108 protein-coding genes and 4 tRNA genes (2 of these 112 only partly in view) are annotated in these 114,175 nt (G+C 50.5%); 80 read left to right on the plus strand and 32 right to left on the minus strand.

Features of this window, described 5'->3' with window-relative positions; translation table 11 throughout:
* The 3 genes from ACTZWV_RS14670 to ACTZWV_RS14680 form a co-directional block, all read left to right on the plus strand.
* Positions 1–1,581 carry the 3' portion of an amidohydrolase family protein gene (locus ACTZWV_RS14670; protein WP_444787268.1) on the plus strand. 1,548 nt of this gene lie to the left of the window's left edge, so the window shows 1,581 of its 3,129 coding nt (coding positions 1,549–3,129); the start codon falls outside the window, past its left edge; the stop codon is at positions 1,579–1,581.
* A gap of 11 nt (positions 1,582–1,592) precedes the next feature.
* Positions 1,593–2,897 (plus strand): amidohydrolase family protein, encoded by a 1,305-nt coding sequence (locus ACTZWV_RS14675; RefSeq protein ID WP_444787269.1) that lies wholly within the window; start codon positions 1,593–1,595, stop codon positions 2,895–2,897.
* Positions 2,898–2,963: 66 nt separating this feature from the next.
* Complete coding sequence (locus ACTZWV_RS14680; protein WP_444787270.1) at positions 2,964–4,646, plus strand: M28 family metallopeptidase; 1,683 nt, start codon at positions 2,964–2,966, stop codon at positions 4,644–4,646.
* Positions 4,647–4,816: 170 nt separating this feature from the next.
* On the opposite strand, the gene ACTZWV_RS14685 is transcribed toward ACTZWV_RS14680, so the two are convergent.
* The gene (locus ACTZWV_RS14685) at positions 4,817–5,227 is read right to left on the minus strand and encodes a translation initiation factor (RefSeq protein WP_444787271.1); all 411 of its coding nucleotides are present in this window, start codon (positions 5,225–5,227) and stop codon (positions 4,817–4,819) included.
* A gap of 148 nt (positions 5,228–5,375) precedes the next feature.
* Here ACTZWV_RS14685 and ACTZWV_RS14690 point away from each other — a divergent pair, with 148 nt between their 5' ends.
* Both ACTZWV_RS14690 and ACTZWV_RS14695 read left to right on the plus strand, forming a co-directional pair.
* Positions 5,376–6,086 carry a GAF domain-containing protein gene (locus ACTZWV_RS14690; protein WP_444787272.1) on the plus strand — a complete coding sequence of 237 codons (711 nt, stop codon included), beginning with the start codon at positions 5,376–5,378 and terminating at the stop codon, positions 6,084–6,086.
* Positions 6,087–6,127: 41 nt separating this feature from the next.
* The gene (locus ACTZWV_RS14695) at positions 6,128–7,324 is read left to right on the plus strand and encodes an amino acid aminotransferase (RefSeq protein WP_444787273.1); all 1,197 of its coding nucleotides are present in this window, start codon (positions 6,128–6,130) and stop codon (positions 7,322–7,324) included.
* Between the two features lie 45 nt (positions 7,325–7,369).
* Here ACTZWV_RS14695 and ACTZWV_RS14700 read toward each other — a convergent pair whose 3' ends face one another.
* Together ACTZWV_RS14700 and ACTZWV_RS14705 are read right to left on the minus strand one after the other, a co-directional pair.
* The gene (locus ACTZWV_RS14700) at positions 7,370–8,239 is read right to left on the minus strand and encodes an alpha/beta fold hydrolase (RefSeq protein ID WP_444787451.1); all 870 of its coding nucleotides are present in this window, start codon (positions 8,237–8,239) and stop codon (positions 7,370–7,372) included.
* A gap of 13 nt (positions 8,240–8,252) precedes the next feature.
* Positions 8,253–8,624 (minus strand): DUF6746 family protein, encoded by a 372-nt coding sequence (locus tag ACTZWV_RS14705; protein ID WP_444787274.1) that lies wholly within the window; start codon positions 8,622–8,624, stop codon positions 8,253–8,255.
* 428 nt (positions 8,625–9,052) lie between these two features.
* Between ACTZWV_RS14705 and ACTZWV_RS14710 the strand changes: the two genes are divergently transcribed.
* Both ACTZWV_RS14710 and ACTZWV_RS14715 read left to right on the plus strand, forming a co-directional pair.
* Positions 9,053–9,205, plus strand: a complete 153-nt coding sequence (locus ACTZWV_RS14710; protein ID WP_305551634.1) for a hypothetical protein — start codon at positions 9,053–9,055, stop codon at positions 9,203–9,205.
* 151 nt (positions 9,206–9,356) lie between these two features.
* Complete coding sequence (locus ACTZWV_RS14715) at positions 9,357–9,710, plus strand: VOC family protein (RefSeq protein ID WP_444787275.1); 354 nt, start codon at positions 9,357–9,359, stop codon at positions 9,708–9,710.
* A 66-nt stretch (positions 9,711–9,776) separates the two neighbouring features.
* Here ACTZWV_RS14715 and ACTZWV_RS14720 read toward each other — a convergent pair whose 3' ends face one another.
* On the minus strand, positions 9,777–10,034 hold the full coding sequence (locus tag ACTZWV_RS14720; protein ID WP_444787276.1) for a hypothetical protein: 258 nt from the start codon (positions 10,032–10,034) through the stop codon (positions 9,777–9,779).
* Between the two features lie 267 nt (positions 10,035–10,301).
* On the opposite strand from ACTZWV_RS14720, the gene ACTZWV_RS14725 reads away from it, so the two are divergent.
* On the plus strand, positions 10,302–11,042 hold the full coding sequence (locus ACTZWV_RS14725) for a substrate-binding periplasmic protein (protein WP_444787277.1): 741 nt from the start codon (positions 10,302–10,304) through the stop codon (positions 11,040–11,042).
* A gap of 58 nt (positions 11,043–11,100) precedes the next feature.
* Here ACTZWV_RS14725 and ettA read toward each other — a convergent pair whose 3' ends face one another.
* Positions 11,101–12,762 (minus strand): energy-dependent translational throttle protein EttA, encoded by a 1,662-nt coding sequence (gene ettA, locus ACTZWV_RS14730; RefSeq protein ID WP_444787278.1) that lies wholly within the window; start codon positions 12,760–12,762, stop codon positions 11,101–11,103.
* A gap of 161 nt (positions 12,763–12,923) precedes the next feature.
* Here ettA and ACTZWV_RS14735 point away from each other — a divergent pair, with 161 nt between their 5' ends.
* From ACTZWV_RS14735 to purF, 14 genes are all read left to right on the plus strand, one after another.
* Positions 12,924–13,277 carry a DUF2750 domain-containing protein gene (locus ACTZWV_RS14735; protein ID WP_305551629.1) on the plus strand — a complete coding sequence of 118 codons (354 nt, stop codon included), beginning with the start codon at positions 12,924–12,926 and terminating at the stop codon, positions 13,275–13,277.
* Positions 13,278–13,420: 143 nt separating this feature from the next.
* Positions 13,421–14,065 (plus strand): GTP cyclohydrolase I FolE, encoded by a 645-nt coding sequence (folE, locus tag ACTZWV_RS14740; protein WP_444787279.1) that lies wholly within the window; start codon positions 13,421–13,423, stop codon positions 14,063–14,065.
* A gap of 127 nt (positions 14,066–14,192) precedes the next feature.
* A complete protein-coding gene (locus ACTZWV_RS14745; protein WP_444787280.1) occupies positions 14,193–14,822 on the plus strand; it encodes a PepSY-associated TM helix domain-containing protein in 630 nt (209 codons plus the stop codon).
* 33 nt (positions 14,823–14,855) lie between these two features.
* Positions 14,856–15,353: a DUF2271 domain-containing protein gene (locus tag ACTZWV_RS14750; protein WP_444787281.1), complete on the plus strand. Its 498-nt coding sequence runs from the start codon at positions 14,856–14,858 to the stop codon at positions 15,351–15,353.
* 43 nt (positions 15,354–15,396) lie between these two features.
* The gene (locus tag ACTZWV_RS14755; protein WP_444787282.1) at positions 15,397–16,197 is read left to right on the plus strand and encodes a DUF4198 domain-containing protein; all 801 of its coding nucleotides are present in this window, start codon (positions 15,397–15,399) and stop codon (positions 16,195–16,197) included.
* A gap of 105 nt (positions 16,198–16,302) precedes the next feature.
* Positions 16,303–17,424, plus strand: coding sequence for a 4-phosphoerythronate dehydrogenase (locus ACTZWV_RS14760; protein WP_444787283.1), 1,122 nt, complete (start codon positions 16,303–16,305; stop codon positions 17,422–17,424).
* 14 nt (positions 17,425–17,438) lie between these two features.
* A complete protein-coding gene (locus tag ACTZWV_RS14765; protein ID WP_444787284.1) occupies positions 17,439–18,458 on the plus strand; it encodes an aspartate-semialdehyde dehydrogenase in 1,020 nt (339 codons plus the stop codon).
* Positions 18,459–18,694: 236 nt separating this feature from the next.
* Complete coding sequence (locus ACTZWV_RS14770; protein ID WP_444787285.1) at positions 18,695–21,274, plus strand: FimV/HubP family polar landmark protein; 2,580 nt, start codon at positions 18,695–18,697, stop codon at positions 21,272–21,274.
* Between the two features lie 65 nt (positions 21,275–21,339).
* Positions 21,340–22,125, plus strand: coding sequence for a tRNA pseudouridine(38-40) synthase TruA (truA, locus tag ACTZWV_RS14775; protein WP_444787286.1), 786 nt, complete (start codon positions 21,340–21,342; stop codon positions 22,123–22,125).
* Positions 22,126–22,278: 153 nt separating this feature from the next.
* A complete protein-coding gene (gene accD, locus ACTZWV_RS14780; protein ID WP_305551620.1) occupies positions 22,279–23,154 on the plus strand; it encodes an acetyl-CoA carboxylase, carboxyltransferase subunit beta in 876 nt (291 codons plus the stop codon).
* Between the two features lie 6 nt (positions 23,155–23,160).
* Positions 23,161–24,438: a bifunctional tetrahydrofolate synthase/dihydrofolate synthase gene (gene folC, locus ACTZWV_RS14785; RefSeq protein ID WP_444787287.1), complete on the plus strand. Its 1,278-nt coding sequence runs from the start codon at positions 23,161–23,163 to the stop codon at positions 24,436–24,438.
* On the plus strand, positions 24,435–25,043 hold the full coding sequence (locus ACTZWV_RS14790) for an SPOR domain-containing protein (RefSeq protein ID WP_444787288.1): 609 nt from the start codon (positions 24,435–24,437) through the stop codon (positions 25,041–25,043). The genes folC and ACTZWV_RS14790 overlap by 4 nt, the downstream gene beginning before the upstream one ends.
* Positions 25,044–25,102: 59 nt before the next feature.
* The gene (locus ACTZWV_RS14795) at positions 25,103–25,591 is read left to right on the plus strand and encodes a CvpA family protein (RefSeq protein WP_444787289.1); all 489 of its coding nucleotides are present in this window, start codon (positions 25,103–25,105) and stop codon (positions 25,589–25,591) included.
* Positions 25,592–25,612: 21 nt separating this feature from the next.
* A complete protein-coding gene (purF, locus tag ACTZWV_RS14800) occupies positions 25,613–27,124 on the plus strand; it encodes an amidophosphoribosyltransferase (RefSeq protein WP_444787290.1) in 1,512 nt (503 codons plus the stop codon).
* Positions 27,125–27,191: 67 nt separating this feature from the next.
* Here purF and ACTZWV_RS14805 read toward each other — a convergent pair whose 3' ends face one another.
* Positions 27,192–27,791 (minus strand): Yip1 family protein, encoded by a 600-nt coding sequence (locus ACTZWV_RS14805; RefSeq protein ID WP_444787291.1) that lies wholly within the window; start codon positions 27,789–27,791, stop codon positions 27,192–27,194.
* A 151-nt stretch (positions 27,792–27,942) separates the two neighbouring features.
* Between ACTZWV_RS14805 and miaE the strand changes: the two genes are divergently transcribed.
* On the plus strand, positions 27,943–28,761 hold the full coding sequence (miaE, locus tag ACTZWV_RS14810) for a tRNA isopentenyl-2-thiomethyl-A-37 hydroxylase MiaE (RefSeq protein WP_444787292.1): 819 nt from the start codon (positions 27,943–27,945) through the stop codon (positions 28,759–28,761).
* Between the two features lie 44 nt (positions 28,762–28,805).
* Here miaE and ACTZWV_RS14815 read toward each other — a convergent pair whose 3' ends face one another.
* The 5 genes from ACTZWV_RS14815 to ACTZWV_RS14835 form a co-directional block, all read right to left on the minus strand.
* Positions 28,806–31,955 carry an efflux RND transporter permease subunit gene (locus ACTZWV_RS14815; protein ID WP_444787293.1) on the minus strand — a complete coding sequence of 1,050 codons (3,150 nt, stop codon included), beginning with the start codon at positions 31,953–31,955 and terminating at the stop codon, positions 28,806–28,808.
* A 9-nt stretch (positions 31,956–31,964) separates the two neighbouring features.
* The gene (locus tag ACTZWV_RS14820; protein ID WP_444787294.1) at positions 31,965–32,990 is read right to left on the minus strand and encodes an efflux RND transporter periplasmic adaptor subunit; all 1,026 of its coding nucleotides are present in this window, start codon (positions 32,988–32,990) and stop codon (positions 31,965–31,967) included.
* Positions 32,983–34,275, minus strand: a complete 1,293-nt coding sequence (locus ACTZWV_RS14825; protein WP_444787295.1) for a TolC family protein — start codon at positions 34,273–34,275, stop codon at positions 32,983–32,985. The genes ACTZWV_RS14820 and ACTZWV_RS14825 overlap by 8 nt, the downstream gene beginning before the upstream one ends.
* A gap of 52 nt (positions 34,276–34,327) precedes the next feature.
* Positions 34,328–34,666 (minus strand): cobalt transporter, encoded by a 339-nt coding sequence (locus tag ACTZWV_RS14830; protein ID WP_444787296.1) that lies wholly within the window; start codon positions 34,664–34,666, stop codon positions 34,328–34,330.
* Positions 34,667–34,747: 81 nt separating this feature from the next.
* The gene (locus ACTZWV_RS14835) at positions 34,748–34,888 is read right to left on the minus strand and encodes a hypothetical protein (RefSeq protein WP_444787297.1); all 141 of its coding nucleotides are present in this window, start codon (positions 34,886–34,888) and stop codon (positions 34,748–34,750) included.
* An 86-nt stretch (positions 34,889–34,974) separates the two neighbouring features.
* On the opposite strand from ACTZWV_RS14835, the gene ACTZWV_RS14840 reads away from it, so the two are divergent.
* On the plus strand, positions 34,975–36,687 hold the full coding sequence (locus tag ACTZWV_RS14840; protein ID WP_444787298.1) for an esterase/lipase family protein: 1,713 nt from the start codon (positions 34,975–34,977) through the stop codon (positions 36,685–36,687).
* Between the two features lie 318 nt (positions 36,688–37,005).
* Positions 37,006–39,480 (plus strand): TonB-dependent receptor, encoded by a 2,475-nt coding sequence (locus tag ACTZWV_RS14845; RefSeq protein ID WP_444787299.1) that lies wholly within the window; start codon positions 37,006–37,008, stop codon positions 39,478–39,480.
* A gap of 91 nt (positions 39,481–39,571) precedes the next feature.
* Here the strand turns inward: ACTZWV_RS14845 and ACTZWV_RS14850 are convergent, their stop codons facing one another.
* Positions 39,572–40,573 carry a LacI family DNA-binding transcriptional regulator gene (locus ACTZWV_RS14850; protein ID WP_444787300.1) on the minus strand — a complete coding sequence of 334 codons (1,002 nt, stop codon included), beginning with the start codon at positions 40,571–40,573 and terminating at the stop codon, positions 39,572–39,574.
* A gap of 131 nt (positions 40,574–40,704) precedes the next feature.
* Here ACTZWV_RS14850 and ACTZWV_RS14855 point away from each other — a divergent pair, with 131 nt between their 5' ends.
* The 6 genes from ACTZWV_RS14855 (at position 40,705) to ACTZWV_RS14880 (ending at position 47,829) form a co-directional block, all read left to right on the plus strand.
* Positions 40,705–41,217, plus strand: a complete 513-nt coding sequence (locus ACTZWV_RS14855) for a gluconokinase (protein WP_444787301.1) — start codon at positions 40,705–40,707, stop codon at positions 41,215–41,217.
* A gap of 67 nt (positions 41,218–41,284) precedes the next feature.
* Positions 41,285–42,676, plus strand: a complete 1,392-nt coding sequence (locus ACTZWV_RS14860) for an MFS transporter (protein WP_444787302.1) — start codon at positions 41,285–41,287, stop codon at positions 42,674–42,676.
* Between the two features lie 27 nt (positions 42,677–42,703).
* On the plus strand, positions 42,704–45,091 hold the full coding sequence (locus ACTZWV_RS14865) for a GH36-type glycosyl hydrolase domain-containing protein (protein WP_444787452.1): 2,388 nt from the start codon (positions 42,704–42,706) through the stop codon (positions 45,089–45,091).
* A 21-nt stretch (positions 45,092–45,112) separates the two neighbouring features.
* Positions 45,113–46,135, plus strand: coding sequence for a Gfo/Idh/MocA family protein (locus ACTZWV_RS14870; RefSeq protein WP_444787303.1), 1,023 nt, complete (start codon positions 45,113–45,115; stop codon positions 46,133–46,135).
* 77 nt (positions 46,136–46,212) lie between these two features.
* A complete protein-coding gene (locus ACTZWV_RS14875; protein WP_444787304.1) occupies positions 46,213–47,121 on the plus strand; it encodes a LysR family transcriptional regulator in 909 nt (302 codons plus the stop codon).
* Between the two features lie 159 nt (positions 47,122–47,280).
* Positions 47,281–47,829, plus strand: a complete 549-nt coding sequence (locus tag ACTZWV_RS14880; RefSeq protein WP_444787305.1) for an acyloxyacyl hydrolase — start codon at positions 47,281–47,283, stop codon at positions 47,827–47,829.
* On the opposite strand, the gene ACTZWV_RS14885 is transcribed toward ACTZWV_RS14880, so the two are convergent.
* Both ACTZWV_RS14885 and ACTZWV_RS14890 read right to left on the minus strand, forming a co-directional pair.
* Entirely contained in the window at positions 47,826–48,602 is a 777-nt protein-coding gene (locus tag ACTZWV_RS14885; RefSeq protein ID WP_444787306.1) for a UDP-2,3-diacylglucosamine diphosphatase, read from the minus strand. The two genes, ACTZWV_RS14880 and ACTZWV_RS14885, sit on opposite strands and share 4 nt — an antisense overlap.
* A gap of 9 nt (positions 48,603–48,611) precedes the next feature.
* On the minus strand, positions 48,612–49,106 hold the full coding sequence (locus ACTZWV_RS14890) for a peptidylprolyl isomerase (RefSeq protein WP_444787307.1): 495 nt from the start codon (positions 49,104–49,106) through the stop codon (positions 48,612–48,614).
* A gap of 156 nt (positions 49,107–49,262) precedes the next feature.
* Here ACTZWV_RS14890 and cysS point away from each other — a divergent pair, with 156 nt between their 5' ends.
* From cysS to ACTZWV_RS14910, 4 genes are all read left to right on the plus strand, one after another.
* Positions 49,263–50,642, plus strand: coding sequence for a cysteine--tRNA ligase (cysS, locus tag ACTZWV_RS14895; protein ID WP_444787308.1), 1,380 nt, complete (start codon positions 49,263–49,265; stop codon positions 50,640–50,642).
* A 241-nt stretch (positions 50,643–50,883) separates the two neighbouring features.
* Positions 50,884–51,750: a hypothetical protein gene (locus ACTZWV_RS14900; RefSeq protein ID WP_444787309.1), complete on the plus strand. Its 867-nt coding sequence runs from the start codon at positions 50,884–50,886 to the stop codon at positions 51,748–51,750.
* A 36-nt stretch (positions 51,751–51,786) separates the two neighbouring features.
* On the plus strand, positions 51,787–52,119 hold the full coding sequence (locus ACTZWV_RS14905; RefSeq protein ID WP_444787310.1) for a hypothetical protein: 333 nt from the start codon (positions 51,787–51,789) through the stop codon (positions 52,117–52,119).
* A 118-nt stretch (positions 52,120–52,237) separates the two neighbouring features.
* A complete protein-coding gene (locus ACTZWV_RS14910) occupies positions 52,238–52,792 on the plus strand; it encodes a hypothetical protein (RefSeq protein ID WP_444787311.1) in 555 nt (184 codons plus the stop codon).
* Positions 52,793–53,017: 225 nt separating this feature from the next.
* Here the strand turns inward: ACTZWV_RS14910 and ACTZWV_RS14915 are convergent, their stop codons facing one another.
* Positions 53,018–53,416: a hypothetical protein gene (locus tag ACTZWV_RS14915; RefSeq protein WP_444787312.1), complete on the minus strand. Its 399-nt coding sequence runs from the start codon at positions 53,414–53,416 to the stop codon at positions 53,018–53,020.
* Between the two features lie 363 nt (positions 53,417–53,779).
* Between ACTZWV_RS14915 and ACTZWV_RS14920 the strand changes: the two genes are divergently transcribed.
* Positions 53,780–54,658 carry a hypothetical protein gene (locus ACTZWV_RS14920; RefSeq protein WP_444787313.1) on the plus strand — a complete coding sequence of 293 codons (879 nt, stop codon included), beginning with the start codon at positions 53,780–53,782 and terminating at the stop codon, positions 54,656–54,658.
* 183 nt (positions 54,659–54,841) lie between these two features.
* Here ACTZWV_RS14920 and folD read toward each other — a convergent pair whose 3' ends face one another.
* Complete coding sequence (gene folD, locus ACTZWV_RS14925; protein ID WP_444787314.1) at positions 54,842–55,702, minus strand: bifunctional methylenetetrahydrofolate dehydrogenase/methenyltetrahydrofolate cyclohydrolase FolD; 861 nt, start codon at positions 55,700–55,702, stop codon at positions 54,842–54,844.
* A gap of 189 nt (positions 55,703–55,891) precedes the next feature.
* Between folD and ACTZWV_RS14930 the strand changes: the two genes are divergently transcribed.
* The 13 genes from ACTZWV_RS14930 to ACTZWV_RS14990 all read left to right on the plus strand — a co-directional run bounded on the left by ACTZWV_RS14930 (position 55,892) and on the right by ACTZWV_RS14990 (position 68,465).
* Positions 55,892–55,968 (plus strand) — tRNA-Pro (locus ACTZWV_RS14930).
* Positions 55,969–56,082: 114 nt separating this feature from the next.
* Positions 56,083–56,159: transfer RNA gene (locus ACTZWV_RS14935), tRNA-Arg, on the plus strand.
* 25 nt (positions 56,160–56,184) lie between these two features.
* Positions 56,185–56,260, plus strand: a tRNA-His gene (locus ACTZWV_RS14940).
* 22 nt (positions 56,261–56,282) lie between these two features.
* Positions 56,283–56,359: transfer RNA gene (locus ACTZWV_RS14945), tRNA-Pro, on the plus strand.
* A gap of 258 nt (positions 56,360–56,617) precedes the next feature.
* Positions 56,618–57,118 carry a GNAT family N-acetyltransferase gene (locus tag ACTZWV_RS14950; protein ID WP_444787315.1) on the plus strand — a complete coding sequence of 167 codons (501 nt, stop codon included), beginning with the start codon at positions 56,618–56,620 and terminating at the stop codon, positions 57,116–57,118.
* A 213-nt stretch (positions 57,119–57,331) separates the two neighbouring features.
* The gene (gene proB / locus ACTZWV_RS14955) at positions 57,332–58,453 is read left to right on the plus strand and encodes a glutamate 5-kinase (RefSeq protein WP_444787316.1); all 1,122 of its coding nucleotides are present in this window, start codon (positions 57,332–57,334) and stop codon (positions 58,451–58,453) included.
* Positions 58,450–59,703 (plus strand): glutamate-5-semialdehyde dehydrogenase, encoded by a 1,254-nt coding sequence (locus ACTZWV_RS14960; protein WP_444787317.1) that lies wholly within the window; start codon positions 58,450–58,452, stop codon positions 59,701–59,703. The genes proB and ACTZWV_RS14960 overlap by 4 nt, the downstream gene beginning before the upstream one ends.
* A gap of 241 nt (positions 59,704–59,944) precedes the next feature.
* Positions 59,945–61,255, plus strand: a complete 1,311-nt coding sequence (gene tig, locus ACTZWV_RS14965; protein ID WP_444787318.1) for a trigger factor — start codon at positions 59,945–59,947, stop codon at positions 61,253–61,255.
* A gap of 123 nt (positions 61,256–61,378) precedes the next feature.
* Positions 61,379–61,984, plus strand: a complete 606-nt coding sequence (gene clpP / locus ACTZWV_RS14970) for an ATP-dependent Clp endopeptidase proteolytic subunit ClpP (protein WP_444787453.1) — start codon at positions 61,379–61,381, stop codon at positions 61,982–61,984.
* A 55-nt stretch (positions 61,985–62,039) separates the two neighbouring features.
* Positions 62,040–63,320 (plus strand): ATP-dependent protease ATP-binding subunit ClpX, encoded by a 1,281-nt coding sequence (clpX, locus tag ACTZWV_RS14975; RefSeq protein WP_305551589.1) that lies wholly within the window; start codon positions 62,040–62,042, stop codon positions 63,318–63,320.
* A gap of 128 nt (positions 63,321–63,448) precedes the next feature.
* Positions 63,449–65,845 (plus strand): endopeptidase La, encoded by a 2,397-nt coding sequence (gene lon / locus ACTZWV_RS14980; protein WP_444787319.1) that lies wholly within the window; start codon positions 63,449–63,451, stop codon positions 65,843–65,845.
* A gap of 210 nt (positions 65,846–66,055) precedes the next feature.
* Positions 66,056–66,328 (plus strand): nucleoid-associated protein HU-beta, encoded by a 273-nt coding sequence (gene hupB, locus ACTZWV_RS14985; RefSeq protein ID WP_008220336.1) that lies wholly within the window; start codon positions 66,056–66,058, stop codon positions 66,326–66,328.
* Positions 66,329–66,554: 226 nt separating this feature from the next.
* Positions 66,555–68,465 carry a SurA N-terminal domain-containing protein gene (locus ACTZWV_RS14990; RefSeq protein ID WP_444787320.1) on the plus strand — a complete coding sequence of 637 codons (1,911 nt, stop codon included), beginning with the start codon at positions 66,555–66,557 and terminating at the stop codon, positions 68,463–68,465.
* Positions 68,466–68,514: 49 nt separating this feature from the next.
* Here the strand turns inward: ACTZWV_RS14990 and ACTZWV_RS14995 are convergent, their stop codons facing one another.
* Genes ACTZWV_RS14995 through pspF form a run of 6 tightly spaced genes read right to left on the minus strand, consistent with a single transcriptional unit; the run spans position 68,515 to position 74,919 of the window.
* Positions 68,515–69,282, minus strand: a complete 768-nt coding sequence (locus tag ACTZWV_RS14995; protein WP_444787321.1) for an ATP-binding cassette domain-containing protein — start codon at positions 69,280–69,282, stop codon at positions 68,515–68,517.
* Positions 69,279–70,274 carry a peptide ABC transporter ATP-binding protein gene (locus ACTZWV_RS15000; RefSeq protein ID WP_444787322.1) on the minus strand — a complete coding sequence of 332 codons (996 nt, stop codon included), beginning with the start codon at positions 70,272–70,274 and terminating at the stop codon, positions 69,279–69,281. The genes ACTZWV_RS14995 and ACTZWV_RS15000 overlap by 4 nt, the downstream gene beginning before the upstream one ends.
* Positions 70,274–71,170 carry an ABC transporter permease subunit gene (locus tag ACTZWV_RS15005; RefSeq protein ID WP_444787323.1) on the minus strand — a complete coding sequence of 299 codons (897 nt, stop codon included), beginning with the start codon at positions 71,168–71,170 and terminating at the stop codon, positions 70,274–70,276. The genes ACTZWV_RS15000 and ACTZWV_RS15005 overlap by 1 nt, the downstream gene beginning before the upstream one ends.
* A 1-nt stretch (position 71,171) precedes the next feature.
* Positions 71,172–72,188, minus strand: coding sequence for an ABC transporter permease (locus ACTZWV_RS15010; RefSeq protein ID WP_444787324.1), 1,017 nt, complete (start codon positions 72,186–72,188; stop codon positions 71,172–71,174).
* A complete protein-coding gene (locus tag ACTZWV_RS15015; RefSeq protein ID WP_444787325.1) occupies positions 72,185–73,834 on the minus strand; it encodes an ABC transporter substrate-binding protein in 1,650 nt (549 codons plus the stop codon). Before ACTZWV_RS15015 ends, ACTZWV_RS15010 begins: the two co-directional genes overlap by 4 nt.
* Positions 73,831–74,919: a phage shock protein operon transcriptional activator gene (pspF, locus tag ACTZWV_RS15020; protein ID WP_444787326.1), complete on the minus strand. Its 1,089-nt coding sequence runs from the start codon at positions 74,917–74,919 to the stop codon at positions 73,831–73,833. Before pspF ends, ACTZWV_RS15015 begins: the two co-directional genes overlap by 4 nt.
* Positions 74,920–75,101: 182 nt before the next feature.
* Here pspF and pspA point away from each other — a divergent pair, with 182 nt between their 5' ends.
* From pspA to ACTZWV_RS15095, 15 genes are all read left to right on the plus strand, one after another.
* Complete coding sequence (gene pspA / locus ACTZWV_RS15025) at positions 75,102–75,773, plus strand: phage shock protein PspA (RefSeq protein ID WP_305551580.1); 672 nt, start codon at positions 75,102–75,104, stop codon at positions 75,771–75,773.
* Positions 75,774–75,796: 23 nt separating this feature from the next.
* Positions 75,797–76,033: an envelope stress response membrane protein PspB gene (pspB, locus tag ACTZWV_RS15030; RefSeq protein WP_305551579.1), complete on the plus strand. Its 237-nt coding sequence runs from the start codon at positions 75,797–75,799 to the stop codon at positions 76,031–76,033.
* A complete protein-coding gene (gene pspC, locus ACTZWV_RS15035) occupies positions 76,026–76,442 on the plus strand; it encodes an envelope stress response membrane protein PspC (RefSeq protein ID WP_444787327.1) in 417 nt (138 codons plus the stop codon). Before pspB ends, pspC begins: the two co-directional genes overlap by 8 nt.
* Before the next feature lie 16 nt (positions 76,443–76,458).
* On the plus strand, positions 76,459–77,838 hold the full coding sequence (locus tag ACTZWV_RS15040) for a YcjX family protein (RefSeq protein ID WP_444787328.1): 1,380 nt from the start codon (positions 76,459–76,461) through the stop codon (positions 77,836–77,838).
* Positions 77,835–78,842, plus strand: a complete 1,008-nt coding sequence (locus ACTZWV_RS15045; protein ID WP_444787329.1) for a TIGR01620 family protein — start codon at positions 77,835–77,837, stop codon at positions 78,840–78,842. The genes ACTZWV_RS15040 and ACTZWV_RS15045 overlap by 4 nt, the downstream gene beginning before the upstream one ends.
* A 109-nt stretch (positions 78,843–78,951) precedes the next feature.
* Positions 78,952–80,148 (plus strand): trans-sulfuration enzyme family protein, encoded by a 1,197-nt coding sequence (locus tag ACTZWV_RS15050; protein WP_444787330.1) that lies wholly within the window; start codon positions 78,952–78,954, stop codon positions 80,146–80,148.
* A gap of 185 nt (positions 80,149–80,333) precedes the next feature.
* The gene (phhA, locus tag ACTZWV_RS15055; protein WP_305551574.1) at positions 80,334–81,134 is read left to right on the plus strand and encodes a phenylalanine 4-monooxygenase; all 801 of its coding nucleotides are present in this window, start codon (positions 80,334–80,336) and stop codon (positions 81,132–81,134) included.
* Positions 81,135–81,143: 9 nt separating this feature from the next.
* Entirely contained in the window at positions 81,144–81,485 is a 342-nt protein-coding gene (locus tag ACTZWV_RS15060; protein ID WP_444787331.1) for a 4a-hydroxytetrahydrobiopterin dehydratase, read from the plus strand.
* Between the two features lie 200 nt (positions 81,486–81,685).
* Positions 81,686–83,248: a transcriptional regulator TyrR gene (gene tyrR / locus ACTZWV_RS15065; RefSeq protein WP_444787332.1), complete on the plus strand. Its 1,563-nt coding sequence runs from the start codon at positions 81,686–81,688 to the stop codon at positions 83,246–83,248.
* Positions 83,249–83,460: 212 nt separating this feature from the next.
* Positions 83,461–84,534 (plus strand): 4-hydroxyphenylpyruvate dioxygenase, encoded by a 1,074-nt coding sequence (gene hppD / locus ACTZWV_RS15070; protein WP_444787333.1) that lies wholly within the window; start codon positions 83,461–83,463, stop codon positions 84,532–84,534.
* Entirely contained in the window at positions 84,527–85,675 is a 1,149-nt protein-coding gene (locus ACTZWV_RS15075; protein WP_444787334.1) for a homogentisate 1,2-dioxygenase, read from the plus strand. The genes hppD and ACTZWV_RS15075 overlap by 8 nt, the downstream gene beginning before the upstream one ends.
* Positions 85,676–85,677: 2 nt before the next feature.
* Positions 85,678–86,694 (plus strand): fumarylacetoacetate hydrolase family protein, encoded by a 1,017-nt coding sequence (locus tag ACTZWV_RS15080; RefSeq protein WP_444787335.1) that lies wholly within the window; start codon positions 85,678–85,680, stop codon positions 86,692–86,694.
* A 156-nt stretch (positions 86,695–86,850) separates the two neighbouring features.
* Complete coding sequence (gene maiA / locus ACTZWV_RS15085; protein WP_444787336.1) at positions 86,851–87,489, plus strand: maleylacetoacetate isomerase; 639 nt, start codon at positions 86,851–86,853, stop codon at positions 87,487–87,489.
* Positions 87,490–87,695: 206 nt separating this feature from the next.
* Positions 87,696–88,622, plus strand: a complete 927-nt coding sequence (locus tag ACTZWV_RS15090) for a chemotaxis protein (RefSeq protein WP_444787337.1) — start codon at positions 87,696–87,698, stop codon at positions 88,620–88,622.
* 57 nt (positions 88,623–88,679) lie between these two features.
* On the plus strand, positions 88,680–88,895 hold the full coding sequence (locus ACTZWV_RS15095) for a hypothetical protein (protein WP_444787338.1): 216 nt from the start codon (positions 88,680–88,682) through the stop codon (positions 88,893–88,895).
* A 4-nt stretch (positions 88,896–88,899) separates the two neighbouring features.
* Here the strand turns inward: ACTZWV_RS15095 and ACTZWV_RS15100 are convergent, their stop codons facing one another.
* The 3 genes from ACTZWV_RS15100 to gloB are packed head-to-tail and all read right to left on the minus strand — an operon-like array spanning position 88,900 to position 91,848.
* Positions 88,900–89,391: a hypothetical protein gene (locus tag ACTZWV_RS15100; protein ID WP_444787339.1), complete on the minus strand. Its 492-nt coding sequence runs from the start codon at positions 89,389–89,391 to the stop codon at positions 88,900–88,902.
* 28 nt (positions 89,392–89,419) lie between these two features.
* On the minus strand, positions 89,420–91,024 hold the full coding sequence (locus tag ACTZWV_RS15105; RefSeq protein WP_444787340.1) for a LysM peptidoglycan-binding domain-containing protein: 1,605 nt from the start codon (positions 91,022–91,024) through the stop codon (positions 89,420–89,422).
* A 56-nt stretch (positions 91,025–91,080) separates the two neighbouring features.
* Positions 91,081–91,848, minus strand: coding sequence for a hydroxyacylglutathione hydrolase (gloB, locus tag ACTZWV_RS15110; RefSeq protein WP_444787341.1), 768 nt, complete (start codon positions 91,846–91,848; stop codon positions 91,081–91,083).
* Between the two features lie 39 nt (positions 91,849–91,887).
* Between gloB and ACTZWV_RS15115 the strand changes: the two genes are divergently transcribed.
* On the plus strand, positions 91,888–92,622 hold the full coding sequence (locus tag ACTZWV_RS15115; RefSeq protein ID WP_444787342.1) for a class I SAM-dependent methyltransferase: 735 nt from the start codon (positions 91,888–91,890) through the stop codon (positions 92,620–92,622).
* On the opposite strand, the gene ACTZWV_RS15120 is transcribed toward ACTZWV_RS15115, so the two are convergent.
* Together ACTZWV_RS15120 and ACTZWV_RS15125 are read right to left on the minus strand one after the other, a co-directional pair.
* Positions 92,619–93,125 (minus strand): GNAT family N-acetyltransferase, encoded by a 507-nt coding sequence (locus tag ACTZWV_RS15120; RefSeq protein WP_444787343.1) that lies wholly within the window; start codon positions 93,123–93,125, stop codon positions 92,619–92,621. The genes ACTZWV_RS15115 and ACTZWV_RS15120 overlap by 4 nt on opposite strands.
* 39 nt (positions 93,126–93,164) lie before the next feature.
* Positions 93,165–93,698 carry a DUF2058 domain-containing protein gene (locus ACTZWV_RS15125; protein WP_444787344.1) on the minus strand — a complete coding sequence of 178 codons (534 nt, stop codon included), beginning with the start codon at positions 93,696–93,698 and terminating at the stop codon, positions 93,165–93,167.
* A 146-nt stretch (positions 93,699–93,844) separates the two neighbouring features.
* Between ACTZWV_RS15125 and ACTZWV_RS15130 the strand changes: the two genes are divergently transcribed.
* Together ACTZWV_RS15130 and ACTZWV_RS15135 are read left to right on the plus strand one after the other, a co-directional pair.
* Positions 93,845–95,155: a DEAD/DEAH box helicase gene (locus ACTZWV_RS15130; RefSeq protein WP_444787345.1), complete on the plus strand. Its 1,311-nt coding sequence runs from the start codon at positions 93,845–93,847 to the stop codon at positions 95,153–95,155.
* A 271-nt stretch (positions 95,156–95,426) separates the two neighbouring features.
* A complete protein-coding gene (locus ACTZWV_RS15135; RefSeq protein WP_068230058.1) occupies positions 95,427–95,639 on the plus strand; it encodes a cold-shock protein in 213 nt (70 codons plus the stop codon).
* A 67-nt stretch (positions 95,640–95,706) separates the two neighbouring features.
* Here ACTZWV_RS15135 and dinB read toward each other — a convergent pair whose 3' ends face one another.
* Entirely contained in the window at positions 95,707–96,771 is a 1,065-nt protein-coding gene (gene dinB, locus ACTZWV_RS15140; protein ID WP_444787346.1) for a DNA polymerase IV, read from the minus strand.
* A 256-nt stretch (positions 96,772–97,027) separates the two neighbouring features.
* Between dinB and glyA the strand changes: the two genes are divergently transcribed.
* The 10 genes from glyA (at position 97,028) to ACTZWV_RS15190 (ending at position 107,268) form a co-directional block, all read left to right on the plus strand.
* Positions 97,028–98,281, plus strand: a complete 1,254-nt coding sequence (glyA, locus tag ACTZWV_RS15145; protein WP_444787347.1) for a serine hydroxymethyltransferase — start codon at positions 97,028–97,030, stop codon at positions 98,279–98,281.
* Positions 98,282–98,361: 80 nt separating this feature from the next.
* Entirely contained in the window at positions 98,362–98,817 is a 456-nt protein-coding gene (nrdR, locus tag ACTZWV_RS15150; protein ID WP_444787348.1) for a transcriptional regulator NrdR, read from the plus strand.
* Positions 98,817–99,935: a bifunctional diaminohydroxyphosphoribosylaminopyrimidine deaminase/5-amino-6-(5-phosphoribosylamino)uracil reductase RibD gene (gene ribD / locus ACTZWV_RS15155; protein ID WP_444787349.1), complete on the plus strand. Its 1,119-nt coding sequence runs from the start codon at positions 98,817–98,819 to the stop codon at positions 99,933–99,935. Before nrdR ends, ribD begins: the two co-directional genes overlap by 1 nt.
* A 24-nt stretch (positions 99,936–99,959) precedes the next feature.
* On the plus strand, positions 99,960–100,610 hold the full coding sequence (locus tag ACTZWV_RS15160; RefSeq protein ID WP_444787350.1) for a riboflavin synthase: 651 nt from the start codon (positions 99,960–99,962) through the stop codon (positions 100,608–100,610).
* Positions 100,611–100,622: 12 nt separating this feature from the next.
* Positions 100,623–101,732 carry a bifunctional 3,4-dihydroxy-2-butanone-4-phosphate synthase/GTP cyclohydrolase II gene (gene ribBA, locus ACTZWV_RS15165; RefSeq protein WP_444787351.1) on the plus strand — a complete coding sequence of 370 codons (1,110 nt, stop codon included), beginning with the start codon at positions 100,623–100,625 and terminating at the stop codon, positions 101,730–101,732.
* Positions 101,733–101,841: 109 nt separating this feature from the next.
* On the plus strand, positions 101,842–102,306 hold the full coding sequence (ribH, locus tag ACTZWV_RS15170) for a 6,7-dimethyl-8-ribityllumazine synthase (RefSeq protein WP_305551553.1): 465 nt from the start codon (positions 101,842–101,844) through the stop codon (positions 102,304–102,306).
* Positions 102,307–102,323: 17 nt separating this feature from the next.
* Complete coding sequence (gene nusB / locus ACTZWV_RS15175) at positions 102,324–102,737, plus strand: transcription antitermination factor NusB (RefSeq protein ID WP_305551552.1); 414 nt, start codon at positions 102,324–102,326, stop codon at positions 102,735–102,737.
* Positions 102,738–102,770: 33 nt separating this feature from the next.
* Positions 102,771–103,733 (plus strand): thiamine-phosphate kinase, encoded by a 963-nt coding sequence (gene thiL / locus ACTZWV_RS15180; RefSeq protein ID WP_444787352.1) that lies wholly within the window; start codon positions 102,771–102,773, stop codon positions 103,731–103,733.
* A complete protein-coding gene (locus tag ACTZWV_RS15185; RefSeq protein ID WP_444787353.1) occupies positions 103,730–104,209 on the plus strand; it encodes a phosphatidylglycerophosphatase A family protein in 480 nt (159 codons plus the stop codon). Before thiL ends, ACTZWV_RS15185 begins: the two co-directional genes overlap by 4 nt.
* 26 nt (positions 104,210–104,235) lie before the next feature.
* A complete protein-coding gene (locus ACTZWV_RS15190) occupies positions 104,236–107,268 on the plus strand; it encodes a ligand-binding sensor domain-containing protein (RefSeq protein ID WP_444787354.1) in 3,033 nt (1,010 codons plus the stop codon).
* 42 nt (positions 107,269–107,310) lie between these two features.
* Here the strand turns inward: ACTZWV_RS15190 and dxs are convergent, their stop codons facing one another.
* The 3 genes from dxs to xseB are packed head-to-tail and all read right to left on the minus strand — an operon-like array spanning position 107,311 to position 110,319.
* On the minus strand, positions 107,311–109,170 hold the full coding sequence (gene dxs / locus ACTZWV_RS15195) for a 1-deoxy-D-xylulose-5-phosphate synthase (protein ID WP_444787355.1): 1,860 nt from the start codon (positions 109,168–109,170) through the stop codon (positions 107,311–107,313).
* Positions 109,171–109,184: 14 nt separating this feature from the next.
* On the minus strand, positions 109,185–110,072 hold the full coding sequence (ispA, locus tag ACTZWV_RS15200) for a (2E,6E)-farnesyl diphosphate synthase (RefSeq protein ID WP_444787356.1): 888 nt from the start codon (positions 110,070–110,072) through the stop codon (positions 109,185–109,187).
* Position 110,073: 1 nt separating this feature from the next.
* On the minus strand, positions 110,074–110,319 hold the full coding sequence (xseB, locus tag ACTZWV_RS15205) for an exodeoxyribonuclease VII small subunit (RefSeq protein ID WP_444787357.1): 246 nt from the start codon (positions 110,317–110,319) through the stop codon (positions 110,074–110,076).
* A 199-nt stretch (positions 110,320–110,518) separates the two neighbouring features.
* Between xseB and pomA the strand changes: the two genes are divergently transcribed.
* From pomA to thiI, 3 genes are all read left to right on the plus strand, one after another.
* Complete coding sequence (pomA, locus tag ACTZWV_RS15210; RefSeq protein WP_444787358.1) at positions 110,519–111,286, plus strand: flagellar motor protein PomA; 768 nt, start codon at positions 110,519–110,521, stop codon at positions 111,284–111,286.
* 3 nt (positions 111,287–111,289) lie between these two features.
* Positions 111,290–112,258, plus strand: a complete 969-nt coding sequence (locus ACTZWV_RS15215; RefSeq protein WP_444787359.1) for a flagellar motor protein MotB — start codon at positions 111,290–111,292, stop codon at positions 112,256–112,258.
* Positions 112,259–112,378: 120 nt separating this feature from the next.
* Entirely contained in the window at positions 112,379–113,836 is a 1,458-nt protein-coding gene (gene thiI, locus ACTZWV_RS15220; protein ID WP_444787360.1) for a tRNA uracil 4-sulfurtransferase ThiI, read from the plus strand.
* Here thiI and ACTZWV_RS15225 read toward each other — a convergent pair.
* Positions 113,824–114,175 carry the 3' portion of a ketopantoate reductase family protein gene (locus ACTZWV_RS15225; protein ID WP_444787361.1) on the minus strand. 551 nt of this gene lie beyond the right edge of the window, so only the last 352 of its 903 coding nucleotides appear in the window; its start codon lies beyond the right edge, outside the window; the stop codon is at positions 113,824–113,826. The two genes, thiI and ACTZWV_RS15225, sit on opposite strands and share 13 nt — an antisense overlap.

Raw genomic sequence — 114,175 nt, forward strand, 5'->3', positions numbered from 1 at the left:
CAGTTTAGTGGCCAACTGCTGGATAATCAGTTAAGCGGTAAATGGCAGTTAAGCGGCCGCACTGAAGCGGTAAGCGCACAGCGCCAGGCGCTGGCTGCGGATAGTAAAAATGAGGCGACAGAGGCGAAGGCCGATATCAGCTTTATATCGCAGTTAACCTTCCCCAACCGTGCCTACGGCTTCCCGGCTTTGGCCAAACAGCAAAATGTGCATATTAAAAATGCTACGGTGTGGACGGCAGAAAAAGACGGCGTACTGCAAAATACCGATGTGATTGTGCGCAACGGCAAGTTCGACAAAATTGGTAAAAACCTGAGCACGCCACGCGGTTTTGATGTGATTGACGCCACAGGTATGCACCTGACGCCGGGCATTATTGACGAACACTCGCATGTGGCAATTGAAGCCGGCGTTAACGAAGGTACCGATGCGGTAACCTCTGAAGTGCGCATTGGTGATGTGTTAAACCCGGAAGATATTAACTTGTACCGTGGTTTAGCCGGTGGTACTACTACCGCGCAACTGCTGCACGGCAGCGCTAACCCGATTGGCGGTCAGGCGCAGGTTATTCAGTTCCGTTGGGGCGAAAATGCCCAAGGCCTGAAAATGCAGGCGGCGCCACCGAGCATTAAATTTGCGCTGGGTGAAAACGTTAAGCAGTCAAACTGGGGTGATGCCTTTACCGAGCGTTATCCGCAAACCCGTATCGGCGTTGAAACCACTATCCGTGATGCCTTTGTCGCCGCAAAAGAGTACAAAGCCAAACTGGCGGCGTACAACAAGCTGTCGAAGCGCCAGCGTGAACAGGTAGCGGCACCGCGCATTGACTATCGTTTAGAGGCCCTGGTAGAGATTCTGGATAAACAGCGCTTTATTCATACTCACTCTTATGTGGCGTCAGAAATTCTGATGCTGATAGAGCTGGCCGATGAGATGGGCTTTAACATCACCACCTTTACCCACATTCTGGAAGGTTATAAAACAGCAAAAGAGATGCAGGCCCATGGCGCCAGTGCCTCTACCTTTGCTGATTGGTGGGCCTATAAGATGGAAGTGCAGGACGCTATCCCGACCAATGCCTGTTTAATGGCAGAGCAGGGTATGAACGTCAGTATTAACTCGGATGATGCCGGCTTACAGCGCCGCCTGAATCAGGAAGCGGCCAAATCGGTCATGTACTGTGGTATGGATGAGCACGACGCGCTGAAAATGGTGACCATTAACCCGGCAATGCAGCTGAAAATAGACAGCGTAACCGGTTCAATCAAAGCCGGTAAACAAGCGGACTTTGTGTTGTGGAATACTCACCCGTTATCGGTATACAGCCAGGCACAACAAACCTGGATAGACGGTACCAAATACTTTGATATCAATACTGATAAGCAGCTGCAGCAGCAACTGGAAAGCGAGAAAGCTGCCTTGGTGCAAAAAGTGCTGAGCGCCGGTGATAAAGCCAAAGCCGGTGATAAAGACGCTTACAAACAAGATGAACCCGAGTGGCACTGTGAAGATCAGGGCGACTGGTGGAATATCGGCAGCCATATCCATGGCCGCGCCCATAACCACAACCATAGCCACTAAGGAGCTGCAGCATGAAATTTAGCAAAACCTGTTTAAGCCTGTTGGCTGCCTTAGCCGCCAACCTGAGCGCCACCACCGCCATGGCACACGATATGGTGCCGGGCAAAGCCCAAACTACGCCGCTGTTATTAACCGGCCTGACGGTACACACCGTAACCGACGGTGTTAAAGCCGACAGCGATGTATTAATCGTGGATGGTAAAATTGCTGCCGTAGGTAAGGATTTAACCGCGCCACAGGGCGCTACCGTGTTGGCGCTGGACGGCAAGCATCTATATCCCGGCCTGATCGCCCTGGCGAATCAGCTGGGCTTAATTGAAATTGAAGCGGTGCGCTCCACTGACGACTCCACAGAAGTTACCCAGACTAACCCGGATATTAAAGCCAAGGTAGCGTACAACGCTGATTCTGAGGTGATCCCGACCATTCGCAGCAACGGCTTTGCCTACAGCATGGTGTACCCGGCAGGCAGCATGCTGATGGGGCAATCAAGCTTAATGCAATTAGATGCGTGGAATTATCAGGATGCAGTAGTTGCAGATGGCACCGGCTTGCATGTACGTTGGCCCAACGCCGGTACGCTGGGCTCGCGCTGGAACCCGAAACCGGCAGATGAGGTGCGCAAAGCCAACGCTGAGCAACTGGAAAAACTGCAGCAGTACTTTAAAGACGCCAAAGCCTATTATGACGCTGAACAAGCGGGGTTAAACAAAGGCCTGGACTCACGCTGGCATGAAATGCTGACCGTGTTTAGTGGCAAGCGGCCGCTGTTTGTCCACGCCGATGATGAGCGGCAAATGCGTCAGGCGATGTTACTGGCCAAAGAATACGGCCTGCAACTGACCCTTGTTGGTGGTCGCGACAGCTGGCGTATCGCCGATGAACTGGCGGCCGCTAAGGTTGCGGTAATTTACACCGCACCTTATGGCTTACCAAGCCGCACTGACGAAAACTACAGCCAGGCCTTTACAGTGCCGAAAACTCTGCAGGATGCCGGCGTGCAGTATGCACTGTCGCTGGATGGTTACTGGGATACGCGCAACCTGGTGTTTGCTGCCGGGCAGGCTATCAGTTATGGCTTAACCCCGGAGCAGGCGTTACGTTCTGTTACCATTAATGCCGCGCAAATTGCCGGTGTTGCCGATAAAATTGGCAGCATAGAGGTGGGCAAAGCGGCCAGCCTGGTGGTGTCTGAAGGCGATATCTTCGACTATCTGAGCCATAAGGTAACCCATCTGTGGATTGACGGCCGCGCGGTAGATTTAAACAACCGCCACAAGCAACTGCACGATAAATATCAGCAGCGGATAAACTAAGCTTAATCTGTTGCCGTAATGTCAGTGCCAGCTTAGTGCTGGCACTGCTGTTTCTAAGGAAAACCAATGAAGAAAAACTTAATCGCGGGCGCTCTGGCCTTTACTGTTATCGTTGGCTGCGCCGGCACCACGGCATCCAAACCAGGCACTACTGTTTCTGCCGCCAATGCACAGGCAATAGAAGCACATATGCAGTTTCTGGCCGCTGATGCGCTGGCGGGGCGGGAAACCGGCAGCAACGAGCACGAAATTGCCTCCTTATATATTGCGACGCAACTGCAGGCTTTAGGCCTGAAACCGGCCGGCGATAACGGCGGCTATTTGCAACGCGTACCACTGCGTAAAGCGCGCCTGGCGCAGGACAGCGCTAAGTTTACCTTGCATGCTGCTGGCAAAAACACTGAGCTGAGCTATCCGAAAGCCTTTTTTACCGGGCCGAGCATGCAATTTGCCGAAACTAAAGTTACCGCGCCGCTGGTGTTTGCCGGCTATGGCCTGGTGTCAAAAGAGTTCGGTCTGGATGATTATGCCGGGCTTGATGTGTCGGGCAAAATTGTGGTGCTGTTAACCGGCCGGCCGGACAGCCTGCCAAGTGAAGAGGCGGCGCATTTAAGCAGCCTGAAAACCAGGTTAGCAGCAGAGCGCGGTGCGGTGGGCATTATTACCGTACATACCCCAAAGCAGGAAAAAGTGCGGCCCTATGCCAGCAGCCTGCTGTATTTAAATGCGCCGTCGATGGAATGGCTAGATGCTAGCGGCACACCGGCCGACAGCTATCCGAATTTAAAGGGCGGCGCCTATGTACACTATGACGCGGCCGCCGCCTTATTTGCTGCTGCCCCGATGTCACTGGCAGATATTTTTACCCGGGTGGACAACCAGCAAAACCCGGCAGGGTTTGAGCTTGGTGTATCGGCTACCTTAAGCCGTAACAGCAGCCATGAAGATATCTCCAGCCCGAATGTGATCGCAGTGCTGGAAGGCTCTGACCCGGAGTTAAAAGATGAGTATGTGGTGGTTACCGCGCACTCAGATCATATCGGCTACAGCAACGACTTACGTAACGACGATAAAATAAACAACGGCGCTATGGATAACGCCGCCGGTGTTGCCATACTGCTGGAAACTGCGCGTTTGTTCGCTCAGTTGCCGGAGAAACCCAAACGTTCTATCTTGTTTGTGGTGGTAACCGGTGAAGAAAAAGGCCTGCTCGGTGCCGATTACTTTGCCAATAACCCGACGCGGCCGATTGATAAGCTGGTGGCCAACGTTAACCTGGATATGCCGGTATTGCTGTATCCGTTTGCCGATATGATTGCTTTTGGTGCTAACCATTCGTCGCTTGGTAAGGTGGTTGAACAAGCCGCCGCCAAAGAAGGCATCGCCCTGAGTGCCGATCCTATGCCGGAGCAGGCGATTTTTACCCGCTCAGATCACTATACACTGGTGAAAAAGGGCGTACCGGCGGTGTTTTTAATGACCGGTTTTAAATCGAAAGATCCCAACCAGGACGGCGGTAAAATCTGGGGCAGTTTTTTTGCCAAGCATTACCATAAGCCGTCGGATGACATTCCAAGTCTAATCAAAGACTATGGCGCTATCCGTTATGATGCCGGTGTGGTATTTGCCGATATTAACTTTAATATTGCGCTGGATGTGGCCAATACAGAGCAGCGGCCATACTGGTTAAAAGACAGCTTTTTTAACGGCGTTTTTGGCCAGCCGTATAATCGTGAAGCGGTGAAGTAGGACAGCACAAAGCTTTGTGCTTCGGACTCGAACCGGTTTGCTCACGCTAACACGCCGTAAACCCATCCCTGGGGGCTCGTCTCAGCCCGTCCGGGGCTTCAACGGTTAGCTTAGAGCAATCCGGTTCTCTTCTTTCTGAACGTTAGAGAACCTGTGCTCTTTTCCGGGAATTAACCACCGGCCCATTTGGTTCTAAAACCCTCAGCTTGCAATAACTGCTCTACCAGCTCGCGTTTATCACCCTGAATTTCAATCACGCCGTCTTTTACCGCGCCACCACAGGCACATTTCTTTTTCAGTTTTGCTGCCAGCAGCACCAGCTCATCATGCGGTTTAGCAATGCCGCTGATAGTCAGCACTGCCTTACCACCGCGGCCTTTGGTTTCGCGCCTTATCCGCACAGCACCATCGGCAAACGCCTCTGCCACCGCTTTAGTTGGTGGCTTAGCGCTGATCTTTCCGCTGTCGGTGCTGTACACCAAATTGGCATCGTTTTTTACTGCCATTTTTACATCGCCGCTACTGCCTTGCGGCTTAAGTTGGGCCTGCCAGTCGGCCAATGAAATTTTATTGCCTGCCATAAATTGGGTCAGTTGCTTTACAATAGCGTCAGCTTAAACATCCGCAGCTGCGGCAGCAACAATTTCCTTAACTTGTACTGTGTTGGCTTGGCTTTTTAGCCGCTTCTGGTAAAATGCCTGTCAAATTTTAGAAATCTGGATGGCTATAATGTCGCAAGCTGATATTTCTGTGTCTGAGTATCTTAACCGTGCCGGGTTAGCTCAACACTTGGGCGCCGTTACTGTGACTGCCTTTGTCGAAACAGTGCAGCAGTGGCAACTCAAGCTGCAGCACTTTTTACAGCAGGCCGGCGCAGCACAAGTACAGTGGCAGTATAAAGTGCCGGAGCTGGGTGAGGGCGGTGCCTGTTCACTGTTTGGTCAGCTGGCCGAAGAGCCCTATGATTTAACGGCAATTCTGGGGGGCCAGAGCGAGCATAATCAGCTGGCGCTGCAAGCACTTGGCAATATAGCGGCATTTTACCGCGAACATTCCGGCCTGGACTGGTTTGGTATTTATCAGGCGCGGGCCAATATTAACGCTGAGCCGGTGCTGGTAAAGCTGGCCTATTACGGCGCAGCGTCACGGGCAGAGTTTCCGCTTAACACTGAATTTGCCAAAATCAGCAATAACAGCACTGTTGGTTTAAGCGGTAAAGCCAAAGTAATTAACGACGTAACAGCCTATTTGGGGGGCGGTGGTGAATATTACACCTGTGACCCTAAAGTGCAGGCCGAAGCCTGTTTGCCTCTGTTTGACCAATCAGGCAAAATAGCCGGCATTGTCGATGCTGAAGATTTTAATAAAAACGTATTTACTGCGGATGCCATGGCATTGTTGGTGGCGGTGTGTTTAACCGTACCGGCATACTTGCCTTAAGCGCAGTCTTTTTCATGCAACTTTAACTCAGGTAGAACATTATGTTTGCTCAGTTACAACCGGTGGCCACTGATCCGATTTTAGGTTTGATGGCAGCGTATAAAGAAGACCCGAACCCGAATAAAGTCGACCTTGGTGTAGGTGTATATAAAGACGAGCAAGGCCACACGGCGGTACTGAAATGCGTAAAAGAAGCCGAAGCGCTGCGCCTGAAACAGGAAGACAGCAAAACCTATATCGGTATGGCCGGTGATTTAGGCTTCAATGGCCATATTGAAAAGCTGGCATTTGGCCTTGGCCATAAAGTATTGCTGGCCAATCGTGTTACCACAGCGCATACGCCAGGCGGCACCGGCGCCCTGCGGGTAGCGGCAGAATTTATTAAAAAAGCCAACCCGAATGCGACTATCTGGGTAACCAGCCCTACCTGGGCGAACCATATTTCACTGTTTAAGGCTGCCGGCCTGAATGTAAAAGAATATACCTACTACGATTACGACACTAAAGGCCTGAATGAAGAGGCGATGTTTGCCGATCTGGCCACAGTGCCGGCCGGTGATGTGGTACTGGTGCATGCCTGCTGCCATAACCCAAGCGGTATGGATTTAACCTTCGCCCAGTGGCAGCGTTTTACTGCGTTGGCCAAAGAGCGTGGCTTTACGCCGTTAGTGGATATGGCGTATCAGGGCTTTGGCAGCGGGCTGGATGACGATGCCAAAGGCTTACGCCACCTGGCAGATAACGTTGACGAGATGCTCCTGTGCAGCTCGTGCTCGAAAAACTTTGGCTTGTACCGTGAGCGTATCGGTGCGGTATCTATAGTAGCCGCTGACAGTAAAGTGGCCGATGTTGCCAGGGTAAATCTGCTAAGCGTAGTGCGCAGCATTTATTCAATGCCACCGGCGCATGGCGCCATTATTGTGGCAAATATTCTTGATAGCAACGAGCTTACTGCACTTTGGCACGAAGAGCTGGCCGAAATGCGTAACCGTATTAACAGCTATCGCCAGCTGATCATCGATAAACTGGCCGGTGAAGGTGTTACTCAGGACTTCAGCTTTATTACCCGTCAGCACGGTATGTTCAGCTTTTTGGGCATCAATAAAGAGCAAATTGGCCGTTTACGCAACGAGTTCAGTATCTATATGGTGGATTCCAGCCGGGTGAGCATTGCCGGGTTAAACCACAGCAATATTGATTACTTTGCTAAATCGGTTGCCACAGTGTTGAAAGGCTAAACACCTAAGCTTAAAAAGAAAAAACCGCAGTTCGCTGCGGTTTTTTTATGTCGTTAAGAAGCGCTGAATATGCTGCGCTACCACAGCAGCTTGTGTCATATGGCAATGGTGACCACCTGTTACGGCTATCTGCTGTAACTGTTTATAGCAGGGTGCAAACTGCGTGGTTTTAGCGGCAAAGGCGCTGTCTGTCGCTACTATGCCAAGCACTGGGCAGTCTACCGCCGTGAGCAGGGCTTTTGCCTGCTCTGCGCTGAAGCGATACACTGAGCTGTGGCGCAGGCGCATATCTGCACGCCAGCTCACGCCTTGCTCTGTGGTACTCATGCCTGGCGCTGCGGTAATAGTACCGCGCTCAGCTAATAGCATAGCTTCGGTTAAGCTGAAGTCGCTTTGCTTTTGTCTGGCGGCCGCGGCATCTGCCACGCTGGCATAATAAGGTGTGCGTGACGGCGCTTTTAAGCGTGAATTAATACCGTCGCGCAGCTGCTTTGCTGCGTTGCCGGCATCATCAGTAACAAAGCCTAAGCTGTCTATCAGCACCAGCCGGCCAACCAGCTCAGGAAAAGCCGCGGCCAGAGCTGTTGCCACCATAGCGCCCATAGAATGGCCGATAATCGTTAGCTGTTGCCATTGCTGTTGGCGGCACAAGGCAACTAAGTCCTGCAGCCAATCGAAAAAATAGTAATGGGCATCACTGCTGCGATGGCCGGAGTGGCCGTGGCCCGGGAATTCCAGTGCCAGCAGCGGTATATCAGGTAGTTGCTGCGCCAGCGGTTCAAAGCTGGCGGCATTATCCAGCCAGCCATGCAGGCACAATACCGGAGCGACATGGCTATTGGCAGCGTTGTTACCCAGCGCGGCCAAACTAACACTGCCTGCGTTAAAACGATGTGGATATTGCAGGGCTATCATGGCTGGCAAAGTGCTACTTCACCAGCGTCTGTGCGGCTTTAATATAGGCATCACCACGTGCTTTTGCTGTGGCAGTATCCATATGCTCAGACGCGACATGCACTTCTTCCAGTACATCTTTTAGTTTACCCGTTTCGGTATGAATTTTTTCCAATGCCACTTCGATGGTGTAGGTTAATTCATGAATTTCTACCATTGCCAGTGGTGTCAGCTCACCGGCTAATACGGTTTTTAATTTCTGATTATATTCACTGAAATTGGCAACGGCCTGCTGCAAAGTATCTGATGGCTTGCCCTTATAATGGTCCGGCCGCTCGTCAGCCTGCACTACAGCAGACACTAACAGGGCACTACCTAACATCACAGCAGATAACAGAGATTTCATACTAAACTCCAAAAAATGTAAATGAGAACGCTTCGCAATTAATTTAGCATATAAGCCTGCCGCAGCATACTGCTAAAGGTAAAAAGCGGTACTTTTTGCTGTGTCGGCTTTTAATGCTGGATTTTTGATTAGAATAACTAACCGGAATATCTGCTTTATAATTCAGTTTTTACAGCATGAGCTGTGTGTTGCATATGCCTGCATGTCATTTTTATTGCATAAATAGCTATTTTAGAAGCGATAAAAGGTGTTTTGTTGTAAGGCGACGGAAAGGTAACACTCTGTTTAGTTGAATGCAAAATGAAGGTCAGACAATTTATTGATTAGTTTTACTTATGCTTTGGCGGTAATTTATCTCGTTCGTGCGCTGTGCAAAAAGTCGGCATAATGTGCAACATATAAGCAGCGTTTAAATACAGAGGTGAAGCATGACGACGTTAAATACCACAGCAGCGAAACATAATGTTACCGTTAACAACAGTAACGCCGTTGGTCGTGCTTTGCTGGTCCGCAAATTAAACCGCTTGCTGGCGCAGATGGGCCGGGCATTGAATACCGCCAGTCTGGTTCGCAGCAAATAAGCTCAGCGATGTTGTAAGCAACCAAGCTGTTGCTACCAGCAAAAGCCACGCCGTGCAGAAGCAGCGTGGCTTTTCTGTTTTAGTCGCTTGTTAGAGTTTCGCGCTTGCATTAGAGTAATATCCGGATATAACAGAAGCGGGAGCCCGGGATATGAGCGGACATGAAAAAATTAACTATGTAGAGCTTCCGGCCGCGGATCTGGCGGCGGTGAAAAAGTTTTATGCGCAGGTATTTGGTTGGGTATTTGCCGACTATGGTCCGGACTATATTGCTTTTGCTAACTCTGGCCTGGATGGCGGCTTTTATCGCTCAACAAAGCAGTCGTCAACTACGCAGGGTGCAGCTTTGGTGGTGTTGTACAGCAAAGATTTAGCAGAGACAGAGCGTAAAATTGTTGCTGCAGGTGGCAACGTCGTCAAGCCGGTTTTTTCATTCCCAGGTGGGCGTCGCTTTCACTTCAATGATCCGCATGGTAACGAACTGGCAGTTTGGTCAGAGCAATAGCAGGATGTCGCTTACGCCATAGTGCCGGCGTAAGCGAGCGCGGAATAAACTGCATAGTAGCGGCCTTTATTGCTGCTGTGTAGTTGCAGCAGCAGTGTTTTGTGCGACATTATGCTCCGCCTGCTGGCTGCCTTGAGTAAAAAACAGCTCGGCAATAGTTTGTTCCAGTGCAGTTTTCGCTTGTTGTTTAATATTACTGCTTAGTTCTGTCAGCTGGTTGCTGACAGTTTCAGTTAACGTGTCGGTAATAGTGTTGGCTTGAGCCGGTGCAGCAAAGCCGACAGTGATAACAGCAACCAGAGTGAAAGCAGATAAAGTTTTCATTTTTAGTCCTTGAGTTTCAGGTTAGGGTTAACAACACTCTGACTATTACAAGCAACGTGCCACTTTTTTATTTTTAAATAATGCATTGAATTAAAACGATTTTGTTTTTTACATGTTACGCTTTAATGTTTGCTGAACGTCAGCTGAAAATCGACTTTAGTGAAATTGACTAACAATTAGCTAATTTTGTTATTAATGCTGTAGCTGGCAGCAAAACCGAACTAAGCTATGCTATCAGGAAGAAGTATCAGTGGGGCCAACAGCCTTATGTTGAAGTTGTTTTTGTTAGTGGTCAGTTGTTTGAGTTGTAGCGTGGCGGCGAATGCATCATTACGCGTGGTCACTGAGTTGTCGCCGCCGCACCAAACCCTGGTAGCGGGGGAGGTTGCCGGGTTAAGTACCGAGCTGGTACGGGCGACGTTAGCCAAAGCCGGTGTAACGGCACAAATAGAGTTGTACCCTTGGGCGCGCTCTTTTCGCATTGCCCAAAGCCAACCTGATGTATTGATATACAATATGGCACGCACCGCTGAGCGTGAGCAGCAGTTTCACTGGATAGGTACCGTTGCGGCCTATCAGCTGGGGTTTGTTGCGCTTAGTCATCGCAGTGACATCCGCATCAGCTCGTTAAACGATGCCGCCGGCTATACCATAGCTGTGCAGCGGGATGATTTAGCGGCCAACTTTTTGATGCAGAATGGTTTTAACACCGGACAGCAACTGGTGCTGGCGGCCGATATTACCGAATCCTGGCAACTGCTGTTGAATGGTAAAGTAGACTTGGTGATTGATGATGCCGTAGCCTTAACTGCAATGGCTGAGACCTTGGGGGTGCCGCGCAAGTACCTGCGTTTTGTTTACGCTATACCGGAACTGGCACAGCGCACCTGGCTGGCGGCCAGCCGGGATACTTCGCCGGAGCTGGTCAAGCGCTTGCAACAAGCCCATAGTGAGGTGGCAACCACGGAGTATTATCAACAAATAATGTCGTCCGGCTATCTGCGCTAAAATATACTTTCTGCTGAAAAAAACGCCCGTAATAACGGGCGTTTGGCAGTACTTCACATCAGATTTTTTTGTATTTGATCCGGTGCGGCTCTAAAGCCTCAGCCCCATAGGTAGCTTTTAACCAGGCTTCATAATCTGAGTAGTTACCCTCAAAGAAATTTACCTTACCCTCGTCACGGTAATCCAGAATGTGGGTGGCGATACGGTCAAGGAACCAGCGGTCATGCGAGATCACCATGGCACAGCCCGGAAAATCAAGCAGGGCATTTTCCAGTGCCCGCAGCGTTTCTACGTCCAGATCATTGGTGGGCTCATCCAGCAGTAACATATTGCCGCCGGCTTTGAGTAGGGCGGCTAAATGTACGCGGTTACGTTCACCACCGGATAACTCGCCGATAAACTTTTGCTGATCATTGCCTTTAAAGTTAAAGCGGCCAACATAAGCGCGGCTTGGGATCTGGAAGTTACCGATTTGCAGCATATCCTGACCGTTGGAGATTTCCTGCCAAACCGTGTTTTTCGGGTTCATGCTGTCGCGGAACTGATCCACACTGGCCAACTGTACGGTGTCACCAACGCTGATATCACCCGAGTCAGCTTGCTCTGCGCCACTGATCATTTTAAACAGCGTGGATTTACCGGCGCCGTTCGGGCCGATAATACCGACGATGGCACCTTTGGGAATGCTGAAGCTTAGATCATCAATCAGCAAGCGGTCGCCAAAGGACTTACGCAGGTGATTAACCTCCAGCACTTTGTCACCCAGGCGTGGTCCTGGCGGAATAAACAGCTCGTTGGTTTCGTTACGCTTTTGAAATTCCTGACTTTGCAGCTCTTCAAACCGCGCCATCCGCGCTTTGCTCTTGGCATGACGGCCTTTGGGGTTAGTGCGCACCCACTCCAATTCTTGTTTAATAGAGCGTTGACGCGCGTTCTCGGCTTTTTCTTCCTGTTGCAGACGGGCATCTTTTTGCTCCAGCCAGGAAGAGTAATTGCCTTCCCACGGAATACCGTAACCACGGTCCAGCTCTAAAATCCAGCCGGCAACGTTATCAAGGAAATAACGGTCGTGGGTAATGGCGACCACGGTACCAGGGTAATCGTGCAGGAAGCGCTCTAACCAGGCGACAGATTCGGCGTCCAGGTGGTTGGTTGGTTCGTCCAGTAACAGCATGTCCGGCCGTTCCAGCAATAAGCGGCAAATGGCGACACGGCGGCGCTCACCACCGGAGAGGTGTTCAATTTTGGCATCCCATGGCGGCAGGCGCAGTGCATCGGCAGCACGCTCCAGGGTGTTATCCAGGTTATGGCCTTCTTTGGCTTGAATTAACGCTTCCAGTTCGCCTTGTTCACGAGCTAAGGCATCAAAGTCGGCGTTTTCGTCGGCATAGGCAGCGTACACCTCATCTAAGCGCGTCAGGGCGTTTTTTACATCGCTGAGCGCTTCTTCGACAATTTCCCGTACCGTTTTAGCCGGGTCTAATTGCGGCTCTTGCGGCAAATAACCAATTTTGGTGCCGGCCAAGGGTTTGGCTTCGCCTTCAAACTCGGTATCGACACCGGCCATAATACGCAGCAGGGTAGATTTACCTGAACCGTTTAAACCCAACACGCCGATTTTAGCGCCCGGGAAAAAGGATAACGAAATGTCTTTTAAAATAGTGCGCTTAGGCGGAACCACCTTAGAGACGCGAAGCATAGAATAGATATATTGAGCCATAATCGGGAGCTTATCCTTAAGTGAAACAATGCCGCAGATTGTACGTTATTTTTCGCTGCCAGGGAAAGCAAGGCACCCGGTAAACAAGATAAAACTCGCTTTTACGCCGTGCTTTCTGGTCTAATAGCAACCAATTCCTTTACCTGTGGTGGAAAGTAAATATGAGTCAATTTGCCCAAGATCCGAATTTTCAACGTTTCGTTGAAGAAGCCAAAACCAATGGCGTAGTTTATGTATTAGCCGAAGGCGAAGACTTACTGGTAGTAGAGTCGGTCGAGTTTGAAGAAACTGACGTTATGCCGTTCTGGTCTGACGAAGCTGCGGCCAAGGCGCATTGTTCAGAAGAGTGGGCGGTATATAAGCCGGAAGCCATTGCTCTGGACGTATTTTGCGACGGTTGGTTAAAAGAGATGTATGACGACGGTGTGTTAATTGGCCTGAACTGGGACGAAAGTTTGAATGGTCCGGAAGTGGAACCACGCGAATTGTTAGAAGCCCTGTCTTTAGTGCAGTAAGCCTTGTTGGCCGGGCGTAGCATGCTGCAAAGGTATATAGTGCAGCAGCAACGTCATAAAAATGGCAAAAAACTGACTTTATCCGTAAACTAGCGGCTAAGGCGGCACGTACTAGGGTTATCACAGCCGGTTTGGAATTAGTTATGTTATCAGAAGAAGCAATATTGGTACGCAGTGCGTTGGAAGCGCGTGGGCTGGAAACGCCGATGCTGGACAACGGTTTGTCGCGCGACCAGAAGTACAACAAGATAAGCAGCCTGATGAGCGAAGTGGTCAGCACTTTGGGGCTGGACTTGAGCGATGACAGTTTAAGTGAAACGCCGCACCGCATTGCAAAAATGTATGTCGACGAAATTTTTGGCGGCCTGAACTACACCAATTTCCCCAAAATTGCACTGATTGACAATAAAATGCAGGTGCAGGAAATGGTAAAAGTAAAAGACATCAGCTTTACCAGCACCTGCGAGCACCATTTTGTCACTATTGACGGTTACGCCACTGTGGCTTATATCCCGGAAAAACGCATTATAGGTTTATCTAAAATTAACCGCATAGTGCGCTTTTTTGCTCAGCGGCCGCAGGTACAGGAACGGTTAACACAACAGGTTTTGGTTGCCATGCAAACCTTGTTGCAAACCGACAATGTTGCGGTGACGATGGAAGCGGTGCATTACTGCGTAAAATCGCGCGGTGTAATGGACGTAAACTCCAAAACCCAAACCACGGCTTTGGGTGGCATATTTAAAGACGACGGCCGTACCCGCGCCGAGTTTCTTGCCCGTTATTAATGCTTTAACTGTAAGTTGAATAAGGCGCCTGATGGCGCCTTTTTTTATAGTTGAATGGCAGGTTTAGTTGCAAATGCGAATTGTTATCAGTATTATGCCGATCAGGTTTTTTCTGGGTTGAGCGGTAATGACTGAGTTCCGGCGCGGGCCTGCGCTAAATAAACTAATGCGTGTGATCCACAGTTACAGCTCGATGCTGGTGCTGGTATTGCTGCTGTTTTTTGCCATTACCGGTATTACGCTGAACCATCCGGATTGGCTCTACAGCAAAGCCGGACAGCTTAGCTTACAGCAGGTGCTGAGCTTACCTGAACCACTGCGCTACAGCAGCTTGCCCGAATCTGAGCCACAGCAGGCACAAATTGCTGCACAGTTCCGTGACTGGCTAAGCACTGAGCATCAGGTTAAGGCGTCAGTGTTCAGCTATATGTTTGAACCGGATGAGATGGTGCTGGAGCTGGATTTTAAGCGCCCGGCCGGTTATGCCACCGCCATTGTCGATTTTTCCGCTAACACCGCAGAGCTTGAGTTGGAGTTTAACGGTTACCTGGCGCTGCTGAATGATTTACATAAAGGCCGTAACGCCGGCACCAGCTGGATAGTGCTGATTGATGTAACGGCGGTGGCCTGCATTATTTTTGCGCTAACCGGGTTTTGGTTGATTTTAAAGCAGCCATCAAGGCGCAGCATGGGCAACAGTCTGGCCATGCTGGGTATTTTTATCAGCTTGTTTGCTTATATCTTGTCGTTGCATTAGCGCCGGTGAAGGCGCGTTAACAGAGGAACCACTATGAAGTTAACCGGGGCGTTGTTAGTTGTTTGTGCCACTGCACTGTGCTGGCACAGTAAGGCAACCGCAGCACAAAGTGACATTAAACTGGAATTGCCGGCCATAGAAACCAGCCAGTATCACCGGCCTTATGTGGCGGTATGGGTGGAAAATGCACAACAACAACCGGTAAAGCTGATTGCGCTGTGGGTAGAAAAGCCGGACTGGTTAAAAGATCTACGCCGCTTTTGGCGCAAAATCGGCCGCAGTAATACCGCCCTGGTTGATGCCGTCAGCGGTGCCACGCAAAAACCCGGCAGCTATACGCTGCATTGGGACGCTAAGGATGACAGCGGTGCAGCGCTAAGTGCAGGCAGCTACACACTTTTTGTTGAGGCTGCACGTGAACAAGGCGGGCGCAGTCTGGTTAAGCATGAATTTAACCTGCCAGCACAAGGCGCCGTTATTGAAATAGCGGCAGAGGGTGAATTAGGCGCTGTTAAAGCCACTATTCGTTAAGCGCGGTTACGCCGCATTCAAAGTTTAAAAAGGACGCTTCACTATGATAAAAACAGCCGCAGTTATACTAACTGGTTTATTGATCAGCAGCAGTATCAGTGCCCACACCTTATGGCTGGTGCCAAGCCATTACGTATTGTCGAAGCAGGACAGTTGGGTTAGCGTTGATGCCTCTGCCGCCAATATGACCTTTGTCCCGGATAAAGGCATTGGTTTAACCAGCCTGAAACTGTATTTGCCGGATGGCAAAGTACAAGATGTGACCTCGGTGCATCAGGGCAAGCGTAAATCGATGGCAGATGTACAACTGGCCGGAGATGGTACTTATAAGTTGGAAATGGCTAATCCGCTGCGCTTTTTTACCAGTTATGAGCTAAACGGTGAGCGCAAACGGCTGATGGCCAATAAGCAGGAGCGCACGGCGCAACTGCCTGCAGGCGCCACCAAGGTAGAAACCACACAGATGCGCAGCCGCAATTTTGCTTATATTACGGTAAACAGCCCAACCGATAGCGTAGTAAAACTGCAGGGTGCCGGGCTTGAGATCAGCAGTAATGTGCATCCGGCCGATGTGGTCGCCGAAGAACGCCTGGAGTTAGTGTTTAACCTGGATGGTAAACCGCAGGCCGGCGTAAAAGGCGTGTTGTCGTATGAAGGCGAGCTGTACCGCAACGATGCCGGCCGGGTTGAGTTTGAAACCGGTGCCGATGGCCGTTTTAATTTTACGCCACAAACCGCCGGGCGCTATTTAGTGGAAGCATCCTACGCTGCAGAGACTGCATCAAAGCTGGCAGACAAGGTGCGCGAGTCCGTCACTTATACCTTTGAAGTGGCGCTACCTTAACGCAATATGGTGTCAAACTAACAAAGCCAGCCAAATTCAATAGGCTGGCTTTGTGCTATTTGTTACACTGCCGACTATCTTTTCAGGCGTTAGCAGGACCGGGTAATGCGCATTTTTGCCGATGAAAACATGCCGTTGGTGCAACAATTCTTTAGTCAATTTGGTGAAGTTAACTTGTTTGATGGCCGCAATGTCAGTGCGGCGCAACTGCAGGATGCCGACATCTTATTAGTGCGCTCGGTCAGCAATGTTAATGCGCAATTGTTGCAGCACAACACTAAGCTGCGTTTTGTCGGTACTGCCACTATCGGCATGGACCATATTGACCAAACTTATCTGGCAACGCGTAATATAGCCTTTTCCAGTGCACCCGGCTGCAATGCGCAGTCGGTGGTGGAGTATGTGCTAAGCAGTTTGTGGTGCTTAGCGAATAAATATCAGTGGCAGTTAGCGGATAAAACCGTGGGTATAGTCGGCGTGGGTAATATCGGCAGCCGGCTGGCCAGGGCGTTGCAGGCGCTGAATATCCGTGTGTTACTGTGTGACCCGGTGCGTGCACGCAACGAAGCCGACTTTAACCACACCGATTTTACCGCGCTTTGCCAACAAGCCGATATTATCAGCTTTCATACCCCGCTGATTAGTAGTGGCAGCGACGCCAGCAAACACTTACTGAACGCGCAAAGCTTAGCGCTGTTAAAGCCGGATTGCGCACTGATTAATGCCTCCCGTGGTGCGGTGATAGATAACCGGGCTTTGCTGCAGGATCTGACCGGCGCGGCTAAGCGCCGTGCCGTGGTGTTAGATGTATGGGAAAATGAGCCCGACATTCTTACTGCACTACTGCCTTACGTGGATATTGCCACCGCCCACATTGCCGGCCACAGTATTGAGGGCAAAGCCCGTGGTACTGAAATGCTGTATCAGCGTTGCGCCGCCTTGCTGCAACAGCCACTGCAACAACAGCTACAGCAGTTATTACCGGTACCAGCGATGGAAAAACTGCAAATTAGTGCAAATTTTGGGCTTCCGGATGTCCAAAACTTAGCAAGACTGTTATATGATGTGCGGCGTGACGATGCCATACTGCGGCATTATTTGCACAGTAAGGGCTTTGACTGGCTTCGCAAGTCATACCCGCCGCGGCGCGAATTCAGCTCGTTACAACTGTGTGGCAAGGTCATACCGGACTTTTTGCCGCAATTAGGTTTTAGCCTCGCACAATAACAAGAGGAACTGTCATGGCTTCGCAATACAATGTTGCCGTTTTGGGTGCAACAGGTTTGGTAGGACAACATTTAATTGAAATTCTGGAACAGCGTGATTTCCCGGTCGCTCAGCTGTTTCCTCTGGCCAGCAGCCGTTCTGCCGGCGGTACCGTGACATTTAAAGGTAAGAAAATTAAGGTTATTGATGCAGAAACCTTTGATTGGTCACAAGCGCAAATTGGCCTGTTCTCTGCCGGTGGCAGTGTATCGGCTATTTATGCGCCTAAAGCCGCTGATGCCGGCTGTGTGGTGATCGACAATACCTCCCATTACCGCTACGAGCCGGATATTCCGCTGGTGGTGCCGGAAGTGAATGCTCATGCTATTGCTGATTATCGCAACCGCAATATTATTGCTAACCCGAACTGCTCCACTATTCAGATGTTGGTGGCGTTAAAGCCGATTCACGATGCGGTGGGGATCAGCCGGATTAATGTGGCGACCTATCAATCGGTCAGCGGTGCCGGTCAGGATGCAGTAGAAGCCTTAGCCCATGAAGCTGCACAGCTGATGAACGGCCGGCCGATAGAAAAAGAAGGCCAGTTTGCCCGCCAGATTGCGTTTAATGTTATTCCGCAAATTGATGTGTTTATGGACAACGGCTACACCAAAGAAGAAATGAAGATGCATTGGGAGACGCAGAAAATTTTCGGCGACGACAGCATTTCTGTTAACGCTACTGCAGTGCGGGTGCCGGTGTTTTTCGGCCACGCCGAAGCGGTACATATTGAAACACGGATGCCAATCAGTGTAGAGCAGGTAAAAGCCTTGCTGGCTGACGCGCCGGGTGTAGTATTGCTGGAAAACAATGCCGATTTCCCCACTCAGGTGTGCAGTGCCGCCGGTAAAGATGAGGTGTTTGTTGGCCGGATCCGCCAGGACTTATCGCATGAGAACGGTATTAACCTGTGGGTAGTGGCAGATAATATCCGCAAAGGCGCGGCTACCAACAGTATTCAAATTGCTGAGCACCTGATCCGCGACTACCTGTAATTGGTCCGTTTATAATATCGCAGGGCTTCACTACGAAGCCCTTGCTTCCTCTGCAATGAACTTCTGCTATATCAACAGCTTTTTTAAGTGCTGGTCAGAACTGCGTCTGTGCTTTATATTTTCACTAACGGTTTGCCTGTCATAGTTGGAACGTTGTTTGCAATACAACTAAAGCTTTTAGCAGAAGCTGCCGATTTCTTTATCTAAATACGCCGGACTTGGGGTAGGGACCATTAATGCCTTTGTTATTTGTTTTCATCGTTGCAGCGCTTGTCAATTTTTCGTCACCGGTACTGGCGCAGGAAAGCACTACCCAAATTCGTGGCCCGCGCGGCAGTGATGCGCCGCCACCGGCTGTTACTATAGGGCCGCTAAGCCCGTCTGATACGCTGTGGCGGGTAGCGGAGCGCATCAAGCCGGAGGGTAATATCAGCCTGTATCAGGTGATGTATGCCATCTATCTGAAAAACCCCGACGCCTTTATTGATGGGAACCTGAACCGCTTACGGCCTGGTTCAACACTTACGCTGCCCACCGAAGCGGAAATACAGCAAGTTGATCTGGCCATCGCCAGGCGAAAATCGGAGCAGGATGATGTTATTTGGGCTGAGCGGCAAAAAGCTGCCGCCGCGCGCCGGGAAACTACCGCAGTGGCTACGCCAAAGCCAAAGCCGGACCCGCAGTGGCAGGCAGAGCTTGAGCGTATTGGCCGGCAGCAACGGGATGACTTAGACGGTTTGCGCAGTCAGTTTGCCGATTCTATGCAGCTGATTGAAAGCATCGCCGATGAGAATTTACAGTTAAAAACCAGCCTGAGCCGCGTGCAGCAGGAGTTGGAACTGATTAAAGCGCAACTGGGTGAAGACAGTGAGCTGCAACAACAAATTGAGTTGCTGTTAAAGCAGCAGGCAGAGCTGCTGCAAGCCCGCGCAGAGGAAGAAGCGCTGAAGCTGCAGCAGCAACAAGGCAGTAACTGGCAGCAATGGTTTAAAAATCCGCTGGCGTGGGTATTGGCAGCTTGCATACCGGCATTGTTGATTTTATTCAGTATTTTGCTGTGGGTGAAGAAGCGCGGCCGTCATACCGAAGACGTTATTCAGGCCGCCACTACCGAAAAGGCGGTTGATCCCGGCTATCATTCGCCGTTGCCACCGTTGGATGAAAGCAATGATCTGGATGAGAGCCTGTTTGAAATAGATGACGCACTGCTCGAAGATGCCTTTAGCGATGGCAGTGAATTTAACGACAGTGCAGCCGCTGACGACGATATGTTGCAGTTTGACGATGGCTTGTCGTTTGAAGATGACAGCTTACTGCCGGCGGTGGATGACACTTTGGCTGACGACATTCTGTCAGAGCCGGATCTGGCCGATGCTGCAGCCGCACCAGACGACTTTGATGCGGATAATATTTTATCCGACACCGATTTGTCTGCGTTACTGGCTGCAGAGGATGACGATGACGGCGTAGTTGAGCTGGCGGATGATACCCCGGACGGGGATTTAAGCGATGAGACGGGCAACGAGCTAAGCGAAGAACAGCCAACTGCAGAACAGCCAACTGCAGAACAGCCAACTGCAGAACAGCCAACTGCAGCAGACAGCATTGCTGACGAGGATATGTCTGCTTTTGATGAAGTAGATATCGACGAGCTGATTGAAGAAATTGATTTTGACGCAGAGGATGTACTGCCGGACGAGGACGCGCAAGTTGCTACCAAGGCGGAGCAAGCGAGCGCAACGGTTTCAACCCAACAAGAACAGCAATTGGCTGAGTCTATGGCGGCGGTGGAAGAAGACACTCCGGCACAAGCTTACAGCTTTGACAGCTCTGAGCTGGATGAATTTGCCGAAAGTCTGGTAAATGACGGCGCCGGTAATGCAGAGCAAACGGACGTTGATAATGATGACGCTGCGCTGTTAAGTGCTGAACTGACAGAATTATTAGAGCAGGTGGAAGACAGCCGCCCGGTAGTGGAGCCGGCTGAGCTGACGCAGGAGGCAGAGGCAGAGCAACAAGAAGCTGAGCTGCAGGAAGATGCTCCGCAACAGGACGAATTGCTGGCTCAGGACATGTTATTGCAGGATGATGAGGCAAACGTCGACACGGATATTGAAGACAGCACTCTGGCGGCGCTGGATTTAACCGCGACAGAGGATGATTCTGTCGTCAGGCCGGGCGAGGCGGCGCTATCGGTGGAGAACCCCAGCAAAATTTTGCCGGAGTATCCGCAACTGGAACTGACAGACGATGACTTGCTAAGCGATCTTGAGCTGTTGCCGGCAGACGACGCTGCTACTGATACAGCAACGGCGGCACAGGATGAGGTGCCGGAGATAGAGCTGGACCCGTTGCCGGATGCCCGGTTTGATTCTTTAATGTCTGAGCTCGAAGCAATGGCGGATGTTATAGAATCGGATGATGCCGGGGCAGAGCAGGATGATGCTGCGCTGCTGGTGGACGATTTGACCGCAGCGCAACAAGACTCCGGCAGCGATTTTAATTTCGCTGAAGATGATTTTGTTGAAATAGATAAGCTGCTGGCCGATGCCGGACAGCAGGAGCAGGACACCCAGCGTTTTGACAAGCTGAATGTCGATGTGGGCCTGGATGATTATGCCGCTATTATCGGTGAACATGAGCAACGTGATGTGGACACTGAAGATAACGGTTATGCCGCCAAGCTGGATTTGGTCCGCGCTTATATTGAGATTGATGACCGCGAAAGTGCGGATTTGCTGCTGGACGAGATACTGGCATCAGACGTGCCGGCCAACATTAAAGCCGAAGCGCAGAAACTGAAACAGGAAGATTAACGCCGGGCACTGCATAAACACAGTGCTTGCGGTATAATCGCCGCCGTTTATTAACTGGGGGTGGCATGCGCATAGCACTGGGTATTGAATACGACGGTTCGGAGTTTTACGGTTGGCAACGTCAGCGCGAAGTAAACAGCGTGCAGCAGGAGCTGGAGATTGCGTTGTCTTCGGTGGCAAATCAGCCGATAGAGCTCAGTTGTGCCGGCCGCACTGACGCCGGCGTGCATGCGACCGGCCAGGTGGTGCATTTTGATACCAGTGCCATGCGGGACAGCAAAGCCTGGGTCATGGGCACTAACAGTCGCTTACCCGATACGGTTGCTGTACGCTGGGCGCAACCGGTTGCAGATGATTTCCATGCCCGCTTCAGCGCTACCGCCAGGCGCTATCGTTACATTATCTATAACCATAAATACCGCCCCGCTATTTTACGTGCCGGCCTGAGCCATTATCACCAGGCATTGGATATTGAACTGATGCAGCAGGCCGCACCATACCTGCTGGGCGAGCAGGATTTCAGCTCATTTCGGGCCATGCAGTGCCAGTCACATACGCCGTTTCGTAATGTGCACCACCTGAACATTGAACGCCGTGGCGACTTTATTGTGCTGGATATTAAAGCCAATGCGTTTTTGCATCATATGGTGCGTAATATTACCGGCAGTCTGTTGGAAGTGGGCATGAAGAACCGCCCGCCACAATGGATTGCTGAATTGCTGACAGCAAAAGATCGCAATCTGGCTGCGGCTACCGCTAAACCCGGTGGCTTATATCTGGTCGATGTCGACTATCCGGCGCATTTCGGTATCCCCAAAGTTGCGCCCGGGCCATTGTTTCTGCCAGGCTAAGCATGGCAGCAGGCGGCACTACTAAGACCAGTTTTCTGTATTCGGCGCTGTAGGTTTTGTGCTTTAATAGCGCCGGTTTACTGAATTTCGGCGTTTTTTAACGTTTTTACGGCCTGGCCATAGTCGCAGAGTCGTTAGCTATAGGACAAATTTATGAGTTGGTTAGAAAAGATCCTGCCCAGAACATCCTCTTCTTCCGCGCGTCGAAATATCCCGGAAGGTGTCTGGACCAAATGCACGTCATGCGATGCCGTGTTATATAAAGCTGATTTAGATCGTAATTTAGGTGTATGCCCCAAGTGTGATCATCATATGCGGGTGTCGGCGCGTGCCAGGTTAACCGGCTTCCTTGATACCGGTAATACTAAAGAATTGGCAGCTGAGCTGGAGCCGCAAGATTTACTGAAATTTAAAGACAGCAAGCGCTACAAAGACCGCATTGTGGCGGCGCAAAAAGCCACCAATGAAAAAGATGCCATGGTCGTTATGCACGGTACGTTAAAAGGTATGCCGATAGTGGCGGCGTCGTTTGAATTCGAGTTTATGGGCGGCTCTATGGCCTCTGTAGTGGGGGCCAAGTTTGTTGCCGGCGTTGAACACGCGTTAAAGCACAAAGTGCCTTTTGTGTGTTTTTCTGCCAGCGGCGGTGCCCGGATGCAGGAAGCGCTGTTTTCTCTGATGCAAATGGCCAAAACCAGCGCTGCTCTGGCAAAAATGAGCGAAGCCGGTTTGCCTTATATTTCGGTACTGACCGACCCGACCATGGGCGGCGTATCAGCCAGTTTGGCCATGTTAGGTGATGTGAATATCGGTGAGCCTAAAGCCTTAATCGGGTTTGCCGGCCCACGGGTTATTGAACAAACCGTGCGGGAGAAGTTACCTGAAGGTTTCCAGCGCAGCGAATTCTTACTGGAACACGGTGCCATTGATATGATTGTTGACCGGCGCAAAATGCGCGATACAATTGCGCGATTAGTCGCTAAGTTTATGCAGCTGCCTGCTCCGGTGTCGGAGCACGACGCCGCTTAAGGTTTTATGTCAACTGCAATACTGAACAGCCAATCGTGCCATAGCCTGGCCGATTGGCTTTGTTATATCGAACAAAGCCATCCTATCCATCAGATTGAGCTTGGTCTGGAGCGCGTGCTGAGAGTGGCGCAGCAGGCTGATTTACAGCAACTGCCGGGTAAAACCATTCTGATTGGCGGCACCAACGGCAAAGGCACTACAGCCCGCTGCCTCGAACAACTACTGCTGGCGCAGGGCTTCAGTGTTGGTGTTTACAGCTCACCGCATTTACTGCACTTTAATGAGCGTTTACGGCTTAACGGCAGCGATGTGGCTGACGCAGACTGGGTCAGCGCTTTTGCTTTTATTGAACAGCTGCGCGGCGATATTGCGCTGACGTACTTTGAATTCACTACCCTGGTGGCCTTTCGCTTGTTGCAGCAGCACCAGGTGGATTTTTGCCTGATAGAGGTTGGCCTGGGCGGGCGGCTGGATGCAACCAATATTGTTACGCCTGCCGTCAGTGTCATTACCACCGTCGATTTGGATCATCAGGATTGGCTGGGTAACGACAGAGAAACGATTGGCCGGGAAAAAGCCGGCATCTTCCGCCCCGGCGGCACTGCAGTAATAGGTGAGTTAGACCCGCCGCAGTCCGTGCTGCAGCACAGTGCCGCCTTAAAGTGCCGCAGCGTGGTAGTGCAGAGGGATTATCATTACAGCGAGCAGGCCGACAGCTGGCAATGGCATAGTGCCGGTGCAACCTATACGGCATTGCCGTTACCGGCGATGCCGGTGCAAAATGCGGCCTGCGCGCTGGCCGTATTGCAGCAACTGGCATTGTTGCCAACGCCGGAGCAATTAGCCGCGGTATTAACCGGGCTGACACTACCCGGGCGCATGCAATGGCTGCAACAGCAGCCGGCGATTATTGTTGATGTGGCACATAATCCGCAATCCGCGCGCTACCTGGCACAGCAACTTCGCCGGTTAAAACCGCGCTTTGGTCGTGTACTGGCGCTAAGCGGCATGTTAAAAGATAAGGATATTCAACAAACTCTGTTACCCTTGACGACATTGTTTGATCAATGGCATCTTGTAAGCCTTGGTGGCGCCCGTGGTGCCGGAGCCCGGCAGTTGGCAGAACAGCTGCCGCAAGGTACAGCCAATGTGGTATTGCATGAGGACGTGCTAAGCGCTTATCAGGCGGTTAGCGCAAGGTTACAGCCAGATGAGTTATTGGTCGTGTTTGGTTCGTTTTTCACTGTGTCTGCTGTGTTGGCAGGCCATCAGGAGGCAAAGTGACACCCGCATTTAAACATCGTTTACTGGGTACAGTGATACTGGTGCTGGCCGGTATTATCTTCCTGCCGGACTTGCTGGATGGTGAAAAGCAGGTGGTAAAAGATGATTTTAAGGTGATCCCGGCCCGCCCTGAGTTTAAAGGTGTGCAGCAGCAACAAGTGACAAACAGCGATGCTGTTGAGCAGGTTCGTGCTGAAGTGACGCCCGCAGTTGTCGACGAACAACCGGTTGATGTTGCCACGACAGACAAACCCTTACCGTCGCAGCAGTACACTCAAGTCACAGCACCGGCAAACACGTCGGCAAAAACGCCGGCGGCAACTAAACCGGCCAATGTGGCGCTTGACCAGGCGGCTTGGGTGGTGCGGGTTGGTAGTTTTAGTAAAGCTGAAAATGCCAATGCCTTAGTGGCTAAATTGCGCAAGGCCGGTTTTACCACCTTTACCCGGAATATTACCAACTCGCAGGGTGTGAGGCTTACCAGCGTGCTGGTAGGGCCCGAGCTTCGAAAAGAGCGGCTGGAGCAGCAGTTACCCAAATTGCAACAGTTGACCGGTATAGAGCGTCTGAATGTGATGAGTTATCAGCCGACCGAAAATAATTAGCCAAGCAGTCACTCAGTTTGGTAGAATGCGCGCCGTCATCAAACAACCTTTGGTAGCAAATGGTCTGGGTTGATTTTGCCATTATGGCAATCATAGCGTTATCGGCTGTTATCAGCCTGGTCAGAGGCTTTGTTAAAGAAGCGATTTCACTGGCCGTTTGGATCCTGGCCTTCTTTATCGCCAGCCAATATTATCCGCATTTAGCAGGTTTATTTACCTCCATGCAGGACGAAACCCTGCGTAATGCTTCTGCCATCGCCATTTTATTTATCAGCAGCCTGGCCCTTGGCGCTTTAGTGAATTTTCTTATCGGTAAACTGGTGCAATCAACCGGTTTATCCGGCACCGATCGCGTGTTGGGGCTGGTGTTTGGAGCCTTACGCGGCGTGTTGGTGGTGAGTGCCGTGCTGTTTTTCACTGATGCCTTTACCCCGGTTGCAAGTACCGGCTGGTGGCAAAACTCAGTATTAATCCCCGAATTTGGTTTTATCATTGAATGGTTCTTCGAGTATTTGCAGCACCATTCCGGTTTTATGCAAAAGCCCTAGCGTTGGCGAGGAAAAAAATCCATGTGTGGTATTGTTGGTATTGTTGGAAAATATCCGGTTAATCAGGCACTGTACGATGGTTTAACAGTGTTGCAGCATCGCGGCCAGGATGCGGCGGGTATTGTTACCGTGGACAACAACACGCTGCGTTTGCGTAAGGCTAACGGCCTGGTAAAAGACGTATTTGAAGCCCGGCATATGGAACGTTTGGCCGGTACTATGGGTATCGGCCATGTACGTTATCCTACGGCGGGTTCATCCAGTACCGCTGAAGCACAGCCGTTCTATGTCAACAGTCCGTTTGGTATTGCCCTGGCGCACAACGGTAACCTGACCAATTCACACATTTTAAAAGAAGAAATATTCCGCGTCGCACGCCGTCACGTTAATACGACTTCTGATTCAGAAGTATTGCTTAACGTATTGGCGCATGAGCTGCACAACAGCGGTGTGATGGAGCTGCAGGCCGAGCATATTTTCCGCGCCGTGGCCAATGTGCATCGTAAAGTAAAAGGCGGTTATGCCGTAGTCGCCTTAATTATCGGCCATGGTTTACTGGCATTTCGCGACCCTAACGGTATTCGTCCGTTGGTCATGGGAAAACGCGAGACTAAGCTGGGTACCGAGTATATGGTGGCGTCCGAGAGCGTAGCCCTTGATGCCGACGGCTTTACTGTACTGCGCGATGTATCACCCGGTGAAGCGGTGTATATTACCGCCCAGGGCGAGCTGCATAGCTTCCAGTGTGCCGAAAACCCCAGCTACACGCCGTGTATTTTTGAGTATGTTTACTTTGCCCGGCCGGACTCTACTATCGACAATATCTCGGTGTACGCTTCACGCGTGGCCATGGGTACTATGCTGGGACAAAAAATTAAGCGCGAATGGGCCAACCTGGATATTGATGTGGTTATTCCGATCCCGGAAACCAGCAACGACGCTGCCTTGCAAATCGCCACTGTATTGGGTTTACCCTACCGCCAGGGTTATGTGAAAAACCGCTATATCGGCCGTACCTTTATTATGCCTGGCCAGGAAGCGCGGAAAAAATCGGTTAAGCGTAAGCTCAACGCCATTAAGCAGGAATTTAAAGATAAAAACGTGCTGTTGGTGGATGACTCTATAGTACGCGGCACCACATCACAGCAAATTATTGATATGGCGCGTGAAGCCGGTGCGAAGAAAGTGTACTTCGCTTCAGCGGCACCGGAGATTCGCTTCCCCAACGTGTACGGTATTGATATGCCATCAGCCAATGAGCTGATCGCGCATGGCCATGATGTTGACAGCATTTGTGACATTATCGGCGCCGATGGCCTGATTTTCCAATCGTTACCGGATTTAATCGAAGCGGTGCGGCTGGAAAACCCGGAAATTAAACGCTTTGAAACCTCAGTGTTCGATGGCAACTACGTGACTAACGATATTGACCAAGACTACCTGAACCGGCTGGATCAAATGCGTAGCGACGGTGCTAAAGCAAAGTCCGGCGCGGCTATGGCAACTAACCTGGAAACCTATAACGAAGGTTAAACTGCCGCAACAGCTACAAAACCAAAAGGGAGCCTCAGGCTCCCTTTTTTGCACTTGTTATAACCGGTTAATGGGTAAAGGTAGGGCCGAAACCGGAGCTCCACAAAATAGCGGTGGCGGTCATAATACATACCAGTAAAACCAAGCCACAGGTTACTACGGAGCTGGCATAAATAAAGCCGCGTTCTTCCGGAATATGCATTAATATTGGCACGCCAACATATAACAGGTATACCGAATACGCCAGGCCGACTAAGCCGACAGTCATCACCACCCACAACTCCGGATATAAGCCGGCAAAACCAACCATAAATAATGGCGTAGAGGTATAAGCTGCCAATTCTAAGGTTTGCGTATAGCTGGGTTCAGCACCAAAGGTATGCGCCATCCAATGTGCCAACAAGGCCAGCGCGAACACGCCGCCGATTAAGGCAATATACATGGCTATAGATAACATCAGCGCGCTGTCGTGGGTGAGCATAATGCGGTCACCCACACCTATGCTCCAGCCCAAATGCACGGCGGAATAGTAGGCGCATACTGACGGGATCAATGCCACCAGCAAAATGTGGATCAGGCTGTAACGAAAACTTTCATGTCTTGCATCTATCGTATGCCACTCTTCTTTCGGGTGCGCATACAGTCCCCATAAGTGATTCAATATCATAATTATTATCCTTGTCACTACGTCTGCACAACTTTAGCTATCTTTGATAGCCGTTGTATCAGTTATGGCCAATATAATGCACTTCGTCAAGCATATTGTTTGAAATTTGACCGGCGCTTTATTGTGCTTACTCAGCCGCTTGGTGTCGGCAATGCTATTGGCTATAATGCGCACCGGTTTTAATAACAGAAGTACAGCCATGCTAAGCGCTGAGATCAGCCAATTACTGGGCCCGGTACAACAGTTTTTACAGTGCGATACCCCTGCTGAATGGTTGCATATGGCAGCAAAGCCGGAACATTTAGCCATGTTGCTGCAGGACCATATGATTTGCGAGTTAAAAGCTGCACAATCGGCAATGTACCTGATCCGCCGTTATGCTGCCGACGAACAAAGCGGTGAGGCCCTGTTGCAATGGCTGAAACCCTATGAAGACTTTACCTACCGCCAGCAGGGCGATTGGCAAGCACTGGCCGGGCTGAGCCTGAAAAAATCCATGTTGGCTAAAGGTAGCAGCCCGCACGCCCAAGAGCTGATCGATAAAATGGTATTGCTGATTAAAGAAGAGCTGCATCATTTTTATCAGGTACTGGAAGTGATGGCAAAGCACGGCATTAAATACGAGAAAATCAGCTCCAGCCGCTATGCCAAAGGCTTGCTGCGCCATGTGCGTACTTATGAGCCGGCAGCCATGGTGGACAAACTGATTTGCGGTGCTTATATTGAAGCCCGCTCCTGTGAGCGCTTTGCTAAATTAGCGCCGTCTTTACCGGGCGATATTGCTGAGTTTTATATCTCGTTGCTACGCTCTGAAGCACGGCATTACCAGGATTATCTGACGCTGGCGACAGAGATAGCGGCTGAGGATATCAGTGCGCGTATCGCATTTTTTGGCCAGATTGAAGCAGAGTTAATTTTATCGCCGGACAACGATTTTAAGTTTCACAGCGGCGTACCGGTTGCTGCATAAAAAACACCACCCAAAGCGGGTGGTGTTTTTGCTTTTCTGTTGGTTTATAACGCTGATTTTTGCGGCCGTTGATGCACCAAACGGTACAGGGCCGGCAGCAATAACAGTGTTAGCAGGGTAGCGGAAATAATACCGCCAATCACCACTGTGGCCAGCGGCCGCTGTACTTCAGCGCCGGTACCGCTGTTAAACGCCATCGGTAAAAAGCCCAAACTGGCCACCAGTGCGGTCATTAACACCGGGCGTAAACGCTGAACTGCACCTTGCTGTATGGCTTCTGGCAGCGCAACGCCTTGTTCGCGTAATTGCTTTATCATCGCCAGCATTACCACACCGTTAAGTACGGCGATACCGGATAAGGCAATAAAGCCAACTGCTGCTGAGATCGACAGCGGCATATCGCGCAGCAGCAGCGCCGTAACGCCACCGGTGAGCGCCAGCGGTACACCACTGAATACCACTAAGGCATCTTTGGCAGAATTAAGTGCACTGAACAGCAGGCCGAAAATCAGCAACAAGGTTAGCGGTACTACCCACATTAAGCGGTTAGTCGCCGATTGCAGCTGCTCAAAAGTGCCGCCATAGCCCAGCCAGTAACCGGCCGGCAGTGCCAGATTATCTGCCATTAATTGTTTGCTTTCACTGATAAAGCTGCCAAGGTCACGGCCGGATACATTGGCCGTGACCACCACATTGCGCTTGGCGTTTTGCCGGTTTATCTGATTAGGGGCGTCAATCTCATTAAAATGCGCGACTTCACCAAGCGGCACGTAAGTCAGCTCGGTATTAGTGCTGTCGGCATAAGGTGCATCAGTTAACGCCAGAGGCAGACGTTTTAATTGCTGCGGATTGCTGCGTAGCGCTTCATCGGCTCTGATCACCAGCGCAAAGGCTTTGTCGGCCTCATAAATAAGCCCGACCTGCTGCCCGCCAACCATGGTTTGAATATAGTGTTGCACGCTGGCGACATCGATACCCAACAGCGCCAGGTGTTCGCGGTCAGGTTCAATCGACAGCATCGGTAAGCCCGTAGCCTGCTCCATCCGCACATCAACAGCGCCCGGCACTGTTGCCAGTAAGCTGGTTGCAGCCTGTGCCAGCCGGGTCAGTTCGGTTAAATCATCGCCGTAAATCCGCAGTGCCACATCACTACGCACCCCGGCAATCAGCTCGTTAAAGCGCATTTCTATCGGCTGGGTAAACTCGTAGTTATTGCCGGGCAGTGCCTCTACGGTGTGGCGCAGCAACGCCAACAATTCAGCCTTGCTCGTTTCCGGGTTAGGCCATTGGCTTTGCGGCTTTAGCATCACAAAGGTATCAGCCACATTGGGTGGCATAGGATCAGTGGCTATTTCTGCCGTACCCAGCTTGCTAAATACCGCTGACACCTGCGGCAGAGCGGCAATTTCGCGCTCCAGCAGCAATTGCATTTGCAGCGACTGGCTTAAACTGGTGCCCGGAATTCGCAGCGCATGCAGTGCAATATCGCCCTCATCCAGTTGCGGCATAAATTCGCTGCCAAGCTTACTGCCTTGCCAGAAAACCGCGGCCATCATCAACACGGCAGCACTGATAAACAGTGCTGAGTAACGTAAGCTCAGGCGCAGCAACACGGCATAGCCCTGTTTCAAAGCGCGCAGCAGGGCAGAGTCGTGTTCGTTAACCTTACCGCGGACAAAAATGGCAATAGCTGCCGGTACAAAGGTAATGGCCAGCAGCACCGCTCCGGCCAGGGCGGCAATAACAGTAAAGGCCATCGGATGAAACATTTTGCCCTCGACGCCACCCAGGGCAAAAATGGGCAAAAACACCAACATGATGATCAGTACGCCAAATACTGCTGGGGTAAAGACTTCACGGGTGGCCTGATACACTTCGCTTAAGCGCTCTTCCAGTGTCAGCAGGCGGCCCTGTTGCTGTTGTGCCAGACCCAAGCGTCGCAGGCTGTTCTCCACCACGATAACGGCACCATCGACCAGTAAGCCAAAGTCAATCGCGCCTAAGCTCATCAGGTTACCGCTGACTTTATTCATCGCCATGCCGGTTATGGCAAACAACATACTTAGCGGTATTACCAGGGCGGTGATCAGCGCGGCGCGGATATTACCGAGAAAAATAAACAGCACCACTATAACCAGCACGGCGCCTTCAAACAGGTTTTTTTGTACCGTCGCTATGGTTTTATCCACCAGGCTGGTGCGGTTGTATACCGCTTTGGCGCTAACCCCTGGCGGCAGTGAACGGTTTACCTCGTGCAGTTTTTCTGCCACGGCTTTGGACACGGTACGGCTGTTTTCACCCAGCAGCATAAATACAGTACCCAGCACCGTTTCTTCGCCGTTAAGGCTGGCAGCACCGCTGCGCAGCTCTTTACCAAAATAAACATCTGCTACATCGCGTAGCCGCACCGGCGCATCGTCACGTTTGGCAATTACCAGCGCGCTGATGTCCTCCAGGTTACGCAGCTGGCCCGGCGAGCGCACCAGCCATTGCTCCCCGCGTTGTTCAATATAACCGGCGCCGGCATTGCTGTTATTGCGTGACAGGGCGCTGGTTATATCAGCCAGCGTAAGGTTAAAAGCCAGCAGTTTTGCCGGGTCCGGCGCGACCTGATACTGGCGCTGATAGCCGCCAATGCTATTCACCTCAGTGACACCCGGCACAGTAACCAGCTGTGGTTTAATCAGCCAGTCTTGCAAGGTGCGCAAGTCCTCGGCGGTATATGCCGTGCCATCGGCTTTTACTGCACCAGGTTCAGCACTGACGCTGTACATAAAGATTTCACCCAAGCCGGTGGCAACAGGACCAAGGGTGGGGGTGGTGTCTGCCGGTAAATCAGCTCTTACTGCCTGTAAACGCTCAGATACCTGCTGGCGCGCCCAATAAATATCGGTGCTGTCATTAAAGACTAAGGTTACCTGTGACATACCATAGCGCGATAACGAGCGGCTGTACTGCAGTTGCGGCAAGCCGGCCATCGCATTCTCAATAATCAGCGTCAGCCGCTGCTCGGTTTCCAGTGGTGAGTAACCAGGCGCTGCGGTATTAATTTGCACCTGCACATTAGTAATATCCGGCACCGCGTCCATCGGCAGTTGCCTGGCGTGATACACACCAACCACGACAAGCAGCAGCGTTAGCCCCAGTACCAGATAGCGGCGTTTAAGCGCAAAATTCAACAATACATCAATCATGGCGCCCTCCTAGTGAGCATGGCTGGCGCCGGATTTAAGTGCGTCGGCTTTAAGGACAAAGCTGTTGTCGCTGGCATATTCGCTACCCGGCGGTAAACCAGACACAACCTCAATGTACTCGTCATCTTCGCGGCCAAATTCCGGCATCGTGGCGGTAAAGACGTTGCCGTCACGGACAAATATCACTTGTTTGCCATCCAAGCGTTGCACCGCCTGCTTTTTCACTGCCAGAGCTACCGGTATTTCAGCGCTTTGCACCAGGGCTTTAATATGCATCCCCGGCCGCCAGTAGCCGCTTTGGTTATCCAGCACGGCCCGGGCGCGGGCAATATGGCCTTCGGTCATTTGCGGCGCAATATAACTGATGTTGCTGTTGGCGCTTTGGCCATGATGCAGGCTGAGCACTGTTAGCGGCATACCAGGTTGTAACCGGTTAATATCGTTTGGAAAGGCCGACAGCTCGACATACACCTTGCTGTAATCCACGATGCTAAGCAGTATTTCATCGCGAATAAGCTCATGGTTATTGAAATAGCGCTCAGCGACGACACCGTCCGCCGGGGCGTGAATAGCATAGGGTTTTAACGTAGCGGCATTGCTGAGCCGGGCCAGCAGTTGGCCTTTGCTGACGCTGTCGCCCTGCTGCACCAGTATCTGCTGTAGCGTACCGGCATAGGGCGCTCTGATCTGATACTGTGCTGTGGGTATGGCTCTTATTACACCAAACAGCGCGGTGTTTTGCACTAAAGTGCGCGCGCCGGCGATCTCCGTAGTAATGTTATTCAGCTGCTGCATTCTGCTACTTAGCTCAATATGGATCTCATTATGTTGATCAGAGTGTTCATCAGAATGTTCATCTGAGTGTTGATCTGCCTGTTCAGCTGCATGCTGATGGCCCGGCTTATCGTGGTTGTCGCTGTGATCGTGTTTGCCGCTGTGCTTGTGCTGAGGGCTGTCGCCGGCAGTTGCAGTGCCACTCAGCGCTAAGGCTGCCAGGCTCAACAAGATGGCGGCCAGGGTGATGGATTTAGTCATTATTTTTCTCCGCAGTAATAACCGGCTCAGAGCTGTTCAGTGTGATGGGCTGGCCGGTCAGACGCTCCAACTGCAACAGGTTCAGGTGATAGTTGCTTTGGCTTTCAATCAGATCGCGCCCGGCTTGTGCCAGTTCTTCTTCAGCGGATAACACACTGAGTAAGTCAATCTGGCCTTGCTGATAGCCGCTCAGGCTAAGCTGGCGTAGCTGTATGGCTTCGGGCAGTAACAAGGTGTCGATAGCCTGCACAGTGCCGCGCAGTTGCTCCAGCGCCAGCCACTGTTGCTGCAGTAACAACGATAATTGCGTTGCGCTCAGTTGTTGCTGCATGGCCATAAGTTGCTGCTCAGCCAGCTGCGCCCGGCGTTGGCCTTTGTTCGGATCGGTCAGGTTCAGCGGCAGGCTAAAACCAAGCAGCAGCGAGGTGTCGTTAGTGGCTTCGTTACGTTTCAGCCCGGCAGACCAACGGATATCCGCTTTACTGTTGGCCGCGGTTAAACGCAGCTGGCTTTGGGCGATGCGCTGCAGCGTGACATAACGCTGCAGTGTGGTGCTGTGTTGCAGTTGGCTTTGCAGTATGGAGAGCGGCGGCAGTTGCGGCAGGGCGGCAAGATCACCACTAACCCGGGCAAAATCCGGTGCGGCATTCCAGCCGGCCGCCAGCCGGTAACGCCGGCTTTCTATGGCCTGGTTAATATCGGCCAGAGTTATTCTACTGCGTACCAGGCGCAGTTTAATCCGGCTGATATCGGCATCCAGCAGGGTGCCGGCGTTACTGCGCAGCTGCGCGGTGTTTAACAGCGCTTGCTCGCGGCTGATATTCGCCGCGGCCCATTGCTGTAACTGTTGCAGCCGCAGCAGTTGCAGGTAATGCTCTGTAGTGTTGGCCAGGGCTTCGAGCCGCGCCAGTTCATAGTTATCGCGCTGCAGCTGGCTTTGGCCTTGCGCCAGTTCCAGCCGGCGTTCGCGCTTTTGGCCTAATTCTATCTGTTGGCTCAGGCTAAGACTCAACTCAGCGCCGCTTAGGCCCCTGCTATCGCCGCTGCCGCCCACATTCTCCAGCGCTACCGCCAGTTCCGGGTTTGGCCTGACAGCGGCCTGCAATTGTGCTGCCTCTGCCATACGCAGCTGGTACGGAAAGGCCTGCAGCGTAGCGTCATGTTGCAAGGTACGCTGTAACGCCTGCGTCAGCGTTAGGGTTTGCGGCTCTGCAGCTAATGCAAAAGGTGCAGCCGAATAGCCGGCAGCCGCCAGTAATGCCGGCAGCATAAATGTCATACGCATGGGTATGCTCCTGTTAGTTAATCAGTAAAATAAAAATGATAAACGGGCAGGATCAGACGTTGGGGGGCGGTACCGGTGGCGAGTAACTTACAGGCAACAGCGATGGTTGCGGCGCAAGGCTGCGCACCGCGCCAACAGCAGTCAGGTTAACGCTGTGGATATAAGAGATGGCGCAGGTAACATGCGCATGGGCAGAATGGTGTTCATCAGCGCTGCTGCCGGCATCTGCCGCGCTTTGCTGTGCGGTGGTTGTCGCATGGGCGTCGTAGATATAGGAGGTATAGGTATGCTCGTGTTCAGGTAAATGCACAACCAAGGCATCACATGCCATTACAGCATGGTTCAGCATTACGGTTAGCAAAATAAATAACCTGAAGCTTTTAAGCAGCATAGTGTCCTCTTAAGTCGGCAGCTATGCTACAGCGTCATTGCCCGGGCAACAAGTGAAAATACGCCGTAGCAGTTGCGGGTGTTACAGAATAACGCAGTACTCTGCCACTATCACTTTATTGCGTCCGCTGTGTTTGACCTGATACAAGGCGGCATAGCCATCGCGGCTGGTGTCAGCAAACTCGGCCAGTTTAGCGGCAAATTGTTGGAATGAGTTTTTCATGCAACACAACCCGTTACAGAACAGTGCTATAGTGCTAAGCATAGCGGAGATTGGCTGATGTTATTCAGATAATTGCAGGAGCCTTAATGCTGCAACAAAACTACCTAACCAAGCGCTGGCTGCTATTTATTCTGCTGTTTGCCCTCCAGGGATGTAGCCAGGGCAAGTATATTTACTGGAAAGAGCCTGCACAGCTGCCGGAAGAAGCTGTAACAGGCTTTCTGGCCTATCAGTATATTGGCTTAAATCAGGTTGCTGATGAAGCTGTGGCCGATTACTGTCTGCAGCTTACTGCACAGCGCTCACCCGGTTATCAGCTGTTTTTGTTGCAACTAAGCTGTGCACAGCGCTGGCTGGCCCAGCCATTGAATGATCAGCAGCGCCAGCAGGCTGTGGGCTACTATAACCGGGCTTTAATGCCGCTGGTCAGGGCTGCGTTGTCGCGGCAGGATACCAGGCCGTTAAATTTACAGCTTAAGCTACAGGTAGACAGCGATGAAAGTGGCCTGGCGTTTGAGCAGTTTTTTCTGGCTGCCGATCTGCAAGCCTATGACCCTTTTATGTTGCGCCAACAGGATAATGGCTTAGGCATTACGGTGGTAGGGCAGCGTGAGAACACTGGCTCTGAACTGGATCGCTATTTTCCACCTGAGGGTATTTTCCGGCCGCTTACTGTGATGCCGGTTAAGCTGGATTTCAGCAACCCGGTGTTGCCGGTGCTGACATTGCGCGGTATTTATATGCAACAGCAGCAACAGTGGCCGTTAGCACAGCAGCAGTATGCGCTGAACTACGATCCGGCGTCGGCCTACTTGTGTTTGGTTGAGGCGGCGGTGGCCGATCAGCTGGAAAAAACCGGCCTGTTTAATGCTGACAAAGTAGAAGACAAGCTCGGTATCTATGCCATAGAGCCGCTAAGCGAAGATAAAATTCCGCTGCTGATGATCCACGGTTTAAATTCCAGCCCGTTAATATGGCGCCGTTTAAGCTGGGCGATATTTTCCAACCCGCAACTGGCGGCCAGGTATCAGGTGTGGCATGCATTTTACCCCTCCGGCCCGCCACCGTTTTTTAATGCCATGCGTTTAAGAAAACTGACCGATGAACTGTTGCAGCATATCTCGCCGGACTTACAGGCCGTTGCTGCTAACAATATGTTGCTGGTGGGGCACAGCATGGGCGGTGTGATCAGTAAAACCTTTGTGCAAAACAGCGGCACAGCCTTGTGGGATGCGACTTTTTACCGGCCGGCGGCTGAGCTGGCAGTGGATGACGATACCCGCCGCACCCTGGAAGATATTTTTATCTTTACTGCCAAGCCCTATGTAAAAGGCGTAGTGTTTATTGATACGCCGCATCGCGGTGCAGCTACTGCCGACGGCTGGATTGGCCGGCTGGCATCAATGATGATTACGTTACCAAAAGCGATGAAAAGCGTGTTTAACCAGATGTGGCTGGCATTAACCAAAGATGATATTAAGCCGGCGATGCGCGGTTATATGAGCGGCTTTGGCCCGAACAGTGTTGATGTGTTATCGCCGCGCCACCCGCTGGTGCAGCAATTAACGCGGTTGCCGTTGCAGGTGCCGGTGTACTCGGTTATCGGCAACGATGATCCGGCGCGCTGCAGCGATGTCGTCTCATGCCCCGGGTTAAACGACAGTGTGGTGCCCTACAATAGTGCACATTTAGACGCTGCGCTGGCTGAAATCGTTGTACCGTCAGAGCATAATTCTTACCAGTCTTTGCAAGCTATTGAATTTATTTCAAATATCCTTACCTCAGCGGCTGTGCAATAACAACAGCCGCCAATCTCGTTAGCACCGCAATATGACAACAGTTGGTGCAAGCGCGGTTTTTTCCTTGACAAGGTGGCTGCTTTAGCACTAATTTAGGCCGCATTATCAATTAATGGTTGCGCAATCATTTTGCTTTTACCGCTGATGGAAGTCTGAGTTTGCAGTTTACCGGCTGTATTTCAATGACTTTAATCAGCTGCTTAAGTATTGATTTAATTGCTTATGGTAGCGCAAACAAGTTTGTTGATAACAATAACCGTGCCTGGTGTTATGCACCTGAGCAGCGGAGATAATCAGATAACAGGGGAGCAAAACACTATGTTGGTTCAGCCGGGTAGCAAATTAAAACAGAGTTATATTCTTATTTCAGCAGCCATACTGTGTGGTGCCAGTATCAGTGTGTCAGCGCAAAGCACTAATGAACAAAGTACTGCTGAGCAAAGCAGCGAAGCGCGGGCAATAGAAGTTATCCAGGTAACGGCCACCAAGCGGGTAACCACCATTCGCGAAACGCCGCTGGCGGTAACCGCTTTTGATCAAAATGCGCTGGACGATAACCACGTTATGCAGTTAGACGATTTACAGGGCGCGGTGCCGAGTTTGCATATTGCGCAAAACGGCACGCAAAATACGCCTATGGTGTATTTGCGCGGTATCGGCTCGTCGGATCAAACCGAAAGCGGTGACCCGGCAGTAGCCTTTCACGTAGACGGCGTTTATTCGGCCCGCTCGCAGGGCGCATCAGCACTGATGTTTGATTTGGAAGGCGCTGAAATTCTGCGCGGGCCTCAGGGCACCTTGTTTGGCCGCAATGCCACCGGCGGCGTGGTTAACCTGCACACGGCCAAGCCTAAGCTGGATTACTTTGAAGCCAATGCTGAATTTACCCTGGGTAACTTTGACCGCCGCGCCACCCGCGCTATGGTTAACTTACCGCTGACAGATACCCTGGCTGTTCGCGTGGCCGCAGCGGTGGATAAGTCGGAAGGTGTGGTGGATATGGCACCGGGCTCTGCGATGGGCAGAAAATACGGCTCTACCGATTTAGCCGCCGCGCGTTTTAGTGCCTTGTGGCAGCCAAATGACAATTTTGACTGGTTCCTGTCATATGAGAATTTCACTGATCAGGGTACAGGCCATATTCCTACTGTAAGTGGTGGCTCAGATCGCTCGGCTTATATTCAGGAGCCGGGCTTCAATGATTTTGTTATCGACAGCCTGCGCACCCGGTTAAATTACAATTTCGACAATGGCCTTACGCTGTCGTATATCGGCGGTTATACCGATTCTTCCCGCGAGTCGGTGTGGGATCGCAGCTGGAGCCCGGACAAATATGAATGGGGCGGCTGCGTGGAATGTACCCATGAAGCTACCCAGCACGAGTTACAGCTGAAAAATGAAGACAGCGCGCGTTTGCAGTGGATGGTGGGCTATTTCTACTTTAAAGAAAATAACGCCACCATTTTTGACATTGTGCACCCGGATGTGGACTACGAAGGTGGCAGCACGCCAAATCCGAATTTATGGTCTACCTATCGCCAGCCGGATCGCGGTTTAAAATCAAACAGTATTTATGCACAAAGCACCTATAAAGTTACCGATGCGTTTCGTGTCAGCCTGGGCTTGCGTTACACCGAAGATGAGCGTTGGGATGTTGGCGGGCGCAATATTATGTGCCCGGATGTGAAGCGCACGGAAAACCTGCCGCTAAACAGCGATTATGTTGGGCTGCTGGACCCGGATAATCTGCTAAATGGGCTGGCACCAAACAAATTTCTGGTGCAGCCCGGGCAGTGCTGGGTAGATACCTATAACGATACCAGCCCGAGCTGGGATAAAACCACCGGCATGGCGCGGTTAGAGTGGGATTTCTCGCCCACAGTAATGCTGTACAGCTCTTATGCCACCGGCTTTAAATCCGGCACTATTCAGGATGGCGGCCGTTATACCGGCACCGGCCCGTTTACACAGGCCGATTTAGACGCCATTATCGCCGGTAATAACAATGAAGCGGCCGGCACCCATGCTTATGTGGCGCCGGAAGAAAATACCAGCATTGAACTGGGGTTAAAAGGCGCCTTCCTTGATAACACGCTGCAGTTGTTTGCCGCGCTATTTACTACCGAATATACCGACTTGCAGGTAACCAGTAACGTGACAACCGAAACCGGTGCCGACTTGCTGCGTAAAACCAACGCCGGTAAAGCTACTATTAACGGTTTGGAAGTTGAAGCCAAGTGGCTGGTGGGCAGTAATGGTGAGCTAAACGGCACTATGGCGTATCTGGATGCGAAGTATGATGAGTTCCTGACGACCGATTCCAGCTACGGTGCAGATGGCATAGCCTTTAACCCGTCGGCCGGTAACCCGAACCTGCCAAACTTGCTGGACTTCAGCGGTAACCACCTGGTGCAGGCGCCGGAGTTCAGTATGTCGCTAAGCTACGAGCATTTCTTTGAGCTAAGCAATGGCGCTACTGTGCGGCCGCGTTTACGTGGTAGCTATTCGTCAGAGATCTGGTTTGACCCGGCTAACCGTGGCGACAGGCCGGAAGGTTTCCGTAACCTGCCTTATGCTGCGGATATCGATCGCCAGGATGCGTATACCAAGCTTGATGCCAGCCTGGTTTATCAGCCATCTGCCGGCAACTGGAGCCTGGAAGCTTTTGTGAATAACCTGACAGATAAAGCGATAAAAAGTGATCAGGGCCGCTGGAACAGCAACCCGGTACCTAATTATATGTGGCAATCGCCGCGTACCTTTGGTGTGCGGGTAAAAGTAAGCTTCGACTAACTAAGCCGGAATAGCCAAACCGGAATAGCTAAGTAAAATTAGCTATAAAAAAAGCCGCTGACTCCAGCGGCTTTGTTATTTATGCTGCAGCTCAGGTTGAGCTGCGCACCCTGATGCTGTAACCCACATCAACCGGTGCCAGCGCATGGCGGCCCTTACCGGCAGCACTAAACAACATTTCAACTGCCTGGCGGCCCATCTCCACGCGCGGTGACGCTACTGAAGTAATGGCCGGCTCTACTAAAGCCGAGGCTTCCAAATCATTAAAGCCACAAATGGCGATATCTTTGGGTACGTTTAAATTCATCCGTTTGCTTTCAAACAAGGCACCCAGTGCCAGATCATCATTACAGCAAAATACCGCATCGCACTGGTTATCGGATTCGGCAATCACGGCCTGTAATAACTGGCCGCCAAGTTTAATTGAGGACGGCTGCACTGTGGTTTGAATAAAACTACGACACGGCTGTGGCCAGTCAGCTATAGCTTGTTTAAAGCCCGCCAGCCGCTGCTGGGTGCGCGGGTCCATGCGGGCGCCGACAAAGGCCGGTGCGCGATAGCCTTGTTGCAGCAAATGTTTCGTCATATCGTAACTGGCCTGATAATGCGAAAAGCCAATGTTCATATCTATTGGCTGGTTGGTCAGCTCCATTATCTGCACCACCGGAATATCGGCCTGCAACAACAATTTGCGCGCGTAATCGGTTTGTGCGGTACCGGTAACAATAAAGCCTTCCGGCGCCTGGCTGAGCAGGGTAGCAATCAGCTGCTCTTCTATCAGTGGCGAGTAATGGCAGTCGCCCAGCAGTACCTGCAGGTTTTTTGCTTTAACGGCCTGATAAATACCCTGCAGTACATCGTTAAATACAATATTGGATAATGATGGAATAATCACCGCCAGCACACCGGACTTTTTTGATGCCAGCGCACTGGCTGCATGGTTGCGAATATAGCCGATATCATGAATGGCTTTTTCCACTTTATTGCGTAATTTATCCGACACCTTGGTTGGATCTGTCAATACCCGCGATACCGTGATGGCGCTTACACCGGCTACCTTGGCAACGTCTTTTAAATTTGGCTTCCTGCTCATAAGCTTAGCTCTGCAATCTTTTACATGACAATACTGTATTGCGGGTTGTTAGTCAAAATGGTTGCGCAATCATTGATGCTGGTTTAAGCTCTGAGTCAACAAGCAACACTAACAGGAAACAGCAGCTTATTATGCGCGCTACAGTAAGCAGAACTATTGTCATTATGGGCGTAGCCGGCAGCGGCAAGTCGACCGTTGGCCAATTACTGGCACAGCAGTTGGGCTGGCGCTTTATTGAAGGCGACGATTTTCACAGCCCCGGGGCCAAGCAAATGATGGCAAGTGGCATACCGTTGGCTGAGCATTTGCGCGAAAGCTGGGTACAGGCACTGTGCAGTGAGCTTAGCGCCTGTAAAGCGGCAAAGCAGCCTTGTGTGTTAAGTTACTCCGGCTTAATTGCCCAACATCGCCAGCAAATTCGCAGCAGCGCCGATAACGCCCATTTCTTTTATTTGCAGGGTGATGCCGCTTTGCTGGCACAGCGGCTGGCGCAGCGGCAAAACCATTTTATGCCGCCGGCGATGCTGCAAAGCCAGTTGCTGACGATGCAAAGTTGCGACAACGAAAATGATATAACCATACTGGATATCACGCTGCCGGCAGCAAAGCTGGTACAACAGATAACACAGTTTTTAGCAGCGTAAAGCGACACCTGATTGCGCTATCATATTCAGCCGCAGAGCTGATGCCATAACAGTGGGATAACAGGGTATGACAGTTCCGGCTTCACAAAACACAGCAACGCCAAACACAGCCACAGCGGTACCGCTGCGCGAAAAAATCGGTTACGGCCTCGGTGATATGGGCTTTAATTTTTACTGGGCCAATATTTCAGCTTTTCTGCTGATTTACTACACCGATGTTTTTGGTATCTCCGCCGCAGCGGCCGGTACCATGATGCTGGTCACCAAAATAGTTGATGCCTTTACCGATCCGTTAATGGGCGCTATTGCTGATCGTACCCGCAGCCGCTTTGGTAAGTTCCGGCCCTATTTATTATGGCTGGCGCTGCCGCTGGCCGGTGCCGGAGTGCTGACCTACAGCACGCCGGATTTGGGCGAAACCGGCAAACTGGTGTGGGCTTATGGCACTTATACCTTGTTAATGCTGGTGTATACCGCCATTAATATTCCGTATTCGGCGCTGTCCGGCGTCATTACCAGCGACAGCCAGCAGCGCACTACCCTGGTGAGCTTTCGTTTTATCGGCGGTTTTAGCGGCGGCATCTTGGTAACCTATTTAACGCCCAAGTTAGTGCCGTTGCTGGGGCAGGGCGATGACGTGCTGGGCTGGCAGTTGACGATGCTGGTATTTGGTATTGCCGCAGCCTTAATGTTTTTAATTACCTTTCTGACCACCAAAGAGCGTATCGCGCCACTGAGCCTGCAACCTAATGCGGTGCGGCAGGATTTAGCCGATTTAAAAAACAACAAACCCTGGCTGGTGTTATTTGCACTGGCGCTGATCATTATGGTCACTATTACCATGCGCGCCGGCAGCGGCGTGTACTACTTTAAATACTATGTCGAGCGGCCGGACTTAGTCGGTGAGTTTTTATCCTCCTATATGCTGGCGTTGGCGCTGGGCGCTGCCGCCACACCGTTGATGACGCGCTTTATCGATAAAAAACGCCTGATGGTATTACTGATGTCCTTAGCAGGGATGCTTTCCATCAGTTTGTATTTTGTGCCGGCGGATGCGGTGGGCGTTATTTTTGCACTGAATCTGGCAATTGGTTTTGTACTGGGGCCAAAATCACCGCTGGCGTTTTCGATGTATGCCGACACGGCCGATTATAACGAATGGCGCACCGGGCGCAGAGCTACCGCCATGACCTTTGCTGCCGCCACCTTTTCACAAAAACTCGGCGGCGCTATTGCTTCGGCGTTAATTGGCTGGTTACTGGCGGCTATTGGTTATGTCGCCAACGAGCAGCAAAGCACCGGCTCGCAAACCGGCATAGTGCTGCTGATCTCGGTGATCCCGGGGGTTATTGCGCTGCTGGCGGCCTTTGTTATGCGCTACTACAGCCTGGACAACCGGCAACTGGCAAAAATTCAGTTTGATTTGCAACAGCGCAAGGCAGCCGCCGCCCCGCTATAAGTTAATTTTATCCGGAGTACTATTTTGATGGCAGCCACTGGCATGCAACCTGGTGACAATAACCAGCGTTATGACTTATTCAGCCCGACAACTATGCCGCTGGCGGCGGCGTTTTTATGGAACAAGCAGTTAATGGTACAACTGAACTGCCGTGGCTATGCCACTGCGCAGTTTATGCAACCGGAGCCGGCCAAATACGCCCATGCGCCTGCGCTTGAAGCAAAAACCTTTATGCAGCCGGAGCAGCCGTATTATGCGCATCATCCGGGCCGCTTTGTCTATATTAAAGATGAGCAAAGCGCTGAGCTGTTCTCGGTACCGTACGAGCCGGTGCGCAGCAAGGCCGACGGCTTTGTGTTTTCTGCCGGTAAAAGCGATATCCGCTGGCAGCTGCAACAGCAGGGGTTGCAGATGGATTGGCAGCTCTGCTTAAGCCCGGATCAGCCGCATGAACTGTGGCAGCTTACTGTGACTAACCTCAGCGCAACACCACGCCAACTGAGTATCTACCCGTATTTCCCGGTTGGTTATATGTCGTGGATGAATCAGTCAGCAAAGTTTGAACCGGCGCTAAATGCCATAGTATGTTCATCGGTAACGCCCTATCAAAAATACCCCGACTACTTTAAAAACAAGCTGTTAAAAGATAAAACCTTTTTACTGGCCGAGCAGGTGCCCACCAGCTGGCAATGCGCGCAGCAAGCCTTTGAAGGCGAGGGCGGCCTGCATGCGCCGGATGCTTTGCAACAGGCAGAACTGGATGGCGGCGATGCCTTATATGAAACCCCGGCTTGTGTGATGCAATACCGGTTGCAACTGGCAGCTGGCGCTCAGCAGGTTTACCGTTTTGTGTTTGGCCCGGCGCTGGATGAAAGCGAGATTGCCGCTGCCCGGCAGCGTTATTTTTTAACGCCGGATGGCTTTAGCAAAGCGCAGCAGCAGTACAGCGATTATATTGCCCAAGGGCAGGGTTGTTTACAGATTGAAACACCGGATACCGCGCTGGATAACTTTGTTAACCACTGGCTGCCGCGCCAGGTGTATTACCACGGCGATGTAAACCGGCTCACCACAGATCCGCAAACCCGTAATTATCTGCAGGATAATATGGGCATGAGCTATGTGCGGCCACAAGCGTTTCGCACCGCGCTGTTAACGGCGCTGGCGCAGCAGCACAGCAGCGGTGAAATGCCGGACGGTATTTTGCTGCACCCCGACGCCGAGCTGAAATACATTAATCAGGTGCCGCATACCGACCAATGCGTCTGGCTGCCGGTGTGTTTAACGGCTTACCTGGCCGAAACCAACGACTATGCCTTATTGCAGCAAACTATCGCCTTTGGCGACAGCGCTGAGCAAGCTACTGTGTTTGAACATATTTGCCGCGCCATGAGCTGGCTGCTGCATAAGCGTGATGCGCGCGGCCTGAGCTTTATTGAGCAGGGCGACTGGTGCGATCCAATGAATATGGTCGGCTACAAAGGCCGTGGTGTATCAGGCTGGCTATCGCTGGCGGCGGCGTATGCGCTTAACTGCTGGGCCGATATTTGTCAGCAACTGGGTGAGCATAAGCGCGCTGAGCAATACCGCAGTGATGCCGACAGTTTTAATCAGGCGGTTAACCATTACCTGTGGGATGGCAAATGGTATGGCCGCGGCATTACCGACGATAATGTGGTTTTTGGTGTTAGTAAAGATGCCGAGGGCCGTATTTACCTGAACCCGCAAAGCTGGGCCATGTTAAGTGGTGCGGCAAATCCGGAACAACTGCAACTGATGCTGGCCGAAATTGATAGCCAATTAGCTACACCTTACGGCGTGCAGATGCTGGCACCGGCCTATACCGCGATGCGTGATGATGTGGGTCGGGTTACGCAAAAGCACCCGGGTTCGGCTGAGAATGGCTCGGTATACAACCATGCGGCGGCATTTTACCTGTATGCGTTGTACCAGATTAACCAACCGGATAAAGCCTTTGCGGTACTGCGGCAGATGTTGCCAGGCAGCACTGAGCAAGACTGCCTGCAGCGCGGCCAGTTACCAGTGTTTATCCCGAATTACTATCGCGGTGCTTACCGGCAGTTTCCGCGCACGGCCGGGCGCTCCAGCCAGTTATTTAATACCGGCACGGTGCACTGGGTGTATCGCTCGTTAATCGAAGGGTTGTTTGGCGTAAAAGGTTGTGCCGACGGCTTATTGCTACAGCCACAACTGCCTGGCGATTGGCCGCAAGTGAAACTGACACGGCAATTCCGTGGGGCGCAGTTTAGTATAGTAATGCGCCGGCAAAGCGGCATCAGCAAGGCACAGCTAAGTGTCGATAGCCGCTTATTGGCCGAACCGCTTATTCGCGACATTGTTGCCGGCCGGCATTATCAGGTCGAGCTGCTGCTGCCTGTTGTCTCAGCCAATTAAATAACCGCATAAGGAACCGCTATGATCCGCATTGGCTTATTAGGCGCTGCCCGTATCAGCGACAAAGCAATATTTCAGCCGCTTAAGCAACTGGATGGCTTTGTGCTGCAGGCCGTGGCGGCCTCATCAGTACAGCGGGCCAGGCAGTATGCCGGCGCGCATGGCATCTTACATGTCGCCGACAGTTATCAGGCCTTGCTGGAGCGGGATGATATCGACCTTATTTACAATGCGCTGCCACCGTCTGAACATGCCCATTGGAGCATAATGGCGCTTGAGCACGGTAAGCATGTATTGTGCGAAAAGCCGTTTGCGCTGGATGAAACCGAAGCCAAAGCCATGGTGCAGGCGGCAAAAGCCTCCGGCAAGCTATTGCTGGAAGCCTTTCATTACCGCTTTCATCCGTTGTTTGTTGAGGTGATGCGGCTGGTGCAGGCCGGTACTATCGGCACTATCAGCCATTTGCGGGCTAACTTTTCAGTGCGGATCCCGTATTTTGCCGGCTCGCTGCGCCACGAAGCGGCATTGGGCGGCGGCGCTATGATGGATTTAGGCTGTTATCCGCTGCATTGGGTGCGTACTGTTATGGGATCTGAGCCTGGACAGGAACCGCAAGTATTAAGCGCTAACTGTATTACCGCCGGGGCGACAGCAGGCGGTGAACAAATTGATCTGACCATGCAGGCACAGCTGCAATTTGCCAATGGCGTTATGGCTGATATCGGCACCAGCATGGCAGAGCATTTAAGCCGCACACCCGATACCAGCCTGGTGTTGGAAGGCAGTTTGGGTAGTATTGAAGTTACCGGACTGATTACGCCGCAGCTGGGCAACAGTATTAAAGTGATGACTGCCGGCTCAGAGCGGCAATACAGTGTGCCCGGCCACAGCACTTATTATTATCAATTGCAGCATGTACAAGACTGCCTGCAAGGCCGTGCTGCAGCGCTAACCGGCGGCAGCGATGCGATTAATAATATGCGCTTGCTGGACCAGATCTATCAGCATGCCGGGCTGTTAAGCCGTGGTAGCTGCCGCCGTTAGCCGCGGCAGCTGGCATTGCAGTACTGCTGGTTGTTGCCTATTATGCCGCTTACAGCAGCAGTTAGGGTAATAGCGGCATGGATCACCTGTTAGCCATTAAAGTGTTTTGTCGTGTGGTAGAAGCCGGCACCTTTAGCCGCGCCGCAGATTTACTCGATATGCCAAAATCCACCGTAACCAAGCTGGTGCAGGAGCTGGAAGCGCATTTGCGGCTGAAATTACTGCATCGCACTACACGCCGCGTTACGGTAACGATGGAAGGCGCGGCCTATTACGAGCGTACTACTAAGTTGCTGCATGAACTGGACGATATTGAAAGCAATATCAGCAATGAGCAGAGTACGCCGCGTGGCCGGTTAAAAGTGGATATGGCGTCGGCGATTGCCAACTTTATCTTATTGCCGGCGCTACCGTCTTTTATGCAGCAATATCCGGAAATTCAGCTGGAGTTGGGCGTTAGTGATACCAATATCGATTTGCTGACCGACAATGTAGATTGCGTGATCCGCGGTGGAGAGCTAAACGATACATCGCTGGTGGCCAAACGCATTGCCGAGCTGACCTTTGTTACCTGTGCCGCACCATCATACCTGCAGCAGTATGGCACGCCGCAAACGCCGGACGAATTAAGCAGCAAACATCGGGTTATTTACTACCGTTCGCGCAAAACCAACCGCGTAATGCCACTGCGTTTTAGCAACCGGCAACAATCAATGGAAATTCAACAGCAAGGCAGCCCGCTATCGGTTAATGACAGCACTGCTCAGTTAACGGCTACTTTAAGTGGTCTGGGCGTAAGCCAACTGCCTTCGTTTATGGCGCAACCCTATCTTGACAGTGGTGAATTGCAATTGCTGCTGCCGGATTGGCAGCGCGCCGCCTTTCCGCTGTATCTTATCTACCCGCCTAACCGTCATTTAAGTGGCCGCTTAAGGGCTTTTACAGACTGGGTTATGCAAATTTTCCAACCTTACCGGCCTTACTAAATCGGGCTGAGATAAAACGGAATAATTTATATTAAAACATTATTCACCACCGTGAATAATGTTGTCGTGATTTGCGTCTTTATCTAATTTGTACCGATCGGTATATTTATCATCATTATCGGTTGCCCTATAGGGGCAGAGACAGTGTAAGGTGAAAATATGCAACGGTGGTTGGCGGCATTAGTAGTGCTATTTGGAATAATAGCTCCGGCGCAGGCGGATATGCGCACAGAGCAAATTTCACAGCTTTCAGTGGAATATTTAAAAGGCGAAGGCAGGGTAAATGGCGTGCGGCTGGCTTACCGGCCGCTGGAGTTTCACTTTACTACCTTGCCGCTGCTGGGCGATGCCAATATGTATCTGGAAGCCAGCACTAACTTTTGGCAGTACGGCCAGCCGTCGCAGTATCAAACCAACGTAGCGCTGGCATTGTCGCCGGTGCTGAAAAAGCAGTTTGCTAACTGGTATAACAAACCGGTGTTCTGGGAGTTTGGTATTGGTGTCAGCATGCTGACAAAACGTGAGTTTGCCGGTAAAGATTTAGGCTCGCACTTTCAGTTTGAAGACCGGCTGGGCTTGCTGATAGAGCTGGATCCGCAACACAAAAAAATGCTGGCTGTACGCTATATGCATTACTCTAACGGCGGCTTATCCAGCCGCAATCCGGGTATGGACTTTCTTAACATTGCTTATTCCTGGCGGTTCTAAGCCGCCGGGGTGTCATCTGTCAGCGCATTAAAATACAGCTGCCACTGGCTGGCGCTGACTTTTAAATAACTGCTTTGCGTATACCAGTCGCCCAGTACATAACGCTCAGCCGCTTGGCCGTTAACCTCCAGCTGATGTATCGCCGGGCGGTGGGTATGACCGTGGATCAGCTTTAATACGCCGGCTTCGGCCATCACTTTGGGCACTTCGTCCGGGGTCACATCCATAATTTGTTGCTGTTGCTGCCCCTGCTGTTGCTGAGAAGCGTAGCGGGCCTTGTGCATGGCACTTTTGCGCCGTGCCTTAGCGGCGATACCCTGGCGAAAGCTAACCGGGGTTTTTAACAATAACCACTGCCACCACGGCTGGTTCCACCATTTGCGAAATTTCTGGTAGGCAATATCCAGCGTGCACAGGCTGTCGCCGTGCATAATCAGCGTTGGCGTGCCATACAAGTCGATAACCTGCTGCTGCGGCAGTAACTGCATACCGGCGCGGTTGGCATAGCCCTGGCGTAACACGAAATCGCGGTTACCGTGAATAAAGTAAACCGGTACCTGAGCGCTCAGCGTGGCTAATGCCGTTGCTACGGTATCCAGTAGCGGCTCGGGGTTATCATCACCAATCCAGACTTCAAATAGATCGCCGAGAATATACAGCGCATCCGCCTTAACGGCGTGCTGACGCAAAAAGCGCAAAAAGGCGGCGGTAATATCGGGCCGATCTGCTGCTAAGTGCAGATCGGCGATAAACAGCGTGTGCTGCTCTGACATCAGCAGCGCTTAAGCGTGCAGTTCGGCTTTTTCAATCACTACCGGTTTTACCGGCACGTCGCTGTGGCCGGCATTGCGGCCGGTGGCCACTTTTTTAATCTCGTCAACCACGTCCATACCTTCAACTACTTCGCCAAATACGCAGTAACCCCAGCCGGAGCCGGTTTCAGAGCTGAAGTTTAAGAAGTCGTTATCGGCAATGTTAATAAAAAACTGGCAGGTGGCAGAGTGCGGATCGTTGGTGCGCGCCATCGCAATAGTGCCTTTTTTGTTCGGCACTTTGTTGTTGGCTTCGTTTTTAATCTGGCCCTTGGTGTCTTTTTGCTCCATATCGGCAGTAAAACCACCGCCCTGGATCATAAAACCGTTAATAACACGGTGAAAAATGGTGTTGTTATAAAAGCCGTCTTTCACGTAGCTGATAAAGTTTTCAACCGTAGCAGGGGCTTTGTCGGCAAACAGGTTTAATTTAATTACGCCGTAATTGGTGTGTAAGCTAATCATAATAAGGTGTCCTCGTTAAAAGTGGCGGTATTCTACCGTACGCAGAGCAAATCATAAAGCAAGGATAGCCGCGTTACGGTGCCGGTGATACACTAGCGCGCTGGTGCAGCAGCTGCACTGGTTTAGCGTTTTTAGTCAAAGGACTTCGGGGAAGACATGTTACATATTTATAATACCTTAAGCAGAAAAAAAGAACTTTTCACACCAATTGAACCCGGTAAAGCAGGGCTCTATGTCTGCGGTATTACCATTTACGATTACTGCCATGTCGGCCACGCCCGTACCTATGTTGCCTTTGACGTAATAAACCGCTACCTGCGCTTTTTGGGTTACGACGTAACCTATGTGCGTAATATTACCGACGTAGACGACAAAATTATTAAGCGCGCCGCCGAGAACAACGAAAGCTGCGACGCCCTGACAGAACGCTTTACCCAAGCCATGCACGCCGATTTTGCGGCGCTGGGTTTAATGCCGGCTGACATAGAACCGCGCGTTACTACCCATATGGCCGAAATTATCGCCCTGATTGAAACCTTGGTCGCCAAAGGCTATGCCTATGTCGCGGCCGATGGCGATGTGTTGTTTGATGTGAGTAAATACGAAGCGTACGGCGAGCTTAGCCAGCAAAACCTGGAGATGCTGCAATCCGGCTCGCGGGTAGAAGTGGCCGACAACAAAGACGATCCGCTGGATTTTGTATTATGGAAAGGCGCCAAGCCGGGCGAGCCGTTCTGGCAATCGCCGTGGGGCAATGGCCGGCCGGGCTGGCATATTGAATGTTCCGCCATGAGCGCTAAGCATTTAGGCGAGCATTTTGATATTCACGGCGGCGGTTCAGATTTACAGTTCCCGCACCATGAGAACGAAATTGCCCAGTCTACCTGTGCCCATGGCCACAAGTACGTTAATACCTGGATCCACACCGGTATGGTGCAGGTAGATAAAGAGAAAATGTCTAAATCCTTAGGCAATTTCTTTACGGTAAAAGACGTACTGGCGGAATATAACGCCGAGGCGGTGCGCTACTTTTTATTATCCAGCCAATACCGCAGCCAGTTGAACTACTCCGCTGAAAACCTGCAGCAGGCGCATGCTGCCTTAGGCCGCTTATACACCGCGCTGCGTAATGTTACGCCAAGCCACAGCATTGATTTAAACAGCCCGTACATTGTGCGCTTTAAAGCGGCAATGGATGATGATTTCAACACCCCGGAAGCCTTACCGGTGTTGTTTGAACTGGCACGTGAAGTAAACCGCTTTAAAGAAACCGAACCGGCCAAGGCCGCCGAGCTGGCAGGCATATTAAATCTGTTAGCCGGTGTGCTGGGCTTGCTGCAGGGCGATGCCGAGACCTTCTTACAATCAGGCGCCTCAGATGACGATGTAGCCGAAATAGAAGCACTGATTGCTAAGCGTAACACTGCCCGCGCTAACAAAGACTGGGCAGCAGCAGACGCCGCCCGCGATGCGTTAACGGCAAAAGGTATTATCGTAGAAGATAAAAACGGCGTAACCAGCTGGCGTAAAGGCTGATTAAGTTACCTCGATAAAAAAACCGCCTGCTGGCGGTTTTTTTATGCGTTGATTTTGCAGCAGGCAACGAATGATAAGCTGGTTGATGTTTTGCTGAAATAGGCTGTACCTGTAACTTATTGTAAGTTGGGAATAGGCGGTGTAATGTTCATTACATTAAATAGACAAATACGGAAAAGTCCGTGTTTAAATACGGATTTTTCCGCCTAATAAGCGTTATGCATTAATCAGGTTCAGAGTAATGAGAAATAAAAAGAATAAACCTCTGCCCAGAGATGAATGGGTACAGTGCATTACAAGACCTAATGACAATGGAGAAATCGAATTCACTTTTGATGAGTTCGGTGATCTTCATTCTATTTCAAATATGGAGCCAAACTCAGCATCACATAGCAGAAGCTATAAGGGACTTAATCGAGAGAAACAGCTATCGCTCATGGATGGCGGGAATGCGTTATCCTTTTCTCAAGAAAAGTTTCTATGTGAAAATTATGAGCGTATCTATTTTATTGACACTAATGACTCAAAGTTTAATGGGAAGAAAAGCTGTTGTACTGCTGTATATGAACTAAAAAAGCATAAAGAGGCATTGTTAAACCCAAGTGGTATTAGTCGTGTATATATCGAATATTTAATTGGCTATTACCAAATTGAAGTTTCGGAATCAGTAGCTGGTGAAAAAATTGGTTGGCATCTATTCCTTGAGGCAACGCGCAAGTTCTTCGAATCGTTTCCCGAAGGTTCAAAAATACTTGTTGTCACTGATCACGACTTAGGTGAACACAAGAAAATTAACAGCCGTAAAAAACCTTACTATCTGGAGTTTTATCTACCTAAAAATGTAGAGTTTGGGTATGCAAAGTCAGATAAAAGTGGTTCATTCTTAGAACTTGTAATGAAAATAACAGACCAAATGTCAAACATAATCAAGGATGACTTTAAAAAACACGAGCAAAGTAAGCTGATCATTCAGTCTTTAAACTACGACAATAATTTCCGAGGCTTCGCAACTATAATGCCCAAAAAAAAATCGCATAACAAACAAATATTATCGCCAGCAAAAAGCGCTGGCTGCGACGTCAACCCGCTGCGCGGCTTTCCACGCTAAATTTGGGCGTTATGGCTACTATTTCTATGGTAACGAATGAACCCGATAGAAGAACAAAAATCAATTATCAGTCAGTTATGCGAAATCATGCACCTCAGTGTAGATGGTGAGTATGAGGTTATGAATTGTCGCTTTGATTACAGTAAATCTAAAGATGGTAGTAGCTCTTTAGGTGCGGAATTCTGGTATGAGCTTCATGGTCACTCTGTATCCAAAGCTCTTGTCTATCCCGAGAGGAAGAAGCTCTCGAAACTGATTCCTGAACTGCATTCTCTGATGAATAAGCACACTGGCGGCAACTGGTCTTGTTTCGTTATATCTATTGATGAAAAGGGCAAAGCAACTACTAAGTTTGAGTACTCGCTATAACAAGTTACGTAAGTACACTCCGGCGCGCTGAAAAACGAGGCCTCCGTGGGACTGGCTACGCCAGCCCCTTCGTAAAACGTTAGGCACATATTTTAGCTATCATAACTTGAGAATAAAAATGACTAAAAGCAATTCAAAAAAATTAAAATACTGCGTGATTGCAGCTACCATACTTTTTGTAGCGGCCCATCTATTATGGGAGCATTTAAATGGTGGAATATTGAGCCATCACTTAATGCACCATTCTGATTATCCTTCAATATCAAACTGGTGGGGATTATTAGTGCTCCCATTCTTAGCTTGGCTTTCTACAGTACGAATAGAGAAGCGTGTAACTCTCCAACCTAGTGACGCGCCAGTAAGGGCAAAGATTTTACGGGTCGTACTCATCGGTTTTTTCGGCATGCTGATCTTGAGTCTTGTACAGTCACTCAGTTTTAGTGTTGGCTACGAGAACGTTGCAATTTACTTGTCTTTAGGTTTGGTAGTAGTCGGTTTATTCCTGCCTATATACAGAGCGGAGTGTATTTTTGGTTATGTATTTGGCTCAATAGTTTTTACTGGAGCAATAATTCCGCTCATAGGTATACTGGTAATAGCGGGAATTTCATGGTTTTCTCATGTATGTATAAAGCCATTAGTTTTTCGAGTTATTAGAGCGCAACCGGAATAATTGGGGGCAGATAAAAATTAGATCAAAGAGTTCAGCGCGGCAACAACCGAGTTATACCTCCCAATTATCTGAGCGAATAAACTTAGATAACACCGCTTGATGTTGCTGTGCCCACAAACTTATTGCCCGGCTGTCCTCAGTGGTTATGGGTAAAAAGGGGTCGGAGCTATTAATCGCTGATTTTTTGCAAGCCACTGAAATATATTGGATTAGCCAGACCGACCTTTAATTGTCTCCGACCCCTTTTTGATGGTTAGCAGGCGATTGCTCTGCTCCGCGGGTTAGCTTGTATTTTCCTATCGGCGTAGCAACTTCTAAATGATGAGTGGCTTCGCTGAGTATTTGCCAGGTAATTTGTTCATCATCCGTAGTTAACGTAAGCACCTTGTCTTGCCTGGTATAGGGGTACTGTCGGTTGCCAAAGCCCTTAATAACCTCTGTTATTGTATCCGCATTGATATCAACAAAGTTGCCGGCTTCCAGTTGATTGACACTGCCATCATCATAAACCACTTCGGTCATCACCCAGCGGCCGAAAATATCACCACTCTCGCTGGCATTGCTGCAGGAAGACAAGATTAAAGCGAATAGGGTTAGTGCAACCATATTCTTTATTTGCGCCATAAATTTATACATAAGTTGATGTCGTCTTTATTGAGGGAGCACTTGCAATAGCACGTGCTAAGCCATCTGGCAATTCCGATAGTTGATACTTGCGGGTAGCAGATGACTCTCTGACAATCGCGCCTTCAAAAATGCGAAAAAGCGAAAAAGGGGGGCGGAGCTAATAATCACCTTGCTTATCACAGATTTAAACCCACTTGAACCAACAGGTTGGGTATCGGTAAAAAATCGTAATCTAATCAGTTGCCGGGTAAATGCTCAAGTTATTGAAAATCTGAGTGCGGAACAATAGTACTTAATCGTATTAAACGTGATGCAAAAAAGGTGACGGCACATCGCTGATTTAGAAAACAAGGAGAAGTCATGAAATCTATATCCCCTTCACTATCGCTACTACTTTCTGTGCTGATGATGAGCTGTGTCAGTCATGCCAAAGATAATTTACCAGTACTTGAAGGCCCATATCTTGGGCAAAAGCCACCGGGATTAACGCCGGAGCCTTTTATGCCTGGCATTGTTACAACAAAGGGCTTTGATGATGGTGGCGTTTTTTCACCCGATATGGATGAGTTTTATTTTATTAGAAAACGAATAGATAATAACAAATTTGAAACTGTCATTTATAAACAAAAAAATAACCAGTGGTTTGAGACAGTTAGTATAGAGCCCCGGCCATTTTACCCATTCTTCTCGCCGGATGGTAAGACTATGCATTTGGGCAAGCAATATAGGGAACGTACAGATACCGGCTGGTCAGAGGTAAAAAATCTTGGTACTCCTTTTTCTGAAATAAATATCATGAGCCTGTCTGCTTCATTGAAAGGGACCTACGTGATTGACGAAAGGCATCCAGAGGGTAACGGCATCCTGCGATTTTCACGGTTGATAGATGGCAAGCGTGAAGCGCCAACACCGTTCGGCAACGAGATTAACTCCGGAACAAGGAATTCGCATCCCTTTATTGCTCCTGATGAGTCCTACCTTATGTGGGATGGCATCAAGGACAATGGATTTGGAAATGTAGATCTTTATATCAGTTTCCGACAGCGTGATGGCTCTTGGGGTGAGGCTATTAACATGGGAGACAAAATTAATACAGATGCTTACGAGGCGGGGCCAAAGGTTACGCCAGACGGAAAATATCTATTCTTTGTTAGAAATATGGGCTCTGACAAGTTCGAAGATGTGGATATTTTCTGGGTAGATGCGCAAATTATTGAGATGCTCAGGCCTAAAGAATGAACGACATAACATTGCAGTAAGAGTGTTGGCAATGCATCCTGAAAGCGGAGCTGCGGTGCAGTAACCATCGCAGGGAGTCAGATTTTCAGCGTCAAACAGCATGGTTATTTGTACAGGAAGTGATGGCTTGATGTGTGGGCCGGCAGCGGCTACTGCAATTGCAACTGCCGCTGCCAGTCAGGTTTAGTGTTTATCGTGATACAGCTCGCAAGCTTCCAGGGTGTTTTCTATTAAACTGGCGACGGTCATCGGGCCTACGCCGCCCGGCACCGGAGTGATATAACGGGCATGCTTTACCGCATTGCCATATTCCACATCGCCTACCAGCTTGCCGCTGTCTAACCGGTTAATGCCAACATCAATGACCAACGCGCCTGGTTTTACCCAGTCACCCGGGATAAACTCCGGCCGGCCTACGGCGACGACTAATAAGTCGGCACGGCGCACCTGGGCTTCGAGGTTACGGGTAAATTTATGGCACACCGTGGTAGTGCAACCGGCCAGTAACAGCTCCAGTGCCATCGGCCGGCCAACGATGTTAGAGGCACCTACGACTACCGCATCCATACCTTTTACATTAACACCGGTGCTTTGCAGCAGCGTCATAATGCCTTTGGGTGTGCAGGAGCGCAGTGCCGGCATGCGCTGGGCTAAGCGGCCGATATTGTACGGGTGAAAGCCGTCGACGTCTTTGTGCGGGTTAATCCGCTCTAAAATAGCAGAAGAATCTAAGCCGGCCGGTAACGGCAGCTGTACCAGGATACCGTCGACGGTGTTGTCGTTGTTCAGCTTATCAATTAACTCAATCAGCTGTTGTTCGCTGGTATCAGAGGGCAGGTCGTACGACACTGAGTGAAAGCCTACTTCTTCACAGGCTTTGCGTTTACTGCCCACATAGACCTGTGAGGCAGAGTCTGAACCTACCAGCACAACGGCCAGCCCCGGTGCTCTTTTACCTGCGGCAACCCGGGCGCGAACCTGGGCAGCCACTTTATCTTTTGTTGCCTGAGCAACGGCTTTGCCATCAATAATTTGTGCTGTCATCTGCTTACGTCTCTGCCATGATTTTACTGCGGCATATTTTCGCACAGCTACCGGCTGAACGCCATCCTGCAGTAGCCACAGCACAATAGGTTCAAATAATAGGCAATCAGTTGATTTGTGCAAAAAAAGGTTTGACGCTATTGCCGCCCGGCTGTAATATTCCGCCCCGTTGCAGCAGTGCAGCGAAGTCGGTGATTGGCGCAGCTTGGTAGCGCACTTGGTTTGGGTCCAAGGGGTCGCAGGTTCAAATCCTGCATCACCGACCAATTTAAAAATGGATAGGTATACACGTGGTTTGGGTACTTTTAATACACGCGTAGCAGGTTCAAATCCTGCATCACCGACCATTAGATTTATAGCTTGGTAGGGCTTTCGATAGTGCGCCCGTAGCTCAGCTGGATAGAGCAACGCCCTTCTAAGGCGTGGGTCATAGGTTCGAATCCTATCGGGCGCGCCATAACAAGCGCAAAACAGTTTCAGTGGTGGTTGTAGCTCAGTTGGTAGAGCCCCGGATTGTGATTCCGGTTGTCGTGGGTTCGAACCCCATCATCCACCCCATCTTTCCCAGAGTTTTTATAGTCGGTGATTGGCGCAGCTTGGTAGCGCACTTGGTTTGGGTCCAAGGGGTCGCAGGTTCAAATCCTGCATCACCGACCATTCTCCCATCTTTAAAGCAAAACAGCGCACTTGGTTTGGGTACTCTTAATCCCACGGGTCGCAGGTTCAAATCCTGCATCACCGACCATTCTCCCATTTTAAAAGCAAAAACAGAGGCATCAGCCCAATTCACTCTGATTTGAAGAAACTCTTTTTTGCATCCATTATTCTCTCGTTTATTAAAAAATAAAATCCAGTTCCCAAATCCTTAAATCTTATTGTATGCTGCTATTTAATATCAGATTAAGGATGATTATCTTGATAGTTGCAGAAACCCCACGCTTACGTATTCGCCACCTTACCGCGGCTGACAGCGCTTTTACCTGTCGTTTGCTTAATGAACCTTCTTTTATTGAAAATATTGCAGATCGCGGTGTGCGCTCAGAGCTGGATGCTATGCATTATTTAGCAGAAGGGCCGATTAAAAGTTACCAGCAGCATGGCTACGGTTTGTTTCTGGTTGAGCACAGTGAAAGCCAAACCCCGCTGGGTTTTTGTGGTTTGCTGTTTCGCGAATATTTGCAGGAAACCGATATTGGTTTTGCCTTTTTGCCGCAGTTTTGGGGCCAGGGTTATGCTTTTGAAGCCGCGTCGGCGGTAATGCAGTTTGGCTATCACAAGCTGAACCTTAAACGCATAGTGGGGCTGACCAGTGCCGGTAATACGTCATCAGTCAAAGTGCTGAACCGCTTAGGTTTGCAGTTTGAGAAGATGGTGCAAATGCAGCCAGCAGCAGAATATGTGCAGCTGTACTCCTGAGTAAACACATAAAAATGTAATTAAATTACATTTTTAGTCGGTTTTGTTGCCCCCAGCTTGCTGTATGGCGGGTATTCACATTCTTTATAGTCTATTAAAATCAATTGCTTGATTTGTCTATGCTGCTGCTCGTCACCTTGATAACTGTAACCCAAGTGGTACCGGGTTACAGTTTTTGCTACTATAGCCGCCGGAACAACCATTGGAGGAGTTATGATTAACCCATCCTGGCGCAGGGTCGTGCTTAAAGTCGGCAGTGCCCTGATAGCGCCGGACAATCAGGGGTGTAGCGAGCAGTATTTGCGTCCCATCGCCGAATTTATCCGGCAATGCCGACTGCAGGGTCTTGAAGTGATCCTGGTCTCATCAGGTAGTGTGGCCGCAGGCCGTCATCATTTTAACTTTCAGCATCAACGCGTGCCTCTCGCTTTAAAGCGGGCGATGGCGGCTGTTGGCCAGAATCAGTTAATGAATTTCTGGAGCCGCTGTTTCGATTTCCCCTGTGCTCAGGTGTTGCTGACACATGGCGACTTAAGCGACCGCGTGCGTCACGTTAATATTAAAAATACCTTACGCCGTTTGCTGGACCATCAGGTGCTGCCCATCGTTAATGAAAACGATACCATAGCCACTACTGAGCTCAAAGTCGGCGATAACGATAATCTGGCGGCGATGGTAGCCACAGTGGCGAATGCTGATGCACTGATTATCTGCTCTGATGTCGACGGCTTGTATACCGCAGACCCGAATAAAGACCCTACAGCCAGCCTGATCCCCGAAGTGCGGACTATTGATCAGCGTATTTATGCCCTGGCCGGTGGCGTGTCATCTAAAGTGGGCACCGGTGGTATGTTTACCAAAATTGAAGCGGCGGAAAAAGCGGCGGCACACGGTATAGATACCGTTATTATTGACGGCCATAAGCCGGACGGCTTTCAGTGTATTTTAGCGGGTAAGAATCCGGGCACCATTTTCTATGGTCAGGCCAAACCCTTACCGGCTAAAAAACATTGGGTACGCCACACCTTAAGAGCCAAAGGCGAAATTTGGGTGGACGACGGTTGTATAGAGGCATTAAGCCGCCATGGTGCGTCGTTGCTTTGTAGTGGTATAGTGAGCATCAGCGGTGAGTTTGACTCTGGTGATGCGGTACTGGTGCGGTGCTCACAAGGCAAACGCAAAATTGCCAAAGGTGTCAGCCGTTTTAGTGCCAGTGAGCTGTTTTCGATTAAAGGTCAGCAAAGTCGCGATATTGCCGCCTGCCTTGGTTATTGTCCTGCCGGCAGCGACGCGGTGATCCATCGCAGTGAAATGATGTTACTGGAGAGAATATGACTACCGATGTTGCGGCTTCAATCGCCGCCAAAGCGTCACAGGCTGCTAAAGCAGTGGCGAATTTAACTACCGAGCAAAAGAATTTTGTGCTGCAAAGTATGGCCAACCATATCCGCGCCGCCAGCGAAGCTATTCTGATAGCAAATAAAGATGAAGTGGCCACGGCCAATGCCAACGGCACCAGCGTGGCTATGTTGGACCGGCTGACACTGAATAACGACCGCATAGATACCATGGCCCGCGCCATAGAGCAAATTATTGCCCTGCCGGACCCGGTAGGCGCCACGCGGCATATCGAGCAGCGGCCAAACGGCATTAATATTGAAAAACGCCGTATTGCGCTGGGCGTTATTTGTATGATTTATGAAGCGCGGCCTAATGTTACCGCTGATGCCGGTGCCTTATGCTTTAAATCAGGCAATGCGGTTATTCTGCGCTGTGGCCGTGAAGCGATTCAAACCAGTCTGGCGATAGCGGCGGCGATGCAACAAGCGCTGCGCGAGCATGATTTGCCGGATGAGGTGATCAGCATAGTGCCGGATCCGGATCGTGATTTAATGCTGGCACTGTTAAAACAGGATCAGTATATCGATTTAGTGATTCCGCGTGGCGGCGAAGGCTTAATCCGTTTTGTTACCGAGCACAGCCGCATTCCGGTGATTCAGCACTATAAAGGTGTCTGCCATCTGTATGTTGACCAAAGCGCAGATCTGGCTATGGCGTTGGGTTTATTGCTGAACGGTAAAGTACAGCGCCCCGGCGTGTGTAATGCGCTGGAAGGCTTGTTGGTCAATAAACATATTGCCGCTGATTTTCTGCCGCTGGTAGCCAATGCGCTGGCGCAGCACGATGTGATTGTGCATGCCTGCAGTGATAGTATTGGTTACTTTAACCAAGCGCAGCCGATTGCGGATAACGAATTTGGTCAGGAATATTTGGCGCCGGAAATTGCCATCAGGGTGGTGGACGACCTGGATGCTGCTATGGCGCATATTGACCGGTTTGGCAGCCAGCATACTGAAGTTATCTGCACCAGCGACGAAGCCAATGCAGAGCGCTTTATTCGTCAGGTAGACTCTGCTGTGGTAATGCATAACGCCTCATCACGCTTCTCTGATGGCGGCGAGTTGGGCTTAGGTGCTGAGATTGGTATTTCGACCAGTAAGTTGCACGCTTACGGCCCTATGGGGCTCGAAGCGCTGACCACAGAAAAATATGTGGTAACCGGCAGCGGCCAAACCCGTAGTTAACAGCAAAAGCCATAGAAAAAAGCGCAGCGCAGCAATAGTAATTTATTGACTATGCTGCGTTTTTTCATTTGTCTGCATAGCGGCTGCAACCGCTGCGGTTAAGGGCTCGACGTCAGACATTTACCCCGCTATAATGCCGCGTCCTATTTTATAACAGGTCTGGTTCAGTGCTGCGTTTTGATACCAGATCACACCAGTAAGGCGTCAATTACACGCCTGTTTTTGAATTTGAGGTAACAAGATGCAAGTTTCTGTGGAAACCACTCAAGGTTTAGAGCGCCAATTAACTATCACTGTTCCGGCCGACAAAATTGATACAGAAGTAAAAAGCCGTTTACGTGATCTGGCCAAGCGGCAGCGTATCGACGGTTTCCGTCCGGGCAAAGCGCCGGTATCACTGATCCAAAAGCGTTACGGCCTGGCTGTATTACAGGAAGTGGCTGGCGAGCAAATGCAGCGTCATTTTTATGATGCCATTATTGCCAACAAACTGACTCCGGCCGGTTCACCTACTTTTGCGCCTGGCCAGTTAGAGCAGGGCAAAGATTTAGAATTTAAAGCCACTTTTGAAGTGTATCCGGAAGTTGAAGTTAAAAACCTGGATAAAATCGAAGTGAACAAGCCGGTTGTTGAGATTGCCGACGCCGACTTAGACAAGATGCTGGACACGCTGCGTAAGCAACATGCCAAGTGGGAAGCGAAAAAAGGTAAGGCTGCTACCGGTGATCGCGTTATCATCGATTTCGTTGGTTCTATCGACGGTGAAGAGTTCGAAGGCGGCAAAGCCACTAACTTTACCTTAGAGTTGGGCCAGGGCCGGATGATCCCGGGTTTTGAAGATGGCATCGTTGGCAAAAAAGCCGGTGAACAAGTTACTGTTGAAGTAACCTTCCCGGAAGAATACCACGCTGAAAACTTAAAAGGTAAAGCCGCCAGCTTTGCGGTAACCGTAAACACAGTAGAGCAGCAAGTACTGCCTGAACTGAACGACGAGTTTGCTGCTTTATTTGGTTTGGAAACCGCTACCATTGATGCACTGAAAGTAGAAGTGCGCAAAAACATGGAGCGCGAGCTGAACCAGAATATTAAAGCCAAAGTAAAAGAGCAGGTGATCAAAGGTTTACTGGCCAACAACGAGGTAGACGTACCACAAGCACTGATCAAAGGCGAAGTTGAGGTACTGCGTAAGCAGGCATTACAGCGTTTTGGTAACAACGTCGATCCGAAGCAATTACCTGAGCTGCCGGCGTCATTGTTTGAAGAGCAGGCGAAAGATCGCGTTAAAGTAGGCCTGTTATTAGGCGAAGTGATCAAAACCAACGAGCTGAAAGTAGACGATAAAAAAGTTCAGGCGTTAATTGAAACTGTCGCTTCTGCTTATGAAGATCCGCAAGAAGTGGTGCAGTACTACAACAGCAATAAAGAGCTGTTACAAAGCATGCGCAATGTGGCTCTGGAAGAGCAGGCACTGGACGTTATTCTGGCCGGTGCTAAAGTAACTGAACAAAAAGCGGCTTTTGACGAGATAATGAACCCGCAAGCTGCCAACTAACGTTGACTTATTTTGGCTTGACGGCTTTAATGGCTCGGACTACAGTTCGGGCCATTTTATTTTCTGCAACAGCAAAACCCAGCCATTTAGAGGGAACCCAATAATATGTCTATGCCGCAACATTTGAATGACATAGTAAACGCTCTGGTACCAATCGTTATTGAGCAAACTGCCAAAGGCGAACGCTCGTTCGATATCTACTCACGTCTGTTAAAAGAGCGGGTAATATTTTTAACCGGTCAGGTGGAAGACCACATGGCTAACCTGATTGTGGCGCAATTATTGTTCTTAGAATCAGAAAATCCGGAAAAAGACATCTATATTTATATTAATTCGCCGGGTGGCTCAGTAACGGCAGGTCTGTCAATTTACGATACGATGCGCTATATCAAGTCAGATATCGCCACAGTGTGTGTAGGCCAGGCCGCCAGTATGGGCGCATTTTTATTGTCCGGTGGTACTAAAGGCAAGCGTTATTGCTTACCTAATGCGCGGGTAATGATCCACCAGCCGTTAGGTGGTTTCCAGGGCCAGGCAACCGATTTTGAAATTCATGCCCGCGAAATTTTAAGCATTAAAGAAAAGTTAAACCGCCTGATGGCCGAGCACAGCGGTAAAACTTACGAGCAAGTGTGTAAAGATACTGAACGTGATAACTTCTTAAGTGCAAAGCAAGCCTTGGAATATGGCCTGGTAGATGCCATATTAACCAATAGAGAAACGAAGTAATTATATTAGGCCGCTCTGCATCACAGGGCGGCACCGTAGTGAAAGAGGTAGTTACATGTCTGATCACCGCACTGACGGCGATAAGAACGGTAAACTGTTGTACTGTTCTTTTTGTGGCAAATCACAGCATGAAGTGCGTAAGTTGATTGCAGGCCCACAGGTTTATATTTGTGATGAATGCGTTGATTTATGCAACGACATTATCCGCGAGGAAATTAAAGATATTTCCCCGAAACGCGATGCCGATAAATTACCGGTGCCGCGCGAGATCCGTACTCACCTTGATGATTACGTTATAGGCCAGGATCATGCCAAAAAAGTACTGGCAGTAGCGGTATATAACCACTATAAACGGCTGCGTAATGCCCAGCACAAGCAAGATGTTGAGCTGGGTAAAAGTAATATTTTGCTAATCGGCCCAACCGGTAGCGGTAAAACTCTGCTGGCAGAAACCCTGGCGCGTTTACTTGATGTGCCTTTTACCATGGCCGACGCCACTACGCTGACAGAAGCCGGTTATGTTGGTGAAGATGTTGAAAACATCATCCAGAAGCTGCTGCAAAAGTGCGATTACGATGTTGAGAAAGCGCAGCGTGGTATCGTTTACATTGATGAAATTGACAAAATTTCGCGTAAGTCCGACAACCCGTCGATTACCCGTGATGTATCAGGTGAAGGCGTGCAGCAGGCGCTGTTGAAGTTGATTGAAGGCACTGTAGCCTCGGTACCGCCACAAGGTGGCCGTAAGCATCCGCAGCAGGAGTTTCTACAGGTTGATACCTCAAAAATTCTGTTTATCTGTGGCGGCGCTTTTGCCGGGCTGGATAAAGTGATTGAGCAACGCTGTGCCAAAGGTTCGGGTATTGGTTTTGGTGCTGAAGTACGCAGCAAAGAAAGCACGCGTAGCTTAAGTGAATCCTTCCGTGATGTAGAACCGGAAGATTTGGTGAAGTACGGCTTAATTCCGGAGTTTATCGGGCGGTTGCCGGTAGTGGCTACGTTAACCGAGCTGGATTTATCCGCGCTGGTACAAATTCTCAGCGAGCCGAAGAATGCGTTGGTGAAGCAATTTGCTGCGTTATTCGCGATGGAAGACGTGGAGCTGGAGTTCCGTGAAGACGCACTCAAAGCCATAGCGCAAAAAGCCATGGAGCGTAAAACCGGTGCCAGGGGGCTGCGCTCTATTGTTGAAGGTGTATTGCTGGATACGATGTATGAATTGCCATCAATGCAGGATGTAATCAAGGTAGTGGTGGATGAAACCGTGATCCGCGGTGAAACAGACCCGATCCTGATTTATCAAAGCAGCGAGCCGGTCGCGGCAGAATCGCATTAAGCCGTCGCGCAAAAGAAAAAAGGAGCTGATTCAGCTCCTTTTTCGTATATGTAATTGAAGTTTTTAAAACGAACCCCATATACTGAAACATATTCGCGCCTGCAGTAACTAATTTCGAGAGAGAATCAATGACATCAGAACACGCTGAACGTTTGCATATGCCGGTACTGGCACTGCGCGACGTGGTCGTCTATCCCCATATGGTTATCCCACTGTTTGTTGGTCGGGCGAAGTCGATTAAATGCCTTGATGCGGCCATGGAAAACGACAAACAAATTTTTCTGGTGGCACAAAAAGATGCCACCCTGGACGATCCGGCCGCTGCTGATCTATATGAAGTAGGTACAGTTGCGACTATTTTGCAACTGCTGAAATTGCCGGACGGCACCGTTAAAGTATTGGTAGAGGGCAGCCGCCGCGCCCGCTTAGCTGAATTTACCGAGACTGATAAAGCCTTTGCTGCTTATGTGGATATTATTGAAACCGCCGAGGTAGACAGCCGCGAGCAGGAAGTTTTCCTGCGCTCGGCCATTAATCAGTTTGAAGGCTATATCAAGCTGAATAAAAAGATCCCGCCGGAAGTATTAACCGCATTAAGTGGCATTGAAGAGCCGGCACGGCTGGCCGATACCATGGCTGCTCATATGCCGTTGAAAGTTGAAGATAAGCAAAAAGTGCTGGAAATCTTCGACGTGACCGAGCGGCTGGAATACCTGATGGCGATGATGGAGAGTGAAATTGACATTCTCCAGGTAGAGCGCCGTATTCGCAGCCGCGTGAAAAAGCAGATGGAAAAAAGCCAGCGCGAATACTATCTGAACGAGCAGATGAAGGCTATCCAGCGTGAACTGGGTGAGCTGGAAGATGCGCCGGACGAATTTGAAACCCTGAGTAAAAAAATTGACCAGGCGCAGATGCCGCAAGAAGTGTCTGACAAAGCCCGCAGCGAGCTGCAAAAGCTGAAGATGATGTCACCGATGTCAGCTGAGGCCACCGTAGTGCGCAGCTATATCGACTGGCTGACTAATGTGCCGTGGAAAAAACGCAGCAAGGTGAAAAAAGACCTGGCCGCAGCAGAGCAAATTCTGAATGCCGATCACTACGGCCTGGAAAAAGTAAAAGAGCGCATTGTTGAGTATTTAGCCGTACAACAGCGGGTAAATAAACTTAAAGGCCCTATTTTGTGCCTGGTAGGCCCGCCGGGTGTGGGTAAAACCTCACTGGGACAATCTGTTGCCAAAGCAACCGGGCGTAAATACGTGCGGATGGCGCTGGGCGGCGTGCGTGATGAAGCTGAGATTCGCGGTCATCGCCGTACTTACATCGGTTCTATGCCGGGTAAAATTATCCAGAAAATGGCTAAGGTAGGCGTGCGTAACCCGCTGTTCCTGCTGGATGAAATTGACAAGATGGCATCAGATTTTCGCGGTGATCCGGCAGCAGCGCTGCTGGAGGTGTTAGATCCGGAGCAGAACACAGCGTTCAGTGATCACTACCTGGAAGTCGATTATGACTTATCCGATGTGATGTTTTTTGCCACGTCCAACAGTCTGAACATTCCGGCGGCGTTGTTGGACCGGATGGAAGTGATCCGGCTGGCCGGTTACACCGAAGATGAGAAGCTGAATATCGCCAGGCAGCACCTGATCACCAAGCAGGTTGGCCGCAATGGTTTAAAAGCCAGCGAAATTGTAATTGAAGACAGCGCCATTATCGGCATTATCCGTTATTACACCCGTGAAGCCGGGGTGCGCAGCTTAGAGCGTGAAATCTCCAAACTGTGTCGTAAAGCGGTGAAGCAAATATTGCTGACCAAAGATTTAACCCAGGTTGTGATAAACCAGCAGAATCTGGAAGATTATCTTGGCGTGCAGCGCTACGACTACGGTAAAGCCGAAGACAGCAACCGTATTGGTCAGGTTACCGGCTTAGCCTGGACTGAAGTGGGCGGTGATTTGCTGACCATTGAAGCGGCGTCAGTGATGGGTAAGGGCAAGCTAACCTTTACCGGCTCACTGGGCGATGTGATGAAAGAGTCTATCCAGGCGGCGATGACCGTAGTGCGCAGCCGTGCTGCCGGTTTGCGTATCAATGAAGACTTTTATGAAAAACGCGATATTCACGTGCATGTGCCCGAAGGTGCCACGCCAAAAGATGGCCCCAGTGCCGGTATTGGTATGGTAACGGCTTTGGTATCGAGCTTAACCGGTAACCCGGTACGGGCTGATGTCGCCATGACTGGTGAAATTACCCTGCGTGGCGAAGTTTTACCCATTGGCGGTTTAAAAGAGAAACTGCTGGCAGCACACCGTGGTGGTATTAAGCGGGTTCTTATTCCACATGATAACGTGCGCGACTTAAAAGACATTCCTGATAATGTCAAAGGCGACATCGAAATTTGTGCGGTAAAATGGATAGATGAAGTGCTGGAATTGGCGTTACAAGAGCCGTTGGAGCGTGTTTCGGTGGTAGAAACGGTAAAAAATCCAGCAAAAAGCAAAAAAACGGAAAAAAATCCTGCATAGGGGCTTTTCATTCCCGTTGGCTGTGCTAAGTTATGGAAAGTTTCGACCAAGCCCTTGTTATACAAGGGCTGCGGTCAAAGCAAGAATTATTAGTTTTGTCGCTTCTTTTGCTTGCAAGCCCCAAAAATGCTTGTTATAACGATGAAGCTCACTTACAGAACTAATGAAGTGTAGTTGTTGAAAATAATAACAATTGAAGGGGATGATATTGTGAACAAGTCTCAACTTATCGACAAAATTGCTGCTGGTGCAGACATTTCTAAAGCGGCAGCAGGTCGTGCTTTAGATTCGTTCATTGATGCTGTTACCGAAGCTCTTAAAGAAGGCGACTCTGTAGCATTAGTTGGTTTTGGTACTTACAGCGTACGCGAGCGTGCAGCCCGTACTGGCCGTAACCCGCAAACTGGTGCCACTATTCAAATCGCGTCTGCGAAAATTCCTTCTTTCAAGCCTGGTAAAGCGTTAAAAGACGCGTGTAACTAATCTGCCGTTTTGTCTTACGACAAACGTCAGTTTGGAAGCTTAGTGATAAACCGGTACCTGAATAAGGTGTAGTGTTGAATCAGGGTTATTCAAAGTAGTAACCGCAGGCTTCCAAGGCTTCTCTAAAAAAAGCGCATCTGTTAAGATGCGTTTTTTTTTACGGTAACTAAGATGTGTTTTCGTTGCCTTCCGGCCGCTTAACGTTGAATAGAGAGATAGCACTAAGATGTTAGAAAAAATCAGAGAAGGCTCTCAGGGAGTTGTTGCCAAGTCTATTTTAGGCTTAGTGATCCTGACATTCGCCCTGGCGGGTGTTGGCAGTTATTTAAGTACACCAGCTGAGACCAACGTGGCTGAAGTGAACGGCGAAAAAATCAGCCGTGCAGATTTTGACCAGGCGTTTCAAAATGAACGTGCCCGTATGCAGCAGCAGTTTGGCGAAATGTATGCGGTGATGGCTGCTGATGCCGGCTATATGAATAATTTCCGCAGTGAAGTACTGGAGCGTTTGATTGATGAAACGCTGCAAAAGCAATTTGCTGCAGAGCTGGGTTTACGCGTCAGCGATGACCAGGTGCGCGATGCTATTCGTGAAATGACAGAATTTCAGGTAGACGGCCGGTTTAACAACGAACGTTATATTGCTTTGTTGCGTCAGGCCGGGTATCAACCGGAACAGTTTCGCGAATATATGCGTGAGCAAATGTCACGTAACCAACTGTTAATTGGTTTATTGGGTAGTGAGTTTGCTACCGCCAAAGAAATGCAGTTGTTGTTAAAGCTGCAGCAGCAGCAACGTGACGTTACCTTTGTGCGTTTTGCTGCCGCAGATTTTGCCGGCAAGGTTGAGCTGAGCGAACAAATGCTACAGGACTACTACACCACCAACCTGGCGCAGTTCGAGACTGAGCCCAAAGTGGCTGTTGAATATGTAGAAATTTCAGCTGACAGTTTAAGTGCTGCTGTTGATGTTACTGAAGCGGAGATCGCTGAGTACTACGAAGCTAATAAAGCCCGCTTCAGCCGCGATGAGCGCCGTCAGGTTGCGCATATCATGTTGGAGTCTGAGCAGGATGACAATGATGTCAAAGCACAGGCTGAAGCCCTGTTAGCGCAACTTAACGCCGGTGCGGATTTCGCTGAATTGGCTAAAACTGCATCAGCAGACACTTTTTCTGCCGAAAATGGCGGTGTACTGGATTGGCTGACGCCGGGCGATATGGATGCGGAGTTTGAACGCGTGGCTTTTGCCATGACCGAAGTCGGGGCTTTAAGCCCGGTAGTAAAAAGTGCTTATGGTTATCACATTATTAAGCTGGTTGAGTTAGAGCCGGCACAGCAACAGCCATTGGCTGAGGTGTCGGCAGATATTGCACAGCGTATTTCGCAAGAGCGTGCCAGTGCGGCATTCTATGAGCTGCAGCAGCGTTTAGCTGAAGTAAGCTTTGAGGTACCTGATACACTGGAAGACGCCGCCGCTGCAGTGGATATGAAAGTGGTAACCACACCGTTGTTCAGCCGTGAAGAAGCGACAGCACCTTTGTCTGAACCGGTGGTGATGAACAAGTTGTTTGATGCCGGCTTTATTCAGGAAGGCCTGAACAGCGAGCTGATTGAACTGGGTAAAGAGCGCGCTATTGTAGTGCGGGTAAAAGATTATCAGCCGGCACGCACTCAGGCGCTGGAAGAAGTTAAAGCTCAGGTTGAGTCTGCCGTGCGCGCAGAGCAAAGTGCCTTACTGGCAAAGCAACAGGCTGAAACTGTGTTAGCACAGCTGGCAGACAGTAACCTGGCGGAACAAGCTACGGCGGCAGGTGTTGAGTTGCAGCAAGCAATGAATACGCCACGTTTTGGCGGTACTTTGGATGCAGAAATTCGCGCTAAAGCCTTTGCTATGCCACGGCCGCAAGATAAGCCGGCGGTTGAGCTGGTTAGCCTGGCTAACGGTGATGCCGCTCTGGTATCGGTATTGGCGGTGAAAGACACTGACGTTACTGCAGTGCCTGAGCCGGCGCAATTAGAGCGTCTGGCTGAGCAGCAGGCTGAACAAGCGTACCGTGCGATTATTGCTGCGCTGAAGGCTGAGGCGAAGATTAGCCGCAACCTGCGTGCCACTGCCGCGGAAGAGCAACTCTGAAGCGTATTTAAGTCAGATAAAAAAAACCGTGGCTTGCCACGGTTTTTTTTTATGTAATGGCGCTATTGATCAATTTGCGGGTGTAGTCGTGTTCCGGATTGGCAAATACCGTGGCCGTAGGGCCATAGTCCAGTGGTTTGCCCTGATGCAGTACCAACAAGTCATCGGCAATATGCTTTACCAGCCGCAAATGATTGGTGATCAGTAAATAGGCCAGGCCTGAGCTTTGTTGCAGTTGTAATAGCACATTAACCATTTGAGCCCGCAGCGTTGGATCCAGTGCTGTTAATGCTTCATCAAGGATTAGCAGTTTGGGGTCGAGGATTAATGCCCGGGCTAACGCCACCCGCTGCAACTGACCACCGGAAAACATATGCGGGTAATAATCAGCATGTTCGTCCAGCAAGCCTAATTGTTTTAAGGTGTGTTTAATCTTCAGTTTACGTTGTTGGCTGTCTAACACTGTACTGAAGTGCAAGACGTCGTCCAGCATTTGGCCGATTTTCTGGTGCGGGTTAAGTGATTTGGCTGCGTCCTGAAAAATAAACCGGATCACATGATTATACTGGCGGTAATTACTGATTTTTACTGCTGTGCCGCCAAGTAAGATTTCACCCTGGTCGGGCTTCTCAATACCCACTAATAGCTTTGCCAGAGTACTTTTGCCGGAGCCGGTTTCACCGACAATAGCCAGGGTTTTTCCTGCCGCCAGGCTGAAACTGATATCGTCCAACGCGGTGACGCTGCGCTGGCGAAACAAACCGGCTTGTTTACGGTAGGTTTTGCTTAAGTGTTTGACTTCAAGCAGCAGGCTCATAGGTCTTTTTGTCCGATTAGCGGGAAATGACAGCTGAAATAGTGGTTTTGCAGACGCTCAAGGCCCGGGGTTTTCACACATTCTTTACGGGCGTTCGGACAGCGCGGCCCCAGCCGGCAGCCTATCGGCAGATGTTGCAGTACCGGGATACTGCCCGGCAGGGCGTACAGCGGCGTTTTGGCCACCAGCTCCGGTTGAAATTCCGGCACGCTTTTAATCAACGCATTAGTGTAGGGATGAAAAGGCTGCTTCAGAATAGCTGCGGTTTCACCGGCTTCAACCAACTGGCCGCAGTACAATACACTCAGACTTTGGGTATAGCGGGCGATGCTTTCCAACTCATGGCTGATCAGCAGTACCGACATGCCTTTTAACTGATTAAAACTGGCCAGCAACCGAAATAACTGGGCCTGAGTGGTGCTTTCCAGCGCAGTCGTCGGCTCATCCGCAATCAGCAGTTTGGGGTTTTTGGCAATGGCCATCGCAATCATGATTTTCTGGCAAATACCTTCCGACAGCTGATAAGGATAACTTTGCAATACTGCCTGATGATCACGAATACCTACTTTATGCAATAAGGCTATCGCTTTGCGCCGGCGCAGGTAGCTGCGCTTCCACCAGGGGCCGTCTAACAGATGATCGGGTATCGCCTCTTCTAACTGCTCAAGAATAGCGGCGGTGGGGTCGAGGCTGCGGCTTGGTTCCTGGTATATCATGGCAATATCGCGGCCGATAATTTTACGCTGTTGCTCGTACGGCAGGTTCAACAAATCTTTGCCACGCCAACTGAAACGGTCGGCGGTTACCCGCCAGCGTTTATTCAATACTCCCACTATTGCTTTGGCCACTAAGCTTTTGCCGGAGCCGGATTCGCCCACCAGACCGCGGGTTTCACCTTCGCGCAAGCTCAGATTGACGCGATCGACGGCGCGGATCATACCGTCCGGGGTATTCAACTCTATGGTCAGGTTTTTAATATCGAGTAACAGCATCAGTTTTCCCGCCGTTTTTTCATTGCCGTGCGCAGGCCATCACCTACCAGGTTTACCGATAATACCGCCATAAAGATCAACAGCCCGGGCAAAGCAACGCCAATTGGCGCGACGTAAATAAGGTCTAATGAATCGGCAATAATGGCGCCCCATTCCGCGGTAGGGGCTTGGGCGCCAAGACCAAGGAAGCCAAGCGCTGCAATATCCAGAATGGCGGTAGACAGCGCCATGGTGGCTGTAACGGTAAGGCGCTCCCAAATATTAGGCAGAATAATACGGCGGAACACCTGCAGGTTATTGGCGCCATCAAGCCGGTACGCCACAACGTAATCCTGATTTAACTGTTCGGCAATGGCATTACGCACACCATGCACAAACTGCGGCAACAGTGCCAGCATAATAGCCCAGATGGTGTTTAACAGGCCCGGCCCAAGCACAGCGACAATAATGATCGCCAGTAGCAAGGAGGGGATGGTAAGTGCCAAATCGAGGATATGGTTAAATATACTGGATTTTACGCCTTTGCTCATACCGGCCAGGGTTCCCAGCAGTAAGCCGGCGAGTAGTGCGCCCAGTACCGTGATAACGGCAATGCCAAAGGTATAACGCGCACCGACCAGAAAGCGCGAAAACATATCACGGCCTAAATCATCGGTGCCAAACGGATATTGTACCAGGCCCAGTTCAGACCAGGACGGCGGTAACAGCAGCAGGTTGTCATTTTGCAGATAAGGGCCGTGTGGTGTTAATATCGGCGCGACTATTGCCAGTACAAAGAATGCAGAAAACAGACACAGGCCTGCCACAGCGCTGTGCTGACGGGCAAATTCGCGCCACAGTTGCCGTAGCGGCGATCGGGCCTGATGTTCATCAGCTAATAAACGAAATCGTGCCATCTCAGCGCTTCCTTGCCAGCGGATTAAACAACCGGTGTAAGATTTCTGTCAGCATGTTTACGCTGATCACCAGGGTAGAAATGACTAATAACCCGGCCTGAATAGCCGGATAGTTACGCTGATAGATGCTGTCGATTAACCAGCGGCCGATACCGGGCCAGGAGAAAATAACTTCGGTAATCATCGCCAGCGTGATCAGCGTGCTGAACTGCAAGCCAATTTGGCGTATTACCGGTAACAGCGCATTACGCAAACCATGACGGTACAGCACCTGTAAACGGTTCAGGCCTTTGGCACGGGCGGTTTTGATATAGCTTTGTTCCCACACATCCAGCATCGAGTCTTTAGTAAAGCGCACCATTACTGTTGTCGGGTAGGTTGCCAGTACCAGAGTAGGCAGTAACATATGGCGTAAGGCATTGAGCAAGGCATCATTACGGTGGGCGCTGTCAGACAGTAAAATGTCGACTAACATAAAGCCGGTAATGTGTTTTACCTCATACAGTACACCTATTCTGCCGGCTGTCGGCAGCCAGCCCAGACCAAGAGAAAACACCATAATCAGCAGCAGTGCCCACCAAAATACCGGAATGGAGTAGCCGGTGATCGCCAGCGCAGAAATAATCTTGCTCAGCGTGCCTTCCGGTTTGACCGCAGCAATAATGCCAAGCGGAATGCCGGCAAAAAATGAAATTAACAGCGCATAGGCTGCCAGCTCCAGTGTGGCCGGCAATAACACGCCGATTTCCTGCAATAACGGCTGTTGGCTGGCAAACGACAAGCCCCAGTTACCGCTGAGAATACGCTGTAAATAGGCCAGATACTGGGCCAGGTAGCCCTGATCCAACCGGTACTCTGTTGTCAGTACTGCCACTTGCTCCGGTGCAATGTATCTGAGCCCGGTCAGGTTTTGCAGTATATCGCCCGGGAACATATAGGCCAGGCTAAACGCTAACAGGCTCAGCGCCAGCAACACAAAAGCCAGCAAAAACAAACGGCGCAGCAAGTACAGGGTCATTTGATATCCTTCACTGCACCGGCCAGTGCAACACCGCCATAGGGGTTAATTTGTACGCCTTTAATATCACTGCTGATAGCCTGAAAACGCTGCGAATGCGCAATACTCAGCAGCGGTACTTGCTCTGCCAGATATTGTTGCGCCGCCATATAGTAACTGCGACGTTGCTTTTGATCGGCCGTCAGCAAGGCCTGGCTAATCAGCCGGTCAAAGTTTTCATCGCACCAGTTGGCGCGGTTAGTGCCGGTGTCTGCCGCGCTGCAGCTAAGCAGTGGGCGGAAAAAGTTGTCCGGGTCGGCATTGTCTGCCGACCAGCCAATCAAGACTGAGTCATGCTCGTTATCACTTAGCTTGCGGCGAAAGCTGTTCCATTCATACGATACAATACTGGCCCTGACACCGATCTGTGCTAAATCGGCTTGCATCAGTTCGGCCATCTTCAGAGCGTTAGGATTGTACAGACGCTGCACCGGCATCGCCCAAATATCCATGCTAAAGCCGTTGGGGTAGCCGGCTTCTGCCAATAAGGCTTTAGCGATGGCGGGGTTATATTGCTGCACCGGCAAATCGGGGTTATAAGCCCAGGAGGTTGGTGGCAACACTGAGTTCGCCGCAGTAGCATGGCCAAAGTACACGGCCTGCAAAATAGCGTCGCGATTTATCGCATAGGCCAGGGCCTGGCGTACTTTGGTGTTATCAAACGGTGCTTTGCGGGTGTTAAAGGCCCAAAAACCCACATTCATGCTGGTACTTTCCTGCACATCCACGTCCGGCCGCTGGCTAATCAGTTTAAGCTCGGCCACGCGAGGAAAGGCCACTACATCACATTCATGGGTAAACAGCTTGGCCATCCGCCTGGCATTATTCGGCACTATGTCAAATACCAGCTGGTCGGGTTTGGCCGGTTCGCGCCAATAGTTTTTATGCCGGTAATAACGGATCAGCACATCCTTTTGGTACTCTTTAAAGCGAAAAGGCCCGGTACCGATAGGGTGGCTGTCCATCCGTGACAAGGTATTAGCTGCGACTAACTGCTCTGCATATTCGGCTGATAAAATAGCAGCAAAATCGGTGGCCAGATTGGATAAAAACGAACTGTCCGGCCGACTCAGTTCAAAGCGCACGCTGTCGTCGCTCTCCGCCACCACCTTATTAACCAGAGAGGCCCAGGCAACACTTTGAAAAAACGGATAATTGCCGCCGCCCTGATAATGAAAAGGATGACCGGTTTGCATAATACGGTTAAAGGTAAACAGCACGTCCTGTGCGTTCAGTGGCCGACCGGGGGTAAAATATTCGGTTTGGTGAAACTGCACATTGCTGCGCAGCTTAAAACGGTATGTTTTGCCATCGGCACTAACCTGCCAACTTTGCGCCAGGCCCGGAGTTAACTCGCCGGTATCCGGCGCAATATCCAGCAGACGGTCATACAGCTGCTGGCTAATGGCATCAATAGTGGTGCCGGATGTTACCAACTGCGGGTTAAACGACTCCGGTGAGCCCTCAGAGCAGTATACCAGGCCACTGCGTACTGTTTCCGGTAAATTAGGCTGGCAACCGCTAAGGGCGGTAACGCCGGCCAGTATTAATGACGAGGTGTTCCGGCCAACCTCTGACAGTGAGATCCAACCGCGTTGCAGCTTCATGTTTGCTGGCTTTCCAGTAATTGATACTTTTTCATATAGCCACGCAGTTGATGATAGGTCAGATTCAGTAGCTCAGCGGTTCTTTTCTGATTAAACTGGCTGGCAACCAGCGCTTGCTTAATTAAGCTGACTTCAAAATCCTGCGACAGGGTTTTAAAATCCTGTACCTGGCTAAAATCGACCTGAGGCGGTTTCGTTTCATCTGCTGCTGCGGAACCTTTAGCTGGTGTTGGCGCAGCAGTGTGGTTTTCATTTGCGCTATGCAACTGTGCCCGTGCTGCTTTTATGCGCTGTTTCGGCCGGAACGGCGACTCAAACGGGTCTAACTGAATATCATGTACCGGCACATAAGCATTATTGGTGCGGTAAACGCTGCGTTCTACCACGTTTTTCAGCTCACGCACATTACCCGGCCAGTGATAATCCAGCAAGGTGCGTTTGGCTTTTTCACTAAAGCCGCTGAACAGTTCAAAACCCAGCTCACGGGCCATATTAATGGCAAAGTGCTCTGCCAGTTGCAAAATATCTTCGCGCCGTTCGCGCATTGGTGGCAGCGTTATAACATCAAACGCCAGCCGGTCGAGTAAGTCGGCGCGAAACTCGCCCTGGTCCGCCAGTAGCGGCAAGTCTTCATTAGTGGCGCAAATCAGCCGTACATCGGTTTTAATAGACCGGCTGCCGCCAACCCGTTCAAATTCGCCGTATTCAATCACCCGTAACAATTTTTCCTGCACCAGGCCCGGGGTATTAGCCAGCTCATCCAAAAACAAAGTACCGCCATGGGCCCGTTCAAAGCGGCCCTCATGCCGTTTTGCCGCACCGGTAAAAGCACCGGCTTCGTGGCCGAACAGTTCACTCTCCAGCAGGTTTTCGTTTAGCGAGGCACAATTCAGCGTAATGTATTGCTGATCCCAACGCTGTGACAGGAAATGCAACCGCGCCGCGATCAGTTCTTTGCCGGTGCCGCGCTCGCCGATGATTAACACCGGTTTGTCTAAGGGTGCTATTTGTGACACCTGGTCCAGCACGTTAAGAAAACTGTTAGACTGGCCCACCAGATTATCTTGTTGGAATTTTCTGCTCATGGCGTACTATTTATTGGTTAATTTGGCTAATTAGTAGTGTATTTCATAAAGCCTTCTAGCAGAAGCTTTAACGGAAAATAAATAAAATAACTTATATTCAGTATCTTACGGCATTTGAAAAAGTTGGCAAGGAAACTGAATAGCTTAGCCTGTACTAATACAGTCATTCAGAGGTAATTATTATGGGTATTTTTTCACGCTTCTCCGACATTGTGAATTCAAACATCAACTCCTTACTGGATAAAGCTGAAGATCCGGAAAAAATGGTCCGGCTGATTATTCAGGAAATGGAAGATACCTTGGTTGAGGTGCGTTCGTCCTCTGCCAAAACCATTGCAGAGAAAAAAGAGTTACAGCGTGTGGTTAACCGTTTGCAGGAAGAAGTAGCAGACTGGCAGGCTAAAGCTGAGCTGGCACTGAGTAAAGAGCGTGACGACCTGGCCCGTGCAGCCTTAATTGAGCGGCAAAAAGCGGCTGAGCAAGCTGAGACAGTAGCCGCAGATATTGCTAATCTGGATGAGCACATCGGTAAACTGCAGGACGAGGTAGGGCAGTTACAGGAAAAGCTGGCTGACGCCAAAGCGCGGCAGAAATCGATGTTAATGCGTCAGAAAACGGTAGCATCACGGCTGGAAGTGAAGAAAACGCTGGACAGCAACCGTATTAATGATGCGATGTACAAGTTTGAGCGTTACGAGCAAAAAATTGATACGCTGGAAGCTCAGGTTGAAGCCTATGATTTAGGTAAGAAAACCTTAAAAGACGAATTTGCTGAGCTGGCAGCTCAGGACAAAATCGATAATGAGCTGGCGGCATTAAAAGCTAAAGTAACGCAAAAAGATAAAAACGCCTGATTATCAGGCGTTCAGGAGTCGACATGGAAATTTCAGAAGTCATTGGCGTCCCGTTTATTCTGTTTATGATTTTTGTGGCACCAATCTGGGTCATAATGCATTACCGCAGTAAGAATAAAATGGGACAGGGCTTGTCAGATCAGGAGTTGTTGCAATTAAACGATCTGGCACACAGGGCCGAGAAAATGGCCGATCGCATTAAAACGCTGGAAGCGATTTTAGATGCGGAAAGTCCGAAGTGGAGAAGTCAACATGACTAAGCCTAAGCGTGAGCTGTTACGCGACGACACTAATGGCAAGATCGCCGGTGTGTGTGCCGGTATTGCCGACTACTTTGGCTGGGAGCTGTGGCTGGTGCGTATTGTCACCGTATCAGCCTTCTTTCTCGGTGCCGGCGGTTTAGTTCTGGTGTTATATATTGCTGCCTGGGTGGTGCTGGAAAAAAAGTCCAAAGCCGCCTTCAAAACTACCGCAACGGCTGATCTGAGCCCGGCAACGGAGAAGGTGGTAGAAGTAAAAACCCGGCTGTGGCAACGCGGCGAAGCGCCAAAAGATGCACTGCAGCATTTAACCACGCAGTTCAATGGCCTTGAGCTGCGGTTAAGGGAGTTAGAGCGCCATGTTACGTCGGCCAAATTTCAGTTAAACCGCGAGTTTAACAGCCTGTAGGGTATTTTATAACCTGATGAGTCTATTGCAGAAAATTCAACAACAACGGCACGATTTAACCCATCGTGCCTTTGATCGTCATATCCGCCTGGGGGTAACCGGCCTTAGCGGCTCAGGCAAAACTGCCTTTATTACCTCGCTGGTACACCAGTTAACCCAAGGCGATTTGCCGGACCACCTGCCATTTTTTGATGTGGTGCGTGAACGCCGCTATCTCGGCGGTAAGCTGGCGGCACAATTGCCGGATATGCCGCGCTTCCCGCTGGAGCAAAATTTACAGCATCTGCAGCAAGAGCCGCCACAATGGCCGCCGTCTACCTCAGGCAGCAGCCGGCTGGGGTTGCAACTGCGTTATAAAGCGGCGTCCGGCATCAGAGCGCGGTTGCAGTCACACAGCGAGCTGGCGCTGGATATTATTGACTATCCGGGCGAGTGGTTATTGGATTTGCCGCTGCTGGATATGAGCTACCACCAGTGGTGCGAGTTCAGTTGGCAGTTATTCGACCGTGAGCACCGTGCAGCATTAGCGCAGCCGTTTTTGCAGCAGTTGCAACAGCTTGATTTAAACAACGCCGGTGAGCTGTACGTGCAGCAACTGACGGACAGTTATAAACAGTTATTGCAGCAATACCATGATCTACCTGGCGCTTATTTAAACCAGCCCGGCCGTTTGCTCGTGCCCGGCACCCTGGCCGGCGCTCCTATGCTGCAGCTGTTTCCGCTGCTGCCACAGCAGGCAGAGCAGAACACGGCCCTGGTGGCCAAACTGACGCAACACTATGACAGCTACTGCAAGCATGTGATTAAGCCGTTTTATCGCCAGTACTTTGCTTCGCTTGATCGCCAGGTGATCCTTGTCGATTGTTTATCAGCATTAAATGCCGGCTATGCGGCAACCCATGAGTTACAACAGGCACTGCGGCTTATTTTACAAAGTTTTAATTATGGCCCGTCCAGCCTGCTAAGCCGGTTGTTTACACCAAAGATCAGTAAGGTGTTGTTCGCCGCCAGTAAAGCCGACCATGTTACGCCCGAGCAGCACAAAGCCTTAACCTTGTTGTTGCAACAACTGCTGCAACAACCGCTGAAGCACAGTCAGTACCAGGCCGCTACGACAGAGGCCATGGCGATAGCGGCAATCCGCGCCAGCGACAGCGGCTTTGTCCGTGCTGATGGCCTGGCGCAGCCGTGTATCAGTGGCACCGGGCTGGCACAACAGGCGCTGACGTATTTTCCGGGCGAAGTGCCATCAACTATCCCCACCAGGGCGTTATTTGCCGGGCACAAATTTGACTTTATAGCGCTGCGGCCTTTGCCGTGGCAGGACGGGCAAGCGCTGCCGCATGTGCGGATGGACCATGTATTGCAGTTTTTGCTGGGAGATAAATTACGATGAGCGAATTAAAACCGGCACAGCATTTTGACCGGCAAAGCCCTAAGGCAGAGACGGCAGAGTTAAAAACGGCCGGTTACTACAATGACGACGACTTTGTTGCTGCTGTCGACGCCGGACCGGCAAAGCTCAGCACCCCCACAGCCTGGTGGTGGCGCCTGGCCGGCGTTACGCTACTGGCCATAGTGTTGTTATCTGTCTGGCAGTGGACACTTATGCTGCAACAAAGCTGGCAACACAGTGTGCTGCAAGGTGGGTTGTTAAGCATGATCACCGCAGCGGTGTTGGTATTGTTGTCGAGCGTATTGTGGCGCGAGTTAAAGCTGTGGCGTCGTTTAGCACGTAACCGGCAGTGGCAACACAGTGCGCAGCGTATTCGCCACAGCGTGCAATTTGGCGAGGCTGAGCCGTTATGCCGTCAGGTTGCCGCCAGTTTGCCGGCAACGCCGGCCATAGCGGCGGCAGTGCAGCACTGGCAAAATGCGCTACAACCGCAACACAGCGACGAAGAGCAACTGCAGCTGTTTGAACATTTTGTGTTGTTTGAGTTAGATAAACAGGCACAGCAGTTGGTATACCGCGCCGCCACCGATACCAGCCTGGCGGTGGCAATCAGCCCCTTTGCCCTGGCCGATATGTTACTGGTACTGTGGCGCAGCAGCCGTTTACTGCGCGAACTGGCGCAGCTGTACGGTGGTGCTATTGGCCAACTGCGTAGCCTGGTGCTGTTAAAACGCTTGTTGGCAGCGCTGCTGTGGGCCGGTGGCTCAGAGTTGGCGTTGGATATGGCATCAGACGTTATCGGCAGCGAGTTAACGGCGAAATTATCGGCCCGTGCCGGCCAGGGTGTTATCGCCGGTCTGTTGGTCGCCAGGTTGGGTAATTTAGCGCAGCAACAATTACGGCCGCTACCGGCCGGTAAAACGGCGAAAGTGAGTATTAAAGCGCTGGGCAGCGTCTTATTACAGCGTTTTAACGGTGCAGTGCAAACTAAAGCTGACAGTTAAGCTGCATGCAAAGTCATAGCGGCGGACTGCAAGATGTCTGGCGTGCTTCCATTAATACTGGTTTCTGCTATTTGTTACAGCGACTTTAACTTTCAGTAGCAGTAACTTTATGCATGACAATAATAAAAAAGCCGAAACCCTGTGTATTCACGCCGGTAAAGAAAAAAATCAACACGGTACTTTAGCTACGCCGTTGTACCAAACCTCCACCTTTATTTTTGATAACGCCGAGCAAGGTGCTGCCCGTTTTGCCGGCGAAGCCGAAGGCTATATTTACACCCGGCTGGGCAACCCGACTACCCGCGAGCTGGAGCTGAAAATAGCGGCACTCGAAGGCATGGCAGATGCCGCCGCCACGGCCACCGGCATGGGCGCAGTCGCAGCCAGCACTATGGCGTTTTTACAGCAGGGCGATCATCTTATTGCCAGTAAAGCCATTTACGGTTGCAGCTTTGCGCTGTTTAACCATATGTTTTCCCGCTACGGCATTGAGGTTAGCTTTGTCGATATGACCGACCATGCGGCGGTTGAACAGGCTGTTAAACCGAATACCAAAATGCTGTTTGCCGAAACGCCGATCAACCCGAATCTGGTGGTGCTGGATCTGGCCTTTCTCGGCGATTTTTGTCAGCGCCATCAGCTTATTTCGGTGATTGATAACACCTTTCTTACGTCGTTGCTGCAGAAGCCGGCTGATTACGGCATCAATATTGTGATCCACAGTGCCACTAAATACCTGAACGGCCACGGCGATGTGGTAGCCGGGCTGATTGTATCGGACGCAGAAACGATAAAAACCATTAAGCTAACCACGTTAAAAGACATGGGCGCCACCATCAGCCCGCATGATGCCTGGCTGATTATCCGCGGTTTAAAAACCCTGTCGGTACGGTTAGAGCGCCACTGCAGCAATGCGCAGACAGTAGCGGAATACCTGCAGGCGCATTCCGCGGTGCGCGAAGTGTATTACCCGGGCTTGCCATCGCACCCGGGCTATAAGTTTATCGGCACTCAGATGAAAGCCGCCGGTGGTGTATTGGCGTTTGAGCTTAATGCCAGCCTGGATGACAGCCGATATTTTATTAATCAATGTAAGTTGCTTAGCCTGGCGGTAAGTTTGGGCGATGCCGAATCGTTAATTCAACATCCGGCCTCGATGACGCACAGCCCTTACACGGCAGAAGAGCGGCAGATGGCCGGCATCAGTGATGGGTTGATCCGTGTTTCGGTCGGGCTGGAGCATGTTGATGACATTATTGCCGACCTGGCGCAGGCGCTGGAGAAAATGCAGCAACGCCAGCGCTGATGCTTAGCCAGGTTGTAAGCTAAACTTTACGCCACGCCGGTCAACTTTAGGCGGCAACGAGATTAACTCTTGCCGCGCTATCGCTTAGTATCCGCTCTAACTAATTATCTGCCTGTATAGCCATAATAATTTAACTGCAGATAAGCGGGACACTCCCGTATAACAGAATATTCAACAGGTTGTTTATGAGTAAGTCGAGTAAATATGTTTCCCGTCAGTCGGACGAGCAGGGCGTTATTGCCTGGTCAGATGAAGAAAACCAAATTTGGCACGAGCTGATCACCCGTCAGCTTAGTGTGATTAAAGGTAAGGCCTGCGATGAGTATATGGCCGGGTTGGACAAACTGCAGCTGCCAACCGATCGCATTCCGCAATTGGAAGAAGTCAGCAAGGTATTGCGTGCCACCACCGGTTGGGAATGCGCCGAAGTACCGGCGCTGATAAGCTTCGATAAGTTTTTTGAATTGCTGGCCAATAAGCGCTTTCCGGTGGCGACGTTTATCCGTAGCCGTGAAGAGTTTGATTATCTGCAGGAGCCGGATGTGTTCCATGAGATTTTCGGCCACTGCGCTATGCTTACCAACCCGGCTTTTGCCGAATTCACCCATATTTACGGTAAACTGGGCCTGGCGGCCAGTAAGCAAGACCGCGTCTATCTGGCCCGGTTATACTGGTTTACCATAGAGTTTGGCTTACTGAACACCGAAAACGGCCTGCGCATATACGGTGGCGGTATTTTATCGTCGCCGGGTGAAACCACCTACGCACTTGAATCTGCTGTGCCTGAGCGTAAAGCCTTTGATGCGGTAGATGTGCTGCGCACGCCTTACCGTATCGATATTATGCAGCCGGTGTACTTTATGATTGAACGCATTGACCAGCTGTTTGATATTGCCCATCTGGATATGATGGCCTTAGTTGAGCAAGCCAAAGCGCTGGGGCTGCATGCGCCGAAATTTCCGCCCAAAGAAAAACAAGCAAGTTAGGATTACAGAATGTCTGAATTAAAAGCAATGCAATGTGAAGCCTGCCGCGCTGATGCGCCCAAAGTGTCTGATGCTGAACTGCCGGATCTGATGCGGCAAATCCCTGATTGGACGCCGGTAGTACGTGACGGTATTTTGCAACTGGAACGCGAGTTTAAGTTTAAAAACTTTAAGCTGGCGTGGGCGTTTCATAATAAAGTGGCAGAGCTGGCAGAAGCAGAAGGGCACCATCCTGCGCTGTTGCTGGAATGGGGCAAGTTAACGGTGACCTGGTGGTCGCACTCGATTAAAGGCCTGCATAAAAACGATTTTATTTGTGCGGCTAAAACCGATACTTTACTGTCTGCTTAAAGTACCCCCGCTAAGTGGCGCTTAAGCGCCACTTATGCCAACCTTTTTCTTCATCACCGCCGCTGTGTCTTTATTGCCGCTTGTCGCAATAAGCCGCTAAATCGTCTTTTTGTTCACATTTCTTTACAAAACTACTGGTCTCTTGTTGGCGTTATACCGTATTATGCGGTTAATTACTTGGGCTTGGGACATATTGCGGTATGCGTTTAGAAATTCAATGCCAGAACCGGCTGGGGCTGGCGCAGGAAGTATTAAATGTATTGGTAAGTTATCAGCTGGATTTGCGCGGCATTGAAGTCGATCCCGGCTTAAGCCGGATGTATGTGTCTTTTCCAACGGTAAATTTTGAAAAGTTTCAGGAATTGATGACCAAAATGCGGCGCATTGCCGGCGTAGAAGATGTAAAAACCACCGCCTTTATGCCCTCCGAGCGTGAACACAACGAATTGTCTACCCTGCTGCGCACCTTACCCGATGGCTTAATTGCCGTAGACATTAAAGCCAATGTTACGGTGATTAACGATGCAGCGCTGGAAGCCTTAGCGGTAGAGCGTGAAGCTGTGGCCGGCCAGTCTTTGCAGGGCATGGTCAGAGGCTTTAATTTTCAGCGCTGGTTAGAAGGTGATGATGTGCTGGCGCAAACGCGGCGGTTGGAAATTCATGGCAAGCGCTTTGTGGCCGATATTCTGCCGGTAATGGTGCCGGATGAAACCGGCCATGAGATCCTGGCCGGTGCGGTGATCAACTTAAAATCTGAGAGCCGGCTGGGCCAGCATATGGTGGCGTTTAAAAAAGGCGACCAGGAAAGCTTTAATACCTTACAAGCGCACAGCAATTTGATGCGTAAGGTGGTGCGCGAAGCGAAAAAAATGTCGCAGCTGGATGCGCCTATTTTGATCATGGGCGAAACCGGCACCGGTAAAGAATTGCTGGCGCGCGCCTGTCATGCCGCCAGCAGCCGCTCGGGCAAACCTTTTTTAGCGTTAAACTGCGCGTCCTTGCCGGACAATGTTGCCGAGTCTGAACTGTTTGGTTACGGCACCAATGCTTTTCCCGGCACTACGGAAGGTAAAAAGGGGATTTTCGAGCAAGCCAACGGCGGTACGGTCTTTTTAGATGAAGTCGGTGAGATGTCACATTCATTGCAAACCAAGTTGATCCGCTTTTTGCAGGACGGCAGCTTTCGCCGTGTTGCCGATGAGAATGAAGTAAAGGTGGATGTACGGGTGATATGCACTACGCAAAAAGACTTGCCCGGTATGGTGCAGGAGGGCAAATTCCGTGAAGATTTATTCTATCGCCTCAATGTACTGACACTGGCTTTACCGGCGCTGCGCGAGCGTAAGCAGGATGTGCTGCCGCTGGCTGAATTCTTTATCGCCCGTTTTGCCGCGCGGCTGGGCCGCAAAGCACCGAAACTAACCGATAACTGCGCGAATTTTTTACAGAATTATCCGTGGCCGGGCAATGTGCGCCAGTTAGAGAACGCCTTATATCGCGCTATTACACTGCTGGAAGGCTTTGAGCTGGACAAAGAACATTTACAGTTACCAAGCTACAACAACGATTTTGGCTACTTAGAGCAAGACTTTGACGGCACTCTGGACGAAGCGGTAAAACGATTTGAAGCTAACTTGCTGCGTAAGTTATTTCCGGCTTATCCCAGCTCACGTCAGTTAGCGAAAAAGCTGGGTTTAAGCCATACCGCTATTGCCAATAAGCTGCGTGATTATGGCATTAACCGCAAGAGTGTAAAAATTTAACTACACTTTGTGCGAAAAACTGTACTACAGAAGGGCTGCCAACGCGATTTGGCGGCCCTTTTTGATCGCATTTGCGCAAAAACTGACTTTCGTATTGCCAACTTTACAAAACAAGCAGTTAGCCTTGATGGCACTGTCGCATGCCGGCCTCTTTCTTTTTTTTACCGCAAGCGCATCATAGCGCCATCGTAGACGTAGCAGGGAACAAACAGATGTTAGATAAAATAAACCCACTGGGTACTGATGGTTTTGAATTTGTTGAATATACCGCCGCTGATGCCGATGGCATTCAGAAGCTGAAAGATTTATTTCATTCGCTTGGCTTTACCGAAGTGGCACAGCACCGCTCTAAGCAAGCCTGGTTATATAAGCAGGGCGACATCAACTTTATTGTTAATGCCGAGCCTAACTCGCAAGCGGAAGAGTTTGCCCGTCAGCACGGCCCCAGCGTATGCGCCATGGCGTTTCGGGTAAAAGATGCGGCCCACGCATTAAAGCATGCTGTTGCCAACGGCGCTAAAGAGTACAAAAACCAGATCGGCCCGATGGAGCTGAATATTCCTGCCGTATACGGCATTGGCAGCAGCCTGCTGTATTTTGTTGACCGCTATGGTGCCAGCAGTGTGTATGACATCGACTTTAAATATTACGACAACTGGCAGGATGACATGGCTAAACACAGTGTTGGCCTGGAAGTGCTGGACCATTTAACCCACAACGTAATGCGCGGCAATATGAATGTGTGGGCAGGTTTTTATGAAAATATCGGTAACTTCCGTGAAATCCGCTATTTTGATATTGAAGGTAAACTGACCGGCCTGGTGTCTAAAGCCATGACAGCACCCTGCGGCAAAATTCGTATTCCGATTAACGAATCCTCTGATGACAAATCTCAGATTGAAGAGTTTATCCGTGAGTACAAAGGCGAGGGTATTCAGCATATCGCGCTGACCACAGAAAATATCTATGAAACAGTACGTACGCTGCGCAATCGCGGTATGGACTTTATGCCTACACCGGAAACCTACTACAACAAGGTAAACGAGCGGGTAGTGGGCCACGATGAAGACTTAGAGCAACTGCGTGACTTGCGTATTCTGATCGACGGCGCGCCGATGAAAGACGGCATTTTGCTGCAAATCTTCACCAAAACCGTGATTGGCCCGGTGTTCTTTGAAATTATTCAACGTAAAGGCAACGAAGGCTTCGGCGAGGGCAACTTTAAAGCACTGTTCGAGTCTATCGAAGAAGATCAAATCCAGCGCGGAGTGTTAAGCAATGCGTAAATGGGCATCGTTTCCGTTAAAGGAAGGGGATGTATCAAGACAGGCGCACGCAGATTTTCCTGAGCAGGCGATATATGAACGTGAAACCGGCCGCAGCGGCTTTTTTGGCCCGGCCACGCACTTTCATCACCGCCATGCGCCTACCGGTTGGACTGACTGGCAAGGGCCATTGCGGCCGCACCTGTTTAACTTTAATGAAATAGGTGCAGATAACGCTAATTCGCCGTGGGCAGTGCCCAATCTGCTGTTTAATGCGCATTGTAAAATGCGTACCTGGCGCTTAAGCGACAACATGAGCAAACTGGTACGTAATGCTGATGGTGACGAGTTGCTGTTTATCCATGAAGGTAGCGCTGAGCTTTACTGCGACTACGGCCATATGACAGTGCGTGATGGCGATTACATAGTGATCCCGCGCTCTACCATGTGGCGCTTAGAGCCAAAAGAGCCGATGTTTATCCTGCTGGTGGAAGCCACTAACGACAGCTATCAGCTGCCGGAAAAAGGCCTGGTAGGTAACCACGCGATTTTTGACCCGGCAATGCTGGATACGCCGAAAATTGACGCTGCCTTTAAAGCGCAATACAGCGAGCAGCAATGGCAGGTTGAAGTAAAACGCCACGGCCAGGTATCGGTAATTACATACCCGTATAACCCGCTGGATGCTATTGGCTGGCACGGCGATTTAGCGGTAATGCGCATTAACTGGCGCGATATCCGGCCACTGATGAGCCACCGTTATCATTTACCACCGTCGGCGCATACTACCTTTGTCGCGCAGCGCTTTGTGGTGTGTACCTTTGTGCCCAGGCCGATTGAGAGCGATCCCGGTGCATTAAAAGTACCGTTTTATCATAACAATGACGATTACGATGAAGTGCTGTTTTACCATGCCGGTGATTTCTTCAGCCGCGATAATATTGAAAAAGGCATGGTCACTTTCCACCCGGCCGGTTTTACCCATGGCCCGCATCCGAAAGCTTTTGCCGCCGGGCGTGAGTATAAAAAGAAATTTACCGACGAAGTGGCCGTAATGCTTGATACCCGTGATGCGCTGGAAATAGGCACAGCGGCGCTAGCCACCGAAAACCCGGAATACGTGAATAGCTGGAAAGTAAAACCTGAGCAGGCTAAGGAATAATAATGAAGTTAGCAAGTTTAAAAAATGGCAGCCGTGATGGCTTGCTGGTTGTCGTCAGTCGCGATTTAAGCCGCTGTGTAGCCGTGCCGGCAATTGCAACCACCATGCAACAGTTACTGGATAGCTGGGTGCAATTAAGCCCGAAGCTGGAACAAGTATATCAGGCGCTGAACAGCGGCAAAGTAGACGACGAAATGGCATTTGACGAAAGCCGGTGTGAATCGCCTTTGCCACGCGCTTATCAGTGGGCCGATGGCAGTGCTTATGTGAACCATGTAGAGCTGGTGCGCAAAGCACGTAATGCCGAAATGCCCCCAAGCTTCTGGACCGATCCGTTAATGTATCAGGGCGGCTCGGATGATTTTATCGGCCCGCGTGACAATGTCGAAGTGGTCAGCGAAGACTACGGTATCGACTTTGAAGGTGAAGTAGCAGTAATCACCGATGACGTGGCAATGGCGTGCAGTGCTGACGAGGCGCGCAGCAAAATCCGCTTACTGATGTTGGTCAATGACGTATCCTTGCGTGGCCTTATTCCGAATGAGTTAGCCAAAGGTTTCGGCTTTTTTCAGTCCAAGCCGTCATCTGCATTCAGCCCGGTAGCGGTAACGCCGGATGAGCTGGGTGATAACTGGCGCGATGGCCGCGTGCATTTGCCGCTGCTGTCTATCTACAATGGCAAACTGTTTGGTAAGCCCAATGCCGGTATCGATATGACGTTCGACTTTGGTCAACTGGTGGCGCATGCGGCGAAAACCCGCAATCTGGGCGCCGGTGCGGTTATTGGCTCGGGCACAGTATCAAACAAGCAGGGTACCGAATATGGTACTGCTGTGGATGAGGGCGGTGTTGGCTACAGCTGTATTGCTGAAATCCGCATGATTGAAACCATTCGTGATGGTAAACCGTCTACCGCTTTTATGAAGTTTGGCGATACCATCCGCATGGAAATGCTGGATGCTCAGGGCAACAGCATCTTTGGTGCCATTGATCAGCAAGTGGTGCAATATAAAGTCTGAGTTTGACTCAGATTCAGTAGAATCACTGCGTACATTTTTTCCGCGACACGCCGTAAACCCATCCCTGGGGGCTCGTCTCAGGCCGTCCAGGCCTTCAACGGTCGCGGAAAAAAGTACATCCGTGCTTCTACCCGGTTCAATTTCAGAGGACCTGTAATGAAACTTTACGGCTATTGGCGCTCTTCAGCAGCCTATCGTGTGCGCATAGCACTGAATTTAAAACAGCTGAGTTTTGAAAACCTGCCGGTGCACCTGGTAAAAAATGGCGGTGAGCAACACAGTGACAGCTATAAAGCGTTAAACCCGTCTGAACTGGTGCCAACCCTGGTAGATGGCGATATCAGCCTGAACCAGTCGTTAGCGATTATTGAATATCTGGACGAGATGTATCCCAAGCCGGCGTTATTGCCGCAAGATAGCGCGACTAAAGCCAAAGTGCGGGCGCTGGCCCTGGATATTGCCTGCGATATTCATCCGCTGAACAACCTGCGTGTATTGCAATACCTTAGCGGTACCCTTGCCGTGACTGACGCAGCAAAAGCCGACTGGATAAAACACTGGTTGCACAGCGGCTTTACCGCGCTGGAACAGCGGTTGAGCCAAAGCGCGGGGCAGTTTTGCTTTGGCAATGAGGTAACCCTGGCGGACATTTGTCTGGTGCCGCAAGTGTATAACGCGCTGCGCTTTGCGCAGGACATGAGTGCATTTCCTACCGTTATGGCTATTCAGCATAACTGTCAGCAGTTGGCCGCTTTCGCGCTGGCCGCACCTGAGCAACAACCCGACGCCCAATAAAGCTGACCCGACTGATGCCGGCCTGTGATGCCGGTATCAGCATTTACTGTCCGGTACTAGACGATTAGCTATAGTCGCCTATGCTTAACTCTGTAGCGTAATTCCCCATTGCTTTTGCTGTGTTGGCAACGGCCGGCAAAAATAACAGCGACGTGCGTGTCTGCTTCGGACATAATAGGCAATACATCGGCAAGAGGTTGAGAGTAATGAGTAATTTAATGGCATCAGTCAATCAGCGTACCAATCTGGTTGGACAAAACAGGTTAGAGTTATTGTTGTTTCGCCTGAATGGCTCTCAGCGCTTTGGTATCAACGTATTTAAAGTACGTGAAGTGATCCAGTGTCCCGAGTTAACCGAAATGCCGGGCTCACACCCCTGCGTACGCGGTATTGCCCATTTACGCGGTGTGCCGGTGATGGTCATTGATATGAGTCAGGCCACCGGCGGCAAGCGGTTAGAGGATTTATCTGCGGCTTATATTTTGGTAACGGAGTACAACCGTAATACCCAGGGCTTTCTGGTTGCCGGCGTAGATCGCATTGTGAACCTGAATTGGGAGCAAATTATGTCGCCACCGCAAGGCTCCGGCAAAGCGCATTATTTAACTGCCGTGACAGAAATAGACAATAAATTGGTGCAAATCCTCGATGTGGAAAAAGTATTTGCCGAAATTTGCCCGATGAACGAAGAAGTCAGTGAAAGCGTTAAATCCAAAGCATCAGCCATTGATTTATCGCAAATTACCGTACTGGTTGCTGACGATTCCGCCGTGGCACGTAATCAGGTAAAACGCGCGCTGGCGTCTATTGGTGTGAAAGTAGAGCTGGCCAATGACGGCAACGAAGCACTGCAATGGTTGATAAAAAAAGCCGATGAGCTAGGCGATAACTTTGTCCGTGAAATACCGCTGCTGATTTCGGATATTGAAATGCCGAAAATGGATGGTTATACCCTGTGCAGCGAAATTAAAGCCAATGAAAATCTGCGTAAAATCCATATTATCCTGCATTCATCCTTAAGCGGTGTATTTAACGAAGCTATGGTAACAAAAGTAGGTGCCGATCAATTTATTGCCAAGTTTCACCCGGATGAGTTAACGTCAGCAGTACAAAAGTGGTTAAATGCCGGTTAAATATTATTGCCTGAACAGCTGGTTCTGCCACGTTCAGGCTTTGCAGTGTGAGCGGATATGACGCAACAATACAAGTTACCCAAAAGATGGTTTAATAAAGGTTTGGTGTATGTCGGGCTGTTTGGTTTAGTGTTTCAGCTGTGTGCTGTAACATTTTCCTGGTGGCATGGTATGACTTTATATGAGGGCTGGTGGCTCATGTTGCTGGCACCATGCTTGTGCATTGCATCGGGTATGTTGCCGTCGTTGCAGTTGCAACAAGAGCCGGAATAACAGCTTAACGCTTGGGTTTAAACATACCTTCAACACGTACGTCTTTGATGCCTTGTTCAGTGAAATAGAAATTGACCTGACCGGGGCCGCGGCTGAACTGATAGCTCTCATCGTTAAATTGCAAAATAAACTTACCCGGCTGATCATCAACGCCGGGCTGCTGATAGAGTTTCAGTTTGTAGCCTTCTATCTGCAGTTCAAAACCGGATAAAGGTTCGTTAATAAAATCCGGTACCCAGACCTGCTGGTCATTTTGCAGAATTAACGCCAATGAGTATTTTTGCGGCACCGTATGCACAGACAAACTGTGGCGGCCAACGATAAAGCGATAGCTGCCATCCTGACGAAAGTAACTAAAGCCGAAGTCAAATTCCTGCTCGCCACCTTTTGTCAGTTGCACCTTGCCTTCACCTGCTATGTCAAATTGCGCATAACAGGGCAAACAGAAGAGCATTGTTGCAGACAACAACCAGCCTGATAATAAACCGGCTTTCATAACAAGGCTCCTTTTGACGATGGCAGCGTTAAACCTGGGTTAAACCTACCACCAGTTTTAATTGCTGCCCGGGCTGCAGGTAATTGCTGCTGTTGATATTGTTCCATTTTACAATGTCAGCCACGCTAACGCTGAAACGCTGGGCAATACGGGCTAACGAATCACCTTTTCGCACTTTGTAGGTCACAGTACGTGAGATGCCGGCGCTGCGGTTGTCTGACGTTTGCTGCCATATAACTAACTGCTGGCCTAATTTAAGTGGCGCGCGTTGGGCAATGCCATTCCACTTTGCCAGCTGCTCTACGCTAACCTTATGCTCCCGGCTGATATCCCACAGGGTATCACCTTGTTTGACAGTATATGCCAGTTTGTTACCGCTTGCCGTTTGCTGCTGGGCTTTGGCTATCCGGTTAGGCTGGCTCAGGCTGTAGTCAGCCGTGTCGGCGTTTGCCATCGGGATCAATAAATGCTGGCCAATGCGAATGGTGTTGCCCGACAACTTATTAATACGCTGTATAGCACCCACTGCGGTGCTGTGTTGCTGGGCAATTTTGCCAAGGGTGTCACCTTTTACCACGGTATAGCGCTGCCAGCGCAGCCAGTTTTGTACCGGGGTTTGTGCCAGCTGTTGTGAAAAAGCAGCAGTGGTGTGTTGTGGTAACACCAGATAATGCGGGCCGTCCGGATCGGTCGCCCATTGGCTGAATCCCGGGTTTAATGCCTGAATATCAGATACGTTTAACCCAGCCATTTCAGCCGCTATCGCCAGGTCTATCTGGCCACCAACGTCAACGATATCAATTTTCGGTTCGTTAGCAATAAACTTCCAAACAATATCAAAATCGTCCGGACGTTTTAAAATATCAACTAAAGCCAGTAACTTAGGTACGTAAGCAGTGGTTTCTGCCGGTAAGTCCAAAGACCAGAAGTCGGTAGGCAGGCGTCGTTGTTTATTGCGCTTTATTGCAGCAAGAATTCGGCCTTCGCCGGAGTTATAGGCAGCAATAGCATTTAGCCAGTCACCTTCGAGCCGGTCGTGTAAATATTGCAGATATTCCAGCGCCGCGCGGGTAGAGGCAATGACATCACGGCGGCCGTCGTACCAGAAGTTTTGTTTCAGGCCAAAGCGCTTGCCGGTAGCGGGCATAAACTGCCACATACCCGATGCAGCGGCATGGGAATAGGCAAAGGGGTCAAAGGCGCTTTCTACAATAGGCAGTAACGCCAGCTCCAGCGGCATATTACGTTTTTCAATTTCCTGCACTATGTAGTACAAAAAAGGCTGGGCGCGGTTCGCAATGCGGTCTAAATAAGCCTGATGGCTGCTGTAGTAATTACGCTGTTCAATAATAGGCCGGGTTTGTGGCACATTAAAGGTTAGTTGAAACTGAATGCGTTGCCATAAGTCTTCCAGCTCTGCCGCGTCTGGCGTGACAATTTCCGGCTCTGCGCCAATATTCAGATTCCACAAGCGGTTGGCAATTTGTTCTGCGGATGCTGCCTGTTTATGAAAATCTGCCTGCTGCACGTCTGATGCAGTTGCTGCGGCGGTGCTGATCTCATCGGAATTGTTGGTACTGACGCATCCTGCGAGTAAAACGGCACTTGCCAGAGCAGAGATTTTTTTAAACATTACTTCATCCCAAGGGTAAAAATACGAATGTTACCTGTTCGACAGCGTATTGCAAGTCAGGCTTTAAACTGGTCTTTAGCTGCTCTTAGCATAGTAAATAAAGCCAGAGCGGTGTCTTTTTGCCATTTTTCTTGCAACAGTTTGTTATTGCAGCGTAAAAAAGGATTAATTTGTTTTTCATTTGCCAGTATTGCCGGCAGGGTTGGCTGTTTTGCCAAACGTAAATCATGGCAATGCTGTGTATATTCCACTAACGCAGCATTATCAGCATCAACGTGCAGGGCAAACTGTAAGTTTGCCAGGGTGTATTCATGTGTGCAGTAAATCAGTGTGTCATCGGGCAAGGCCAACAGTTTTTGCAACGAATGCCACATTTGAGCAGGGCTACCTTCAAATAAGCGACCACAGCCAGCGCTAAATAAAGTATCACCACTAAACAAAACCGGGGCTGAATAAAACGCTATATGGCCCAGGGTATGGCCGGGTAAGTCTATTACGTCAAATGTCAGGTTAAATTGTGGCAACGACACCGTATCGCCTTGCTTAACCTGTTCAGTTAGCGAAGGAATAAGATGTTGCTCTGCCGCAGGGCCTATAACCCGTGCATCCGGAAACTGTTGTCGCAGTTTGGCAATGCCGCCGGTATGGTCGGCGTGGTGATGGGTGATCAAAATACTGTGTAGCTGCTTTTGCTGCTGCGCCAAAAATTGCAATACAACGTCGGCATCACCCGGGTCTACCACTAAGCAATATGAGTGTTCAGGCTGACACAGCGCCCAAATATAGTTATCCTCGAACGCAGGTATAGGTGTAATCTGGTACATAATGGCAGCGATATTGATTAATCCGGATAACAATTTAACATGAAACCGGCGTTAAGCGAAAAAGACAGGGCTTTTCCCTCGCAGTGGCAGCAGTTTCCGCAGGGTGATGCGCTGGCTGCTGCTGTCGCAGTAAAACTGCAACCGTGGTGGCAGCGTATTTTCGGTTATTACCTGCTCAAGGTAGGCGATTTGAGCTGTCAGTTAGATACCAGTGGTTGCAAAATTCAGCAGCACATTACTATAGGTCGTTACGCGAATAACCTGATGCTGCAGGCTGAAGCCGATGCCTTGCCGGTTAGCGACAGCAGTGTCGATGCGGTATTGCTAAGCCACAGCCTGGAATACACGCCGGATCCACACCATGTGGTGCGCGAAGCGCACCGTGTGCTGATGCCGGACGGTTATTTGTTACTAACCGGTATTAACCCTTACAGTATGGTTGGTCTGCTTAAGTGCTGGCCGGGCTTAGCGCAGCAGTATCCATGGCAAGGGCGTTTTTTCAGCCCGGCGCGGATTAAAGACTGGTTGCATCTGGTAGGGTTTGAAGTGCTGTCTGAGCAGCGTTTTTTCTGCTCGGCGATGTTGGCCAAGCACTATGATGACGGTTGGTGGCAGCAGTGGCAGGAGCAATATCTGCATTATTTCGGCGCAAGTTATCTGTTGGTTGCCCGCAAGCGTGAATTGCCGCTAACACCTATCCGGCCGAAATGGCAATTAAACCCGGCTTTCGCGCAGCAGGTTAAAGGTGTCAGCGCCAGGCAGCGCAGCAGTTAGATTTGGGCAAGATATTGATTGGCCCGGCTAATGGCTTCAGCCGCTGTTAGCGTCATAAAATACAAACGGCTGTTTTCCTGCTCCGGTGGCGGGCTGGCCGTAAAACCTAAACGGCTGTAACACTGCACTGCAATCTTATTGTGCCGGTGTACATATAGCGAGATATCGCGTCGCTGTTGTCCTAACGCCTGAATAATCAGCTCGAAAATAAGTACTCTGGCCAGGCCTTTGCCACGATGCTGCGGCCGGATCACTAACCTGGCCAGATGATGGCGCTCAAAGCGATCACATAGTTGGCCAAAGCCCAATAACTCACCATTGTGCGCATCTGACAAACTGTAACTTTGCGTACCGGGCCGGCACAGCAATTCGAGAAAACGCCGCTCGCTACAGGGATAATCAAAATTGTCACCACCCCAGCTTTGTTGCTGCTCTGCTGAAACAAACCAACTTTGCAGCTGGATCATTTCAGCGATATTCGCCAATGCCAATTGTGTTGTCATGTCAGGCTCTCTGCCGGCTGTGGTAGCCGAACAATCTGCTTACCACATTAAATCGTCAGGGATCTTAAAGTCGGCGTACGGATCGTCTTCGTCCACTTGTTGCTGTTTTACGTTAAGTACAATAATGCTGTCGCTCTGGCGCTGCTTAATTTTTTCTGCCACTGCAGCCGGTACCAGATAATACTGTTCATCCTGTTTGGCAATGGCCAACATGCCACGGCTGAGCTCATCATGCAGTTTGTTATTCACATACAATCGTTTTACCAGCTTGCCGTCGGTAAAGTTGTACGCCACGTCGCCCTGAGCTCTGATGGTATTGTTGTTAATTAACTGTTTTACCTGGGCGGCAATGGCTTTTTGCTGCAACAGCGCCTGCTTTTGCTGGTTTAGCTGGCGGTCGCGTTCAATTTGTTGCTCGCGGCTTTGCTGAGCCAGTACGCTGGCTTCGTTTATCACAGCTTGTTTTTTACCGGCCTGTACTTTTTGCTGGTGCTTTTCTTTTTTCACCGCTTTTAGTTTTTTAGCGTCGGCCAGGCCGGCTTTTAACAGTTGTTCTTTTAATGCATTACTCATAATAAACCTTGCTGATTGCCTGGTTAAAGGCGCTGCCACTCATGCGCATATAGTAGCGCAAAGCATCCGCTTGTAGAAATCAAACTAACTCAATTTGTCAGCTTCGGTTATCATATAGCGGTAATTTAAGGTTGAAGAGGTTTACTTTGCCATTTAATGATTTATCGCTTGATCCGCGTCTGTTGCGCTCGGTACAGCATCTGGGGTTTGTTAAGCCAACTGAAATTCAGCACGAAGCCATTCCTGCTGTAATGGTGGGCCGTGATTTAATCGTGTCATCGCAAACCGGCTCGGGTAAAACCCTGGCTTATTTGCTGCCGATGATGCAGCGTTTGCTGAAAAGCCGGCCGTTGTCAAAACGTGATGCCAGGGCATTAATTTTGGCGCCAACCCGTGAATTAGCAAAACAAGTCTATGCGCAGCTGCGCTTGTTTGTGTCTAATACACCGCTAACGTCGGCATTGATTGTCGGTGGCGAAAACTTTAACGACCAGGAAAAGTTGCTTAAACGTCAGCCGAATATCATCGTGGCGACGCCGGGGCGTTTTGTTGATCATCTGGAGCATAAATCAGTCTTTATTAACGGCCTGGAAATGCTGATCCTCGATGAAGCCGATCGCATGTTGGATTTGGGCTTTATGCCGCAGCTAACTGTGATCAATAAAGCAGCGGACCACCGTTTGCGCCAAACGCTGCTGTTTTCTGCCACTCTGGATCATGCCGAAGTAGATGAGCTGGCGTTGGCTCTGCTGAAAAACCCGCACCGTGTTGCGGTGGGGGCGTCACATCAGCAACATCAGGATATCAGTCAGCAGTTTTATCTGGCGGATCACCTGACCCATAAAGAAGCACTGCTGCAGCACTTCTTGCAGCAAAGCGATATTAAACAGCTGATTATTTTTACCGCCACCCGTGAAGATGCACAGCGCTTAGCGCTGCTGTGTGAACAATTGGGCCGCAGCGCTGTGGGGTTAAGCGGCAAATTAACCCAAAGCAGCCGCAATGCCGTCATGCAGGCGTTTGCTACCGGCAAACATCAGGTATTGGTAACCACAGATCTGGCCTCACGCGGGCTGGACTTACTGCAGGTATCACACGTCATCAATTTTGACTTGCCCAAACACGCTGAAGAGTATGTGCACCGTATAGGCCGCACCGGCCGCGCCGGTGCCAAAGGCCAGGCGATTTCACTGGTTGGGCCAAAAGATGTTCCGGCACTGACACGGATTGAAGCGTTCTTACGCCAACCTACCGTTTTTAGTGTGGTAGAGGGCCTGGCAGCGAAATTTGACGGTAAGGTAAAAACAGCAGCTGAAACACCGGCCGCGAAGACCGGCAAAAAGATTGCGTCCGGTAAAACCAAAGCGAAAACGACTAAGCCCGTGCCAAAAGCCAAAGCGCAATTTTTCGAAGGCGGTGATGATGGTTTAGCTCCGGTGCGGCGCAAGCAAAAATAAATTCAGCACTGGTTATTTTTTCAGCAATATTGCTGCTACACTGAAATTGTTGTTGTTCGGTACGCCGACAATAACAGGGTTATCAGTAACGTGGCACACGTTGCTGGTACGGCCGTAGCAGAAAATATTTTCTGCGCAGCAGGCAAGGTTATTGACCCCTTATTTGGCTTCACTGATAATGAGGGCGAAAATATGTACTGGCCGGCTGCAATGGCCGGTACTATTTAAGTCGCCAGCGAGCTGGCAAATCTAGTTAAAGTAAGAGAGTGTTATGTCACAGTTAATTTCCGGTTCAGTTAAGTGGTTCAACGAAGAGAAAGGTTACGGTTTCCTTGAGCGTGATGGTGGTAAGGACGTTTTCGTTCACTTCCGTGCTATCAACGGTACCGGCCGCAAAACTTTAGTTGAAGGTCAGAAAGTTACTTTTGAAGTAACTGAAGGCCAAAAAGGCCCACAAGCTGAGAACGTAACTGTTATCGGATAATTCCGGCCAGGCTTGCATAAAACCGGCAACAGCCGGTTTTCTGTTATCTGCAGCATGCTATTTTATATTAAAACGGCAATGCCAGTTGTTGCAGGGCGTCGGTTTTAAAGCCTATCTGTAAACCAATTAACCTTACCCCTTGTTGCTGACGGCGTTGCCAGGCTTCATCCAACAATGGCAGCAGCTTATCCAGTTGCAGCGGTTGGCCTTGTTTTTCTACTGTGGTTTGGCGAAAGTCACTGAATTTAAGCTTTACCCCCACTTTTTGGATCGGCGCCAGACGTCCTGCAGCGGTGTTGCTGTAATGCTCCAGCCGGCGTTGCAACTGCGGTAACAACTGGCTCAGCATTTCTACACATTCAGTGTATTGCAGTAAGTCGTGCTCCAAAGTGCGCTCTACACCCAACGATTTACGTTGCTCACGGCTGCATACCGGTCGCTCATCTATGCCCTGACTGCGTTTTAACAGGTTGTCGGCCAGGCTACCGAAGTGTTTTATCAACAGTGGCAGCGGTGCGGTGGCAATATCGGCACAATGATGTAACCCCAGTTGACTGAGCCGCTCTGCGGTTTTTGTACCTACGCCCGGCAGGCGTTTTAATGGCAGGGTTTTGACAAAAGTACTGACGTTGTCCGGGGTGATAACAAAGAGGCCATCGGGTTTATTTTCGTCGCTGGCAATTTTGGCCAGAAACTTGTTTGGTGCAACCCCGGCCGAAGCGGTAAGACCGGTCTCTGCCACAATGCTGCGGCGGATATCTTCGGCAATACGCGTAGCGCTGCCTTGAAATAGCGTACAGTCGGTAACATCCAGATAAGCTTCATCCAGCGATAAGGGCTCTATCTGGTCGGTGTAACGGGCAAATATTGCGCGAATTTGCCGGCTTGCTGTAACGTACTTATCCATACTGCCGCTTAGCAGCGTCAGGTGCGGGCATAACTTTAATGCCTGGCCGGTGGGCATGGCTGAGCGCACACCATAGGCGCGGGCAGGGTAGTTACAGGTGGATATTACGCCGCGGCTTTGTCTGGAGCCGCCGATAGCCAGTGGCACATGTTTTAGCGCCGGGTTATCACGCATTTCCACTGCAGCAAAAAAGCAATCCATATCAATATGTACTATTTTGCGCATCGGATTGCCTTTGCTGTTTATATATACAGTATATTAGGCGGTGTCAGACTGATTGTAAAGTCTGCGTCACGCTGTGGCAGCAAGCGCAACAAAGGTATTTTGTATTCGGACGTTTAGATGGCTAAATTCTAAGTGCATAAATACGGATTTAGCGGTAGAATAGCGACCAATTTTTACCAGCCCGTTTGGTTGTAGCGCATTTTATTAAAACTTATTTTTATTGAGACTACGCGTGCAAGCCGCGCCAGGAGAGAGCATGTTAAAGCGTGATATGAATATTGCCGATTTCGACCCACAGTTATGGCAAGCGATAACAGATGAAAATGACCGTCAGGAAGCCCATATCGAGCTTATCGCGTCAGAAAACTATGCCAGCCCACGCGTATTGCAGGCGCAAGGCTCTCAGCTGACCAATAAATATGCTGAAGGTTACCCGCATAAACGCTACTACGGTGGTTGTGAGTATGTCGATGTTGCTGAAGACCTGGCCATTGCCCGCGCTAAAGAGCTGTTCGGTGCAGATTACGCCAACGTGCAACCGCACTCCGGCTCACAGGCTAACTCTGCAGTATTTCTGGCGCTGTTAAATGCCGGTGACACTATTTTAGGTATGAGTCTGGCGCACGGTGGCCACTTAACCCATGGCGCTCATGTCAGCTCATCCGGCAAACTGTATAAAGCAGTACAGTACGGCCTGCACCCTGAAACAGGTGTGATTGATTATGATCAGGCCGAAGCACTGGCGCTGGAGCATAAACCAAAACTGATTATCGCCGGTTTCTCTGCCTACTCTGGTATTGTTGATTGGCAACGGTTTCGCGATATTGCCGACAAAGTAGGGGCTTACCTGATGGTGGATATGGCCCACGTTGCCGGTTTAGTTGCCGCAGGTTTGTACCCTAACCCGGTGCCGGTGGCCGATGTAGTGACTACAACTACGCATAAAACCCTGGCTGGCCCGCGTGGTGGTTTAATTTTGGCGCGCAAGAACGAAGAAATTGAGAAGAAGCTGAACTCAGCGGTATTCCCGGGTGGCCAGGGCGGCCCGTTGATGCACGTGATCGCGGCTAAAGCCGTGGCGTTTAAAGAAGCGCTGCAGCCGGAATTTAAAACTTACCAGCAGCAGGTACTGAAAAACGCCGTCGCAATGTGTGATGCGATGATTGCACGCGGTTACAAAATTGTCTCCGGCGGCACACAGAACCACCTGTTCCTGATGGATTTAATTGACAAAGATATCACCGGTAAAGAAGCTGATGCCTGGTTAGGACAAGCGCACATTACTGTGAATAAAAACTCAGTGCCGAATGATCCGCGCTCACCTTTTGTTACCTCTGGTTTGCGTATCGGAACTCCGGCCATTACCCGTCGTGGCTTTGTTGAAGCCGAAGCCCGCACTGTCGCCAATCTGATTTGCGACGTGCTGGACAGCCGTGGTGATGCCGCGGTAATTGATAAGGTGCGTAGCCAGGTTGCTGAGCTGTGCAGCCGCTTGCCGGTTTATGCGTAAGCGTTGATTAAGTGCTATGATGGCCGCTGTTGCGGCCATTTCTTTATCTGGCTTTTTAACGCCTTAGCAGGATTTTTATTATGTACTGTCCGTTTTGTAATGCTGATGATACTAAGGTAATAGATTCACGCCTGGTGGCAGATGGCCATCAGGTACGGCGGCGGCGTGAATGCCTGGCCTGCCATGAGCGTTATACTACCTTTGAATCGGCCGAATTGGTTATGCCGCGCATTATCAAACGCGATGGCTCGCGTGAACCCTTTAATGAAGACAAATTGCGCAGCGGTCTGCTGCGGTCTCTGGAAAAACGGCCGGTATCGACCGAGCAAATTGAACAGCTGATCAATAAAATTAAATCTCAGTTGCGCGCTACCGGCGAACGCGAAGTTGGCAGCCAGCTACTGGGCAATCTGATTATGGATGAGTTGGTCAAAGTGGATAAAGTCGCCTACGTGCGCTTTGCCTCGGTGTACCGCTCGTTCAAAGATATCCGTGAATTTGGCGAAGAAATTGCCCGCTTAGGGGAAAAAGCCTGATGTTCAGTGCCGCTGACAGCGCCTTTATGGCGCAAGCCATTCGACTGGCAGAACTTGGCCGCTACACCACCAGCCCGAACCCGAATGTCGGTGCAGTGCTGGTGCAAAACGGTGTAGTCATTGGCAGTGGTTATCACAGGCAAGCCGGTGGGCCGCATGCCGAAGTGTTTGCCCTGCGTGAGGCCGGCATTAACGCAAAAGGGGCTACCTGCTATGTTACGCTTGAGCCCTGCAGCCACCATGGCCGCACACCGCCTTGCGCTGAAGCACTGATTGCCGCTGGTGTAGCGCGTGTAGTAATAGCCATGCAAGATCCGAATCCGCAGGTAGCCGGCCGTGGCGTCGCATTGCTGCGCGCTGCCGGCATCCTGGTCGATATTGGCTTACTTGAAGCTCAGGCGCGGGCATTAAACCCGGGTTTTTTAAGCCGGATGGAGCGCAACCGGCCTTATGTACAGCTGAAACTGGCGGCCAGTTTAGACGGGCGTACTGCGCTGGCTAACGGCGACAGCAAGTGGCTGACCGGCGAAGCTGCGCGCGCCGATGTACAACATTACCGTGCACTAAGCTGTGCTGTTTTATCTACCGCTACCACTGTACTGGCCGATAATGCTCGGCTGAACTTGCGCACTGAACAGTTATTGCACAGTGTGGCAACACTGGAAAACGGTGAATTGCGCCAGCCAAAGCGGGTGATCCTTGATCGCAACGCCGTGCTGGATGCGAAGCTGGCAATATTTCAGCACGGTGGCGAGGTGTTGCTGTGTGTCAGCAAGCTTGAAAATACCCGTCAACTGCCCAATATTGCCAGACAAATTCATTGTCCGTTAGATGACAAGGCACAGTTTGATTTGCCGGCACTGCTTGAACACTTAGCGTTGCGTGAAAACGTCAATACACTGTGGGTAGAAGCCGGCGCTACGCTGGCCGGCACCTTGTTGCAATTAAAGTTGGTGGATGAGCTGATTGTATATGTAGCCCCCACCTTGCTTGGTAATACGGCGCAGCCGCTGGCAGTACTGCCGCAGTTTACGGTATTGGAGGCGGTACCCAAGCTGAGTTGGACGGATGTACGCATGGTAGGGCAGGATTTACGTCTCACTGCCCGGCTTACCTGAATGAGCGGCTAAACGGGATAACTTATGTTTACAGGTATTATTGAAGCCACAGGTAAGCTTAGCGCAGTGCAGCAGCGCGGAGCTGATATGACTGTTACGGTTTACAGCGACAGCCTGGATTTTGCCGATGTAAAGTTGGGCGACAGCATTGCCAGCAACGGCGTGTGCTTAACGGTAACCAAATTGGCTAAACACAGCTTTGATGCCGATGTTTCCTCAGAAACCCTGGCTCATACCCTGTTTGGTCGCTATCAGCCGGGCCAGGTCATTAACCTGGAAAAAGCGATGTTGCCCACCACGCGGATGGGCGGCCATATCGTCAGCGGCCATGTTGATGGCATTACTCAGGTAACTAAAATTGAAGCCAGCGGCCGCGCCTGGCATATCTGGCTGGCGCTGCCCAAAGCGCTGGCACATTATATTGCCGCTAAAGGCTCAGTGACTGTTGATGGTGTAAGTCTGACGGTGAATGAGCTCAGTGCAGAGGCGTTTCGTCTTACCATAGTGCCGCATACGGCCACCCATACCACGCTTTCACAACTTAAAGCCGGCAGTCAGGTACACCTTGAAGTGGACTTAATTGCCCGTTATCTCGAACGTTTACTGAAAAAAGACAGCGACAGCGCGACGGGTGGTGTCAATATGGCGCTGCTGGCACAGCGCGGCTTTTTATAAATAAGGTTTGTTATGCAACTGAATACCCCAGCTGAAATTATTGAAGACATCCGTCAGGGCAAAATGGTGGTGCTGATGGATGATGAAGATCGCGAAAATGAAGGCGATCTGGTGATGGCGGCGGATTATGTTACGCCGGAAGCTATAAATTTTATGGCGACCCATGGCCGCGGTTTAATTTGCTTAACGCTGAGTAAAAAACGCTGTAAGCAGTTAGCTTTGCCCTTAATGGTGGATGCAAATAAATCACCGTTTTCTACCAACTTTACTGTGTCGATTGAAGCGGCTGAAGGCGTTACCACCGGTATTTCTGCCGCAGACCGCGCCCGCACCGTTAAAGCTGCCGTAGCGCGTGACGCCAGGCCTGGCGACATAGTACAACCCGGGCATATTTTCCCGTTAATGGCGCAGGACGGCGGCGTGCTGGTACGGGCCGGCCATACCGAAGCCGGTTGTGATTTAGCGCGTTTAGCCGGGCTTGAGCCGGCTGCGGTAATAGTGGAAATTTTAAATGACGACGGCACTATGGCCAGAAGACCGGATCTGGAAGTGTTCGCGAAAAAACACGGTATAAAAGTCGGCACCATTGCCGATTTAATTGAATACCGCAATTTAAATGAAACCACCATTGAACAGGTGGCCAGTTGTCAGCTGCCAACCGAAGTGGGCGAGTTTAAGTTAGTGACTTTTAAAGACACTATCGATAACCAAATTCACTTTGCGCTGGTTAAAGGTGAAATCAGTGCCGATGAGCCTACTCTGGTACGGGTACATTTACATGACACCTTCAGCGATTTGCTGATGGCCGACAGGGCTGCTAACCGCAGTTTTCCGCTGCATACCGCAATGGAACGTATTGCCCGTGATGGTGGTGTGCTGGTGCTGCTGGGTAAGCATGAATCTACCGAACAGCTTATCCGCACCGTGCAGGCGTTTGAAGCCGAAGATAAGGGCGAAAAGCCACGCAGCGCGCCGTGGAAAGGCACGTCGCGTAATGTCGGCGTGGGCTCGCAAATTCTGGCCAGTTTGGGTGTGAAGAAAATGCGCTTACTCAGCCAGCCGAAAAAGTACCATGCGCTGTCCGGTTTTGGCCTGGAAGTGGTGGATTACGTTAGCGAGTAAAGGCGGTTAAACAAAGCATGGCGCGGCATAACAAAGACTATGCCGGTTTATGTCGTGTTGTGCTATTATGCACGGCTAATTTTCAGCGGTCAGATTTTAAGGGCAACTTATGCAGGTTATTGAAGCAGGGTTTTCTGCCAAGGGTAAGAAGTTTGCGATAGTGGTAGCGCGGTTTAACAGCTTTATTGTTGAAAGCTTATTAAGCGGTGCAACCGATACCTTGCAACGTATTGGTAATGTATCAGAGCAGGATATAACTGTAATTCGTGTGCCGGGTGCCTTTGAATTGCCGCTGGCGGTGCAACGTGTTGCTGCCGGGAAAAAATATGATGGCATTATTGCGCTGGGCGCAGTGATCCGTGGCGGTACGCCGCATTTTGAATATGTATCCGGTGAATGTACCAAGGGTATTGCTCAGGTGATGATGCAACATGACATCCCGGTTGCCTTTGGTGTGCTCACCGTAGACAGCATTGAGCAAGCCATAGAGCGTGCTGGCACTAAAGCCGGTAATAAAGGCAGTGAAGCTGCCATGTCGACGCTGGAAATGGTTAATTTACTGGCCAAGCTGTAACAGGAAGAGACACACAAATGAAACCTAATGCCCGTCGTCAGTCACGGTCACTTGCAGTACAGGGAATTTACAGCTGGCATGTCAGCCAAAACCCTATTGCAGATATTGAGCAACAATTATTGCTGGAAACTAACGTTAAACATCTTGATGTTGGTTATTTCCAGGATCTGGTGCGCGGTGTGGTAAAAAACCACGCTGTACTGGATGAAGCGTTAAAACCTTATTTAGATCGGCCGTTCGATGAAATTGATTTTGTTGAGAAAGCCGTACTGCGGGTGTCAGCCTATGAGCTGAAGTACCGTCTTGATGTACCGTACAAGGTTATTATCAACGAAGCCATTGAGCTGGCCAAAGCGTTCGCCGCTGACGACAGCCACAAGTTCGTTAACGGCATTCTGGATAAAGCCGTACGCGTACTGCGTCCAAGTTAAAGGAGAGCCGGCGTTAGTCGGCTTCTTAGTTTTATGGGTGAATTCGAACTCATTTCCCGCTATTTTGCCAGCTGCGGTGCTAATCGTAACGATACCGCTATCGGTGTTGGCGATGATGGTGCTGTGCTGCAACTGCGTGACGGTTACGACTTAGTCGTTACCACCGATACCATGGTAGTGGGCACACACTTTTTTCCCGATGATGACCCCCGTGCGCTGGGGCATAAACTGGTGACAGTGAATGTCAGCGATTTGGCTGCCATGGGCGCCGAACCGGCCTGGTTGTCATTAGCGTTAACCTTGCCTGCGGTAGACGAACCCTGGGTGGCGGCCTTTGCAGCCGGTCTGCATGAAACGGCTGAATACTATAACTGCCAGCTGATTGGCGGTGACACCACCCGTGGCCCGCTTAGCCTGACCATGATAGCTAAGGGCATAGTGCCGCGTGGCAAAGCGCTGACCCGCAGCGGCGCTAAAGTAGGTGACTATATTTATGTTACCGGTACTTTAGGCGATGCAGCGCTGGGGCTGAAGTTGTGCCAGGGCTTACACGAAGTGAGTAAAAAACACCAGACCCATATATTGCAGCGGTTTCATTATCCGTCGGCCCGTGTTGCATTGGGCCAGGCGCTGCGTAATATTGCCAGCAGTGCGATGGATTTATCTGATGGCCTGTACAGTGATATTCAGCACATTTTAACGCGCTCCGGCGTCGGAGCCAGTATTGATATTACGCGTTTGCCGTTATCGCAGGCGCTGAAAGACAGCTGCGACCACAGCACTGCCATGCAACTGGCGTTATCCGGCGGTGAAGATTATGAACTGCTGTTTACTGTACCTGAGGCCAAACGGGGCTCGCTGGACGTACTGTTGTCACCCTATGGTATTCCGGTCAGCTGTATTGGTCGCATTACCGGCGTGGCCGGTAAGCTTGAATTAAAGCAGGGCGAGCAGGTGTTTAGTTATCAGCATCAGGGTTTTAAACACTTCGAATGAGCAAAGCACAGTTTAATCTGAAAAAATGGTATCAGTTTCTGGCATTAGGTTTTGGCAGCGGCCTGGCGCCAAAAGCGCCGGGTACTTTTGGCACCTTAGCGGCGGTGCCGCTGGTCGCACTGCTGTTATGGCTGGGAAACATGTATTTACTGGCATTCGTGCTGGCAGGCAGTGTACTGGGCGTGTATTTGTGTGGCCAAACCGCGCGTGATGTCGGCGAGCACGACCATGGCGCTATAGTTTGGGATGAAATTATCGGTTTTGGCATTACTATGCTATGGCTACCACTGCACTGGCAAACTTTACTGCTGGGCTTTGTATTATTCCGCCTGTTTGATATTGTAAAACCCTGGCCTATCAGTTGGCTGGATAAAAAACTGCATGGCGGCCTTGGTATCATGCTGGACGATGTTTTAGCCGGTGTTGCAGCATTAGTATTGCTGCATCTGCTGTTACCGTTTTTACCCCTGGGTTAACCCATCACAAGCAAGAGACTGCATCAATGAAAAACACCTTACTGTTGCTTTTATTGTTGTGCTCTTGCTCTGCTTTTAGCTACAACCAGCAATCGGTATACGATTTTGACATCAAGCACTGGGGTAGCTCTGAAGGCTTATCCAGCAATTCTGTGCGCTCGGTCAGTCAGGATGCCCAGGGCTATATCTGGCTGGCAACACAGTTTGGCCTGAACCGCTTTGACGGCGTACAGTTTGAACACTTCACCAAAGAAAGTCACCGCCAACTGGCCAGCAATGTACTGACGAAACTATTTCACGATAGCCGCGGCTATATGTGGGTTGGCACTAAGGCCGGCTTATCCGGTTTTGACCCCCTGACACTGAAGTTCGATCGCTATCAGATTTTAGCCGAAGTCACCGCCATCCTTGAAGTGCGGCCGGGTGAAATTTGGGTGGCGGCGGATAATTTGTTCCGCATCAGTAATGGCAAGGTAAGCCGGGTAGAACAAGTACGCTCTCAGGTCAGCCAATTAGAGCTGGTGGGCAACCAGGTGTGGGTCAGTAGTACAGAGCAGCTGTATCGTATTGATATTGACGGCAACACCAGCAGCTTTGCCTTACCCGCTGAATTAATGCAAACACCGGTGTATGATTTATACCAAACCGAAAACGGCTTGCATATCGCCGGCGAGTCCGGCTTTTATCATCTGGACGAGTCGGCGACAGTGAAAAAATGTCAGTTGCCGGATCACAGCAATACTGCCGTGTACAAGCTATTACGCGACAGCCGGGGCAACAGCTGGATTTCAGCTCACCGCAAGTTATTTCACCGCCACCCGAATCAGCCCTGGCAACATATTACCGGCGATGAACTGGGCAGTTATCCCTGGTTCAGTGATATTTTCGAAGATAAAGACCAGAATATCTGGCTGGCCAGCTTCAGCGACGGCATTTACCGTGCCTCGGCCGGCAATATCCGTCGCGTATTACCCAAAGATGCGGATCCTATAATTCGCAGTGTGTCGGTAACGCCGGATAACACCCTGCTGATAGCCGGACAGTCTGATGTGGGCGAAATGCAGGCCGACGGCAGTTATAGTGGGTTAATCACGGCAGAAAGTCTCGGTGCGGCTACGGTGTATGATATTTACTGGCCACAAGCTGATGTAATGTGGTTAGCGCTGGACAATGGTGTTATGCAGTATCGCCGTGGTGAAGTTGGGCTGACACCCATATTTGATGCGTTAAAAGGCTTTACCGTCAGAGTATTGCAACCGGATAATCAAGGCGGCGTCTGGTTGGGTGGAGTAATGGGGTTATACCGTTATCAGCAAGGTGAGCTGACACCCTTCAGTAAGAATGATGAGCTGGAGTCGCGCAATATTACCGTATTGCAGCAACAACAACAGCGGCTGGTGTTTGGTACTACCCGCGGCCTGTACCAGTACGAGCAGCAGCAACTGAGCCGGCTGGGAGTGGGCACAGCGCTGTTTAACAGTTATATCACCGCCGTACAGGTACTGCCCGATAATACTGTGCTGGCCGCTACGCTGGATGATGGCATTTTTGTGTTACAGCCGGGCCAGACGCAGTGGTTGCAGTTACATGCCGGTAACGGCCTGCCGCACAGCCCGGTAGTCAGCCTGGCGTTTGATGCGGCCTCTGATTATATTTGGGTTAGCAGCCATAAGGGTATTTTCCGGCTGCGCGCAGCCGATTTAGCGCAGTTAGCAACAGGCACCCTGGCGGTAGAAGAAATTCTTGGCCCTTATGATCGCCAGTTGGGTACTGTGCCGGGGCGGTGCTGTAATGGTGCCGGCCATGCTAAGGTTGCGCTGTGGCAACAGCAATATTGGTATCCAACGCTCAAAGGCCTGGTGGCAGTGCCGGCAGATTTAAATCCGGCACTCAGCCGCAGCGCCACTCCGGTGATAAAAAATATAGTAGGGCAGCAGCATTACATTGTCGACAGCGAACAGGCAAAGCTGGTACTGGAGCTCGATGATCGCAACCTGAGTATTCAGTATTCGGCGCTGGAGTTTGTTAAACCGGCGGCGCTGAAGTTTCGCTACCGCTTACGCGGCTTTGACCTGCATTGGCATGAGGTAGGCGAGCGACGCGAGGCGGTATACACCAACCTGACGCCCGGTAGTTTTGTGTTTCAGTTGCAAAGCCGCTTTGATAATGAAGCCTGGCGTGACAGTCAAAGCGTGCAGTTAGAACTGGTTATCCCGAAGCGTTTTGATGAAACGCTGATTTACCGTGCGCTGTGGTTATTGTTAGTGCTGTTCTGTTTGTACGGCCTGTTATGGCTGCTGCGGCGCAATACCCAGCACCAGCAGCAACAGATGGCCAGATTGGTGCGTCAACGTACCCAGGAGTTAGAAAACAGTAACCTTAAGCTAAACGAGCTGAATGAACAGTTGGCGCTGCTAACTCATAAAGACAGTTTAACCGGGCTGCGGAACCGGCGTTTTATGTTTGAGCAGTTACCCAAAGATATTGAACATTTCCAGCGCAACCGTGAGTCGATGCAGCAGCAAGGCAAATGTGTAGCGCTGATCCATCTGGATTTGGATAACTTTAAACAGGTAAATGACCAGTTTGGTAACAGTGCCGGTGACAGTTGTATTCAGCAGGTTGCCGGTATTTTGATCCGTGAAACGCGCGGCTCAGATTATGTAGTACGTTTTGCCGGTGAGGAATTTGTGCTGGTATTGCGTGATATTCAGCTGGAGCTGGTAGCACAGTTTTGTTATCGCCTGAATGAACTGATTGCCAAAACAGTGTTCAGCTTGCCGGACGGGCACCGTACCCGGTTAACCTGCTCGGTGGGCTATGCGGTGTATCCGTTGGCTTTGCTTGGCGGCCAGTTGATTAACTGGGAGATCTCACTGCAGCTGGCAGAGATGTCGTTGTATCAGGTGAAGCACGCCGGTAAAAACGGGGTGGCAACCATCCATTTTGATCAGCAGGTTGATGCGTTTGAGTTTGAAGACTCATCGCATATTGAAGCTCAGGTCGAGCGTTTGCTGGCCGCCGGGCTGGCGCGGTTTGATGTAAAAAATAACCTGTAAAAAAACCGCCTGACGGCGGTTTTTTTACATCTCAGTGTGCTGTTACAACAAGGCTTTTATCGCCGCCAGAATGCCGGCACTGTCCAGTCCTAACTCGGCATAAATTTCCTGCTGGGTACCGTGTTTAATAAAATGATCCGGTAAGCCCAGATGCGTCATACTGACATTAAGCTGCGCCTGCGCCACATACTCACTCACCGCTGAGCCGGCTCCGCCCATAATAGCGTTGTCTTCTACGCTGACAAAGCGGCTGTGGGTTGCGGCCAACTGCTGCAGTAAGTCGTGATCCAGCGGCTTAACAAAGCGCATATCAACCAAAGTCGCATTTAATTGTTCTGCGGCCAGGGTGCAGGCACTTAACAGCGGGCCAAAAGCGAGGATCGCCAGCTTTTCCCCCTGCCGCACCACTTTGGCTTTACCGGTCGGCAACAACTGCATCTGTGGCTGTGCGGCAATACCGCTGGCTGAGCCGCGCGGATAACGCACAGCGGCAGGGCCCTGATATTGGTAACCGGTGTACAGCATTTGGCGGCATTCATCTTCGTCAGACGGCACCATAATTACCATATTAGGAATGCAGCGCATAAAACTCAGATCAAAGGCACCCTGGTGAGTCGGGCCATCAGCACCGACAACGCCGGCACGGTCAATCGCGAACAACACGTCTAAATCCTGCAGGGCGACATCATGGATCAGTTGATCATAACCGCGCTGCAAAAAGCTGGAGTAAATGGCTACTACCGGTTTTAAGCCTTCAATCGCCATACCGGCCGCCAGGGTTACGGCATGTTGCTCGGCAATGGCCACATCAAAATAGCGTTTCGGGTAGGTTTTGGAAAACCGCACCAAATCAGAGCCTTCGCGCATTGCCGGGGTAATGGCTTGCAGCCGTTCATCCTGTGCGGCCATATCGCAGATCCAGTTGCCGAAGATATTGGAGAAGCTGGGCAGGCCGGCTTTTTTCGCCGGTTGCTTGCTGTCATCCGGGTTAAATTTTGCTACCGCATGATAACCAATAGGATCCGCTTCGGCCGGGGCATAGCCTTTGCCTTTTTTAGTCACTATATGCAGCAGCTGCGGGCCTTTTAAATTGCGCATATTGCGGATGGTATCAACCAGTCCCAGCACATCGTGGCCGTCAATCGGGCCTATGTAGTTAAAGCCCAGCTCTTCAAAGAAGGTGCCCGGCGTTACCATGCCTTTAAAGTGTTCTTCTGCCCGGCTGGCCAGCTCATGTAATGGCGGCACACCGCTCAGAATTTTTTTACCGCCTTCGCGCAGGCTGGTGTAAAAACTGCCGGATAATATCCGCGCGAAGTAGCGATTTAATGCGCCGACATTTTCTGAAATCGACATTTCGTTGTCATTCAAAATCACCAGCATATCAGGGCGCACCTCACCGGCGTGGTTCAGCGCTTCAAACGCCATACCGGCGGTAATGGCACCATCGCCGATCACCGCAACCACTTTACGGTTATTGCGCGCTTGTTGCGCAGCAATGGCCATGCCCAGCGCAGCACTGATCGAGGTGCTGGAGTGGCCGACAGATAACACATCGTATTCGCTTTCTTCACGGTACGGAAAAGGGTGTAAGCCGTCTTTCTGGCGGATGGTATGCATGCGCTCGGCGCGGCCGGTCAGAATTTTATGCGGATAAGCCTGGTGGCCCACATCCCATATCACGCGGTCAAACGGGGTGTTATAAACGTAATGCAGCGCCACTGTCAGCTCAACGGTGCCTAAACCAGAGGCAAAATGGCCGCTGCTTTGGCTAACGCTTTGCAATAAATAGCTGCGCAGCTCGTCACTGAGTGCGGGCAGCTTGTCTTGCGCCAGCTGACGCAGCTGCGCGGGTAAATTAGCCTGGGCTAATAACGGGTAATCGTTAATATCTAACGCCATAATCCATGCCTGTGTTAAAACCTGCGTTCGATAATGTACTGCGCAACGGCGCGTAATTCATCAGTGTTATACGGTAATACCGCCAGAGCGTTCAATGCATCCCGGTAGAGTTGTTGCGCTTTGGCTTTAGCGTTGTCCAGCCCGAGCAGCGCAGGATAAGTTGATTTGTTGGCCCGGGTGTCAGACCCCTGAGGTTTCCCTAAGGTTGCGGTGTCACTTTCAATATCGAGAATATCATCCTGCACCTGAAACGCCAGCCCTAATGCTCGGGCGAAGCGTAACAGCGCGTCAAGCTCGGTCGTGTCGCGTTTCGGGCTGCATAACCAGGCTAAGTGTACCGCGCTTTCAATGAGCGCGCCGGTTTTTAACCTGTGCATGCGTTCCAATTGTGCCAAAGTGCTGCTTTGGTTAGTTTGGGCCAGATCTATCGCCTGGCCGCCACACATACCGCTGTAACCGGCTGCAGCGGCCAGTAGTTGCACCATTTGCAGTATCTGAGCACTGCTAACCTGCTGATACGGGTGGCTACTGATTAGTTCAAACGCCAGGGTTTGCAACGCATCGCCGGCCAGTATAGCGGTGGCTTCATCAAAGGCTTTGTGACAGGTAGGTTTGCCGCGGCGCAAGTCGTCATTGTCCATCGCCGGTAAGTCATCGTGGATTAACGAATAGCTGTGTATGGCCTCCAATGCGGCGGCAGGGCCATCCAAATCACAAAGAGCAGCACCAAGCATAGTGCCGCAGCTGTACACCAGAAAAGGCCGTACCCGCTTGCCACCGAGCAGCAAACTGTATGACATAGCGGCTAATAAACGGCCATCAGTTTCATCACGCTGTGCCAGTAACTGCTGTAAATGCAGCTCTACCCGCTGTTGGTACAGCGGCAAGTTTTGCACTACCACTTTATTCTCCTGCAGCAGGTTCAAACGGCAACAGGCTTTCCTGCTGTTGCTGTTGCATCAGGATCTGTACTTTTTGTTCGGCGGCCTGCAATAACTGTTGGCTTTGTCTGGCCAGGGTAATACCGCGTTCAAACTGTTGTAATGACTGGTCAAGCGACAGCTCGCCTTGTTCCAGTTGCTGCACTATCTGTTCAAGTTCAGAAAGTGTTTGCTCAAACTGGCTGAGATCGGCTTTTTTCTTGCTCATACTACCCCCGGAAAAAGTGTGCGCAAAGGTACCTTAGCAGGCTATTATGGTCAATCAGAAAGCGGATGGGAAAGGCTAAATTGATAATTTTACGCAATTTATACTTAATCATTCGGCGCTTTTGTCGATAAACAGCTATCGTCTAAGATAAACTGTTGCAGACGGTCGATATAGCAGTGATTCAGTTAAGGAGAAAACAGTGGATTTAGCTACCCTGGTTGGTATGTTGGGCGCAATTGGTTTTGTGGTAATGGCTATGATCCTTGGCAGTAGCGGTGCGCCCGGCATGTTTGCTGATACCGTTTCTTTGCTGATTGTACTGGGCGGCTCTATTTTTGTGGTGATTTCCAAATTTACCCTTGGCCAGTTCTTTGGCGCCGGTAAAGTGGCACTGAAAGCCTTTGTATTTAAGATTGAAGCACCGGAAGAGTTAATTGAAAAAGCGGTACAATTGGCTGACTCGGCGCGTAAAGGCGGTTTTCTGGCACTGGAAGAGGCTGAAATTCCCAACGCTTTTATGCAAAAAGGCGTCAATATGCTGGTAGATGGCCACGACGCCGATGTGGTGCGTGCCACCTTGCTCAAAGATATCAGCCTGACTGAAAAACGCCATGAAAGCGGTATTGCCATTTTTAAAAGTTTAGGCGACGTAGCACCGGCTATGGGTATGATAGGTACTCTGATTGGCTTGGTAGCGATGTTATCGAATATGGATGACCCCAAGGCGATAGGGCCGGCGATGGCGGTGGCGTTATTAACCACCTTATACGGTGCTTTTATTGCCAATATTGTTGCCATACCCTTAGCTGACAAACTGGCTATCCGTAATCAGCAGGAAAAACAGAATAATCAGCTTATTCTCGATGCCATACTGGGGATTCAGGATGGCCAGAACCCGAAAGTTATAGAAGGCATACTGCGCAACTATTTAGCCCAGGGCAAACGTGAAGTGGCTCCGGCGGAGTAAGTTATGAGTGAGCATACAGAAGAGGAAGAATGCAAATGCCCACCGCCGGGCTTACCGGCCTATATGGGTACTTTTGCCGATTTAATGGCGCTGTTAATGTGCTTTTTCGTATTGCTGTTGGCATTCTCAGAAATGGATGTGCTGAAATTTAAGCAAATTGCCGGTTCGATGAAATTTGCTTTTGGTGTGCAAAATAAAATTGAAGTAGAAGATATTCCCAAAGGCACCAGCGTAATCGCAATGGAGTTTCGCCCGGGCCGGCCGGACCCTACACCGATTGAAACCCTGCAGCAGCAAACCATAGATATTACCCAGCAGGTGATCGAATTTCAGGCCGGCGAAGAAGACTCAGCCGGCGGGCGGCAGGAGCAGCGCGAAGACTTAAGCGGCGGCCAGTCAATCAGCAATGCTGAAGAGATTATGGATGGCGAGCAAGCCTCTGCTGAAGCCGAAGCTGAAGCGCAGCAGGAACAAACCAATGAAATGGTGAAAAAGCTGGCCGAGCAGTTAGAGCAACAAATTGTCGATGGCGCCATAGAACTGGAGTCTCTGGGGCAACAAATTATTATCCGTATTCGTGAGAACGGCTCTTTTCCGTCCGGATCATCGTTTTTGCAACCACGCTTTAAACCGATTATTCAGCGTATTGGTGGCTTGTTAAATGAAGTTCCGGGCCAGATCACGGTAACCGGGCATACCGACGATATTCAGGTATCAGACGAGCTGCATAGCAACAACTGGGATTTGTCGGCTAAACGGGCGGTATCGGTGGCGACAGAAATGGTTAAAGCCAGTGGCTTTGACCGCACGCGCTTAGTGGTGGTGGGGCATGCCGACACTAAACCTTTGGTACCGAACGACGACGAGCTGAGCCGGCGACGCAATCGCAGGGTAGAAATTGCCATTATGCAGGGTAAAGCGAAAGAGTCTGATCCCATCAGCCTTGAGCCGCCTGCAGCACCACAAGGCTAAGTTGTTACAAAACCAGGTTGTCACAACATTAACCAGGCACAATGCGCAGATTAGGTCTTTAGCTACAGATCCGCTATAATCTGCGCCACTTTTTTTCCTGCTTAATTATGCTGCTACCCGATGATTGAATTTCTTATCAAATTACACCCTGAAATTGCTATTAAAAGTAAATCAGTGCGTAAACGCCAAACCCTGCTGCTGGAGCGTAATCTGAAAACGATCCTGCTGCAGGTCGACTCTACCGTAGTGGTGAATAACAACTTTGATCATCTTACCGTGCGCTGTGACAGCGACGACGAAGCGTTGCGGCAACGCTTAATTGACCGGCTAAGTTGTATTCCGGGTGTGGTAGCCTTTGCTGAAATGCAATCTTCTGCTTTTAGCAGCCTGCACGATATTTTCGAGCAGGTGTTGGCGGTATATGCTTCGCAGCTGGTCAATAAAACCTTTAGCGTAAGGGTGCGCCGCAGTGGCAGCCACGAATTCAGTTCAATTGAAGCCGAGCGCTATATTGGCGGTGGTTTAAATCAGCATGTTGCCAGTGCCAAAGTACAGCTGAAAAAACCGGATCTGGTGGTAACGCTGGAAATTAAAAAAGATCTGCTGATCATGGTGCGCAAGATGCACCAGGGCATGGGCGGCTTTCCGTTGCCGTCGCAATCTGATGTATTGTCATTAATCTCCGGCGGCTATGACTCTGCGGTAGCCAGCTATCTGATGATCCGCAAGGGGCTGCGTACTCACTATCTGTTTTTTAATCTGGGCGGCGCTGCACATGAAGCCGGCGTGCGCGAGATGGCATTTCTTATCTGGCAAAAATACAGTCTGTCGCACAAAGTGAAGTTTGTCAGTGTGAACTTTGCCTCGGTGGTGGATCAGATTTTAGAAACAATCGACAACGGTTTAATGGGCGTGGTGCTCAAGCGCATGATGATGCGTGCTGCCAGTGAAGTGGCTGAAAGCCTCGGTATTAAAGCCATTGTTACCGGTGAGAGTATTGGCCAGGTTTCAAGCCAAACCATTGCTAATTTAAGTGTGATAGACCGCGTTACCGAAACGCTGATCCTGCGGCCGCTGATTTATCAGGATAAGCAGGAAATTATCGATATGGCGCGTAAAATCGGCGCCGAAGATATTGCCAAAAGCATGCCGGAATATTGCGGTGTCATTTCAAAAAAACCGACGGTAAACGCCGTACTGGCAGAAGTGTTGGCCAGCGAGCAGAAGTTTGATTTCAGCGTGCTGCAACAGGCGGTAGAAACCGCTAAAGTGTTGGATATCCGTACTGTGGATTATCAGGCCGAACAGCAAGCTCATGTTGTCAGCGAGTTAGCACAGTTGCCTCCGGCTGCCGTGGTGTTGGATATCCGCAGCCCGGAAGAAACCGAGCTTAAGCCGCTGAGTGTAGCCGGGCATGAGGTGGTTGAATTGCCGTTTTTTCGTTTGGCGTCGCAATTTGCCAACCTTGACCAAAGCAAGCAGTATTACTGTTACTGCGAACGTGGTGTCATGAGTCGCTTGCAGGCCGTGGTATTGCAGGAGCAGGGGTTTAGCAATGTGGCGGTTTACCGGCCATAGCCTTGTTGCAGTTGCAGCAGCTGTTGCTGCAACTGCGTATTGTGCGGCACGGCAAGGTTAGAACGCGCGGCTTGTGCCACTATATAGCCGTTAATGGCATCAATTTCAGTACGCCGTTGATGCATTATATCCTGCTGCATCGACGAGAAGTTTGTTGCAGTGCTTTGTATTACTTCGTTTATTTTTTCCAGCATAACCTCATAGTGCAGCGCATAGCCGGCGGCTGCAGCCACCTGACACACTTCGTGCAAAATAGCGCATATTTGCTGCTGATACTGCGGCTGCGCCAACTCACCGTTGTGGCAATTATGCAGTGCCGTCAGCGGATTAATGACTGCA

Origin of the sequence: Rheinheimera sp. NSM (genome assembly GCF_052380015.1) — a bacterium.
Classification (GTDB): Bacteria; Pseudomonadota; Gammaproteobacteria; order Enterobacterales; family Alteromonadaceae; genus Alishewanella.

What these genes read in the sequence shown, in the direction of transcription:
- ACTZWV_RS14675 (WP_444787269.1), top strand. Translation starts at nt 1,593, where the DNA reads ATGAAATTTAGCAAAACCTGTTTAAGCCTGTTGGCTGCCTTAGCCGCC.
- ACTZWV_RS14680 (WP_444787270.1), top strand. Translation starts at nt 2,964, where the DNA reads ATGAAGAAAAACTTAATCGCGGGCGCTCTGGCCTTTACTGTTATCGTT.
- ACTZWV_RS14685 (WP_444787271.1), bottom strand. Translation starts at nt 5,227, where the DNA reads ATGGCAGGCAATAAAATTTCATTGGCCGACTGGCAGGCCCAACTTAAG.
- ACTZWV_RS14690 (WP_444787272.1), top strand. Translation starts at nt 5,376, where the DNA reads ATGTCGCAAGCTGATATTTCTGTGTCTGAGTATCTTAACCGTGCCGGG.
- ACTZWV_RS14695 (WP_444787273.1), top strand. Translation starts at nt 6,128, where the DNA reads ATGTTTGCTCAGTTACAACCGGTGGCCACTGATCCGATTTTAGGTTTG.
- ACTZWV_RS14700 (WP_444787451.1), bottom strand. Translation starts at nt 8,239, where the DNA reads ATGATAGCCCTGCAATATCCACATCGTTTTAACGCAGGCAGTGTTAGT.
- ACTZWV_RS14705 (WP_444787274.1), bottom strand. Translation starts at nt 8,624, where the DNA reads ATGAAATCTCTGTTATCTGCTGTGATGTTAGGTAGTGCCCTGTTAGTG.
- ACTZWV_RS14710 (WP_305551634.1), top strand. Translation starts at nt 9,053, where the DNA reads ATGACGACGTTAAATACCACAGCAGCGAAACATAATGTTACCGTTAAC.
- ACTZWV_RS14715 (WP_444787275.1), top strand. Translation starts at nt 9,357, where the DNA reads ATGAGCGGACATGAAAAAATTAACTATGTAGAGCTTCCGGCCGCGGAT.
- ACTZWV_RS14720 (WP_444787276.1), bottom strand. Translation starts at nt 10,034, where the DNA reads ATGAAAACTTTATCTGCTTTCACTCTGGTTGCTGTTATCACTGTCGGC.
- ACTZWV_RS14725 (WP_444787277.1), top strand. Translation starts at nt 10,302, where the DNA reads ATGTTGAAGTTGTTTTTGTTAGTGGTCAGTTGTTTGAGTTGTAGCGTG.
- ettA (WP_444787278.1), bottom strand. Translation starts at nt 12,762, where the DNA reads ATGGCTCAATATATCTATTCTATGCTTCGCGTCTCTAAGGTGGTTCCG.
- ACTZWV_RS14735 (WP_305551629.1), top strand. Translation starts at nt 12,924, where the DNA reads ATGAGTCAATTTGCCCAAGATCCGAATTTTCAACGTTTCGTTGAAGAA.
- folE (WP_444787279.1), top strand. Translation starts at nt 13,421, where the DNA reads ATGTTATCAGAAGAAGCAATATTGGTACGCAGTGCGTTGGAAGCGCGT.
- ACTZWV_RS14745 (WP_444787280.1), top strand. Translation starts at nt 14,193, where the DNA reads ATGACTGAGTTCCGGCGCGGGCCTGCGCTAAATAAACTAATGCGTGTG.
- ACTZWV_RS14750 (WP_444787281.1), top strand. Translation starts at nt 14,856, where the DNA reads ATGAAGTTAACCGGGGCGTTGTTAGTTGTTTGTGCCACTGCACTGTGC.
- ACTZWV_RS14755 (WP_444787282.1), top strand. Translation starts at nt 15,397, where the DNA reads ATGATAAAAACAGCCGCAGTTATACTAACTGGTTTATTGATCAGCAGC.
- ACTZWV_RS14760 (WP_444787283.1), top strand. Translation starts at nt 16,303, where the DNA reads ATGCGCATTTTTGCCGATGAAAACATGCCGTTGGTGCAACAATTCTTT.
- ACTZWV_RS14765 (WP_444787284.1), top strand. Translation starts at nt 17,439, where the DNA reads ATGGCTTCGCAATACAATGTTGCCGTTTTGGGTGCAACAGGTTTGGTA.
- ACTZWV_RS14770 (WP_444787285.1), top strand. Translation starts at nt 18,695, where the DNA reads ATGCCTTTGTTATTTGTTTTCATCGTTGCAGCGCTTGTCAATTTTTCG.
- truA (WP_444787286.1), top strand. Translation starts at nt 21,340, where the DNA reads ATGCGCATAGCACTGGGTATTGAATACGACGGTTCGGAGTTTTACGGT.
- accD (WP_305551620.1), top strand. Translation starts at nt 22,279, where the DNA reads ATGAGTTGGTTAGAAAAGATCCTGCCCAGAACATCCTCTTCTTCCGCG.
- folC (WP_444787287.1), top strand. Translation starts at nt 23,161, where the DNA reads ATGTCAACTGCAATACTGAACAGCCAATCGTGCCATAGCCTGGCCGAT.
- ACTZWV_RS14795 (WP_444787289.1), top strand. Translation starts at nt 25,103, where the DNA reads ATGGTCTGGGTTGATTTTGCCATTATGGCAATCATAGCGTTATCGGCT.
- purF (WP_444787290.1), top strand. Translation starts at nt 25,613, where the DNA reads ATGTGTGGTATTGTTGGTATTGTTGGAAAATATCCGGTTAATCAGGCA.
- ACTZWV_RS14805 (WP_444787291.1), bottom strand. Translation starts at nt 27,791, where the DNA reads ATGATATTGAATCACTTATGGGGACTGTATGCGCACCCGAAAGAAGAG.
- miaE (WP_444787292.1), top strand. Translation starts at nt 27,943, where the DNA reads ATGCTATTGGCTATAATGCGCACCGGTTTTAATAACAGAAGTACAGCC.
- ACTZWV_RS14815 (WP_444787293.1), bottom strand. Translation starts at nt 31,955, where the DNA reads ATGATTGATGTATTGTTGAATTTTGCGCTTAAACGCCGCTATCTGGTA.
- ACTZWV_RS14820 (WP_444787294.1), bottom strand. Translation starts at nt 32,990, where the DNA reads ATGACTAAATCCATCACCCTGGCCGCCATCTTGTTGAGCCTGGCAGCC.
- ACTZWV_RS14825 (WP_444787295.1), bottom strand. Translation starts at nt 34,275, where the DNA reads ATGCGTATGACATTTATGCTGCCGGCATTACTGGCGGCTGCCGGCTAT.
- ACTZWV_RS14830 (WP_444787296.1), bottom strand. Translation starts at nt 34,666, where the DNA reads ATGCTGCTTAAAAGCTTCAGGTTATTTATTTTGCTAACCGTAATGCTG.
- ACTZWV_RS14835 (WP_444787297.1), bottom strand. Translation starts at nt 34,888, where the DNA reads ATGAAAAACTCATTCCAACAATTTGCCGCTAAACTGGCCGAGTTTGCT.
- ACTZWV_RS14840 (WP_444787298.1), top strand. Translation starts at nt 34,975, where the DNA reads ATGCTGCAACAAAACTACCTAACCAAGCGCTGGCTGCTATTTATTCTG.
- ACTZWV_RS14845 (WP_444787299.1), top strand. Translation starts at nt 37,006, where the DNA reads ATGTTGGTTCAGCCGGGTAGCAAATTAAAACAGAGTTATATTCTTATT.
- ACTZWV_RS14850 (WP_444787300.1), bottom strand. Translation starts at nt 40,573, where the DNA reads ATGAGCAGGAAGCCAAATTTAAAAGACGTTGCCAAGGTAGCCGGTGTA.
- ACTZWV_RS14855 (WP_444787301.1), top strand. Translation starts at nt 40,705, where the DNA reads ATGCGCGCTACAGTAAGCAGAACTATTGTCATTATGGGCGTAGCCGGC.
- ACTZWV_RS14860 (WP_444787302.1), top strand. Translation starts at nt 41,285, where the DNA reads ATGACAGTTCCGGCTTCACAAAACACAGCAACGCCAAACACAGCCACA.
- ACTZWV_RS14865 (WP_444787452.1), top strand. Translation starts at nt 42,704, where the DNA reads ATGGCAGCCACTGGCATGCAACCTGGTGACAATAACCAGCGTTATGAC.
- ACTZWV_RS14870 (WP_444787303.1), top strand. Translation starts at nt 45,113, where the DNA reads ATGATCCGCATTGGCTTATTAGGCGCTGCCCGTATCAGCGACAAAGCA.
- ACTZWV_RS14875 (WP_444787304.1), top strand. Translation starts at nt 46,213, where the DNA reads ATGGATCACCTGTTAGCCATTAAAGTGTTTTGTCGTGTGGTAGAAGCC.
- ACTZWV_RS14880 (WP_444787305.1), top strand. Translation starts at nt 47,281, where the DNA reads ATGCAACGGTGGTTGGCGGCATTAGTAGTGCTATTTGGAATAATAGCT.
- ACTZWV_RS14885 (WP_444787306.1), bottom strand. Translation starts at nt 48,602, where the DNA reads ATGTCAGAGCAGCACACGCTGTTTATCGCCGATCTGCACTTAGCAGCA.
- ACTZWV_RS14890 (WP_444787307.1), bottom strand. Translation starts at nt 49,106, where the DNA reads ATGATTAGCTTACACACCAATTACGGCGTAATTAAATTAAACCTGTTT.
- cysS (WP_444787308.1), top strand. Translation starts at nt 49,263, where the DNA reads ATGTTACATATTTATAATACCTTAAGCAGAAAAAAAGAACTTTTCACA.
- ACTZWV_RS14900 (WP_444787309.1), top strand. Translation starts at nt 50,884, where the DNA reads ATGAGAAATAAAAAGAATAAACCTCTGCCCAGAGATGAATGGGTACAG.
- ACTZWV_RS14905 (WP_444787310.1), top strand. Translation starts at nt 51,787, where the DNA reads ATGAACCCGATAGAAGAACAAAAATCAATTATCAGTCAGTTATGCGAA.
- ACTZWV_RS14910 (WP_444787311.1), top strand. Translation starts at nt 52,238, where the DNA reads ATGACTAAAAGCAATTCAAAAAAATTAAAATACTGCGTGATTGCAGCT.
- ACTZWV_RS14915 (WP_444787312.1), bottom strand. Translation starts at nt 53,416, where the DNA reads ATGGCGCAAATAAAGAATATGGTTGCACTAACCCTATTCGCTTTAATC.
- ACTZWV_RS14920 (WP_444787313.1), top strand. Translation starts at nt 53,780, where the DNA reads ATGAAATCTATATCCCCTTCACTATCGCTACTACTTTCTGTGCTGATG.
- folD (WP_444787314.1), bottom strand. Translation starts at nt 55,702, where the DNA reads ATGACAGCACAAATTATTGATGGCAAAGCCGTTGCTCAGGCAACAAAA.
- proB (WP_444787316.1), top strand. Translation starts at nt 57,332, where the DNA reads ATGATTAACCCATCCTGGCGCAGGGTCGTGCTTAAAGTCGGCAGTGCC.
- ACTZWV_RS14960 (WP_444787317.1), top strand. Translation starts at nt 58,450, where the DNA reads ATGACTACCGATGTTGCGGCTTCAATCGCCGCCAAAGCGTCACAGGCT.
- tig (WP_444787318.1), top strand. Translation starts at nt 59,945, where the DNA reads ATGCAAGTTTCTGTGGAAACCACTCAAGGTTTAGAGCGCCAATTAACT.
- clpX (WP_305551589.1), top strand. Translation starts at nt 62,040, where the DNA reads ATGTCTGATCACCGCACTGACGGCGATAAGAACGGTAAACTGTTGTAC.
- lon (WP_444787319.1), top strand. Translation starts at nt 63,449, where the DNA reads ATGACATCAGAACACGCTGAACGTTTGCATATGCCGGTACTGGCACTG.
- ACTZWV_RS14990 (WP_444787320.1), top strand. Translation starts at nt 66,555, where the DNA reads ATGTTAGAAAAAATCAGAGAAGGCTCTCAGGGAGTTGTTGCCAAGTCT.
- ACTZWV_RS14995 (WP_444787321.1), bottom strand. Translation starts at nt 69,282, where the DNA reads ATGAGCCTGCTGCTTGAAGTCAAACACTTAAGCAAAACCTACCGTAAA.
- ACTZWV_RS15000 (WP_444787322.1), bottom strand. Translation starts at nt 70,274, where the DNA reads ATGCTGTTACTCGATATTAAAAACCTGACCATAGAGTTGAATACCCCG.
- ACTZWV_RS15005 (WP_444787323.1), bottom strand. Translation starts at nt 71,170, where the DNA reads ATGGCACGATTTCGTTTATTAGCTGATGAACATCAGGCCCGATCGCCG.
- ACTZWV_RS15010 (WP_444787324.1), bottom strand. Translation starts at nt 72,188, where the DNA reads ATGACCCTGTACTTGCTGCGCCGTTTGTTTTTGCTGGCTTTTGTGTTG.
- ACTZWV_RS15015 (WP_444787325.1), bottom strand. Translation starts at nt 73,834, where the DNA reads ATGAAGCTGCAACGCGGTTGGATCTCACTGTCAGAGGTTGGCCGGAAC.
- pspF (WP_444787326.1), bottom strand. Translation starts at nt 74,919, where the DNA reads ATGAGCAGAAAATTCCAACAAGATAATCTGGTGGGCCAGTCTAACAGT.
- pspA (WP_305551580.1), top strand. Translation starts at nt 75,102, where the DNA reads ATGGGTATTTTTTCACGCTTCTCCGACATTGTGAATTCAAACATCAAC.
- pspB (WP_305551579.1), top strand. Translation starts at nt 75,797, where the DNA reads ATGGAAATTTCAGAAGTCATTGGCGTCCCGTTTATTCTGTTTATGATT.
- pspC (WP_444787327.1), top strand. Translation starts at nt 76,026, where the DNA reads ATGACTAAGCCTAAGCGTGAGCTGTTACGCGACGACACTAATGGCAAG.
- ACTZWV_RS15040 (WP_444787328.1), top strand. Translation starts at nt 76,459, where the DNA reads ATGAGTCTATTGCAGAAAATTCAACAACAACGGCACGATTTAACCCAT.
- ACTZWV_RS15045 (WP_444787329.1), top strand. Translation starts at nt 77,835, where the DNA reads ATGAGCGAATTAAAACCGGCACAGCATTTTGACCGGCAAAGCCCTAAG.
- ACTZWV_RS15050 (WP_444787330.1), top strand. Translation starts at nt 78,952, where the DNA reads ATGCATGACAATAATAAAAAAGCCGAAACCCTGTGTATTCACGCCGGT.
- phhA (WP_305551574.1), top strand. Translation starts at nt 80,334, where the DNA reads ATGAGTAAGTCGAGTAAATATGTTTCCCGTCAGTCGGACGAGCAGGGC.
- ACTZWV_RS15060 (WP_444787331.1), top strand. Translation starts at nt 81,144, where the DNA reads ATGTCTGAATTAAAAGCAATGCAATGTGAAGCCTGCCGCGCTGATGCG.
- tyrR (WP_444787332.1), top strand. Translation starts at nt 81,686, where the DNA reads ATGCGTTTAGAAATTCAATGCCAGAACCGGCTGGGGCTGGCGCAGGAA.
- hppD (WP_444787333.1), top strand. Translation starts at nt 83,461, where the DNA reads ATGTTAGATAAAATAAACCCACTGGGTACTGATGGTTTTGAATTTGTT.
- ACTZWV_RS15075 (WP_444787334.1), top strand. Translation starts at nt 84,527, where the DNA reads ATGCGTAAATGGGCATCGTTTCCGTTAAAGGAAGGGGATGTATCAAGA.
- ACTZWV_RS15080 (WP_444787335.1), top strand. Translation starts at nt 85,678, where the DNA reads ATGAAGTTAGCAAGTTTAAAAAATGGCAGCCGTGATGGCTTGCTGGTT.
- maiA (WP_444787336.1), top strand. Translation starts at nt 86,851, where the DNA reads ATGAAACTTTACGGCTATTGGCGCTCTTCAGCAGCCTATCGTGTGCGC.
- ACTZWV_RS15090 (WP_444787337.1), top strand. Translation starts at nt 87,696, where the DNA reads ATGAGTAATTTAATGGCATCAGTCAATCAGCGTACCAATCTGGTTGGA.
- ACTZWV_RS15095 (WP_444787338.1), top strand. Translation starts at nt 88,680, where the DNA reads ATGACGCAACAATACAAGTTACCCAAAAGATGGTTTAATAAAGGTTTG.
- ACTZWV_RS15100 (WP_444787339.1), bottom strand. Translation starts at nt 89,391, where the DNA reads ATGAAAGCCGGTTTATTATCAGGCTGGTTGTTGTCTGCAACAATGCTC.
- ACTZWV_RS15105 (WP_444787340.1), bottom strand. Translation starts at nt 91,024, where the DNA reads ATGTTTAAAAAAATCTCTGCTCTGGCAAGTGCCGTTTTACTCGCAGGA.
- gloB (WP_444787341.1), bottom strand. Translation starts at nt 91,848, where the DNA reads ATGTACCAGATTACACCTATACCTGCGTTCGAGGATAACTATATTTGG.
- ACTZWV_RS15115 (WP_444787342.1), top strand. Translation starts at nt 91,888, where the DNA reads ATGAAACCGGCGTTAAGCGAAAAAGACAGGGCTTTTCCCTCGCAGTGG.
- ACTZWV_RS15120 (WP_444787343.1), bottom strand. Translation starts at nt 93,125, where the DNA reads ATGACAACACAATTGGCATTGGCGAATATCGCTGAAATGATCCAGCTG.
- ACTZWV_RS15125 (WP_444787344.1), bottom strand. Translation starts at nt 93,698, where the DNA reads ATGAGTAATGCATTAAAAGAACAACTGTTAAAAGCCGGCCTGGCCGAC.
- ACTZWV_RS15135 (WP_068230058.1), top strand. Translation starts at nt 95,427, where the DNA reads ATGTCACAGTTAATTTCCGGTTCAGTTAAGTGGTTCAACGAAGAGAAA.
- dinB (WP_444787346.1), bottom strand. Translation starts at nt 96,771, where the DNA reads ATGCGCAAAATAGTACATATTGATATGGATTGCTTTTTTGCTGCAGTG.
- glyA (WP_444787347.1), top strand. Translation starts at nt 97,028, where the DNA reads ATGTTAAAGCGTGATATGAATATTGCCGATTTCGACCCACAGTTATGG.
- nrdR (WP_444787348.1), top strand. Translation starts at nt 98,362, where the DNA reads ATGTACTGTCCGTTTTGTAATGCTGATGATACTAAGGTAATAGATTCA.
- ribD (WP_444787349.1), top strand. Translation starts at nt 98,817, where the DNA reads ATGTTCAGTGCCGCTGACAGCGCCTTTATGGCGCAAGCCATTCGACTG.
- ACTZWV_RS15160 (WP_444787350.1), top strand. Translation starts at nt 99,960, where the DNA reads ATGTTTACAGGTATTATTGAAGCCACAGGTAAGCTTAGCGCAGTGCAG.
- ribBA (WP_444787351.1), top strand. Translation starts at nt 100,623, where the DNA reads ATGCAACTGAATACCCCAGCTGAAATTATTGAAGACATCCGTCAGGGC.
- ribH (WP_305551553.1), top strand. Translation starts at nt 101,842, where the DNA reads ATGCAGGTTATTGAAGCAGGGTTTTCTGCCAAGGGTAAGAAGTTTGCG.
- nusB (WP_305551552.1), top strand. Translation starts at nt 102,324, where the DNA reads ATGAAACCTAATGCCCGTCGTCAGTCACGGTCACTTGCAGTACAGGGA.
- thiL (WP_444787352.1), top strand. Translation starts at nt 102,771, where the DNA reads ATGGGTGAATTCGAACTCATTTCCCGCTATTTTGCCAGCTGCGGTGCT.
- ACTZWV_RS15185 (WP_444787353.1), top strand. Translation starts at nt 103,730, where the DNA reads ATGAGCAAAGCACAGTTTAATCTGAAAAAATGGTATCAGTTTCTGGCA.
- ACTZWV_RS15190 (WP_444787354.1), top strand. Translation starts at nt 104,236, where the DNA reads ATGAAAAACACCTTACTGTTGCTTTTATTGTTGTGCTCTTGCTCTGCT.
- dxs (WP_444787355.1), bottom strand. Translation starts at nt 109,170, where the DNA reads ATGGCGTTAGATATTAACGATTACCCGTTATTAGCCCAGGCTAATTTA.
- xseB (WP_444787357.1), bottom strand. Translation starts at nt 110,319, where the DNA reads ATGAGCAAGAAAAAAGCCGATCTCAGCCAGTTTGAGCAAACACTTTCT.
- ACTZWV_RS15215 (WP_444787359.1), top strand. Translation starts at nt 111,290, where the DNA reads ATGAGTGAGCATACAGAAGAGGAAGAATGCAAATGCCCACCGCCGGGC.
- thiI (WP_444787360.1), top strand. Translation starts at nt 112,379, where the DNA reads ATGATTGAATTTCTTATCAAATTACACCCTGAAATTGCTATTAAAAGT.